The organism is Streptomyces sp. NPDC047079, from assembly GCF_040643755.1.
Classification (GTDB): domain Bacteria; phylum Actinomycetota; class Actinomycetes; order Streptomycetales; family Streptomycetaceae; genus Streptomyces.
The window spans coordinates 1-111,149 of the sequence record NZ_JBEYUZ010000005.1; the positions used below are offsets into that span (position 1 = coordinate 1).

At 70.7% G+C, this 111,149-nt stretch carries 103 protein-coding genes and 8 pseudogenes (1 of these 111 running past the window's edge); 46 read left to right on the forward strand and 65 right to left on the reverse strand.

Features of this window, described 5'->3' with window-relative positions:
* Positions 1–263: 263 nt before the first annotated feature.
* On the reverse strand, positions 264–1,166 hold the full coding sequence (locus tag ABZ823_RS09135; protein WP_361655918.1) for an endo alpha-1,4 polygalactosaminidase: 903 nt from the start codon (positions 1,164–1,166) through the stop codon (positions 264–266).
* Between the two features lie 422 nt (positions 1,167–1,588).
* Here ABZ823_RS09135 and ABZ823_RS09140 point away from each other — a divergent pair, with 422 nt between their 5' ends.
* Together ABZ823_RS09140 and ABZ823_RS09145 are read left to right on the forward strand one after the other, a co-directional pair.
* On the forward strand, positions 1,589–3,763 hold the full coding sequence (locus ABZ823_RS09140) for an FUSC family protein (protein WP_361655921.1): 2,175 nt from the start codon (positions 1,589–1,591) through the stop codon (positions 3,761–3,763).
* Between the two features lie 312 nt (positions 3,764–4,075).
* Positions 4,076–4,933 carry a hypothetical protein gene (locus ABZ823_RS09145; protein WP_361655924.1) on the forward strand — a complete coding sequence of 286 codons (858 nt, stop codon included), beginning with the start codon at positions 4,076–4,078 and terminating at the stop codon, positions 4,931–4,933.
* Between the two features lie 315 nt (positions 4,934–5,248).
* Here the strand turns inward: ABZ823_RS09145 and map are convergent, their stop codons facing one another.
* Positions 5,249–6,016 (reverse strand): type I methionyl aminopeptidase, encoded by a 768-nt coding sequence (map, locus tag ABZ823_RS09150; RefSeq protein ID WP_361655926.1) that lies wholly within the window; start codon positions 6,014–6,016, stop codon positions 5,249–5,251.
* A gap of 61 nt (positions 6,017–6,077) precedes the next feature.
* Here map and ABZ823_RS09155 point away from each other — a divergent pair, with 61 nt between their 5' ends.
* The gene (locus tag ABZ823_RS09155; RefSeq protein ID WP_361655929.1) at positions 6,078–6,353 is read left to right on the forward strand and encodes a helix-turn-helix transcriptional regulator; all 276 of its coding nucleotides are present in this window, start codon (positions 6,078–6,080) and stop codon (positions 6,351–6,353) included.
* A gap of 112 nt (positions 6,354–6,465) precedes the next feature.
* Complete coding sequence (locus tag ABZ823_RS09160; RefSeq protein WP_361655931.1) at positions 6,466–6,738, forward strand: ATP-binding protein; 273 nt, start codon at positions 6,466–6,468, stop codon at positions 6,736–6,738.
* Positions 6,739–6,980: 242 nt separating this feature from the next.
* Here ABZ823_RS09160 and ABZ823_RS09165 read toward each other — a convergent pair whose 3' ends face one another.
* Complete coding sequence (locus ABZ823_RS09165; protein WP_361655934.1) at positions 6,981–7,982, reverse strand: fatty acid desaturase; 1,002 nt, start codon at positions 7,980–7,982, stop codon at positions 6,981–6,983.
* 239 nt (positions 7,983–8,221) lie between these two features.
* Between ABZ823_RS09165 and ABZ823_RS09170 the strand changes: the two are divergent.
* The 4 genes and pseudogenes from ABZ823_RS09170 to ABZ823_RS09185 all read left to right on the forward strand — a co-directional run.
* A pseudogene (locus ABZ823_RS09170) lies at positions 8,222–9,034 on the forward strand (hypothetical protein); the annotation flags it as partial.
* Between the two features lie 273 nt (positions 9,035–9,307).
* Positions 9,308–10,256: pseudogene (locus tag ABZ823_RS09175) on the forward strand (toxic anion resistance protein).
* Positions 10,253–11,791, forward strand: coding sequence for a VWA domain-containing protein (locus tag ABZ823_RS09180; protein ID WP_361655937.1), 1,539 nt, complete (start codon positions 10,253–10,255; stop codon positions 11,789–11,791). The pseudogene ABZ823_RS09175 and the gene ABZ823_RS09180 overlap by 4 nt, the downstream one beginning before the upstream one ends.
* Positions 11,778–12,380, forward strand: a complete 603-nt coding sequence (locus ABZ823_RS09185) for a hypothetical protein (RefSeq protein WP_361655940.1) — start codon at positions 11,778–11,780, stop codon at positions 12,378–12,380. The genes ABZ823_RS09180 and ABZ823_RS09185 overlap by 14 nt, the downstream gene beginning before the upstream one ends.
* 186 nt (positions 12,381–12,566) lie before the next feature.
* Here the strand turns inward: ABZ823_RS09185 and ABZ823_RS09190 are convergent.
* Positions 12,567–13,094 (reverse strand): annotated as a pseudogene (locus ABZ823_RS09190) (ATP-binding protein); the annotation flags it as partial.
* A 564-nt stretch (positions 13,095–13,658) separates the two neighbouring features.
* On the opposite strand from ABZ823_RS09190, the gene ABZ823_RS09195 reads away from it, so the two are divergent.
* Together ABZ823_RS09195 and ABZ823_RS09200 are read left to right on the forward strand one after the other, a co-directional pair.
* The gene (locus ABZ823_RS09195) at positions 13,659–14,312 is read left to right on the forward strand and encodes a hypothetical protein (RefSeq protein ID WP_361655943.1); all 654 of its coding nucleotides are present in this window, start codon (positions 13,659–13,661) and stop codon (positions 14,310–14,312) included.
* A 54-nt stretch (positions 14,313–14,366) separates the two neighbouring features.
* The gene (locus ABZ823_RS09200; protein WP_361655945.1) at positions 14,367–15,059 is read left to right on the forward strand and encodes a lysophospholipid acyltransferase family protein; all 693 of its coding nucleotides are present in this window, start codon (positions 14,367–14,369) and stop codon (positions 15,057–15,059) included.
* Between the two features lie 76 nt (positions 15,060–15,135).
* On the opposite strand, the gene ABZ823_RS09205 is transcribed toward ABZ823_RS09200, so the two are convergent.
* On the reverse strand, positions 15,136–15,480 hold the full coding sequence (locus tag ABZ823_RS09205) for a MerR family transcriptional regulator (RefSeq protein WP_361655948.1): 345 nt from the start codon (positions 15,478–15,480) through the stop codon (positions 15,136–15,138).
* Between the two features lie 714 nt (positions 15,481–16,194).
* On the opposite strand from ABZ823_RS09205, the gene ABZ823_RS09210 reads away from it, so the two are divergent.
* Both ABZ823_RS09210 and ABZ823_RS09215 read left to right on the forward strand, forming a co-directional pair.
* Positions 16,195–16,587, forward strand: coding sequence for a DUF2267 domain-containing protein (locus tag ABZ823_RS09210; RefSeq protein WP_361656837.1), 393 nt, complete (start codon positions 16,195–16,197; stop codon positions 16,585–16,587).
* Between the two features lie 738 nt (positions 16,588–17,325).
* Positions 17,326–17,721 (forward strand): hypothetical protein, encoded by a 396-nt coding sequence (locus tag ABZ823_RS09215; protein ID WP_361655951.1) that lies wholly within the window; start codon positions 17,326–17,328, stop codon positions 17,719–17,721.
* 280 nt (positions 17,722–18,001) lie between these two features.
* Here ABZ823_RS09215 and ABZ823_RS09220 read toward each other — a convergent pair whose 3' ends face one another.
* The 3 genes and pseudogenes from ABZ823_RS09220 to ABZ823_RS09230 all read right to left on the reverse strand — a co-directional run.
* The gene (locus ABZ823_RS09220; protein ID WP_361655953.1) at positions 18,002–18,925 is read right to left on the reverse strand and encodes a TIGR03620 family F420-dependent LLM class oxidoreductase; all 924 of its coding nucleotides are present in this window, start codon (positions 18,923–18,925) and stop codon (positions 18,002–18,004) included.
* Entirely contained in the window at positions 18,918–19,409 is a 492-nt protein-coding gene (locus ABZ823_RS09225; protein WP_361655955.1) for a pyridoxamine 5'-phosphate oxidase family protein, read from the reverse strand. The genes ABZ823_RS09220 and ABZ823_RS09225 overlap by 8 nt, the downstream gene beginning before the upstream one ends.
* Before the next feature lie 201 nt (positions 19,410–19,610).
* Positions 19,611–20,236, reverse strand: a pseudogene (locus ABZ823_RS09230) (SpoIIE family protein phosphatase); the annotation flags it as partial.
* Between the two features lie 513 nt (positions 20,237–20,749).
* On the opposite strand from ABZ823_RS09230, the gene ABZ823_RS09235 reads away from it, so the two are divergent.
* A complete protein-coding gene (locus tag ABZ823_RS09235) occupies positions 20,750–20,923 on the forward strand; it encodes a hypothetical protein (protein WP_361655958.1) in 174 nt (57 codons plus the stop codon).
* 357 nt (positions 20,924–21,280) lie between these two features.
* Here ABZ823_RS09235 and ABZ823_RS09240 read toward each other — a convergent pair whose 3' ends face one another.
* Positions 21,281–22,360 (reverse strand): VC0807 family protein, encoded by a 1,080-nt coding sequence (locus ABZ823_RS09240; protein WP_361655961.1) that lies wholly within the window; start codon positions 22,358–22,360, stop codon positions 21,281–21,283.
* A gap of 131 nt (positions 22,361–22,491) precedes the next feature.
* On the opposite strand from ABZ823_RS09240, the gene ABZ823_RS09245 reads away from it, so the two are divergent.
* Positions 22,492–22,971, forward strand: a complete 480-nt coding sequence (locus ABZ823_RS09245; protein ID WP_361655963.1) for a MarR family transcriptional regulator — start codon at positions 22,492–22,494, stop codon at positions 22,969–22,971.
* 37 nt (positions 22,972–23,008) lie between these two features.
* Here ABZ823_RS09245 and ABZ823_RS09250 read toward each other — a convergent pair.
* From ABZ823_RS09250 to ABZ823_RS09280, 7 genes and pseudogenes are all read right to left on the reverse strand, one after another.
* Positions 23,009–23,231: pseudogene (locus ABZ823_RS09250) on the reverse strand (transposase); the annotation flags it as partial.
* Positions 23,232–23,248: 17 nt separating this feature from the next.
* Complete coding sequence (locus tag ABZ823_RS09255; RefSeq protein ID WP_361655966.1) at positions 23,249–24,055, reverse strand: DUF6461 domain-containing protein; 807 nt, start codon at positions 24,053–24,055, stop codon at positions 23,249–23,251.
* Positions 24,056–24,366: 311 nt separating this feature from the next.
* The gene (locus tag ABZ823_RS09260; protein ID WP_361655968.1) at positions 24,367–25,095 is read right to left on the reverse strand and encodes a response regulator transcription factor; all 729 of its coding nucleotides are present in this window, start codon (positions 25,093–25,095) and stop codon (positions 24,367–24,369) included.
* 56 nt (positions 25,096–25,151) lie between these two features.
* Positions 25,152–27,803: an FtsX-like permease family protein gene (locus tag ABZ823_RS09265; RefSeq protein ID WP_361655971.1), complete on the reverse strand. Its 2,652-nt coding sequence runs from the start codon at positions 27,801–27,803 to the stop codon at positions 25,152–25,154.
* Positions 27,800–28,462: an ATP-binding cassette domain-containing protein gene (locus ABZ823_RS09270; RefSeq protein ID WP_361655974.1), complete on the reverse strand. Its 663-nt coding sequence runs from the start codon at positions 28,460–28,462 to the stop codon at positions 27,800–27,802. Before ABZ823_RS09270 ends, ABZ823_RS09265 begins: the two co-directional genes overlap by 4 nt.
* On the reverse strand, positions 28,449–29,177 hold the full coding sequence (locus tag ABZ823_RS09275) for an ABC transporter ATP-binding protein (RefSeq protein WP_361656840.1): 729 nt from the start codon (positions 29,175–29,177) through the stop codon (positions 28,449–28,451). Before ABZ823_RS09275 ends, ABZ823_RS09270 begins: the two co-directional genes overlap by 14 nt.
* Before the next feature lie 5 nt (positions 29,178–29,182).
* Positions 29,183–29,836 carry a hypothetical protein gene (locus ABZ823_RS09280; RefSeq protein ID WP_361655976.1) on the reverse strand — a complete coding sequence of 218 codons (654 nt, stop codon included), beginning with the start codon at positions 29,834–29,836 and terminating at the stop codon, positions 29,183–29,185.
* 153 nt (positions 29,837–29,989) lie between these two features.
* Between ABZ823_RS09280 and ABZ823_RS09285 the strand changes: the two genes are divergently transcribed.
* On the forward strand, positions 29,990–31,315 hold the full coding sequence (locus ABZ823_RS09285) for a HAMP domain-containing sensor histidine kinase (protein ID WP_361655979.1): 1,326 nt from the start codon (positions 29,990–29,992) through the stop codon (positions 31,313–31,315).
* A gap of 18 nt (positions 31,316–31,333) precedes the next feature.
* Here ABZ823_RS09285 and ABZ823_RS09290 read toward each other — a convergent pair whose 3' ends face one another.
* Together ABZ823_RS09290 and ABZ823_RS09295 are read right to left on the reverse strand one after the other, a co-directional pair.
* Positions 31,334–32,350, reverse strand: coding sequence for a M56 family metallopeptidase (locus ABZ823_RS09290; protein WP_361655982.1), 1,017 nt, complete (start codon positions 32,348–32,350; stop codon positions 31,334–31,336).
* 4 nt (positions 32,351–32,354) lie between these two features.
* Positions 32,355–32,780, reverse strand: a complete 426-nt coding sequence (locus ABZ823_RS09295; protein WP_361655985.1) for a BlaI/MecI/CopY family transcriptional regulator — start codon at positions 32,778–32,780, stop codon at positions 32,355–32,357.
* Positions 32,781–32,919: 139 nt separating this feature from the next.
* Here ABZ823_RS09295 and ABZ823_RS09300 point away from each other — a divergent pair, with 139 nt between their 5' ends.
* From ABZ823_RS09300 to ABZ823_RS09330, 7 genes are all read left to right on the forward strand, one after another.
* The gene (locus ABZ823_RS09300; protein ID WP_361655987.1) at positions 32,920–34,305 is read left to right on the forward strand and encodes a glycosyltransferase; all 1,386 of its coding nucleotides are present in this window, start codon (positions 32,920–32,922) and stop codon (positions 34,303–34,305) included.
* A complete protein-coding gene (locus tag ABZ823_RS09305) occupies positions 34,302–35,033 on the forward strand; it encodes a polysaccharide deacetylase family protein (protein WP_361655990.1) in 732 nt (243 codons plus the stop codon). Before ABZ823_RS09300 ends, ABZ823_RS09305 begins: the two co-directional genes overlap by 4 nt.
* Positions 35,034–35,161: 128 nt before the next feature.
* A complete protein-coding gene (locus ABZ823_RS09310; RefSeq protein WP_361655992.1) occupies positions 35,162–35,830 on the forward strand; it encodes a DedA family protein in 669 nt (222 codons plus the stop codon).
* A complete protein-coding gene (locus ABZ823_RS09315; protein WP_361655995.1) occupies positions 35,827–36,432 on the forward strand; it encodes a phosphatase PAP2 family protein in 606 nt (201 codons plus the stop codon). The genes ABZ823_RS09310 and ABZ823_RS09315 overlap by 4 nt, the downstream gene beginning before the upstream one ends.
* Complete coding sequence (locus ABZ823_RS09320; protein ID WP_361655997.1) at positions 36,429–37,142, forward strand: phosphatase PAP2 family protein; 714 nt, start codon at positions 36,429–36,431, stop codon at positions 37,140–37,142. The genes ABZ823_RS09315 and ABZ823_RS09320 overlap by 4 nt, the downstream gene beginning before the upstream one ends.
* Complete coding sequence (locus ABZ823_RS09325) at positions 37,117–37,779, forward strand: response regulator transcription factor (RefSeq protein ID WP_361656000.1); 663 nt, start codon at positions 37,117–37,119, stop codon at positions 37,777–37,779. Before ABZ823_RS09320 ends, ABZ823_RS09325 begins: the two co-directional genes overlap by 26 nt.
* Complete coding sequence (locus ABZ823_RS09330) at positions 37,776–39,149, forward strand: HAMP domain-containing sensor histidine kinase (RefSeq protein WP_361656002.1); 1,374 nt, start codon at positions 37,776–37,778, stop codon at positions 39,147–39,149. The genes ABZ823_RS09325 and ABZ823_RS09330 overlap by 4 nt, the downstream gene beginning before the upstream one ends.
* Positions 39,150–39,252: 103 nt before the next feature.
* On the opposite strand, the gene ABZ823_RS09335 is transcribed toward ABZ823_RS09330, so the two are convergent.
* The 21 genes from ABZ823_RS09335 to ABZ823_RS09435 all read right to left on the reverse strand — a co-directional run bounded on the left by ABZ823_RS09335 (position 39,253) and on the right by ABZ823_RS09435 (position 67,271).
* Entirely contained in the window at positions 39,253–40,095 is an 843-nt protein-coding gene (locus tag ABZ823_RS09335; protein ID WP_361656004.1) for a hypothetical protein, read from the reverse strand.
* A 363-nt stretch (positions 40,096–40,458) separates the two neighbouring features.
* Complete coding sequence (locus ABZ823_RS09340; RefSeq protein ID WP_361656006.1) at positions 40,459–41,250, reverse strand: hypothetical protein; 792 nt, start codon at positions 41,248–41,250, stop codon at positions 40,459–40,461.
* Positions 41,251–41,675: 425 nt separating this feature from the next.
* On the reverse strand, positions 41,676–42,836 hold the full coding sequence (locus ABZ823_RS09345) for a sugar phosphate isomerase/epimerase family protein (RefSeq protein ID WP_361656009.1): 1,161 nt from the start codon (positions 42,834–42,836) through the stop codon (positions 41,676–41,678).
* Positions 42,833–44,257, reverse strand: coding sequence for a nucleotide pyrophosphatase/phosphodiesterase family protein (locus tag ABZ823_RS09350; protein ID WP_361656011.1), 1,425 nt, complete (start codon positions 44,255–44,257; stop codon positions 42,833–42,835). Before ABZ823_RS09350 ends, ABZ823_RS09345 begins: the two co-directional genes overlap by 4 nt.
* A complete protein-coding gene (eboE, locus tag ABZ823_RS09355) occupies positions 44,254–45,423 on the reverse strand; it encodes a metabolite traffic protein EboE (protein ID WP_361656014.1) in 1,170 nt (389 codons plus the stop codon). Before eboE ends, ABZ823_RS09350 begins: the two co-directional genes overlap by 4 nt.
* A 3-nt stretch (positions 45,424–45,426) precedes the next feature.
* Complete coding sequence (locus ABZ823_RS09360) at positions 45,427–46,275, reverse strand: TatD family hydrolase (RefSeq protein ID WP_361656017.1); 849 nt, start codon at positions 46,273–46,275, stop codon at positions 45,427–45,429.
* Complete coding sequence (locus tag ABZ823_RS09365) at positions 46,275–46,967, reverse strand: EboA domain-containing protein (protein ID WP_361656020.1); 693 nt, start codon at positions 46,965–46,967, stop codon at positions 46,275–46,277. Before ABZ823_RS09365 ends, ABZ823_RS09360 begins: the two co-directional genes overlap by 1 nt.
* Complete coding sequence (locus ABZ823_RS09370) at positions 46,964–47,965, reverse strand: sugar phosphate isomerase/epimerase family protein (RefSeq protein ID WP_361656023.1); 1,002 nt, start codon at positions 47,963–47,965, stop codon at positions 46,964–46,966. The genes ABZ823_RS09365 and ABZ823_RS09370 overlap by 4 nt, the downstream gene beginning before the upstream one ends.
* Positions 47,962–49,341, reverse strand: coding sequence for an SCO3242 family prenyltransferase (locus ABZ823_RS09375; RefSeq protein ID WP_361656026.1), 1,380 nt, complete (start codon positions 49,339–49,341; stop codon positions 47,962–47,964). Before ABZ823_RS09375 ends, ABZ823_RS09370 begins: the two co-directional genes overlap by 4 nt.
* Entirely contained in the window at positions 49,335–50,522 is a 1,188-nt protein-coding gene (locus ABZ823_RS09380) for an inositol-3-phosphate synthase (RefSeq protein ID WP_361656028.1), read from the reverse strand. The genes ABZ823_RS09375 and ABZ823_RS09380 overlap by 7 nt, the downstream gene beginning before the upstream one ends.
* Positions 50,523–50,607: 85 nt before the next feature.
* Positions 50,608–51,936, reverse strand: a complete 1,329-nt coding sequence (locus ABZ823_RS09385; RefSeq protein WP_361656031.1) for a ThuA domain-containing protein — start codon at positions 51,934–51,936, stop codon at positions 50,608–50,610.
* A 12-nt stretch (positions 51,937–51,948) separates the two neighbouring features.
* Entirely contained in the window at positions 51,949–54,450 is a 2,502-nt protein-coding gene (locus ABZ823_RS09390; RefSeq protein WP_361656034.1) for a PQQ-dependent sugar dehydrogenase, read from the reverse strand.
* 104 nt (positions 54,451–54,554) lie between these two features.
* Entirely contained in the window at positions 54,555–55,553 is a 999-nt protein-coding gene (locus tag ABZ823_RS09395) for a sugar phosphate isomerase/epimerase family protein (protein WP_361656036.1), read from the reverse strand.
* Between the two features lie 13 nt (positions 55,554–55,566).
* Complete coding sequence (locus tag ABZ823_RS09400; protein ID WP_361656038.1) at positions 55,567–56,775, reverse strand: Gfo/Idh/MocA family oxidoreductase; 1,209 nt, start codon at positions 56,773–56,775, stop codon at positions 55,567–55,569.
* 267 nt (positions 56,776–57,042) lie between these two features.
* Complete coding sequence (locus tag ABZ823_RS09405; protein WP_361656041.1) at positions 57,043–58,083, reverse strand: substrate-binding domain-containing protein; 1,041 nt, start codon at positions 58,081–58,083, stop codon at positions 57,043–57,045.
* A 17-nt stretch (positions 58,084–58,100) separates the two neighbouring features.
* A complete protein-coding gene (locus ABZ823_RS09410) occupies positions 58,101–59,120 on the reverse strand; it encodes an ABC transporter permease (protein ID WP_361656043.1) in 1,020 nt (339 codons plus the stop codon).
* Positions 59,117–60,634, reverse strand: coding sequence for a sugar ABC transporter ATP-binding protein (locus ABZ823_RS09415; protein ID WP_361656046.1), 1,518 nt, complete (start codon positions 60,632–60,634; stop codon positions 59,117–59,119). Before ABZ823_RS09415 ends, ABZ823_RS09410 begins: the two co-directional genes overlap by 4 nt.
* 136 nt (positions 60,635–60,770) lie before the next feature.
* Positions 60,771–61,952, reverse strand: a complete 1,182-nt coding sequence (locus tag ABZ823_RS09420) for an ROK family transcriptional regulator (protein ID WP_361656048.1) — start codon at positions 61,950–61,952, stop codon at positions 60,771–60,773.
* Positions 61,953–62,212: 260 nt separating this feature from the next.
* The gene (locus tag ABZ823_RS09425; RefSeq protein WP_361656051.1) at positions 62,213–64,966 is read right to left on the reverse strand and encodes a bifunctional YncE family protein/alkaline phosphatase family protein; all 2,754 of its coding nucleotides are present in this window, start codon (positions 64,964–64,966) and stop codon (positions 62,213–62,215) included.
* A 5-nt stretch (positions 64,967–64,971) separates the two neighbouring features.
* The gene (locus ABZ823_RS09430; RefSeq protein WP_361656053.1) at positions 64,972–66,333 is read right to left on the reverse strand and encodes an ABC transporter permease; all 1,362 of its coding nucleotides are present in this window, start codon (positions 66,331–66,333) and stop codon (positions 64,972–64,974) included.
* The gene (locus tag ABZ823_RS09435; protein ID WP_361656056.1) at positions 66,330–67,271 is read right to left on the reverse strand and encodes an ABC transporter ATP-binding protein; all 942 of its coding nucleotides are present in this window, start codon (positions 67,269–67,271) and stop codon (positions 66,330–66,332) included. The genes ABZ823_RS09430 and ABZ823_RS09435 overlap by 4 nt, the downstream gene beginning before the upstream one ends.
* Positions 67,272–68,079: 808 nt before the next feature.
* Between ABZ823_RS09435 and ABZ823_RS09440 the strand changes: the two genes are divergently transcribed.
* The 4 genes from ABZ823_RS09440 to ABZ823_RS09455 all read left to right on the forward strand — a co-directional run bounded on the left by ABZ823_RS09440 (position 68,080) and on the right by ABZ823_RS09455 (position 73,246).
* A complete protein-coding gene (locus ABZ823_RS09440; RefSeq protein ID WP_361656059.1) occupies positions 68,080–69,597 on the forward strand; it encodes an MFS transporter in 1,518 nt (505 codons plus the stop codon).
* Between the two features lie 169 nt (positions 69,598–69,766).
* Entirely contained in the window at positions 69,767–70,390 is a 624-nt protein-coding gene (locus ABZ823_RS09445; RefSeq protein WP_361656062.1) for a GNAT family protein, read from the forward strand.
* Positions 70,391–70,572: 182 nt separating this feature from the next.
* Complete coding sequence (locus tag ABZ823_RS09450) at positions 70,573–71,976, forward strand: glutamine synthetase family protein (RefSeq protein ID WP_361656064.1); 1,404 nt, start codon at positions 70,573–70,575, stop codon at positions 71,974–71,976.
* Positions 71,977–72,028: 52 nt separating this feature from the next.
* Positions 72,029–73,246 carry an amidohydrolase family protein gene (locus ABZ823_RS09455; protein ID WP_361656067.1) on the forward strand — a complete coding sequence of 406 codons (1,218 nt, stop codon included), beginning with the start codon at positions 72,029–72,031 and terminating at the stop codon, positions 73,244–73,246.
* A 164-nt stretch (positions 73,247–73,410) separates the two neighbouring features.
* Here the strand turns inward: ABZ823_RS09455 and ABZ823_RS09460 are convergent, their stop codons facing one another.
* A complete protein-coding gene (locus tag ABZ823_RS09460; RefSeq protein ID WP_361656843.1) occupies positions 73,411–74,214 on the reverse strand; it encodes a glucose 1-dehydrogenase in 804 nt (267 codons plus the stop codon).
* An 832-nt stretch (positions 74,215–75,046) separates the two neighbouring features.
* Between ABZ823_RS09460 and ABZ823_RS09465 the strand changes: the two genes are divergently transcribed.
* A complete protein-coding gene (locus ABZ823_RS09465; RefSeq protein ID WP_361656070.1) occupies positions 75,047–75,337 on the forward strand; it encodes a DUF4232 domain-containing protein in 291 nt (96 codons plus the stop codon).
* Here the strand turns inward: ABZ823_RS09465 and ABZ823_RS09470 are convergent.
* Positions 75,316–76,161: an NAD(P)H-binding protein gene (locus ABZ823_RS09470; RefSeq protein ID WP_361656073.1), complete on the reverse strand. Its 846-nt coding sequence runs from the start codon at positions 76,159–76,161 to the stop codon at positions 75,316–75,318. The two genes, ABZ823_RS09465 and ABZ823_RS09470, sit on opposite strands and share 22 nt — an antisense overlap.
* A gap of 140 nt (positions 76,162–76,301) precedes the next feature.
* On the opposite strand from ABZ823_RS09470, the gene ABZ823_RS09475 reads away from it, so the two are divergent.
* Entirely contained in the window at positions 76,302–76,700 is a 399-nt protein-coding gene (locus tag ABZ823_RS09475) for a helix-turn-helix domain-containing protein (RefSeq protein ID WP_361656076.1), read from the forward strand.
* Between the two features lie 124 nt (positions 76,701–76,824).
* Here the strand turns inward: ABZ823_RS09475 and ABZ823_RS09480 are convergent.
* Positions 76,825–77,370 (reverse strand): annotated as a pseudogene (locus ABZ823_RS09480) (aldo/keto reductase); the annotation flags it as partial.
* Positions 77,371–77,501: 131 nt separating this feature from the next.
* Between ABZ823_RS09480 and ABZ823_RS09485 the strand changes: the two are divergent.
* A complete protein-coding gene (locus ABZ823_RS09485) occupies positions 77,502–77,753 on the forward strand; it encodes a WhiB family transcriptional regulator (RefSeq protein ID WP_361656078.1) in 252 nt (83 codons plus the stop codon).
* Between the two features lie 46 nt (positions 77,754–77,799).
* Here ABZ823_RS09485 and ABZ823_RS09490 read toward each other — a convergent pair whose 3' ends face one another.
* Positions 77,800–78,597, reverse strand: coding sequence for a DUF998 domain-containing protein (locus ABZ823_RS09490; protein ID WP_361656081.1), 798 nt, complete (start codon positions 78,595–78,597; stop codon positions 77,800–77,802).
* A gap of 424 nt (positions 78,598–79,021) precedes the next feature.
* Here ABZ823_RS09490 and ABZ823_RS09495 point away from each other — a divergent pair, with 424 nt between their 5' ends.
* The 3 genes from ABZ823_RS09495 (at position 79,022) to ABZ823_RS09505 (ending at position 81,256) form a co-directional block, all read left to right on the forward strand.
* Entirely contained in the window at positions 79,022–79,585 is a 564-nt protein-coding gene (locus tag ABZ823_RS09495; RefSeq protein WP_361656084.1) for a DUF2243 domain-containing protein, read from the forward strand.
* Positions 79,586–79,602: 17 nt separating this feature from the next.
* The gene (locus ABZ823_RS09500; protein ID WP_361656845.1) at positions 79,603–80,412 is read left to right on the forward strand and encodes a cytochrome c oxidase assembly protein; all 810 of its coding nucleotides are present in this window, start codon (positions 79,603–79,605) and stop codon (positions 80,410–80,412) included.
* 208 nt (positions 80,413–80,620) lie between these two features.
* Positions 80,621–81,256, forward strand: coding sequence for a LysE family translocator (locus ABZ823_RS09505; RefSeq protein ID WP_361656087.1), 636 nt, complete (start codon positions 80,621–80,623; stop codon positions 81,254–81,256).
* Between the two features lie 88 nt (positions 81,257–81,344).
* Here the strand turns inward: ABZ823_RS09505 and ABZ823_RS09510 are convergent, their stop codons facing one another.
* A complete protein-coding gene (locus ABZ823_RS09510) occupies positions 81,345–82,067 on the reverse strand; it encodes a response regulator transcription factor (RefSeq protein ID WP_361656090.1) in 723 nt (240 codons plus the stop codon).
* 212 nt (positions 82,068–82,279) lie between these two features.
* Between ABZ823_RS09510 and ABZ823_RS09515 the strand changes: the two genes are divergently transcribed.
* From ABZ823_RS09515 to ABZ823_RS09530, 4 genes are all read left to right on the forward strand, one after another.
* A complete protein-coding gene (locus tag ABZ823_RS09515) occupies positions 82,280–83,827 on the forward strand; it encodes a tryptophan halogenase family protein (protein WP_361656093.1) in 1,548 nt (515 codons plus the stop codon).
* Positions 83,828–84,267: 440 nt separating this feature from the next.
* The gene (locus tag ABZ823_RS09520) at positions 84,268–84,393 is read left to right on the forward strand and encodes a hypothetical protein (protein WP_361656096.1); all 126 of its coding nucleotides are present in this window, start codon (positions 84,268–84,270) and stop codon (positions 84,391–84,393) included.
* A complete protein-coding gene (locus ABZ823_RS09525; RefSeq protein WP_361656099.1) occupies positions 84,380–84,925 on the forward strand; it encodes a flavin reductase family protein in 546 nt (181 codons plus the stop codon). Before ABZ823_RS09520 ends, ABZ823_RS09525 begins: the two co-directional genes overlap by 14 nt.
* An 11-nt stretch (positions 84,926–84,936) precedes the next feature.
* Positions 84,937–85,422 (forward strand): YbaK/EbsC family protein, encoded by a 486-nt coding sequence (locus ABZ823_RS09530; protein ID WP_361656102.1) that lies wholly within the window; start codon positions 84,937–84,939, stop codon positions 85,420–85,422.
* Between the two features lie 51 nt (positions 85,423–85,473).
* Here the strand turns inward: ABZ823_RS09530 and ABZ823_RS09535 are convergent, their stop codons facing one another.
* The 5 genes from ABZ823_RS09535 to ABZ823_RS09555 are packed head-to-tail and all read right to left on the reverse strand — an operon-like array spanning position 85,474 to position 91,314.
* Positions 85,474–86,667 carry an FAD-dependent oxidoreductase gene (locus tag ABZ823_RS09535; RefSeq protein WP_361656104.1) on the reverse strand — a complete coding sequence of 398 codons (1,194 nt, stop codon included), beginning with the start codon at positions 86,665–86,667 and terminating at the stop codon, positions 85,474–85,476.
* A 16-nt stretch (positions 86,668–86,683) separates the two neighbouring features.
* A complete protein-coding gene (locus ABZ823_RS09540) occupies positions 86,684–87,619 on the reverse strand; it encodes an L-tyrosine 3-hydroxylase (protein WP_361656107.1) in 936 nt (311 codons plus the stop codon).
* On the reverse strand, positions 87,616–88,116 hold the full coding sequence (locus ABZ823_RS09545; protein ID WP_361656110.1) for a VOC family protein: 501 nt from the start codon (positions 88,114–88,116) through the stop codon (positions 87,616–87,618). Before ABZ823_RS09545 ends, ABZ823_RS09540 begins: the two co-directional genes overlap by 4 nt.
* Positions 88,117–88,131: 15 nt before the next feature.
* The gene (locus tag ABZ823_RS09550; protein ID WP_361656113.1) at positions 88,132–89,937 is read right to left on the reverse strand and encodes a gamma-glutamyltransferase; all 1,806 of its coding nucleotides are present in this window, start codon (positions 89,935–89,937) and stop codon (positions 88,132–88,134) included.
* 12 nt (positions 89,938–89,949) lie between these two features.
* Positions 89,950–91,314: a TrpB-like pyridoxal phosphate-dependent enzyme gene (locus tag ABZ823_RS09555; RefSeq protein WP_361656116.1), complete on the reverse strand. Its 1,365-nt coding sequence runs from the start codon at positions 91,312–91,314 to the stop codon at positions 89,950–89,952.
* 359 nt (positions 91,315–91,673) lie between these two features.
* On the opposite strand from ABZ823_RS09555, the gene ABZ823_RS09560 reads away from it, so the two are divergent.
* On the forward strand, positions 91,674–92,048 hold the full coding sequence (locus ABZ823_RS09560; RefSeq protein ID WP_361656118.1) for a nuclear transport factor 2 family protein: 375 nt from the start codon (positions 91,674–91,676) through the stop codon (positions 92,046–92,048).
* Between the two features lie 185 nt (positions 92,049–92,233).
* Positions 92,234–92,551, forward strand: coding sequence for a hypothetical protein (locus tag ABZ823_RS09565; RefSeq protein ID WP_361656121.1), 318 nt, complete (start codon positions 92,234–92,236; stop codon positions 92,549–92,551).
* 110 nt (positions 92,552–92,661) lie between these two features.
* On the opposite strand, the gene ABZ823_RS09570 is transcribed toward ABZ823_RS09565, so the two are convergent.
* Positions 92,662–93,051: a VOC family protein gene (locus tag ABZ823_RS09570; RefSeq protein ID WP_361656124.1), complete on the reverse strand. Its 390-nt coding sequence runs from the start codon at positions 93,049–93,051 to the stop codon at positions 92,662–92,664.
* Positions 93,052–93,140: 89 nt separating this feature from the next.
* On the opposite strand from ABZ823_RS09570, the gene ABZ823_RS09575 reads away from it, so the two are divergent.
* Positions 93,141–93,953 carry a TetR/AcrR family transcriptional regulator gene (locus ABZ823_RS09575; RefSeq protein ID WP_361656126.1) on the forward strand — a complete coding sequence of 271 codons (813 nt, stop codon included), beginning with the start codon at positions 93,141–93,143 and terminating at the stop codon, positions 93,951–93,953.
* 201 nt (positions 93,954–94,154) lie between these two features.
* Positions 94,155–94,460: a hypothetical protein gene (locus ABZ823_RS09580; protein WP_361656128.1), complete on the forward strand. Its 306-nt coding sequence runs from the start codon at positions 94,155–94,157 to the stop codon at positions 94,458–94,460.
* A 97-nt stretch (positions 94,461–94,557) separates the two neighbouring features.
* On the opposite strand, the gene ABZ823_RS09585 is transcribed toward ABZ823_RS09580, so the two are convergent.
* Both ABZ823_RS09585 and ABZ823_RS09590 read right to left on the reverse strand, forming a co-directional pair.
* Positions 94,558–95,289: a 2OG-Fe(II) oxygenase gene (locus ABZ823_RS09585; RefSeq protein ID WP_361656131.1), complete on the reverse strand. Its 732-nt coding sequence runs from the start codon at positions 95,287–95,289 to the stop codon at positions 94,558–94,560.
* A gap of 84 nt (positions 95,290–95,373) precedes the next feature.
* Positions 95,374–95,751, reverse strand: a pseudogene (locus ABZ823_RS09590) (methylated-DNA--[protein]-cysteine S-methyltransferase); the annotation flags it as partial.
* Between ABZ823_RS09590 and ABZ823_RS09595 the strand changes: the two are divergent.
* Positions 95,665–96,285 (forward strand): MBL fold metallo-hydrolase, encoded by a 621-nt coding sequence (locus ABZ823_RS09595; protein WP_361656134.1) that lies wholly within the window; start codon positions 95,665–95,667, stop codon positions 96,283–96,285. The pseudogene ABZ823_RS09590 and the gene ABZ823_RS09595 sit on opposite strands and share 87 nt — an antisense overlap.
* Positions 96,286–96,797: 512 nt before the next feature.
* Here the strand turns inward: ABZ823_RS09595 and ABZ823_RS09600 are convergent.
* Positions 96,798–98,393 (reverse strand): MFS transporter, encoded by a 1,596-nt coding sequence (locus ABZ823_RS09600; RefSeq protein ID WP_361656137.1) that lies wholly within the window; start codon positions 98,391–98,393, stop codon positions 96,798–96,800.
* Between the two features lie 12 nt (positions 98,394–98,405).
* The gene (locus tag ABZ823_RS09605; RefSeq protein ID WP_361656140.1) at positions 98,406–99,104 is read right to left on the reverse strand and encodes an SDR family oxidoreductase; all 699 of its coding nucleotides are present in this window, start codon (positions 99,102–99,104) and stop codon (positions 98,406–98,408) included.
* Positions 99,105–99,210: 106 nt separating this feature from the next.
* Here ABZ823_RS09605 and ABZ823_RS09610 point away from each other — a divergent pair, with 106 nt between their 5' ends.
* Both ABZ823_RS09610 and ABZ823_RS09615 read left to right on the forward strand, forming a co-directional pair.
* Complete coding sequence (locus tag ABZ823_RS09610) at positions 99,211–99,702, forward strand: helix-turn-helix domain-containing protein (RefSeq protein ID WP_361656143.1); 492 nt, start codon at positions 99,211–99,213, stop codon at positions 99,700–99,702.
* Positions 99,703–100,039: 337 nt separating this feature from the next.
* Positions 100,040–101,077, forward strand: coding sequence for an alpha/beta hydrolase (locus tag ABZ823_RS09615; protein ID WP_361656146.1), 1,038 nt, complete (start codon positions 100,040–100,042; stop codon positions 101,075–101,077).
* A gap of 122 nt (positions 101,078–101,199) precedes the next feature.
* On the opposite strand, the gene ABZ823_RS09620 is transcribed toward ABZ823_RS09615, so the two are convergent.
* Positions 101,200–101,349 carry a hypothetical protein gene (locus ABZ823_RS09620; RefSeq protein ID WP_361656149.1) on the reverse strand — a complete coding sequence of 50 codons (150 nt, stop codon included), beginning with the start codon at positions 101,347–101,349 and terminating at the stop codon, positions 101,200–101,202.
* A 96-nt stretch (positions 101,350–101,445) separates the two neighbouring features.
* A complete protein-coding gene (locus ABZ823_RS09625; protein ID WP_361656152.1) occupies positions 101,446–102,228 on the reverse strand; it encodes an SDR family oxidoreductase in 783 nt (260 codons plus the stop codon).
* A 105-nt stretch (positions 102,229–102,333) separates the two neighbouring features.
* On the opposite strand from ABZ823_RS09625, the gene ABZ823_RS09630 reads away from it, so the two are divergent.
* The 3 genes from ABZ823_RS09630 to ABZ823_RS09640 all read left to right on the forward strand — a co-directional run bounded on the left by ABZ823_RS09630 (position 102,334) and on the right by ABZ823_RS09640 (position 103,993).
* Positions 102,334–102,927 carry a TetR-like C-terminal domain-containing protein gene (locus tag ABZ823_RS09630; protein ID WP_361656155.1) on the forward strand — a complete coding sequence of 198 codons (594 nt, stop codon included), beginning with the start codon at positions 102,334–102,336 and terminating at the stop codon, positions 102,925–102,927.
* A gap of 464 nt (positions 102,928–103,391) precedes the next feature.
* Positions 103,392–103,835, forward strand: coding sequence for a hypothetical protein (locus ABZ823_RS09635; protein ID WP_361656158.1), 444 nt, complete (start codon positions 103,392–103,394; stop codon positions 103,833–103,835).
* An 11-nt stretch (positions 103,836–103,846) separates the two neighbouring features.
* Complete coding sequence (locus ABZ823_RS09640; protein WP_361656160.1) at positions 103,847–103,993, forward strand: hypothetical protein; 147 nt, start codon at positions 103,847–103,849, stop codon at positions 103,991–103,993.
* Positions 103,994–104,037: 44 nt separating this feature from the next.
* Here ABZ823_RS09640 and ABZ823_RS09645 read toward each other — a convergent pair whose 3' ends face one another.
* The 9 genes and pseudogenes from ABZ823_RS09645 to ABZ823_RS09685 form a co-directional block, all read right to left on the reverse strand.
* Positions 104,038–104,628: an ATP/GTP-binding protein gene (locus tag ABZ823_RS09645; RefSeq protein ID WP_361656163.1), complete on the reverse strand. Its 591-nt coding sequence runs from the start codon at positions 104,626–104,628 to the stop codon at positions 104,038–104,040.
* Positions 104,615–104,980 (reverse strand): DUF742 domain-containing protein, encoded by a 366-nt coding sequence (locus tag ABZ823_RS09650; protein ID WP_361656165.1) that lies wholly within the window; start codon positions 104,978–104,980, stop codon positions 104,615–104,617. The genes ABZ823_RS09645 and ABZ823_RS09650 overlap by 14 nt, the downstream gene beginning before the upstream one ends.
* Complete coding sequence (locus tag ABZ823_RS09655) at positions 104,980–105,384, reverse strand: roadblock/LC7 domain-containing protein (RefSeq protein ID WP_361656168.1); 405 nt, start codon at positions 105,382–105,384, stop codon at positions 104,980–104,982. The genes ABZ823_RS09650 and ABZ823_RS09655 overlap by 1 nt, the downstream gene beginning before the upstream one ends.
* A complete protein-coding gene (locus tag ABZ823_RS09660; RefSeq protein ID WP_361656170.1) occupies positions 105,381–107,669 on the reverse strand; it encodes a nitrate- and nitrite sensing domain-containing protein in 2,289 nt (762 codons plus the stop codon). Before ABZ823_RS09660 ends, ABZ823_RS09655 begins: the two co-directional genes overlap by 4 nt.
* 181 nt (positions 107,670–107,850) lie before the next feature.
* Positions 107,851–108,213: a helix-turn-helix domain-containing protein gene (locus ABZ823_RS09665; RefSeq protein WP_361656173.1), complete on the reverse strand. Its 363-nt coding sequence runs from the start codon at positions 108,211–108,213 to the stop codon at positions 107,851–107,853.
* Positions 108,214–108,324: 111 nt separating this feature from the next.
* Entirely contained in the window at positions 108,325–108,501 is a 177-nt protein-coding gene (locus ABZ823_RS09670) for a helix-turn-helix domain-containing protein (RefSeq protein WP_361656176.1), read from the reverse strand.
* A gap of 86 nt (positions 108,502–108,587) precedes the next feature.
* Entirely contained in the window at positions 108,588–110,039 is a 1,452-nt protein-coding gene (locus tag ABZ823_RS09675; protein WP_361656179.1) for a WGR domain-containing protein, read from the reverse strand.
* A 312-nt stretch (positions 110,040–110,351) separates the two neighbouring features.
* Positions 110,352–110,828: a hypothetical protein gene (locus tag ABZ823_RS09680; protein ID WP_361656182.1), complete on the reverse strand. Its 477-nt coding sequence runs from the start codon at positions 110,826–110,828 to the stop codon at positions 110,352–110,354.
* A 239-nt stretch (positions 110,829–111,067) separates the two neighbouring features.
* Positions 111,068–111,149 (reverse strand): annotated as a pseudogene (locus tag ABZ823_RS09685) (LysR family transcriptional regulator); its annotated part runs 802 nt beyond the window's last position; the annotation flags it as partial.

Consider the following 111,149-nt stretch of genomic DNA (forward strand, 5'->3'; position numbering starts at 1 on the left):
AGGATGTCTTGGAGGACAAACCTCTTCTACAGCAGCTCCGCTGCCTCGTTCACCACTCTTGACGAACAGTCCTCACGCCTAACTGAACGGCGTTGGTCCTAGAAGTGCTGGGCTCGGCGCCACCGACCGCGGCGCCGAGCACACCTCCGGCTCTCGCGCCACCTGCATCGGGCTGCGCACACCCCCAGTACTCGGCAACCCGGACCGAGACTCCATCCGCTGACGGGGAGGAATGCGGATGTCGCGGTAATGCACGAGCCGATTCAGCAGGTGCGGCGGCGGTGCGCGGCTTTCCCGGCCGCAACGACGTCCAGGTCGCGCAGGACCACCGACAGCCTTCCGCCCCAGGTCGCGCAGGCGGCGGTGAGCCCCGCCGCCTGGTATTCGATGACGAAGACCCGGTCGTCGTAGGCGTCCGCGTAAGCGCCGCATTCGTCGTACTGGCCGCATTCCTCGGCCACCGCGAAGTCGAATCCGAGGCTCCGTCCCTGCCGTGCCAGACCGGCGGCGTTCTTCTGGCCGATCGCCAGTCCGGCCGCGTGGGCGCGGGCCACGAGCAACTTCCCGAAAGCCACGTCATGGTCGGCGGTCAGAAGTCCCTTGGACCGCTCGTGCGAGTCGAGGTTATCGGCCTCGACCGCTTGGTAACCGGCCTTGGCGCAGCCGTCGATCCACTCCCCCACGACCCCGGCGAGCCGCTCGCGCTTGGCGGGCGTCGAGATGTCGAACAGGGCCTCGTCCCAGTCCTCGTCCACGACCAGTGCACCATCGGCGTCACGGAGCAGCAGATCGGGATGGTTCTCCTGCCACCAGCGGGTGGCGTCCGGCTGGGCCTGAAAGGTGTTGACGTAGCAGATGTTGTACAGCCCGGGCGCTGGCTTCGCGGCACGGTCACGGGAGACAGCGCGTACACCGGGCGGCGGCGCATAAGGGCCACCGATCTGGTAATCGAAGGCGACGCCCGGCTCGGGCGGAGTCACCTTGCCCGCGCCGCCCGGGCCCGCGGTCGATGGACCCACGGTCGATGGAGCGGCGGGGGAACGGTCCCGCGCGCCGCCGTCCTCGGCGTGCGACGCGGAGCATCCGCACGCGGCCGTTGCGAGCACAGCGCACACACCCACCGACGCCAGCGCGCGACGCAGGCCGGGGCGGACGCGGTCGAGCATGTCCTGGGGCTCCTGTCGGTGTGCGTGGCATGGCCTGGGGCGGTGCGCAGGCCCATCATGCCGTCCGTCCGAACACCACCTGCGGGCAGGCTCACCCGGTGCCCGCCGGGCACGCCGAACTCACCATGCGCTGGATGCGGCGAACCGGTGGTATCGATGCCCGGCGGTCCGCGGTCGGCCCATCTGTCGGTTGTAGGCCCACCACTCACTCGTCGTGAACCCCGCGCTGCCACTGCCGCTGTCCAGTCATACGTGCTTCGGCCCACTGCCTGGTCGAGGTCGGCTCCCGTGTAGCCCTCGTGAGAGGTGCCGAACTCCTGCGTACTCCTCCGTCGTCCGCGCGCCCGCCGAGCGCGCAGTCGCCAGGAGTCGGCGGCGAGGCGGACGCGACACGGCAGGGCGTTCCGCCTAGGCTCAATCCCGTGACGTGGCTGCGGGCCTTCCGGGAGGTCGTGCGATCCGGGCTCACGATCGAGGAGACGCGGCTGGAGCCCCTGCTCGCGCTGCGCACGGCCGCTGGGGTGGCGATCGTCCTCGGGACGGCGCTGTGGCTGGTCTCCCCCGCGTACGCCGCGTCCGCCGCCCTCGGCGCCTACTCCGCGGGTGGGGCCACCTTCCAGCGCACCTGGCGTCCCCGCAAGGTGATCGCGGTCGGCGCGGGCGCGGGTCTGGCGCTCAGCACCTTCGTGGGCTACCTGGCGGCGGGGCGACTCGCGACGTTCCTCCCGCTGCTGGCCGTCTGGGCCTTTGCCGCGGGGATGGCGTGGGCCGTCGGGTCGACCGCCGGGATCGTCTCGGCGACGACGGTCGGCAGCATGCTGGTGACCATCACCCTGCCCACGAGCGTCGGGCGAGCCCTGGAGCACGCCGGGGTCATCGCGCTCGGAGGCGTGGTGCAGGCCGTGCTGATCCTGCTGTTCCCGATTCGCCGTTGGGGGGCGCATCGTGACGCACTCGCCGACGCCCTGGCCGCCGTAGCGGACTACGCCCGCCGGCTACGGCACGACCCCACCGCCCCGTTCGACCCGGAGCCGTTGATGACGGCCCGGGACGCGGCCGCCGTGACGCCATCACAGGCCCGCACCCGTCCCCCCGTCCTCCACGGCCCCCGGGGCCTCGCCGAGCGCATCCGGCCGGTCCTGGCTGCGCTCGCCGACCCGGATGTCGGCGCCCCGGCGGAGGGACCCGGGCGGGACCGCGCGCGCGAGTTGCTCGCCGCGGCCGCCGACGTGCTGGACGCGGCCGCCCGTTCGATCCGCCGCGGTGCTCCGGCCGAGGTGCCGCCCCGCAGCGCGGAGGTCCTGCGCATCGACGAGGAACACGAGGTGCTGGAGGGGCCCGCCCTGCAGTCCGCCGAGCGGCTCGTGGAACTGCTCGGCGAGGCTCTGGAGATCGCCGGGAGCGGCAGCGCGCGCAGGGAGACGCCCACGCCGCCCGGTCCCGCGGGCACCCAGTTCCTGGTGCGCCCGACAATGTTCCGGCTGGTCCCGGTCGTCGTCGGGGCGGTCCGCCGTGAGCTTCGCCAGGACTCGCCCGTGTTCCGGCACGCCGTCCGCCTGGCGGCGGTGGCCACGCTCGGCTATCTGATCGCCGCCCGGCTGCCCCTGGGCCACGGCTACTGGGCGCCCATCGCCTCGGTGATGGTGATGCGGCCGGACTTCCACCGGACGTTTGCGCGTGCGGTGGCCCGTCTCGCCGGGACCCTCGCGGGGGTCGCGCTCGCCACCGGAATGGTGAGGGCTTTGGGCCCGGACGCCCAGGTGTCCGGCGCGCTGGCGGTGGTCTCGGCGGGCCTGTCGTACACGGTGATCCGTACCGGCTACGCCTACTCCCAGTGCTTCACTGCGGCGTACGTCGTGTTCCTGCTCGGCATGGGCGGCCAGGCATGGGAGCAGACGGTCCCGGAGCGGGTGGTGCTCACCCTGCTCGGCGGGGCCCTGGCGATGCTGGGGTACGTGGTGTTCCCGGCGTGGGAGACGCCCCGGCTGCCGGACCGGCTCGCGGATTGGCTCGCCGCCAGCGGCCGCTACGCGGCCGCGGTGCTCCGCAGCTACGCCGAACCGACCCGTGAGCATCGCGCCGACATGCGCAGGGCATTGCTGGCGAGCAGGGAGGCGCGTGCCGCCTGGCAGGATACCTACGACCGGGCAAGGCAGGAACCGGTCCGCCCCAGGGGCCTGACGCCGCGCGAGGCTGAGGAGGCGCAGGAGGCGCTCAACGGGTTCAGCCGGGCGGCAATGCTCATGGAGAGCCACGTCCCGCGGGCCGACAGCCGTTTCGTCCCCGAGGCGGAGCGGTTCGCCGAGGCTTTGGAGGCGGACACCGCGCAGGCGGCAGCCGATGTGCGCGAGCACAGGAATCCGGGCTGGGGGCGCGTGGCGGAGGCGCTGAAAGCGTGGCAGGGTGCCGACGGGGACCGGAGCACGGTGCCGCGGCGCGGGGCAGAACTGCAGAAGCGTGCCTTGGAGGACCTCACGACGGCCGTGAGCCGCACACCTCTGGAACGGGACCTCCGGTCCGCCCGCGAGGAGCAGCGGGTGCAGGCCGCCGAGGTGGCGGAAGGTGACGCATCAGGACCCGCGCACCGAGGTCGGTGACGACGCCGGCGACGGGGGGCGCCAGGCCGGATCGGGGCACGGGACTTCCCCTTGTGCTGCACTGGAATGTGCGCAGGAGCCGCCAGGTCTAGAGGGTGGTCATGGCTGGTTCGCCGGGCGCGGGAGCGTTGCGCAGCCCTCGCCCTGCTGCTTCACGACACGACGCGGCCTACGACAGAGCGTCGGCCCGGTAGCCCACCCACCCAACCGATGAGCCTTCCCGGCCGCAGCCTTAATATTGGCGGGAAATACCGGTGCTGCCAGGGGGATTGAGCGTTCTTGCGACGATCAGGTAGAACAGGTCGAGCGGCCGTGGCCGCCTTGCTCTGCGCCGTTGCCGTGCTGTTCCTCGGCGCGTGCGGGACACAGGTGGCCGGTCAGGGGGACGAGAGGTCACCCTCGCCGGCGGCAACCGAGCCGATCCCGTGGACCACGATGCAGCCTTCCGCGGTCACCGGAGTCCATCTCAGCGCGGACCGCCGCACGCTGTTCCTCGACACGCAGGTGCCCAGTGGCGCCCACGCGTGCATGCGCAAGCTCAAGGCAGTGCTCACCGACCCGATGACGGACCTCGTGCGGGTGCAGGTCACCTTCACCTCGCCGTCCGGGGACAGGGCTTCCGGGTGCACCAAGGAGAGCATGGCGACGGCAGAGGTCAGGCTGCCCGAGCCGCTGGGCGACCGGGACGTGATCGTCGACAACTACACGCGCTTCACCGCCGATGGTGCCAAGCCGCCCGCGCTGCGGTTGTGCGGGAAGCTGGGCTGCACACCGCCGGCCACCGGCTGCACCGCCGCCTCCTATGATCAGGCGTTGATGGCGGTCGGCGCGCCCGCGCACACGTACCGGGACTCGGAGAAGTGCGACGGGAAGTGGCTGGTGCTGGACTTCTCCTGGCGCACGGGACCGGCCTGCGGCGACTCGACGGACCCTGCCTGCTCCTCCCGGCTAGGCGACCGCTGGTTCTTTCGGGCGAAGAAATCGGGCTGGGAGCCGATCATCCGGACCTCGACCGGAGGCTGCCGGGACGTGCAGCGCAGGGAGCCCGCCTTCCCGGCCTCGCTGTGCGAGTCGCTGGCTCCGCTGTCCCCCTCGCTGCACCCGAGTTATCCTCCGCCGTCCGCCTCTCCGGCGCCCGGCGCGCATTCCACTGCGACGGCCAACCCATGACAGCGCGCCGTGCTTGAGCCGGCGCCGCACGGTGGAAGTGGAGATCGAGCCGGCGATGGGCCGGTCGACCACCTCCCGGGCCGGTATCGGACACGACCAGCGCCACAGCGGGGTGCCGGTCTGGGCGGGTAACTGGCAGGCCAGCGCCTCGGCTTCGGCGATCTGCAAGGTGGTGATGCCCCTGCGCCGTCCGCTCCGTGTTCGAGGGTTGCCTGTACTCCCAACCAGGGCTCGGCGCCGGTGGGAGCCGTGATCGCTGGTGCTTCCCGAGCGTGGCCGATGTGTCTGGCTGCCGGGTGCGAGAAGGCTTCGGGGTCAAGGCAGGGTGAGGATGCGGGGGCCGTCCTCGGTGACGGCGATGGTGTGTTCGATGTGGGCGGCTCGGCTGCCGTCGATCGTGCGCAGGGTCCATCCGTCGCGATCGGTGTAGTAGTCGTTGCGTCCTCCGGCCATGAGCATGGGTTCGATGGCGAGGGCGAGGCCGTGGCGCAGGGGGAAGCCGCGGCCGGGTCGTCCGTGGTTGGGGACGTGGGGGTCTTCGTGCATCTGACGGCCGATGCCGTGGCCGCCGAAGTCGGCCGGCATGCCGCAGTCGGCCTTGCGGGCGACCGTGCTGATGGCATGGGAGATGTCTCCGATCCGGTGGCCGACGGTGGCGGCGGCGATGCCGGCGTCCAGGGCCTGCTGGGTGGCGGCGATGAGTTCGAGGTCGGCGGGGCGAGGCGTCCCGACGGTGAAGCTGATCGCGGCGTCGCCGGTCCAGCCGTCGAGTTCGGCTCCGCAGTCGATGCTGACCAGGTCGCCGTCGCGCAGGCGGTAGTCGTCCGGGATGCCGTGCGAGACGGCGTCGTTGACGGACGCGCAGATCACGGCGGGGAAGGGGATGGGGGCGAAGGAGGGCTGGTAGCCCAGGAACGGAGAACGTGCTCCGGCCTTGGTGAGAACGGCGCGGGCGGTTTCGTCGAGCTCCCGCAGGCGAACTCCCACAGCTGCCGCCTCGCGGGCGGCCGCAAGTGCGTGGGCCACGACGCGTCCAGCTTCTCGCATCGCCTCCAGCGCCGTGTCGGTCTTGATCTCCACCATGTGAGTTGCTCCCTGCCATGCGACGCTACCCAATACTTATACCGGTATTAGTATCACGGCTATGGTGAGAGTTCCTCTGAGTCCGCAAGAGCGGCAACGCGGAGAGCGCTTCGGGATCCTGCTTCGCCAGGCCCGGGGTGACCGCAGCATGGTCGACGTGGCAGCAGCCTCCGGGGTGTCCGCTGAAACCCTCCGCAAGATCGAAACCGGCCGCGTCCCGACCCCGGCCTTCTTCACCGTGGCGGCCTTGGCCCACGCGCTGCACCTGTCCCTGGACGACCTCGCCGCCGCCTGCGCGGACAAGGCCGAAGGCGGCGAGCAGGCCATGTCAGCGTGACCAGAAAGGCGCCGACTGACGGACTGACGGGGAGAGCAGACGTCCATGACGTAGCACGGCAGCACCGACCGTATCCCCCGACCGGCTGCCCCCGCTGCCCGCGGCCGTCGAGGTGGCCGCCTACCGGGTGGCCGTGGAGGCCGTGACCAACATCGCCCGGCACTCCGACGGCACCACCGCCACGCTGACGTTGGAACTGCCCGGCCCCGCATCCCTGCGCGTCACTGCGGCCGACACCGGCCACTGCACCCAGCCGTGGTCCCATGGCCTGGGCATCCGCTCCATGCACGAGCGGGTCGAGCAGATCGGCGGCACCCTGACGATCACCACAACACCCGAAGGAGCCACGGTCCGAGCCCAGTTACCGCTGGCGACACGTGGGTGAGCTGTGTCGACCGCGGCACGGTCGGCAGGGGTGCTCCCCCATGACCGGGCGGCCCGCGCCGACAAACTCTTCAGCGCCGGCCGTCGGCACTGCCGACCGGTACGGCCTCGGCTGTCACGGGGCGACCAGCCGGGTACAAGCGGAACAGGCATCACGTCCTTCGCCGATCTCACCCCCCAGCACGCGCCTTGCCCGCGTCCTGTGGGCAGAGCATCGCAACCCGCACTGCCAGGGTGGCGTTGTCAGACCGCGGACTGCTGCCGACCGGCCGGTTCGGGCAGCAGTCGAGCGCTGAGACGGTCCGCGCTCGGCCACCGCACGTCGTGGACCCAGCCCAGCTTCTCGAACACCCAGATAAGGCGTGCCGACGCGTCGACCTGGCCCGGCAACACGCCGTGGCGGGCCCCCGTGGGGTCGGCGTGATGTGAGTTGTGCCAGCTCTCACCGAAGGACAGCAGTGCGAGCGGCCAGAAGTTGGTGGCCTTGTCCCGACTGGCGAAGGGGCGCCTGCCCGCGACGTGGCAGACCGAGTTCACCGACCACGTGATGTGGTGCAGCAGCGCCATCCGGATCACGCCGGCCCAGAAGAACCCGGTCAGGGCGCCGGTCCAGGTGCCGGTGACGAGCCCGCCGACCAGCGCCGGGCCCAGCAGCGAGACGGCGGTCAGCGGCCCGAAGAGCCGACCGACGAGCCGCAGGTCGGGATCGGCGGCGATGTCGGGGGCGAACCTGGCACGGTTGCTCAGCTCACGCTTCAGCATCCACCCTATGTGGGCGTGAAGGAGCCCCTTGAGCAGCGCGCGGGTGTCGGTTCCATAGCGCCAGGGCGAGTGCGGGTCGCCCTCGCGGTCGGCGAAGGCGTGGTGCCGGCGGTGGTTCGCCACCCACTGGACCGGTGAGCCCTCGACCCCCAGCGAGCCTGCGACGGCCAGGGCGATCCGCAGGCCGCGCCGCGCCTTGAACGAGCGGTGCGTGAAAAGGCGGTGATAGCCGACCGTGAGGCCGAAGCCGGACACGAGGTAGGCGACCACCGCCATGCCGATGTCCAATGCCGACAGGCCCCATCCCCATACGAACGGCACCGCGACGATCAGGCTGATCGGCGGGCCGACGACGAAAATCCACATCGCCACCCCGGCCGCGGCCGTCTGCGGGGCGTCCAGCAGCGGCTTGACCCCATCCGCGGTGTCGGCGTCGTGTACGGCGGTGGCCTGTTCAGGACGGTCGGCGTCGCTCGGGTTCATCGGTTCCTCGCCATCGCTCAAACATCTTCGAACGCGGTGCCGGACCAGCCGGGATCACGCGCACGTACGCGGGCTTTCCAGCGCGCTCGGCGGCCCACCACACACCATCGCACCGGACGGCATCCGCGCAGGTCGTCGCTGGTGTCCAGAGTGTGAACGTCGCGGGACCGGCCGCAGACGGAGGCTGCGGGGCGCGAGGGGAGGCCAGGCCAGGCGCACCCACTTCCGGGGCGCCGTGCTCCAGCCAGGCCCCGGCCGACGCGCTGGCCGGGAAGTACCGAGCCCGCCAGCCCCTCCCCCGCCCCTTCTACTCGCCCCTCGTGGTCGTGGCCCACCGCAGCGCGGCCGACGTACTGGCCGCCAACGGGCTCGCCGTCCTCGACGGCCAGGGCAAGGGCACCCTGAAGATGGCCGGATATCTGGACGCTGCCCGGGACGACCGGACCTGGCAGCAGCTCAAGGGCGCCAAGACGCACGGAGAGTTGACCGGGACGCTGTACATCACCAGCACCGACCCGCAGGCCTCCAACTCCGGCGCCCTCTACCTCGCCGCCGCCTCCTACGTCGCCAACGGCGGCCGCGTCGTGGCCAGTGACGCCGATGTCGCGAAAACCGCACCGCTGCTGCACAAGCTCGTCAGCCTCCAGGGCGCCCAGCAGCCCAGCAGCGACTCGGTCTTCCGGGACTTCATCAGCGGCGCCGGAAACCCACTGGTGTTCCTCTACGAGTCGCAGGTCGTCTCCCTGCTCGCCGAACAGCACGGGGCCGGCGACCTCGTGGTTCTCTACCCGGACACCACGGTCAACAGCGACCACACGGTCGTACCGCTCACCGACGCCGGACGCGCGCTCGGTGAACTGCTCGGCGCCGACCCGACCCTGCGCAAGCTCGCCGTCAAGCACGGCTTCCGGCCCCAAGGCGACTCCGCCGAGTTCGTCCACGTCACCGCCGACCGGGCCACCTACCTCAACCAGACACTGACCGGCGTCCGGCAGGCGCCCGTGCCCACCTCCGCGGTGCTGCACGAGATGGCCCGCCGGGCGCGCGGCTGACCGGGGGATCCTGTGAGCAGCTTCAACCACATAAGTCCGGGCAGTAGTGAGCCCACGCTCAGCGGTGACGACGTCTTCACCCTCACCCCGCCGGAGGCCGTCGCGCCGGTGCCGCGGGAGAAGGCCGGCGGACTCGTGCCCGTGGACGACAGTGTCCGTACGGACATGGCGCAGAAGGCCGCCGCCTATGTCCAGGGGCTCGCCACCCTGGACGCGCGGTCACCGGAGTTCGCCGGCAAGGTCGGCGAGATCACCGCTCTCGGCGCCGGCGAGATGCGCACCGCCGCCGCCCAGTCCAACCGCACGCTGGAACGAGCCGTCCGCAGCCTGCCGGACAAGGGCGGCGACGCCCAGGCGAAGGTCGCCGGCTCGCTCGTCGAACTCCGCCGGGTCGTCGAGGACCTGGACCCGCGCGACCTGCCCGTGAGCAAGAGCCGCAAGTTCCTCTCCAGGCTGCCCGGCGGCAACAAGCTCCGCGACCACGTCGCCAAGTACGCCTCCGCCCAGGGCACGTTGAACAAGATCGTGGGCGCGCTGCGCGGTGGCCAGGACGAACTCCGCCGCGACAACGCCGCGTTGCAGACCGAGCGGCTCCGGCTCTGGGAAACCATGGGCAAGCTCCAGGAGTACGTCGTCCTCACTCAGGCTCTGGACACCGCCGTCGAGCAGCACATCGCCCGGCTCACGGACCCCCAGGAGGCCGACGCGCTGCGCGCGGACGTGCTCTTCCCTGTGGCAGAAGCACCAGGACCTGCTCACCCAGCTCGCGGTGTCCGCGCAGGGCTACCTCGCCATGGACGTCGTACGCCGCAACAACGACGAGCTGATCAAGGGCGTCGAACGCGCCGCCACCACCACGGTTTCCGCCCTGCGTATCTCGGTGATGCTGGCGTCGGCGCTGGACAACCAGAAGAAGGTCATCGAGCAGGTCAACGCGTTGCGCGGCACCACCGAGGACCTCATCCGGGGCAACGCCGAGATGCTCGCCACGCAGAGCGGCGAGATCCAGCGCATCGCCGCCGATCCGGCCGTCGGCGCCGAGACCCTGCGCGCCGCCTTCCAGCAGATCTACCGCACCCTCGACACCATCGACACCTACAAGGTGCAGGCGACCGAGGCGATGGCCGCCACCGTCCAATCCCTCACGGACGAACTCCACCAGGCGAGCGCCTACCTGGAGCGCAGCCGCTCGAAGGGCGCGCTGGAGGGCGGCCTGACATGAACAGACGCCCCCTCCTGACCCTTTTCGCCACAGCGGCCCTGCTGACCGCCTGCACCTCCGCGAACCACCAGGACGACGAATCGGCTGACCCCAGACCCGGCACCCTCCGCGTCCTGGCCTCCTCCGAACTCATCGACATGACCGCCGTCTTCGACCGGGTCCGCAAGGACACCGGCGTCACCGTCCGCCCCACCTACATGGGCACCCTGGACGCCGTCGACCTGCTCGCCCAGGGCAAGGCGGACGGGAGGTACGACGCGCTCTGGCTCTCCTCCGACGACTATCTGCGACTGCTCCCGGAAGCGGCGAAGAAGGTGGTCTCCGAGACCTCGGTCATGTCCAGCCCGGTCGCGATCGGCGTCAAACCGGTCACCGTCAGGGCCCTCGGCTGGAAACCGGCCGACGTCACCTGGTCCCAGATCGAACAGGCCGTCGAAGCCGGCAAGCTGACCTACGGCATGACCGACCCGGCCCGCTCCAACTCCGGCTTCTCCACCCTGGTCTCGGTGGCCTCCGCGCTCTCCGGCGCCCAGTCGGCGCTCACGGACGACGACGTGACCGGGGCAACCCCCCGGCTGAAGGAGTTCTTCAAGGGCCAGACCCTGACCTCGGGCTCCTCCGGCTGGCTGGCCTCGGCCTACCGGCGGCGCGGCAACGTCGACGCCCTGCTCAACTACGAGTCCGTCCTCAAGGGCATCCCGGGCCTCACGGTGATCCGCCCGCGCGACGGCGTCGTCACCGCCGACTACCCGCTCTCCTCCCTCGCCGGCACCTCCGCCGACACCCGGGAGGACGTCCGCAAGGTGGCAGAGGACCTGAGGACGGAGGCCGTACAGAAAGTCATCACGGACACCACCCACCGCCGCCCGGTGGTGGCCTCCGTCCCCCCGGCTGCCGGCCTGGACACCACCCGCCGCCGCGAACTGCCCTTCCCGGGCAGCAAGTCGGTGGCCGACGGGCTCATCTCCGCCTACGGAAAAGAACTGCGCCGCCCGTCCCGCACGGTCTACGTCCTGGACACCTCGGGCTCGATGGAGGGCGACCGCCTCTCCCGGCTGAAGAAGGCCCTCACCGACCTCACCGGCGACTTCCGCGACCGCGAGGAGGTTACGCTGATGCCGTTCGGCTCCGACGTGAAGAACAGCAGCACCCATGTGGTCGACCCGAAGGACCCGCAGGCCGGTCTGAACGCGATCCGCCAGGACACCGGGGCCCTCAGCGCCGACGGCAACACGGCGATCTACACATCTCTGGAGAAGGCGTACGGCCGGCTGAGCACAGACCGGGACACCTTCACGTCGATCGTGCTGATGACGGACGGCGAGAACACCACGGGCGCCAAGGTCGCCGACTTCGACGACTTCTACCGCGGGCTCTCCGCCGCCCAGCGGTCGATCCCCGTCTTCCCCATCCTCTTCGGCGACTCCTCACGCAGCGAACTGCAGCACATCGCCGCACTGACCGGCGGCCGCCTATTCGACGCCCAGCAGGGCTCCCTGGACGGCGCCTTCGAGGAGATCCGTGGCTACCAGTAGACTCCTCGGCTACCTCGAATCCAGCAAGAACCTCACCGGCTCGGCAGGCGGTCTCCTGGGCCTGGTCCTGACGTTCACCGGTGTGGCGGGCCCGTACTGGCCGGTGGTGGTGGCGGGCCTGTACGGCGCGGGCGCGCTGATCGCCCCGCCCGAACGGCCGCCACTGCCGGAGTTCCCGACGCCGTCGGCCCAACTGGAGGCAGTCCGCAGCGACTTCGAGCGCCTGGGCGGCTATCTGGCGGAAATCGACCTGCCGCCGGCCGCTGCCGGGCGCCTCAAGGAATGGGAAGACCTTCTCTCCGCACTGCTGGATCCAGGGTGGGCGGCAGAGTTGCTGGTCAACGATCCCGAGAGCGTACATGTGCTCTCCCGGGCGGTACGGCAGGACATCCCGGAGGCCGTCGACAGCTTCGTACGAACACGCTGGTGGACCCGCCTGGCACCTGGGCAGGAGGCCCCGGAGCGGCATCTGGAGCGCCAGTTGACACTGCTCAAGGAGGAGGCGGAGCAACTGGCGACCGCCCTCAGGGACACAGAGGCCAGACGCCAGGAGACACACACCCGCTACTTGGAGGACAGGGGCACCTGAACGCACCCGCACAGGCGAAGGCCTGCCGTCACCACGCTCCCGTCGGGGCAGATGGGGTCGGCGACGACAGGCCCACAAGCCGCACACCCCATGGTGCGCGGCCTCGCCGCTTCACACCGCGGGCCGGTCGTGACGATCGCAGGTCAGGGCACATCCGGACCAGCCGCGGAGGTCAAGGGGCTGGATCTACGAGGAGTCCCATGGCGGGAATCCGGCGAGTTCCTTCTGGCTCAGCTCGGTCCAGACCGTCTTGCCTTCTCGGGCCTGGCGTGTTCCCCAGTGCTCGGCGAGTTGGGCGACGAGGAACAGGCCCCGTCCTCCCTCGTCGAAGGTGCGTGCCCGGCGCAGGTAAGGGGCGGTGCTGCTGGTGTCGGGGACCTCGCACGTGAGGGCACGGTCGTGGATCAGGCGCAGCCGTATGGGAGGGCGACCGTAGCGAATGGCGTTGGTGACCAGTTCGCTGACCACCAGTTCGGTGGTGAACCCGAGCTCCTCCAGGCCCCAACTGCTCAGCTGCCGGGCGGCGTTCGATCGTGCCTGTGACACGGAGATGGGGTCGGCGTCCAACTCCCAGCCGGCGACCTGGCCAGCTCCGAGGGCATGGGTGCGGGCCAGGAGCAGGGCGACATCGTCGTGTGGTCGATCGGCGGGCAGCAGGGCTTCGATCATGGTGTCGCACGTGGCTTGCAGGGAGGGAGCCGGCTGGGCGAGGGCTTTTGCGAAGCAAGGCGATGCCCGCTTCGCAAGCCGACGCGCACGGTCCGGATCGGCGGCCGGCGTTTCGATCCGGCCTGGCTCGGTGCCGTGCGCCAGGCCGGCCAGGGCCGCGCGAACGTGCTCGGCGACGTTCTCCGCCGTGATGCGGGCGATGTCAGGCTCTTCCCACACCTGAGGAACTCCACGCTGCAGGCATCGCTCCACGTCGTGGATCAGCTGATCTGCACGCAGGCTGCGTCACGCGCGGCTCGGGACACGAGACTGCCCGCAGTGAAGTCCACAAAGACGACTTTACGCCGCACCGGGGGGGTAAAGCCGTCAGTGTTCGGGGCGGCGAGGCCCGGCGTGCGCACGTGCTCCAGCGGCCTCGCCGGACCGCGCAGATCGCTTCAGCAAGGGGATGTGAGCACCTCATGCCTGATCGGCCGGACATGCCGCTGACATCATGGCGACGATCAACAACTGGCAGTTACACGCAGACAATCACCCGCGCGAATCGATGAAGTACCAGCGGGTACGTGGAAGGGGTCTCGAACGCGCCGCCGAACGGGAGGGTGTGCCATGTCGCCCGAGGTGCAGACCCGTGAATGGTCGCTGGCCTCCCCCGCTCTCGCGGAGCAGCTGATCGAGGGGATTTCCCATATCCGGGTCCGCGATCTGGACACGTTGCGTCGGCACTTCCCCGGTCTGGGCCCGGAGGAGATCGCCGATCACCTGGTCACCACGGCGGTGAAGGGCTCCGAGGCCGTCGGAGCGGGCGTGGGTTCTGCCGCGGCGTTGCCGACTCCTCCGGCAATGCCCCTCGAGCTGGCGGCAGGCATCCTCGGGACGGCCTCCGTCGAGTTCAAGCTCATCGCCGAACTTCACGAGGTGTACGGTCTGCCTGCGCCTGGAACCGCTCGACAGCGTGCCGCACTGTATCTCGCGGAGTGGACGGAAGGGCGCGGCCTGAAGATCACGAAGCCGGCCTCCGCGGTCAGCCTCATGCTCAGCATCCGGTTGCGGAGGCAACTGCGCCGACGGCTGCTTACCCTCGCCATCCGTAAGATCCCCATGCTGACGCCCTTCATGGTCGGCGCGGCCATCGGCGCCTTGCTGAACCACTACGACACCACAAGGCTCGCCGGGCGCATCCGTGCCGACCTGCGCGCGCGTCAGGTCCCCTGGCAGGCGCTGCCCAGGCAGGAGCCGGAATCCCCGGGTGCCGACTCCTGAGCCACCGCCGACTGGCCTAGCGAGCCGGGGCCGACCGGCCGCTGGGAGCCGCCCATGTTGTATTACGTACTCAAGTACGTCCTCCTGGGGCCGGTGCTGCGGCTGCTGTTCCGGCCGCGGGCCGAGGGGCTCGAGCACGTTCCGGCCAAGGGCGCGGCGATCGTTGCCGGCAATCACCTGTCCTTCGTGGACCCCCTCCTCATGCCCGCGATCCTGAAACGGCGCATCACGTTCCTGGCCAAGGCGGAGTACTTCACGGCGCCGGGCCTCACGGGCCGACTGACCGCTTGCGTTCTCCGCGGTGCCGGGCAGATCTCGGTGGACAGGTCCGGCAGGGCCGCGGGGCAGGCGGCGATCCGGGAGGGGCTGGGGGTGCTGGCGAAGGGAGAGCTACTCGCGATCTACCCGGAGGGTACGCGTTCACCCGACGGCCGACTGTACAAGGGCAAGGTCGGGGTGGCAGTGATGACGCTGTGCGCGCAGGTTCCGGTGATTCCGTGCGCCATGGTGGGGACGTCCGAGATCTGGCCCCCGGGGCATGTCCTGCCGAGGATCCGGCCGGTCGAAATCCGTTTCGGGGAACCGCTGGACTTCTCGCGCTTTGCGGGGATGGAGCACCACAAGACGGTGCTGCGGGCCGTCACCGACGAGATCACGTACGCGATCTTGCGGCTTTCCGGCCAGGAGTACGTGGATCGGTACGCTGCCGAGGTGAAGGCCGGACAAGCGAAGGGACGGCGGGGGTGAGGTTCCGCCGCTCCTGGCTGCCATCGGGTCCGCGCGCCGTCCGTGGTCGGCGTTCAGCTGGCGCCCGGCCTCGGGTTCAGGCTGTGGTCTCCGGCTGTGGGCCGCCGCCTTGGGTGCGCAGTTGCTCGTTGATGCGCTGGGCTTCTTCGAGTTGGTCTTCGAGGATGACGATGCGGCAGGCGGCCTCTATGGGGGTGCCCTGGTCGACGAGTTCGCGGGCGCGGGCGGCGATGCGCAGCTGGTAGCGGGAGTAGCGGCGGTGGCCGCCCTCGGAGCGCAAGGGGGTGATCAGACGGTGTTCGCCGAGGGCGCGGAGGAAGGCGGGGGTGGTGCCGAGCATCTCGGCGGCCCGGCCCATGGTGTAGGCGGGGTAGTCGTCGTCATCGAGAGGGGCGACGGGGCGGGCACTGCGAGGGGGCATAGACCTCTTCTTCCGGGGACGCGTCGGGGGGCCCGGGTGCCGTGTCGGCACCCGGGCCCCGAGCTTTCAACACCATCTACCGGCTGACTGCGCCGGCCTTCTTTGTCCGCAGGTTCCGCCTGGGAGGGCGGGACTGCGGGGATCGCGGATGCGTGACCGGGGACCACCTTCCAATCCGGGGTCTGCGGTACCCGGGCGGACTGCTTCCTCGCCCGGGCGATCCTGATGGCGTTCTGCTCCTTACCTTCGGTTACTCGGTTGTACTGCTGGATACCGCGGGTACTGCTCGCGGCCCGGTGGGGCCGCGTCCTGCTTACCTGCTTGCACGGCAGTTTCGTGTCTGCCGCGCCCTCTTCGACTTCCTGAGGACGAGAAAACAGTAACTCCTCAACGAGGCAATGTCTACTGTCACCGCGATAGGTTTTCTTCGCGGTGGATGGACGAAGTCCTGGCGCAGGGGCAATAGTAAGAGCGCTGCCCCTGGGTTGCATCCCGGGTCGGCGGGCACACGCCGAGTCCGGTGCTGCAACCGACCCAGGGCGGATGGCAGCGCAAGAGCGCGGAGGAAGTGACGCCCCGGATGATCACCAGGTCGCGCCACCCGCCACGCGCGCTGACACCGGATGGGCATCCATCAGTCTCAGGGGTACTGGACCAGGAGGGCATCAGACGATCTGGTGCTTGAGAAGTGCACGCACGAAGGCGGAGGTGACCATGAGGTACGACGAGTTCCTCGCCCGCGTACGCGAGCGAGGCGAATACAACAGCCAGGATGAAGCCGCCAAGAGCACAGAAGTAGTCCTCAGCGTGCTTGCCCAGCGGATCACTCCCGGAGAAGTCGACGACCTCGCCTCCCAGCTGCCCGGCCCGCTGGGACAGACACTGGCCGGCGCCAAGCAGCAGCAGGCGGAAAGCTTCGGGATCGAGGAGTTCTACCGCCGGGTCGCGGAACGTATCGGGGCACGGCCGCGTACCGCCGAGTGGGACGCCAGCGCAGTCCTGACCACGGTTGCGGACACCGTCAGCGGCGGTGAGCTGAACCAGATCATCAGCCAGCTCCCCTCCGGTTACGCCGTGTTGTTCGGCAAGGCGGATCTCGCCAACTGATACCCACGCTCGCACATGCCGCCCCTCGGGAGGCCTGACTGCCTGACCCAGCGGTCGGGCCAGCCGAGGGCGACTGCGGCCTCACGACGACCAGGCGCCGCAGGACACCTCCGCAGCCAGGGCCGGCATCACAGCAGCCGTCGACGCAGGCCCTGGCCGGCGTGAATTCCTGGAAGCCTTCCCAGGCGGTTTCGGCCGTGAAATAGCCGGTCGCATCGCTCTCATGCAGCAAGCAGGACTCGCTTCCGCGGCAGGCCGAAGCCAGCACGCCCAGACGTCGCAGCTCGCCTTCCGAATAACCGACCGCGTGCCCGCGCATGCCGGGAGTCCGTGCCCGCACGGCGCCGTACCCGCACGGCGACCAGGGCCTCCGGCGCCACCTGCCCGACCACGGGGGCCACTTTCAAGTCGCCCGGCCGGTCGTGTCGACCGGCGCCGGAGGCGAGCGAGCGCATGAAGCGGCGCGGCGGCACCCACATCGCCGGCGCCGGCGCGGTGGTGCGCAGCCCGCCGCCCGGCCCCTTTCCGTGCGACGGCGACAGGAACCTCATCGGTCCCCTCGGGCAGCGCCGCCCGCACTTGCCGAGTAGCCTCTCGACACTTCCATACGTCGTATGGTACTACTGAAAGCGCAGTTCCATACATCGTATGGAAGTCCTTGCCCGGAGACCGCAGGCGCATCACATCGCCTGTACAAGCAGCGGATGGTGCAGATCGCATCACCCGAAAGGAAAGACCATGGAGAAGCTCACGAAGCGCATCGCCGTCACCGTGTCCTCCGTGGCGGTCGCAGGTGTCGCCGTCCTCGGTGCCGGGGGCACCGCTTCGGCCGCGACTCCTGCCTCCGCCCACGTCGAGCGCCCGGCCGTAGGCATCAAGGCCGACGGCTACCGCTGGGACCACGGTGTCGGCTATCTGCTCGAGCAGGGCTACTCCTGGGACCGAATCCACGGCTGGCACCGCAACGACTGCGTCACCGGCTCGACTCGGTACGGACGTGACGGTCACTTCCACCGCTGGGACGACAAGGAGTGCGGGTGGAAGTCCGATTGGTCGTACCGGCACGACCGGAGCCGCTACGAGCACGACGGCCGGGAGCGGCACCACCACGACCGGACCCACGCTGACCGCTGAGACAGATGCTGCTTGTTGACCGGTGGGTCAGGTGCCGCTTGTGTCCGTGGGGGTGGACCCGTGGGTTCGCGCTGAAGAGGCTTCAGTTTCCGCGAACTCGCCGAGGATCGCGGGGGTTGAGGAACATCCATGTCAGATCGTGCGCTAAGCGCTCGCGGCCTCGATTGGCGCTTTGACCTGGGCTGATCGTACGGCGCAGCCTTCGCGGGTCGATGTTGTCGATCTTCGGAGGACCTGGTGGCGGTCGAGTTCCTGTCGGATCAACAGGCAGCCAGGCTCGTCAGACCAGCAGGACCGGGGCCAGCCGGCGCAGGTCCTCCAGCTGCTGGTCGAGTGTCCGCGCGAGGGGTTGTACGCAGACGTGGTCGGCGCCAGCCCCGTAGTGCGCCCGGATGTGCTCACCCAGCTTCTCCGGGTCGCCCCAGGGGACGACAGCGTCGATGAGCTCGTCGCTGCCTCCGTTCTTGAAGTCGGAGTCCGAGAAGCCCAGCTCGCGCAGGTTGTTCAGATAGTTGGGCAGGGTGAGATACAAGGACGCGTAAGCGCGGGCGGTGGCCCGGGCCCGCTCGGGGTCGGTGTCGACCACCACGGCCTGCTCGGGGGCGAGGAGGGGATCGGGGCCCAGGATCTCCCGGGCCCTGCGGGTGTGTTCGGGCGTGACGAAGTAGGTGTGGGCGCCCTGGGCCCGCGTGGCAGCGAGCTTCAGCATGTTGGTGCGCAGCGCCGCGAGCACACGCGGCACCTGCTCGGGCAACGGAGCGTCGTAGGGCGTGGCGTCCATGGCGTCGAGGTAGGCCCGCATGGTGGACACCGGCTTGCTGTAGTCGTGTCCGCGGCTGGTCACCAACGGGCTGTGGCTGACGCCGAGGCCCAACACGAAACGGCTCTGCCACGCCTCGGCGAGTGTGTTGGCGCCGTTGGCCGCGGCGGTGGCGTCACGGCCATAGATGTTGGCGATGCCGGTTGCGATCATCATCTGCCGGCTTGCGGAGAGCAGGAGCGCCGCATGGGTCAGCGACTCCTTTCCGTTGGGGAACTCCACGAACCACAAGGTCCCGTAGCCGAGGTCCTCGATCGCGGCGGCGGCGCGCCGCTCCTCGTCCGCCGCCGCCGTGGACAGCGAGGCGAGCCATACGCCCGTGCGGCCCAGGCGCCGTTTGAGGGTGGGCCGGTCCACGGGCGCGGGTGCGGGGCGTTCAGTCATGCCGGTGCTCCTCGCTGTGCTCGATCTTTGTTGTCGGTGGACCCCCGGTGCCAGTTGTCATACACACGCTCGGGGTGGACGAAGACGGCGGCACGGCGCTCTTCGGCCGTCGCGCGGTCATAGGTCCGCAGTCGTCGTGGGTGCCGCCCGCGGCGGTGAAGATCTCACGCAGCAGCAGCCGCAGGCGTTCGCCGTCGATGTCGTCGTACGGGTCGTCGGGGCCCGCGATCTCGGCCCGGCCCTCGACGGTGGCCCAGTTCCACTCGGCGCGGAAGGTGAGGGTGGTACGCGGTCGTGCCCGCAGATGGGCGAGTTTGGTGGGGCCGTAGGTGACGAAGGCGACCACCGGTTCGTCGGTCACGGGATGGTGGATGATCCCGGCATTGACCAGCGACGCCTGGATCGAGCCGTCGGCACGGGTGGTGGCCACGTCCGCCAGGTTGTGATCGGCCGCGATCCGGGCCACGTCCTTGAGATCGGTCATCGGGTGCCTTTCTCCGCGGACCGGGTGTTTCCACGATGGCTCCCGTCCCCACAGGTCACAACCGCGGTGTCAGCCCGCCGCCCCGGTTCAGGCTCGTGCCGGCGTCGTCGTACACGGCCGCCGCTCGGCGCCGGCCCCGGCGAGGAGCGCGTCGCGGGCGCGAGTCGGCGACTCAGCCGTTCGAGTAGCGTGCGGCCCGAGGCCGACGCCGAGTGGCGCTCCGGCGGGCAGGTCGGGGAAGGTGACCTGGCCCTGCGGGTCGATGATCGCGGGCGGGGGGTGCCCGGCCCGTGCCATCGTGCACAGCCGGGTGACCGGGTCGTAGACCGCGTACAGACAGGTGGCGCCCACCACCGTGGGGACACCCCGGGCGTCGGCCTCTTCCTCGTTGTCGTCGTTCAGCCGCCGGGCCGTGTTGTCGAGGTGCGCCAGCACTTCGTCGGGGGGCAGGTCCAGGTCCGCGAGCGTGCGCATGGCGGTGCGAAGCCTGCCCATGGTGGCCGCGGCGTTGATGCCGTGCCCGACCACATCGCCGACGACGAGGCCACCCGGGCACTGGACAGCTCGATCACGTCGAACCAGTCACCCCCCACACCGTGGTCCATGTCGGCCGACACGTAGCGCGAGGCCACCTCGACGGCAACGCCACCCCGCACACGGTGAGGGAGCAGGTCGCGTTGAAGGGTGAGGGCCGCGGCGCGTTCTCGGGCGTACTGCAGATCCAGGAGCAGGTCGTCCTCCTGGAACGGGGTCGGCACCTCGGAGCGGGCGAACACCGCCAGGCCCAGCACGCAGCGCCGCGCACGGATGGGTACGACCATCAAGCTCACGGCGCCTGTCCGCCGGGGGCCACGCAAGCCCCCTTCGATCACAGACCGGCGCCCGGCGCTCGGCGGCCCCCTCCAAGGGAGGGGGCCAACGGGTGATCTCAGCTGCCGCAGCCCTGGAGCGGGCCCGCTCGGCGTCATTTCCTCGGCAGGCGAGATCTGAGAAGGCCCGCCGTAGGTGCTGGCGTCAGTGGATCGCGGGGGTGAGGCTGGATGCCAGTGAGAAAGACATTGACGTTCCGATGTCACCGCCGGCCCCATCTGCGCCTGCCGGTCTGCCGGACGGCCATGGTGATCGGTGTTCGTGCAGGATCTGGGAGAAGCGGGGGCAGGTCTCCGGTCGCCGATCTACCGGCTGGGAGAGAAGGCCACCGCCGAGCGGCACCGTCGCCGGTGCGTCAGCGCAGCATCGCCCGGTCCTCGGCCAGTAAGTGAAAAAGAGCGCGCGAGGTGCTGGAGGTAGCCGTGGCAATCCTCGCATTTGTTCTCCTTGTCACCGCGACGATCTTGATATTGGTTGGCACGCTCGTGCTGCTCATCGGCGCCGTCCTGGCCCTGGTCGCCGTACTCCTGGCCGCCGTGGGCGGATTCCTGATTTTCATGGGCATGGCCATGCTCGCAGGAGGAGTCCTCTTCCTGATCCGAAGAGGGCTGAGGCGGATGCGCAGACGGGACGAGGGGCATTAGGCGGCGGGCAGGCTGCGCATCTTCGCGCGCCGATGTCCTGCGCCGGCGTCGCTGTGCTGTCGGCGGTATGCACGGTCGGCGGCCGGGGTACCCACGGCTGAGACCCCGCCACACGGCGAACACAACGGAAGAGCCCCATACGTGATCAATCCGCTTAGGAAGCAGGCGGCGGACGATCAGGGCACGAGCGAGCACACCGCGCTGCGTTCCAGCATGGCGTGGGCCGGCGGCGCTGCCCGCGCCGTGGACGCGTGCCAGGGCCTCCGCGCCTTCCTCGCTCACGCCGCGCATGCCGGCCGGGCCCCCGTTCCCGAAGAACCGAGGGACCGTGAATCGGCTCTACTGTAACCAGCCACTTCAAGATGGCGGAGCTTCACTGAAGCCCGCTCGTGCGGGATTCTCGGACATGTATTTCATGCGGTCATTGACAAGCGTCTCCAGCTGCTTTCCTGCCCGCGCCGAGGCGATGAGGCAGACGGCGACGGCGATGATGCCGGGTACCTCGGTGAGCCACACGGCCTCGGAGGTGGTCACGCTGTAGACGACGACCACCCGCATGGTCGCGTAAGCAAGGAACATCACGCTCCAAACGGTGGAGAGTGAACGGTGAACGCTTAGGAACCGCTGGGAATTCTGCGCCAGCCATTCGAAGGCGACGATGCCGTCCGTGCCGCCCTTCCTGGCCGCAAAGGGTTTCGTGGCGTCCACGGTGATCGGGCGGCCGGTGAAGGTGTTCACCAGGATCCAGATCCCAGCCAGCGCGATGAACAGTGATCCGCGTGCCAGGGTGAGCCGTGGGTCACGGACGGCCAGGTCGAGGACAAGGCCGAGCGCGATCTCCACGATCACCAGGACGCCGAGGTTGTCCAGTTTGCCGCGCCGGATCGTGTTGATGATCGAGACGATCGTGGTCAGCGCACCGCCGATCAGCAGTGACCAGAAGGGACTCAGCCCCACCGAGGTCAGCACGTAATACGACACGAGTGGGACGATGATGTCGAGCAAGTAGGGCAGAACACCGATGATGCCGCGTGCGCGTCGAACCTGGCCCTCACTAGCCGTGGACACGGTCATTGCTCTCCGATCTGACTGCTCCCCGCGGGATCGGGGTACGTATTTGCGGCGTGTGCGGGTCTCAGACATGGGATGGCCTATCGCCGACCAGCCCAGCGGTTGTGGGCCGGCGTGCCGCACCAGTTCCTGCGGCAGCGCGGAACCGACCCCGTCGGCTACGACGATCAGGTCGGCGGCACCGACATCGGCGATCGAGGTGACCTTGCGCCCGGAGTGAAGCCGGTCCGCGAGCCCGTTCGCGAGCACTCGCCGCACCGTTGCCCGGTCGATGGCCCCGGGCGCCGCCGGCTTCCCCTGGTCGACGTCGTGGATCCCGTCTCGTGCCTCGAGCACCTCGACGTCCACCCCCGTCTTGTAGTCCATGCGCCACGCAGAGCCCATCCAGGCCCGCTCCAACGACTACGCCCCCATCTCACTCCTGGTCCGGCGCAAGAACCTTAGTGAGTCATTAGATTAGCTACTAAGATAATTGGAGGGTAAGGTAAGTTGAGCTCATGGCGCAAGGTGCAGCTTCCGAAGTCCCGGCGGCGGGCGAGCTACTCGGCCGCGAGTTCGCCACGGCGATCGTCGTGTTCCACGAAGCCGTGGGCAGACTCCTGGGGCTCAGCGCGGTCGAGCGAAAGTGCCTCGATGTGCTCCGACGGCTGGGACCGGTAGCGGCGGGCACGATCGGGGAACACACGGGGCTGACCACCGGCGCCGTCACCGGTCTGATGGATCGGTTGGAGAAGGCCGGCTATGTCCAACGCGCACGCGACCCGCACGACCGCCGCAAGGTCGTGGTACAGCTACTGCCGAACGAACGCATGGATGCGCTGCTGGCCGCCGCGCTCGGGCCGTTCACCGACGACATGACGAAGATGACGACCAGATACAGCGACGCCGAGCGCCGCGCGATCGCTGACTGGGTCAGCAGAACCACCGAGGTGCTGGTCGCCAACACACAGAGAATCATGAACCTTGACCAGCCCTGAGCCGACCTGCGGACCATGCCCGTCCTCAGCTTGGGAGTTATCCTCGTCGGGCTTGGTGTTCCTTGATCGACTCGGCGCGTTTGACCGTCTCTTCCGACGTCGTGACGTGTGGCCCGCTGCTTGTTCTTCGCGCCGGGAGGCCGTCCCGGGCCTGGCCTGGGCGGTTTCGGTGCCGCCGCTGGGCGAGCGGTAGTTCGGGCGGATGTTGCGAAACCCCCGCCGCACCGGGCGGGGGTGAGGCGGCGGGGCTCGGCGCGTCGGCACAGCGCCCTGTGGATCAGGGAGCGGGCGTTGAAGACCCGCGGATGACGATCGGCTTTTCGGCCTCGGCGCGGGCGCGGGCCGTGGCGCCCTCGACATCGTCGCGGGTGACTTTCTTGTAGAAGCGTTTCCCGTGGGCGTCGGTGATGTCGATGACGATGCCGGTCCACTCCTCGGCGGGCTCCTCGGGCACATGCCCGAGCTGGTATTCGGCATTCCGGAGCAGTTCCTCCGTCACCCGTACCCCGGTCAGGCGCTCGGCGAGGGCGAAGACCGCCGCCTTGGTGTCGACGCGCTCGCTCGTCTCGACTTCGTCGTCGGACAGTTGGAAACCGACCTCACGCATCACCGAGTTGAGGGCATCGGGAGTGCTGCCGTCCCTGGCTGTGGGCCACTCGAAGGTGGTCCGAAGTTCCCCGTCCTCATACCAGTGGAAAAAGTGCATGGGCTTGCCTCCATTGCTGGAGTGCACCACGGCGCACCCGCCTGCCGACAGGACCTCCAGGAAGCGCGACTGCATCCCCATACCGCCGTCTCCGATGTGCAGGACGAGCGTCCAGTCGCCGCCTTCGCCTGGAACGGTGAAAGCGCCCGCGATGAAGGACTCGTCCCAGTAGTCCGTCGGGTCGAGCAGTTCGTCCTGCCGCTCGATCAGCGCGTCCGCTCCTGTGCAGGTGCCCTGGGGCTCCGCCTCCATCACCCGCAGCACCTCCCTTGGGGCGACGCCCCGCACCAGGGTCAGGGTGTACCCGGTCCCCAGCGCGTAGCTGAACAACCGAGAGGAACGTATCCAGGCATAGTCATGTGCCGTCACCGAAGACATGCACCACAGTCTGCCTGCTGCCACTGACAAGGCCGTGAAACAGGCTGGGCGGTGTCGCAGCCCGTGCCTGTGTGGCCGGGCGCGAGTGCCCCGCGCTGAGGTGGCTTCTCAAGGCTCTGTAGGGCACAGCCTGTTGAGCGGCTCGCGGACGCGGACGTGGCCGTGCGAGGCTCGACGCTGCGAGTAACGCACCTCGTGACAGAGCGGATCGCCAAGGCTGAGGTCTCGAGGACCGGCGGGTCCGGGTCGGTTGTGCTGTCTGACGGCTCGTCGAACGCTGTCGAGCAGGATGACCAGAAGGTTGCTGCGTGTCAGCGCTCCAGCCGGTAACCGTGCCCTCGCAGGGTGGTGATCCGGGGCAACCGGCACGGGCGGGCAAGAGCGCCAGCGGCCTGGGTCAGGCTGCGTCGCAGACTGGCCATGGTGACGTCGAGGGTCTTGGTGGAGCCGAACCAGTTCTCATCCCAGACCTGTGCCATCAGCGTCTCGCGCGACAGGGCTTCGCCCGGGTGCCGGGCGAGGAGAGCGAGCAGGTCGAACTCCTTCGGGCGCAGGACGACTTCGATGTCCTTCAGGGTGCACCGGCGTCCCGTGGTGTCGATCACGAGGTCGCCCAGGCGCACCGGTTCGGGCGCGGGCGAGGTGCCGTTGTGGCGGCGCAGGTGGGCGCGGAGGCGGGCGAGCAGGACGGTGAGGCTGAAGGGTTTGACCAGGTAGTCGTCGGCTCCGGCGTCCAGGCCGGCGATGATGTCGATGTCGTCGGTTCGGGCGGTGAGTATCACGATCAGCAGGCCGGGGAAGCGGGCGCGCAGGGTGCGTGCGACATCGAGGCCGTCGGTGTCGGGCAGGCCGAGGTCCAGGAGTACGGCGTCGTAGGGGGTGCGGGCAGCCTCGGCCAGGGCGCCGGTGCCGGTGCGGCTCCAGGTGGGCGTGTAGCCATGTCCGAGCAGGCCGGTTTCCAGGTGGCGGCCGATGGTGGCGTCGTCCTCGACGACGAGGACGCGCAGGCGGCTGCGGTCCGGTGCGGCGGGCATCCCCATGGTCGACAGCGTAGAAGGAGGCGGGGCGGTCGGCGCGGTCGGCGAGTGCGGGCTGTTCACAGGTCGCGCAATTCCTCCACGGCGGGTCGGCGGGTGCCCCGGATACCGTTGAGGGCTGCGGCCAGGACGGCGATGACGGCGGCGGCCGCGGTGAGTGCAAGGTAGGCGCCCGGGACCGCCAGACTGGCCGGTGGCGGGTCGAAGACGCCGGTCAGTACCTTCACCAGCATTTCCGACAGGGCCCAGCCGATGAGGGCGCCTCCGGCCAGCCCACCGGCGGCCAGGAGAAGGGCCTCGGTGAGGACCATGCCGCGCAGCTGGCGTGTCCTGGCGCCGAGGGCGGTGGCGATAGCGAAGGTGCGGCGTCGTTCGGCGAGCCCGAGGGCGAGGACGAGCCCTCCGGATCCGGCGGCCAGCAGGACCGCGAAGGCGAGTTCGATGCGGGTCAGGCCGGCCAGGTCGACGGAGGTCAGGCTGGTGCCCACGGTGCCGCGGGTCTGGGTGAGGTCGGTGACGGTGGCGCTGGTGCCCAGCTGACCGCGCAGCTGCGCGGCGATCGGCTGCTGATGTGTCCCCCCTGTGTCGAGGAGGAACGCGCCGACCGCGTCGCTGCCGGTCGTCTTGGCGATATAGGAGGCGTTGGCCACGAAGAAGCTGTCCTTGGGGGCGGTGGGGAACTCCTTGACGATGCCGGCGTAGTGGAAGGGCACGGTGCGCAGGGCCTTGGTGCGGGCGTCCTGGATGCGCAGGTTGACGGTGTCGCCCGGGGAGAGCTGGAAGTCATGGACGGTTTCCGCACTGACCAGCAGGTTGTCCGGGCGCTGGGCCAGTTTCCGCATGAGCTGGTCGGCGGTGCCACCGGCGAAGTAGGCGTCCTGGAGCGAGGTGGCCTGCGCGATGTCGTCGGGGCGCACGCCGTAGAGGTCCTGCAGGTCGGAGCCGACATAGGCAAAGCGGTGCTGGAGGGGTTCGACATGCCGTACGCCCGAGATCTTCAGGGCGGACCCCGCTGCGGGTGCGACGCGGGCGCCGGGCGGTTCGGTGACGGTGACGTCGGCGCCGTTGGTCAGCTGTGCGTCGACCTCGGCCTGCTGCCGGTAGGTGGCGTTGAAGACGGCGGTGGACACGGCGAAGGACACGGCGAGGGCGAGCAGCACCACGGAGCGGGCCAGCGGGCGCCGGCGCCGGGAGAGCGTGGCCGCGGTGGTGCCGGCGAGCGTCGCGGTCAGCGGGCGGGCCAGCCGGGCCAGCGCGGGCCGGCCGTGGGCGAGGGCAAGCAGGGTGAGCCGCCACAGGAGCAGGGCGGCGCCGGTCCACAGCAGGGCGGGGCCGAGGAACGCCCAGTACGACACGGAGACGCTGGGGACGCCTTCCGGGGCGAGGACGAGGGCGTACTGGTTGCCGGAGGAGGCGCGGAAGACCAGCCAGGAGCCGATCAGAAGGGCGAAGTCCAGACCGTAGCGCATCCACCACGGGCTGCGACTGCCGCGCACGCCGGTTTCCCTGCGAGCGTCTGCGACGCTCACGGCGCGCAGGTCGCGCAGTGCGGGCACGAGGACGGCGCCCGCTGCCACGGCTGCCCCGAGGGCGAGGGCCGTGCCGTACCAGGAGGTCCAGGTGCCCGCGCCTGCCCCGAAGGAGGTGCTGCCGAAGGCGAGGCGGCCGGTCAGTGCGGCGATGCCCAGCCCGGTCAGTCCACCGACGAGGCCGATCAGGGTTGCCTCCACCCCCGCGAGAGCGGTGATCTGGCGGGGCCGCAGTCCGCGCAGCCGCAGCAGTCCCTGCTCCTGCCTGCGCCGTTCACCGCCCGCGGAGGCGACCGCGGCGGTCAGTGCGGCGGCCAGGACGGCGCCGGGGACGCCGAGGAAGAGGAAGAGGATCTGCGCGTACAGGGCGTCCTGGCGAGCGGAGTCGAGGGCGGCGCCGACGTTGTCGCCGACGAGCGCGGTGCCGGCGGAGCGGGCCTCCAGGTTGTGGGCGGCGCGGGTGACGGAGGTGAAGGCGGCGGCCGGGTCGGAGGGCAGCCGGGTGTGGTCGCGGGCGGTGTGGATCTGGGTCGTCGTGTCGGTGGCGCCGTGGGTGAGGGCGGCGAACCGGGCGGCGGGCAGCAGGACGACGTTGTCCGGAGGTGCGGTCGGCTGGGACTGGCTGGGGGCGCCGATCGTCTGGAAGAGGGAGTCGGCCTGGGGCAGGTCGACCACGCCGTCCACTCTCACCTGACGCAGTCCGACGCCGGGGAGCCGTATGCCGATGGTGTCGCCGGGGGCGGCATGCAGGTTGGAGGCGGTCTGCTGGGCCAGCAGGACGCCGGTGGAGGCGCCCGAGAGCGTGCGGATCTCGTCCGGGAACCGGCCACGGTAGCCGTCGGGCAGGCCGAGCGCCATGCCGGGGCCGGTGGTCTGGGTGCTGCCCTGTACGCGGGCGGTGAAGCCGGCGGTGTGCGCGTAGCCGACCGGCAGGGCGTCCCGCGTGCCGGGGGACTTGCGGACCAGGCCCAACACAGCGTTCGGGTCGGCGCCCGGCTGCACCTGGACCTGCCAGTCGACGGCGACCGAACGCAGGGCACGCTGGGTCATGGTGGCCTTGGACGCGGTGAGGAAGGAGCCGAGCGCGGCGATGAGTGCGACGGCGAGCGCGATGCCGGCCAGGGCGGCCAGCAGTCGTCCGGTGCGGTGGCGGGCCAAACCGCCTGCCCACGAGGTGATCACGACACCTCCTCGGCTACGAGGAGTCGCCCGTCGCGCATGGTGCGCCGGACGGCGAGGCGGGCGGCGACGGCCGGGTCGTGGGTGGTGACGACGAGGGCGGCGCCGGTGTGATCGGCGGCGGTCAGCAGGGCGTCCAGGACACGGGCTCCGGTGGTGTGGTCGAGGCGGCCGGTGGGCTCGTCGGCGAGGATCAGGCGCGGGCCCTGGGCCAGGACACGGGCGGCGGCGACCCGTTGGGCCTGTCCGCCGGAGATCTCCTCGGGCAGCCGGTCGGCAAGATCGGCCGTGTCCACGAGGGCGAGCGCCTCGAGTGCGGCCTGGCGTGCCTCGTCCTCCGGCCGGTCGGCGAGGACCAGGGGCAGGGCGGTGTTCTCGGCCACGTTCAGGGCGGGTACAAGGCTGTCGCTCTGGAAGACCAGGCCGATGTCGTACGCCCCGAGGCAGGAATCCCGGGTGACAGTGCCGCTGGTGGGCTGTTCGAGCCCGGCGATCAGGTGCAGCAGCGAGCTCTTGCCCGAGCCCGACGGCCCGACGATCGCCAGCCGGTCCCCGGCGAAGATCTCCAGGTTCGCGCCGTGCACGGCCACGACCGCCTGCGGGCCCCGGCCGAAGGTGAGGGCCGCGTTCGTGCAGGTGACCAGCAGGTCATCCGATGACATCGTGTGTCTCCTGTCGCAAAGCTCGGTCGGCCGTGGCCGGGGGGTCGGTGGCCCTGCCGTCGTCCAGTTCGATCACGCGGTCCGCGATCCGGACAGCCTCGGCGCTGTGCGTGACGATCAGCACCGCGCAGCCCTGTGTGGCCCGTTCCCGCAGCATCGTGAGGACCAGCCGTTCCGTCGCGCCGTCGAGTTCTCCGGTCGGCTCGTCGGCCAGCAGGACGTCGGGTGCGTTGGCCAGTGCGACGGCCAGCCCGGCCCGTGCCAGCTCTCCCCCGGACAGCTGCCGGGGCAGGGCGTGCGCCCGTTCGCCGAGCCCCACCTGGTCGAGAAGCTTCCGCGCGGGGATGGCGGGCCGCCGGCCGCCGGTCCGCTGCGGGAGGCGGACGTTGTCCCTCAGGCTCAGGTGCGCCAGCAGGTTGCGGGACTGCAAGAGCACGCCGATGTGCTGTGCTCGCAGCCGGGCACGCTCGGTCTCCGGCCGGTGGCTGATCCGTACGCCGTTCACACGGACCTCGCCGCCGGAGGGTTCGTCGAGGCCGGCGAGGCAGGCCAGCAGTGTCGACTTGCCCGCTCCGGACGGGCCGACCACTGCGACCGTCTCGCCGCGCCGCACCGTGAGCGAGACCCCGCGCAGCGCGAGTGTCTCCTCCTCACCGGCCCGGTAGAAGCGGTACAGCTCCCGGGCCGTCAGAACGTCCTCGCTGGAGGCGGTCATCGTGCTCACCGCCAGGCCAAGGAGTCGCTGACGATCCGCCACGGGTCGACGTTGTCGGCGTTGACCGGGCCGGACAGGGTCAAGTCCACCTCATGCCCGGACCGGTAGAAGGCGTACCGCTCGAAGGCGTCCCGCACTACTTTGCCGGTGACCGGGTTCTTCGCCGAGTCGCCCTCATAGGTGAGCAGGACGGCACGGCCGGCGTGGCGGGATACCTCGGACACCTTCGGTGCGGCGAACTTCGGTACCTGGGAGCGCAGTTGCGGCACGACCGTGTTGGTGACCGAGCCGGTCGTAGGGGCGCTCGCGGCGGAGGCCGCCGTGATCCTGATGGTGTTGAGCTTGTCCGTGAACACCGTGGTGTCCCCCTGGACGGTGCTGGCCCAGCCCTCGGGCACCTTTACCGTGAAGCCCGTGAAGGCGCCGCCGGTCGGCCGGTAGGTGACGAACGCCTGGTTGTCGGGGATGTCACCGGGCGGATTGGACTCGGTGGGCGCTGCCTGATTCTGCCCGCTGCTGTTGCCCGTGTCGGCCCTCGCTGACGAGGGCGCCGGCGCCGGGCCGGAACCGGAGTGCGAGCCGGAACCGGCGCAGCCGGCGGTCACCGCCGCCGCGAGCACCAGCACGACGGCCGCGGATGTCCGTGCGTGCGCTGTCATGGCCACTGCCTTCCAGGAAGTCTTTCGGACCGGAGGGTCATGGCAGCCACGCTAGGAAGCGGCCGGTTAACGCTCCGCTCGGTGAGGGTTAGACGACGGCAAAAGCGTGTGCCACGTCCCGGCGGCCCGGTGGCGCGCCCGCATGATGAAGGCATGAGACAGCGTGTGGTACGAGTCGCCCTCACCGCCGCCCTGGTCGCCGTCGTCCTCCTCGCTCTCCCCCTGGCCCTGGCGATCAGGTCGTCCCTGTACGCCGATGAGTGGGACCACCTGGAACGCGTGGCTCTCGCCGGCGCCGTCCACGTGAGCCCTGACTATGCGACCGGCGATCCGGTGGAACTGCCCGGGGCGCCTACCGGCGGCCGCCTCGGCCTTTACGACCCGCAGCTGAGGCTGCGGTCGGGCGACGGCCCCACAACCGGCGACACACCGGTCCGCCGCGCGCTCACGGGGCAGGCGGTCCGGGGTCACTCGGGAAACGACCTGGTCATCACCGTGCCCGTGTCGCACGCCGAACAGGTGATCGGCGTCGTCCGGGCGTCCTCCCCCGCCAGTGCCGTACGCGACCGCGTCCTTGTCGCCTGGGCCGTCCTGCTGGGCGTCACCGTGTTCGCGCTGGCCGTCGCCGTGCTCGTCGCCCGCCGGCAGGCACGGGCACTGGCCGCACCGCTGGAAGACCTCTCCCGCCACTGCCGGGCCGTCACCGAAGGGGACCTGAACGCCCGGGCGGCCCCCAGCAGCATCGCCGAGATCGACCAGGTCGCCAGCACCCACAACGAGATGCTGCACAGCCTGTCCGAACTCCTGCGCCGCGAGCGCGACTTCACCGCCAACGCCTCCCACCAGCTGCGCACCCCGCTCACCGGCCTGCAACTCGCCCTGGAGGAGGGTCTCGCCCAGGAGGACGACGCCCGGCTGCGGCCCGTTCTTGCAGAAGCTCTGGCCACCACCCACCGCCTGCACCAGACGGTAGAGGAGGTGCTGCGCCTGTCCCGCTCCCCGGAACGGACCGGCGCCGTCGGCAGGGGCGTTCCGGTGGCACGGTTGCTGCGGGAGACGGAGGCACGGTGGCACGGCCTCTTCGCCGACGCCGGCCGACGACTGGACTGCGCCACCGGCGACGTACCCGCGGACGTCCAAGTCCCGGGCGGGCCGGTGTCGGAGGTGCTGGGCGTCCTGCTGGACAACGCACGGGTGCACGGACACGGAACCGTCCGCCTGGGGGCCCGGGACCTCGGCGACGCCCTGGCCTTCGACGTGAGCGACGAGGGAGCCGTAACCGACGAGCCGGCGCGGCTGTTCGACCGCGGACACACCAACGCCGGGCCGGGTACGGGCATCGGCCTCGCGCTGGCCCTCGACCTGGCTGTCTCCCTCGGCGGCCGGCTCTCCCTGACCAATGGCGACCCGGCCACCTTCACCCTGCTCCTCCCCATCCGCCCCGACGACCGCGGAGACACCACGTCGGCCGAGCGGTGAGGGGCGCCGTCCTCCCGGTTACCGGTGATACTCCCGACGCTCCGGGCGATCATGGCCGCCGCAGCTCGGGGCGGTTGCGTGCCGGTGGTCTTTCGCCGACGGTGCGCTCGTGGGGCCGGCGTGCGCCGCGCACTGCGCCCACTGTGCGCTGTCCACCATCCGATCGCTGTCGGACGCGGCGTTGGCGAGGCTCGCACAGCACACCGCCAGCAGCAGACCACCCGCCAGGAAGGGCAGGCTCCGGCGTGCGGGGGGTGGGGCCAGCAAGGCCCGTACGCGCTGCGGCACCGCCCCGCCGGTCACCGCCAGCGAGAAAGGCCGGGACGCACCGGCGGAGGCCAGCGCGGCCCGCCCGACGGCGTGGGCGACAACCGTGCGGTCGCCGACCCGCTCCGCGGCCTCCTCGTCGGCCCAGCGCTCCAGGACGAACCCGCCCGCGACGGACAGTGGCCGCAGCAACGGGTTCAGGGACGCCGTGAGCCGCCACAGGCTCTGGAAGAGGTGGTGACGGCCGCGCAGATGGGCCCGCTCGTGGGCGAGCAGGGCCTCGCGCTCGTGGCCGTCGAGGCAGCGCAGCATCCCCCGTGAGACGACGATCCGTCCCGGCGCCCCGGGCAGCGCGAAGGCCAGCGGGACCTCGTCGTCGACCACGGCGAGCTCCGTGTTTCCGGGCAGTTGGGCGCACTCCCGCCGCGCGTGGGCGATGTGACGGATCTGCCGTACGGCGGCCATCCCGAGTGAGAGGATGCCCGCGGTCAGCATCAGGGCGCTGCCGGCCGCGACGACGAGGTACACCGGGTCCTCGGCGCGCAGTGCGGCGGCGGACCAGCGGCCCTCCTCCGCGATCTCGGGTATCTGTGCCACGCCGGTGAAGGCCAGCAGGGCGAGCGCTCCTGCCCAGCCGGCCGCCGACACGAGCGCGGCGCAGGCCAGGGCCCAGGCGGCCGGGCGCGGGGGCAGCCGGAGCGCCAGCCGGGGTGCGCACACGGCGAGCACGGCCGTGACGACGAACGGGACGTAGACGCTGATCAGCACCGGTTCACGGCCTCCTGCGCGTGCTCTCGTCCTCGGCGCGTGCGCTGTGCCCGGACAGCAGCTGGTGCAGCACGTGCTCGTCCTGCGCGGACAGCTCCGAGACGAAGCGAGCCAGCACCGCCTCACGGTCGGAGCCGCCTTCCAGCAGTGACCGCATGCGCCGGGCGGTGTGGGACGCCTCGTCCCGGGCCGGCGCATAGGCGTAGCCGCGACCTTCGCGGTGCCGGACGAGCATGCCTTTGTCGTACAGCCGGGACAGGATGGTCAGCACGGTCGTGTAGGCCAGGTCGCCCGGCAACTGTTCCCGGACCTGACGTGCGGTCAGCGGGCCGTCGGCGGCCCAGAGGGCGGCGAGCACATCACTCTCCAGTTCTCCGCGTGCCCGCCTTCCGGATGCCCCGTGAACCTCATCGTCTCTTCGGTTTTCCACCGGCGGCCTCCCTTCGTCGTCCGCCGCACAGACTACCCGGCAATCTTCTACTAGTTGTAGGAGGTATGCTCCGGTCTTCGAACCGCGAACTACTACATCTCGTAGAGTCCCGCCGCCCCTCGCCTGCGGAGGAAAGCCCATGCCCCACGTCGGAAGCACGGCACCCAGACTCGCCCCCGCGGTCGCCGTCCCGCGTCAGCGCGTCGCGACACCCGGCGCGGGCCGGGTCGCGATCGTCTCCGCGAGTGTCGGCGCCGGCCACGACGGCGCCGCCGCCGAGCTCGTCCGGCGTCTTGCCGCTCACGGCTTCGCGGTGGACCGGTTCGACCTGCTGGACCTGCTGCCCGCCCGGCTGGGCCGTGCCGTGCAGGAGGGCTATCACCGGTTGCTCGTCCGGGCCCCGTGGGCCTACCAGCGGATCTACGCCAGCACCGAGCGCGCCGGGGGCGGTGGCCCGGCCGCGCGAGCGCTGCTGCGCGCGGCCGAGGACCGGGTGCTGCACGCCCTGCCTCCGGGCACCGGAGCGGTTGCGTCCACCTACCCGGGGGCCAGCCGGGTGCTGGGGAACCTGCGCCTGAAGGGGCGGCTGGGCGTCCCCGTCCTGACCTACCTGACCGACTTCTCGGTGCATCCGCTGTGGGTGGCGGACGGCGTCGACGTCCACCTCGCCGCCCATGCCGTGCCCGCTGCCCAGGCGCGGGCCGCCGGGGCACGGGATGTGCGGGTGTGCGGGCCGGTCACCGACCCGCGTTTCCGCCCCTGCGACACACAGGGGCGCCGCGACGCGCGGGCCCGGTTCGGGCTGCCGGAACACTCGCCACTCGCCCTTCTGGTCGCCGGCTCCTGGGGGGTGGGACCGGTCCGCCAGGTGGCCCTGGAGCTGCGCGACTGCGGCGCCGTCGTCCCGGTCGTCGTGTGCGGCCGCAATGAGGCCCTGGCCGAGCGGCTGCGCGCGGACGGAATCGAGCACGCCTACGGCTGGGTCGAGGACATGCCCGGACTGATGCACGCCGCCGACGTCCTCGTCCAGAACGCCGGCGGGCTCACCTCGCTGGAGGCATTCGCCTCGGGCCTGCCCGTGGCGAGTTACCGCTGTATACCGGGCCACGGGCTGACCAATGCGGCCGCCCTGGACGAAGCCGGTGTGGCCGTGTGGGTCCGTGATCCGGCCGATCTCAAGGCGGTGCTGTGCGACCTGATCGACGGCCCGCTCGGAAGGCAGCAGCGCGCGAGGGGCCTCGCCCTGTTCGCCCGGTCCCAGGACGGCGGCCCGGCGGCCGAGATAGCGCGTGTTCACCGCTCCGGCCTTGCGGACCGGAGTCTGTATCCGCCAGCGCGGCGGCGCCCTGCCTCGCGTCGGCTCGCCGCCACCGCCGCGGCCGCGTCCGCCGTGTGGGCCTGCGCCGTCGGCACGGGCATGGCGACGTCGTACGACGGTCCGGACCTCATGCACACCATCGGCCACCGCCTCGACCTGGACGGCCTCACAGCCCAGGCCCCCCGGCCGGGAGTCCGCCACCCGTGACCACCGCTCGAATGCTGCGCACGGCCGCCCTCGCCGCCCTGCCCGCTCTCGCCGCCGCCCACGCCGCGCCCGTGGTCTCCACCCTCGGGCCGCTGCGCAACCGAGCCATGCCCCGCCTGTCGGGCCGGGGCCGCCCGGACCACGTCGCCCTGACCTTCGATGACGGGCCCGACCCCCGCTCCACACCGCACTTTCTGCGGCTGCTCGACGAGCGCGGAGTGCGCGCCACGTTCTTCCTTCTCGGCAGCGAGGCGGACCGCGCCCCCGGCCTGGTCGGCGAGATCGCGGCGGCCGGCCACGAGATCGGCATCCACGGCTGGCTGCACCGCCCGCTGCTCCTGCGCGGCCCCCGTGCCACGTACGCCGACCTGACCCGCGCACAGGACACCGTTGCCGCGCTCACCGGGCGGAAGCCCACGCTCTTCCGGCCTCCATACGGCGTCATGTCGACCGCCGCGCACCTGACGGCCCGCCGCCTCGGCCTCACCCCGGTGCTCTGGACCTGCTGGGGAGAGGACTGGACGGCACGCGCCACCCCGCAGTCGGTACACCGCACGGTCACCGCCGACCTGGACGGCGGTGGCACAATCCTCCTCCACGACTCCGACTGCACCTCCGCCCCCGGAGCCTGGCGCTCGGCCCTCGGCGCGCTCCCCCGCATCCTCGACACCTGCGAGGAGCGGGGCTACGGGGTCGGCCGGCTGCGCGACCACGGATGGCCCCTGTGAAATGCCTCCTGTCGGGAACGCCCACCAGCCGCCGCTCGTCTACAGTTCCATAGACCGTCTACTTTGTTGTAGTCGTTCGTTTCCATTCGTTCGCCCTCACATCACTCCCCGGAAAGGGCCAGGGCCCTATGACCACACCGCTGCACATCGCGTCGCAGCTCGCCGTTAACGTCCTCGACGCCCGGTCGCTGCTGGCCGCCTTCGGTGTGCTGGGCGTCGGCGCCGTGCTGTTCGCCGAGACGGGACTGCTGGTCGGGTTCTTCCTGCCCGGCGACTCCCTGCTGTTCACAGCGGGCCTGCTGTGCACAGGGGCGGCGGACCGGCCCGTGAAGCTGTCGCTGGCGCCGCTGCTGCTCCTGGCGGCCGTCGGCGCGCTGGCCGGGGCGCAGTGCGGGTACCTGATCGGCCGCAAGGCAGGCGGGGCGCTGATGGCCCGCAGCCGGTCGCAGCGTCTGCACGAAGGGATGAAACGGGCCGAGGAGCTGCTCGAACGATACGGGTACGCCAAAGCGATCGTGCTCGCCCGGTTCATTCCGGTGGTGCGCACGGTCCTCAACCCGATGGCGGGCGCCCTGGAGGTCCCGGCGCGGACGTTCGCCTTGTGGCAGGCGCTGGGTGGCTTGGTCTGGACCGCAGGGCTCATCCTGGCGGGGTACGCGCTGGGCTCCTCGGTCCCGAACGTCGACCGTTACCTGCTGCCCCTGGTCGTGGTGATCGTCGTCGTGTCACTGATCCCTCTCTTGTTGGAGGCTCTGCGCAGCCGCCGGGCGGCCAGGCCGAACGGAGGGCGTCCGTGATACTGGCTTTCGACGGTTCGTCCATCGACGGCGCCGCGTACACGGACGTGGTGCGCCTGGCCCAGCGCTCGCCCGACTGGCTGGACGACGCGGTGTCGCTCTGGACGACGTTCGGGCTCGCGCTGTTCGCCGCGCTCATGGTGATCGGCTGGTGGCGGGCACGCCGCGCCGGGGCCGCCGCAGCGGTGACGGCGCTGGCCGTGCCGATGGTCGTGGTCCTCGCCTACGGCGTCGACATGGGCGTGAAGATGGCGGTGCGCGAGGACCGGCCCTGTCAGCGCTTGCACGTGAGGACGCTGGAGGCGTGTCCGGCGCCCGGTGACTGGTCTTTCCCCAGCAACCACGCGGCGATCGCCGTCGCGGCCGCGGCGGCCCTGGTGTTCGTCTCGCGTCGGCTCGGGGCGGTCGCCGTCCTGGCCGCTCTGGCGATGGGAGTCTCCCGGGTGTGGGTCGGCGCACACTATCCGCACGACGTCCTGGCCGGCGTGGTCGTCGGCGGGCTCGTGGCACTGGTGGCGATGTTCGTACTTCGGCAGCAGTCGACGGCCCTGGCAGGATGGCTCACCACCAAGCGGCTGGGCTCACTGCTGCTCACCGCATGAGCCGCCGCGATGTCTCACGTCCGGGCAGGATCACCGGCCTCGGCGCGTGGAGCCTGTTCGGTGTGCTGACCGCGCTGATCGTCAGCCGTGCCGGCGCCCCTTTCGGGCCGGACGGCCGCTTCCTGTCCTGGTCGGTCGGGCACCGTCCGGAGGCGGCACTGGCCCTGGCCCGTGGAGTGACCGCCACCGGGACCGGTGTCATCCCTTACGCCCTGGCCGTGCTGGCCGGCCTGGTCGCGGGACGCACCGCGCGGCACCGGCTGCGCACCGTCGCCCTGTGCGTCGCCTGTCTGGCCATCGGGCAGGCGCTGCGGTACGGCATGATGGAACTGGTCCACCGCGCCCGCCCACCGCGGGCGGACTGGGCGACGCACGCCACCGGCTTCGCCTTTCCCTCGGGCCACAGCACTACATCGGCCATGACCGTCGGGCTGTTGATCGCCGCGCTCGCCCTGCGCGCTCCGCGCGGAGCGACGCCGCTCCGCGTCGTCATCGGCTGCTGGGGCGTGTCGGTCGGACTGACCCGCATCTACCTGGGGGTGCACTGGTTCACCGATGTCGTCAGCGGCTGGCTGTTCGCCGCCGGCTGGCTCGGGGTGTGCCTGTGGGCGATGGCCCGGTGGCTGCCCACATCGTTCATCGCGGGCACGCCCCGACCCACCACCGACGTGCGAACGGAGGACCATGCGCCCGAAGATCCTGGTCGTTGAGGACGATCACGCGCTGCGGGACGTGCTGCGCCGCGGCCTGTCAGAGGAGGACTTCGACCCCGTCCTCGCCACCGACGGCGCCACCGCCCTGCGGCTGGCCGGCGCCGACCTCGCGGCGGCCGTCCTGGACATCGGACTCCCCGACGCGGACGGCCGCGACGTCTGCCAGGCCATGCGAGCAGGCGGCTTCCACGCACCGGTCATCTTCCTGACCGCCCGTCACCAGCTCACCGACCGCCTGTCCGGATTCTCCGCCGGAGGTGACGACTACCTGCTCAAACCCTTCCATCTCGCCGAACTCGCCGCCCGGCTGAGAGCCGCGCTCCGCCGCGCCAACCCGCGGCCCGCGGCCACGGCCGGTGATCTCGTCCTGGACGCTGTCGAGCACAGCGTGACCGTGCACGGGACCTGTGTCGCCCTGTCCCCGACGGAATTCCGCCTGCTGGCCACGCTCGCCGCCGCGGACGGCGCCCTGGTACGCCGCCGCGACCTGGTCCGGGCGGGCTGGCCCGAAGGCGCGCAGGTCAGTGACAACACCTTGGACCAGTACCTGACCCGGCTGCGCCGCAAGCTGCGCGAAGCGGGAAGCGCCCTGACCGTCGGCACGGCACGCGGGGTCGGACACCGGTTGTCATGAAAGCCGTTCTGCGCCGCCTGACCCCCCGCACCCTGCGCGGACGGCTCTCCCTGGTCGCGCTGACCACCGCCGCGCTGCTGATGACCGTGCTGACCGTCGTGTTCAACGTCATGACGGACCGGCACCTGCGCCACCAGGCCGACGACGAACTCCACAACCGCGCGGCCGCCGCCGCCACGACCGTCGACGCCCGCGGCCCGCAGGTGCGCGTCCTGGAGACAGCCGACGATCAGCTCCTCGACGCGAACGTGTGGATCTACGCCGGGACACGGGTGATCGAGAAGCCACCGTCCGCCGCGGCTCGAAGCCCGCTGACACGGGCCGCCGACCGGCTCGCCGCCCACGGGCAGCAATCCTGCGTCACCGTCGGTACCAAAAGCCCCCGGTCTGTCCGGCTGTGCTCCCAGCCCCTGCCCAGCAATCACGCCGTCACCATCGTCACGGCCCTGGACCTCGGCCCGTACCGGAGTTCTGCCGACACCCTGCTGCTGGGCTCACTGATCCTGGACGCCGTGATGCTCGTGTGCACCTACGCGCTGACGCGGCTCGCGGTCGGCCGGGCCCTGCACCCGGTGCGGGCCATGACCGACCAGGCCACCCAGCGCAGCGCCGTCGCATCCGCCGAACGCTTCGGCGCGGCGGAGCACCCGGCCGAACTCGCCCGCCTGGGCGCCTCGCTGGATGCTCTGCTGGACCGGATACGCACCGTACTGCGCCACGAGCAACAGCTGACCGGAGAGCTGTCCCACGAACTGCGCACCCCGCTGACCCGCATCGTCATCGAGCTCGACTGGTGGCGGGCCCGTCCGCGCACGGACGACGAGACCCGCGCGACCCACGAGGTGATCGCCGAGGCCGCCCAGTCCATGCGCACCATCTGCGACACGCTGCTGCACGAGGCCAGGGACAGCATGCAGAACCCGTCGGCGGCCGCCGGCACGACGGATGTCGTACCCGTGCTCCGGCGCATGGTCCGTCACATCGAGTCACCGGCTTCCGTGAAGGCCGTACTGGAAGCCGCGGCCCCGGAGCTGCAAGCGGGAGTCGCACCCGCCCTCCTCGAACGCATCGTCAGCCCACTGTTGTCCAATGCCGCCCGCTATGCCCGCTCCAGCGTGACCGTCTGTGCCCGGCACGCCCCGGGCGCCGTACGGATCGACGTCACCGACGACGGCCCGGGCGTACCGCGGGCCTTCCTGGGCGAGTTGTTCCAGCCCGGGCGCCGCGCCGACTCCGGCGACGGCCACGACGGGGCCGGGCTGGGGCTGGCCCTCGCACGGCGCCTGGCCCGTTCCGTCGGCGGGGAGGTGTCCTACGACACCGAGCACGCTCCCGGAGCCCGGTTCAGCGTCAGCCTGCCCGCCGGGTGACGGGCTCCCGCTCCGTGCTCTGTCGGCCGGCCACCTTCCGCTCCCGCACCTGGGCGCGGGCCGGCATGCCGAACACGACGGCCGGCAGCGCCGCCGCTCTGGCTCAGGCTGCCCGCTCGGCGGTCGGCTCCGACTTGGCGACGTCCCTGTGTGTCACCGACAGGTACACCACGAGGCCCAGGATGACTGCCAGGAACAGTGCACTGGTCACGACGGTGCCCAGACCGAGACCGCCGTCGCCGGTGGCCTGGGAGAGGTAGTCACCGATCGAGGCGCCGAGCGGCCGGGTGAGGATGTAGGCGATCCAGAAGCTCAACACCGCGTCCAGGCCGAGGGAGAAGTGGGCGAGGGCGACCGCGGCGATCGCCAGGGCGAACAGCACGGCGGACAGCCAGTAGCCGAGGTTCATCCGCTCGGAGACCAGGTCCCCGGCGGCGGTCCCCAGGGCGAAGGTGAAGAGCACGGCGAGCCAGTAGAAGGACTCGCGGGCGGGGGTGTCGATGTGGTGGATGGACAGTGTCCGCTCGCGCCGGTACCAGACCACGAACACGACCACGAGGACGATCGCGAACACCGTGGTGCTGGTCTCCAGCGGCACGCCCATGTTGTCGGTGAGATTGTCGCTGATCAGCGTGCCCACGACGCTGATCAGCGCCACGGCGAGCCAGTACACACCGGCACGGTAGGCGCGGGTACGGAACTGGACCACCAGCACGACCGCGAGCAGCGCGCTCATCGATACCGACACACCGGTCAGGCCCAGGCCCGCCTTCTCGTTCAGCAGGTCGGCGGCGGTCTCGCCGACCGTCGTGCACAGCACCTTGATGATCCAGAAGTAGACGGTGACTTCGGGCACCTTGTTCCACCGCGGCCGGTGGCGGGCCGATGTGACAGCAGGCCCGCCGGCCGCGGGAGTCAGAGAGGTCTCGGACGTCTCGTATGTCATGACACCCGACCCTGCCACCGGACACCTGAACGCATCCTGACGACCGCACGCCTCGCCGTCGACGGTGTTCACCGCGCCGCCGACCAGGGCGGCGGCGCCCGTGATCCCGGCGAAGATGCCATAGGCGGTGGCCCGCCGCCCGGCCGGCACCGGGTCGGCGACAGTGGCGCGCAGAGTGGACTCCTGGACCCCGCCACCGACGCCGGCACCCGCACCAGGGCGCCTGCCACGGCGACCCGCAGTGCGCAGGTAAAGGCGAGTGCCCGGAACGGGCAAACAAACTGGCGCGGGATCTTCAGGAGTGCAGCGCGGGCCCGGTGACGAGACGTGCCACCGCTGGAACCTGGCGCTCGGCCCGGGCCGTCAGATCGCCCTGCCGCCCGCCGTGTCCCGACGGGACACGGCGAGGTAGCCGACGAAGCCCACGATGGCCGTCGTCCAGGCGAGGGTGACCGGCCCCAGCCCCAGTCCGAGCCCGCCCCGGGCATGACCGAGGGCCATCCAGTCGGCGAGGGAGGCACCGAGGGGACGGGTGATCACGTAAGCGGTCCAGAAGGCCGTCACGGCGTTCAGGCCGGCGAAGCGGTGAGCGAGTGCGGGCACGCAGATCGCGGCGGCGAAGAGGACGACCGAGCCGAGGTAGCCGAAGCCGACGGTGGCGGTCAGGTCGCCGGCCGCGGTACCGAGGGCGAAGGTGGCGAGGACGGCAGCCCAGTAGAAGGTCTCGCGGCGGCGGGTACGGACACCGTGGATGGAAAGGGTCCGTTCGACGGCGTACCAGAGGGCGAACACCGCGGTCAGTGCGGTGAGGAAGAGCGGCGTGGACACCGTGTAGGGCACACCGAGGCCGACGTGCAGGACGTCGGCGGCCATCGTGCCGAACACGCTGACCATGACGACGGCGGTCCAGTACACCCAGGCGATGTACCGCCGGACGGCGAACTGCACGGCCAGGGAAGCCACCAGGGCGAGGCCGCCGAGCGCAACAGCCGGCACGGGACCGAGCAGACGCGCCAGCAGATCCGAAGCCGTCTCGCCCATGCCGGTGGTAAGCACCTTGATGATCCAGAAGTAGACGGTCACTTCCGGCACCTTGTTCGCCAGGGCGCGCAGCGGAACGAGGGGCCGGTCATCGATGAGGTGCTCGGTAGTCATGGGTCGCACGATGACACGGTGAACTCCTTTTCACACAGATGCCTTTGCCATTGTTTTGAGGCTTCTGTGGCATGAGTTTCAAAACCGCGCGACCAGCCTGACAGCAACCTGAACGCCTCGGCGGAATGCCTGGTCACGACGGCTGAGCGGGTGATACGCATGGGTATTCAGCGCCTGGCCGGACCGCGACCCCAGCGCAGAAACAGCCGCCCGCAACTCGGCTGCGCGGGCCGTGGCGGCAGCCGGGGCGGCATCGGCCTCGGCGGTACCGGCGCTCCCGGTGACAGCGGTGGGCATCGCGCTGAGGCAGCCGGGACTCGAGGCCCGGGCGGCGCCCGCTCCGCAGCCGGCCGGCTGATCCACCGGGCATGACGGGAGGCCCTCCCCCGGCCGTGGGGAGGGCCACCTCGTGTCTGTGCGGTGCGTTACTTCCGGTGCAGGGCGGCGAGGTTCCGGTAGCCGATGCGTGCGTGGGCCATGGACTGGGCCGGGTCGGTGGAGCTGGGCGCGTTGTCCTGCTCGACCATCGGGTTGTGGTAATTGCGCCCGCCTACGCGGGAGAAGAACGTCGTGTAGTCGATGACGCCGGTGCCGAACGGGACCATGTCATAGCCCTGTCCGTTGGTGGTGTTGACGACGCCGTCCTTCGCGTGGAACAGCGGGTAGCGCTTGCCGTGGCGGGCGACCAGCCCCGCCGGGTCGAAGATCTTCTCCTGTGTGGAGCCGTCGGAGGCGGTGTAGCTGCGGAACTTGTACTGGGCCACGTGCGCCCAGTAGATGTCCATCTCCAGCCAGATCAGCTCGGGATCGGTGATGGACAGGAAGTACTCCAGCTTGCGGATGCCGGAGCTGCGTGTCGGGCGGCCCTGGGCGTCGAGCGGGCCCCGGTCGAGCAGGAAGCCGTAGGCGGCGTCGTGGTTGTGCGTGTACAGCTTGATCCCGGACCGGCGGGCGATCTCGCCGAGGGCGTGCCACTTGTCGGCGGCCACGTCCCAGTCGGCCTGGTAGGAGCTGCCGGTGGGGTCGCCGCCGGTGCCCATGTGGTCCATGCCGAGGATGTTCGCGATCTCCAGGTGCTTCTTGAAGGTGTCCACGTCGGCGGTGTTCAGCGGCCAGGAACTCGGGATGAAACCGTGGTTGCCCTGGGCCCGCAGCCCGAACTCGTCCAGCCAGCCGCGCAGTTGCCGGGCGCCCTGGACGGACTCCAGGTTCGCCCCGCCGGGCGAGTTGGCGTGCTGGCCGTATCCGGCGAACTCGACCTGCCGGTAGCCGAACTGGGCGAGCTGCTCGAACACGGCCCGGAACCCGGAGGGCAGGCTGATGGAGAGGGGGTCGCGGCCGATCGCGTCGCGGACCGTGTACAGGATGATGCCGCGCTTGTCGGCAGGGACCAGCTCATGCCCTCCGCCGCCCTTGCCGGGGTGGGCCGCCGGCGCTGCCTGGACGGGTGCCGCGCCGAACACGGGAGCGGCGATCGCGCCCGCCGCGACGGCGGTGCAGGTGCTCAGGAAGCCGCGGCGCCCGATGCCGAGGGCGCGGCGCAGGGGTTCGTCGGTACCGGTGACGGTGGTGTCGATGTCGTTCACGGGTGCCTCTCTCTGGACTGGGGGTCCGATAGGCCCGCAAGGGCGAGCAGCAGGAACTTCACGTCGGTGGCCGCGACGCGGCCACCGACGGCGCGGGGGGTGGAGCACAGAAGGAGCGGACCGTCGTCGTCGCTCGCGGGAAGGCGGCCGTGGCTGCCGCGGACGGGTGAGGCGTCGAGGGGCACGACCGCCATGCGATAGCGCATGCCGAGCTTCTTGCGGGCGAGCGCGGTGGCGGCCTTGACCTTGACGTAGGGGTCGAGCGGGTCCATGAACAGCTCGACCGGGTCGTATCCGGGTTTGCGGTGGATCTCGACGAGTTGCGCGAAGTCCGGTGCGCGGCTGTCGTCGAGCCAGTAGTAGTACGTGAACCAGGCGTCCGGCTTGGCCACCGCGACCAGCTCGCCGGAGCGCGGATGGTCGAGGTGGTGGTCCTTCTTGCCCTGGTCGTCGAGGAGTTGGTCGATGCCGGGCAGTCCGTCGAGCGCGGCCCGTGTGGCGTCGAGGTCCTCTGGGCGGCGCACGTACACATGGGCTGTCTGGTGGTCGGCGACCGCGAAGGCGCGGGAGGCCATGGGGTCGAGGTACTCCATGCCGTCCTGGGTGTGCACCTCCAGCAGGCCGGCCCGGCGCAGCGCCCGGTTGATGTGGACGGGGCGGTCGGCGCGGGTGATGCCGTACTCGGAGAGGACCACGACGGTACGGCCCTCGGCGCGGGCGTCGTCCAGGAGCGGGGCCACGGCGGTGTCCAGGTCGGTGGCGGCCCGGTGGGAGCGCGGGTGGTCGGGGCCGTAGCGCTGCAGGTCGTAGTCGAGGTGCGGGAGGTAGCAGAGCGTCAGGTCGGGGTTGCGGGTGCGCAGGACATGCCGGGTCGCGTCGATGATCCACTGGCTGGAGACGAGGTCGGCGCCAGGGCCCCAGAAGTGGAAGAGGGGGAATGTGCCGAACTTTTCGGTGAGTTCTTCGTGCAGTGAAGGGGGCCGGGTGTAGCAGTCGGGTTCCTTGCGTCCGTCGGCGTAGTAGACGGGGCGCGGTGTGACGGTGATGTCGGTGTCGGCGCCCATGGCGTACCACCAGCAGATGTTGGCGACCGTGTAGCCGGGGTGGGCGCGGCGGGCGGCGTCCCACAGTTTGTCCCCGTTGACGAGGCCGTTGTGCTGGCGCCACAGCAGGACGTCGCCGAGTTCACGGAAGTACCAGCCGTTGCCGACGATGCCGTGCTCGGAGGGCATGGTGCCGGTCAGGAACGTCGACTGGGCGGCGCAGGTCACGGCGGGTAGGACGGTGCCGAGCGTGGCCCGGGAGCCTGATCGGCCGAGCCTGTTGAGGTGCGGCATGTGTTCCAGGAGCCGGGGGGTGAGCCCGACGACGTCCAGGACGAGCAGCGGGGTGGGTCGCGCGGTGGCCGGCTCGGCGCTCATGGCAGTTCCTTCAGGCCGAGGTCGGTCAACAGGTCGCGGGCGAGGGTGAGTTCGGCGGCAATGCCGTCGGCGAGCCGGCCCCGGTCGCGGGGGCGAAGGTCGGGCGGGAGGGCCTGCCAGGTGTAGGTCTCGACCTCCAGGTGGTGGGTGAGCGGCTGCGGGCCGCCGACGAGCCGGGTCAGGGCGGTTCGCAGCACGGGGAGCGTGGCGGTGAGGGGGGCGGCGGGGGCCGCGTGCAGCGGGACGTGGAAGTGGGACCGCCAGGGCGCGGTGTCAGGCAGCGCGTCGCCGTGGACGGCCTCGCCGAGGTCGTCGGTGCCGCGCAGCCCGGCGTCGGTGCGAGTGCGGGTCTGGTGCAGGAAGCGGGGTTCGGCGAAGGCGGCGAGGGCCTCCCGGACCTCGGGGAGCCCGGGGTCCGCGGCGTGCAGCGCGGCGGACAGCTGGGACTTGACGACGGGGACGCCGGCCCGGGTGAGCGCGTCCAGGGCGGTGTCCGGGTCTTCGAAGGAGGTGGCGAGGTGGCAGGTGTCGACGCAGATGCCGATACGGTCGTGGGCGATCGCGGTGAGCGGGCCTATGGCGTCGGCGGTGGTCTCGACGATGCAGCCGGGTTCCGGCTCCAGGCCGACACGGACGGAGCGCCCGGTCAGCTCCTGAAGGGCGTCGAGGCGTTCGGCGAGGGTGCGCAGGGCGGTGCGTGCGGTCTCGGCGCGCCGGTCGTCCCAGTGCGCGCGCCAGGCAAGCGGCAGGGTGGAGACGGTACCTTCGGTGACGTCGTCGGGGAGCAGCCCGGCGAGCACCCGGGCCAGGGACGTGGTGTGCTCCAGGCGTTCGGGGTCGGCCCAGTCCGGTGTGTAGACGCGGTACTTGACCTCCTCGGCGCCGAAGCCCTGGTAGGGGAAGCCGTTGAGGGTGACGACCTCCAGGCCGCGCCGGTCCAGTTCACGGCGCAGGGTGCGCAGGGCGACCGGGTCGGTGACGAGGGCGTGGGCCGCGTCCCGGGCGAGCCACAGCCCGATGCCGAGCCGGTCCCGGCCCAGTCGGCGGCGCACGGGTTCGCAGTGGTCGCGGAGCTGGGCGAGGACACCGTCGAGGGTCTCCGCGGGGTGCACGTTGGTGCAGTAGGCGAGGTGGACGGTGGTGCCGTCGGGGTGCCGGAAGCGCATCGGTCACTCCCCGCCGCGCAGGATGCTGTTGCCCTCGTGGGTGGCGCCCGTTGCGGCGATGTCCAGGTTCAGCCGGCCGCTGAGCCCGTAGAAGGCGACGGGGTTGCGCCACAGGACCCGGTCGACGTCGTCCTCGGTGAAGCCCCCGGCGAGCATCAGGTCGCCCACCTTGCGGGTCTTGAGCGGGTCGCTCCTGCCCCAGTCGGCGGCGGAGTTCACCAGCACCTGGTCGGGGCCGTACGCGCGCAGGATCGCGACCATCCGCTCCTCGTCCATCTTGGTGTCGGGGTAGACGGAGAAGCCGAGCCAGCAGCCGCTGTCCTTGGCCTGCTTGACGGTGGTCTCGTTGAGGTGGTCGACCAGGACGCGGTCCGGGGGCAGTGCGGACTCCCGGACCACGTCGAGGGTGCGGCGCAGCCCGGCCGGCTTGTCGCGGTGCGGGGTGTGCACGAGCGCGGGCAGCCCGTGGTCGGCGGCGAGCTGCAACTGGGCGGCGAGCGCGGTGTCCTCGGCCGGGGTCATGGAGTCGTAGCCGATCTCGCCGACGGCCACGACCTGGTCCTTGAGGAGGTACCGCGGCAGTTCGTCGAGGACGGGCGCGCACCGGGGGTCGTTCGCCTCCTTGGGGTTGAGGGCGAGGGTGCAGTGGTGGGCGATGCCGTACTGGGCGGCGCGGAAGGGCTCCCAGCCCAGGAGTGAGTCGAAGTAGTCGTGGAAGGAGGCGGGTGAGGTGCGGGGCTGGCCGAGCCAGAAGGCGGGTTCGACGACGGCGCGGACGCCCGCGGTGTGCATGGCCTCGTAGTCGTCGGTCGTCCGGGAGGTCATGTGGATGTGGGGGTCGAAGATGCGCATCAGGACTCCTTGCCGTGGGGGTCGTCCGTGGTGTGCGGCGGTGTCGCGGCCCCGGTCAGGGTCAGCACCCGGTACAGGTCGTCGGGCACGTGGCGGCCGGCGGCGGTGCGTTCGGCGGCGTAGTCGCCGAGCATGCGGGCGAGTTCCGCGTCGCCGCGGGCGCGCCGGGGCAGGTCGGCCAGCTCGGTCACGGACACGCCGGTGAAAAGGCACTTGAGGACGGCGTGGCGCCAGGCGTGGGCGTCCAGATGGCGTGCGGCGTAGGGGCCCACGGCGGCGGCCTGGAGGCGGGTGTCGTTGGTGCGCAGCGCATCCTCGACGAGCGGCAGCGCACTGGCGTCCGCCACGAGGTGGGGCAGGGCGTGCAGGACCGCGCGGCGTTCGTCGGCGGTGCCCTGTCGGTAGACGCGGGTGAGGGCGTCGGTGTCGGCGCGGGCCGCGTGCAGGACGAGGATGCGGGCGGCGTCTGCGTGGGCGGGGCCGCAGCGGCGGCCGGCCTCCGCAAGCCGCAGCTCCCATACGGAGATGGGGCCGTGGCCGCCGGGGTGCGCGGCCGCCTCGTCGAGGGCCTGGTCGAGCCAGGAACGGGCGGCGGCGTCGAGCCGGGCCCGGAGCCGGGCGTGCAGTTCGTCGAGCGGGGTGGGGGCGGTTCCGGCCACCGGGGTGTCCGGTGCGGGGTGCCGGTCGGTCATGCGGTGCTCCCTTCGAAGGTGGCGGAGGGCGCGCCGAGGGGCCGGGCGGTGTGCGGGGTGCCCGGTGACGCGGTCACGGCGGCGGTGGCCGCCGTGCGGAGGAACGGGAGGGCGAGGGCTGCCTGATAGGGCCCGGCGTGGGAGTGGCGGGGCAGTTCGACGACGGTCAGGCCCCGGTAGCCGGTGGCGGCGAGGGCCGCGAGGACGGGCGGGAAGTCGATCTCACCGTCCCCGAAGGGCAGGTGTTCGTGGACGCCGCGCCGCATGTCCTCGATCTGGACGTGCCGCAGCCAGGGGGCGGCTGCGCGTACGCAGTCGGCGGGCGGGAGGGGTTCGAGGCACTGGCAGTGGCCGATGTCGAGGGTGAGGCCGAGGGCATCGGGGTCGCCGAGCGTGCGGCGCAGCCGGTGGAAGTCGGCGAGGGTGGCGAGCAGATGGCCGGGTTCGGGTTCCACGGCGAGGGGGACGCCCGCGGTGGCGGCGGCGTCCAGGACCGGCGTCAGGCTGTCGGCCAGCCGCCGCCAGGCCGTGTCCGCGTCGGTGCCGGCCGGGGTGATGCCGCTGAAGCACTGCACGGCGTGCGCCCCGAGGTCGGCGGCGACCCGCACGGCGCGGATCAGCAGATCCGCCCGGCGGGCGCGGGCCGCGGGGTCGGGGTCGAGCAAGGAGGGGCCGTGCTTGTGCCGGGGGTCGAGGACGTAGCGGGCGCCGGTCTCCACGGTGACCTCCAGGCCGAGTTGGGCCAGCCGGTGCGCGACACGGTGGGTGCGGGCGCCGAGGTCCGGGCCGAGCGGGTCGAGGTGCATATGGTCGAGGGTCAGCCCGAGGCCGTCGTAGCCGAGGTCGGCGAGGAGCGCGAGGGCGTCGCCGAGCCGCAGGTCGGTGAGGCCGTTGGTGCCGTAGCCGAAGCGGAGCTGCGGGCCGCCGGGGGCTGGTGCGGGAGCCGCGGTGCGCGGGGTGGCCGGGGCGCGCCGGGCGGCGGGAGGCTGCGGACTCATGTGACGCTCACCTTCTTCGCGAACCGGTGGGCGAGCGGCGCCAGGGCCGCGGTCAGCAGCGCACCGGCCGGGGCACCGGCCCGGGCACAGAGCGCGGCCTGAAGGGGAATGGTGGCGCGGATACCCCCGCCCACGGCTCGCTGGGTGAGCGGCGGTGACGGGTTGAGAGCGGCGTGCAGATAGGGACGGGCGGCCGTGCCGGCGTAGGCGGCGGCCAGGGCGGCGCGCAGGGCGTCCTGGGCGGTTCCCGGCGTACGAGAGGGCGGGGAGAGGCAGGTGCCCGGCAGGCTGGGGGTGGCTGCGTCGCCCCGGCCTGCCGGGGATCGCGGGAGGGTACGGTCGCGGTCGCTCAGCCCGGCGACCGCAAAGACGGAGGGCAGGACGCCGGCGGTGGTACCGGGTCGGGGAGCGGTGCCGTCGGCAGCCGGGGCCGGTGAGCCGGGCGCGGGAGCGGCGGCGGAGACGGGCGGGGACGTGGGAGCGGGGCGGCCCGTGCGGGGTGCCGTCGGGGGTGCGGACGCGGTCCGCCGCCGGGTCAGCAGCAGGGTGAGCGCGCCGGTGGTGGCCAGCGCGGCCAGGGGCGGCACGGCGGAGCCGCCGGTCGTCTCCCGGCGCGACACCGCCGTGACGGCCAGGGTGTGGCTGCTCAGCAGCGCGGCGGAGGGCAGCGCGCGGCGGACGGCGCCCGGTCCGGGCCGGGTGGCGACGGCACCGAGCAGCAGGTCGAGGCCGCGGGCCACCGCCATCGCCGCGGGGCCCGCCGGGGTGCGCTTGAGCACCAGGTCGTACGCCCACACCGTCGCGGCAAGGGGTGCAGCGACGGCGAGGGCGGGGCGGCCTGCGCGGGCGGCCAGGGCCAGGCCGACCGTGGTGCAGACACCGGCCGCGGCGAGGGCCGCCGCCGGGCGGATTCGGCCGGAGGGGAGGGGACGCTGCGGGCGTTCGGCGGCGTCCTCGTCCTGGTCCGCCCAGTCGTTGAGCGCCATGCCGGCCTCGTACAGGCACAGGGAGGAGCCGACGGCCAGCAGGGTGCGGGGGCCGGGGCGCGCCGACACGGCCGCGGCGCCGGCCAGGGCGTCCCCGGGCACGGTGAACAGGGCGGGCAGGCGCAGCAGTTCCGCCCAGGCCCGCGCCTGCGAGCCGCGACGGCCCGGGGCGGCCGTCCGGGCCGGTCGGCTGTCGGCCGGCTGTCCGGCGCGGTCCGGCCGGGGTGCCGCGGCCTCGCCGACATGGTCCGACCCTGTGCCCGCTGCCCGCCCGGCCGGCCCCGACCGGTACCCACCGGCCCCGTCGGCCGGGCCCTGGCACCCGTCGGCCGGGCCACCGACCCGCGCGGGCGCGGCGAGCCGCCGCAGCGACGTCAGGGCCCTCAGCATCCCGGCACCCCCAAGGCCCCCTCGCTCGCGCCCGACCGCCCCGCGGCCGTGTCTGCCCCGCTCTCGCCTTCACGAAGTCGCCGCGCGAACCGGGCAAGCGCCGCGTACTGCTCCGCGAGGGACGACGGGGCGTCGCCCACCGGGTCCTTGAAGTAGAAGGCGAGGTCGGTGAGGGGGCCCGTGTGGCCTGCCTCGTGGGTGCGGAGCGTCAGGCGGGCGAGGTCGAGGACGAGCGGTGAGGCCAGCGCGGAGTCGCAGCCCTGCCAGATGGTCTGCAGGGTCATACGGGTGCCGAGGAAGCCGTCGAAGGCGACATGGTCCCAGGCGGTCTTCCAGTCGCCGAGGGCGGGCACGTCGTCGATGTGCACCTCGCCCTGCGGTGTGCTGCCGAGGGTGTCGGCGAGGACCCGTTCCTTGCCGGCGTTCTTGGCGGCGGCCGCCGCCGGGTCGGCAAGGGCGGCGCCGTCGCCGCCGCCCAGCAGGTTCGTACCCGACCAGGCGCGGACCGCCAGCGCCCGCTGCGCGAACATCGGACCGAGGACCGAACGGAGCAGGGTCTGGCCGGTCTTGCCGTCCCGTCCCGCGTACGGCAGGCCACAGGTCTGCGCCGTCCCGGCCAGCGCCGGGTGGTGCAGACCGGTGGAGGGGGTGAAGTTGACGTACGGGCAGCCCGCCCGCAGGGCCGCCGCCGCGTACAGCGAGCTGGGCGGCAGGGCGTCACCGGTGGCGGTGGGTTCGGTGGACGCCACGTTGACCACGACGGCACGGGCCAGTCCGCCTCGCCGTACGAAGTCGGAGATGTCCGCGGCGAAGGCGGCGATCACCTCGTCGGGGTCCCGCGTGTCTCCCGGGGCCGGGCCGCCGGGCCTGATCTCGGCGTCCGCCGCGAGGAGTTCGCCCGCGACCGCGGCGGGCAGGTCGTGCGGCAGTACCCCGCCCGCCGCCAGCTGCTCGGCCCGCTTGGGCAGCGGGCAGTCGACCACGTCGTGCCCGCCGAAGACGAGCGAGGCGAGGGGCGGCAGGCCGCAGTCGGCGAACACGGGCGTCTCGGTGAGCATTCCGGTGGGTGGGTGCAGGCCGGCCGCCACGGCGGCGCAGCCCGCGACCACGGTGGTGGCTACGGAGCCCCGGGCGCCGATCAGCCACACTCCCACGCGGCTTCGGGAAAGGGACGCGGACATGAGCAGCCTCCTTGGCGTGCGTGAACCCCGGCGAGACGGGACGAAGACGGCGGGCGGGGGTCCGGCGTCCCCCGCCCGCCGCCGCTCACCTGCCCTTGGCGGGCAGTTCCTTGATCCGGATGTCGCGGAAGGACACCTGGTCGTCGGCACCGTGGTTCTGGATGCCGACATGTCCGTCGCGCAGGCTCCGGGCCGGATCGGTGTTGGTGAAATCGTTGATCTTCACGCCGTTGAGCCAGACGCGGAGGCGCTCGCCCTCCACGCGGACCTCGTACGTGTTCCACTGCCCCGGCGGATTGAGCGCCTGGTCGCGCTTCTTCAGGTCGGCGGAGCGGAAGCCGTAGACGGACCCGGTCGTCTTGTCGGGCACGTCCGTGGCGTCGATCTGGATCTCGTAACCGTTGTTCACGGCCGACCACGGGTCGTCCGAGGGCGGGAAGCCCACGAACACGCCCGAGTTGTCGTCGCCGGCCATCTTCCAGTCGAGTTTCAGCGAGTACGCCCCGAAGCTCCGGTCGGCGTACCAGAGCATCCCCATGCCGCCCGTCGAGGTCAGCGTGCCGTCCTCGGACAGGGTGAAGGAGCCCGGGCCCGCCTGGCGCCAGCCGTCCAGGGACGTGCCGTCGAAGAGCGGCCGGTAGCCGTTCTCGGGGCGGCAGTCGGCCTGGGCGTCTCCGATGGCCCAGCGGATTCCGCCCAGCAGGTGCTGCCGGAAGGCGGGTTCGGCGTACGACTCCTTGGTGTGGCCGCCGCCGGTGTAGAAGGCACGGCCGCCCTGGTAGTCCTGGCACCAGGCGATCGGGTGGTCGCCGTTCATGGTGCCGCCGGTGTACGACGACTCGTCGAGCGAGGCGAGGACATGAGCTCGTTCACGCGGGTTGGACCGGTAGTTGTACCACTCGTCCGTGCGCTCCCAGGTCCGCCCCAGGTCGGAGGTCGCCGGGTGGGCGTGGTCCTCCACGTCCACCGTGGCCGGCTGGATCGCCGGATGCGACTGGAAGTAGGCGCCGGCCAGGCCGCCGTAGAACGCCCAATCGTACTCGGTGTCGGCGGCGGCGTGGACGCCCACATATCCGCCGCCGTGCCGGATGTAGTCCTCGAAGGCCCGCTGTTGGGCGTTGTCGAGGACGTCTCCCGTCGTGGACAGGAACACGACCGCGTCGTAGCGCCGCAGGTTCTTCGCGGTGAAGGCGCCGGGGTCCTCCGTGGCGTCGACGGCGAAGCCGCCGCCCGCGCCGAGGTCCCTGACCGCCGCGATCCCCTCGGGGATCGAGTCGTGCCGGAATCCGGCCGTCTTGGAGAAGACCAGCACCCGCTTGCCCTCCGCTGGGTGCGCGGCGGCGGGTCCCGCCATGCAGCCGAGGAGCAGGGCCGCCCCGACGACGACGGTCGTCAGTCTGCCGGTCGAGCGCATCGTGGCCCCCTCTCAGCCCGTGGTGAAGGTGAAGTCGTCGACGTCGAACAGGGCGCCGTTGCCCGTGCTCCCCCTGAAGACCAGGTAGAGCGTGGTGGTGCCCTTCGGCGCGTGCGACAGGTCGGCGCTGACGTCCTGGAAGGTCTCCCAGCCGCCGGTGACCGGGACGGTCGCCTTGCCGAGCAGCTCGCCCTTCGGGGAGCCCGCGCGGACCTCGAGGGTGCCGCCCGCGCCGCCGGAGGAGATGCGCGCCGTGATCTTCTTGGCGTTGCTCAGGACGTACGGGGTGAAGGAGATCCAGTCGCCGTTGTCGACGTCGCCGACCGTCTTGCCGCCGTGAGCGCTTGCCTTGCCGATGACGGAGACGCCGGAGGCGTTGCCGTAGTGCTCCGCCTGGCGGTGCTTGGGCTGGGTGACGTGCTGGTCGTGCGAGGTGAGCGGGGCCTGGCCGCCGCCTCCGCCGTCGGTGTACTCGGCGTCGAAGACACCGAAGATGTTGGCGTTCTCGTCATGGCCGCCGTCGGCGGTGGTCTGGATGCTGCCGGAGCAGCCGTTGGCCGAGGTGACCGGGTGTCCGTGGGTGTCGTGGCCGAGGATGAAGGTGACCTTGACCTTGGAGCAGTCGATGGTCCTGCCGTCCTCGGGGTCGGTGACGTTCACCTTGAACGGGATGGCGTCACCGAAGCTGAACAGCTGCCCGTCCTGCGGAAGTTGCAGCGTCACCTTGGGAGCGGTGTTGCCGACCACGATCCGCACGCTCGCGCTGCCCGTGCGCCCGGAGGGGTCCTTGGCCGTCAGCGTCGCCGTGTAGGTGCCGTTCTTCGTGTACTTGTGGGTAGGGTTGGCGGCCGTCGACGTGCCGCCGTCGCCGAAGTCCCACTTGTAGCTGAGCGCGTCGCCGTCCTGGTCGCTCGTGCCCGCCGAGGAGAAGCGGACCCGCAGCGGGGCCTGGCCGGAGGTGCGGTCGGCCGCCGCCTGGGGTACCGGGGAGTGGCCGTCGGTCGCGTTCTCGATCCGGTACAGACCGGAGTTGTCGTCACCGCCGAACCACGCGGTGCCGTAGTCGAGGACGTAGAGCGCCCCGTCGGGCCCGAAGGCCATGTCCATCACCTGCGTGCCGGTCCACGGCACGGGGTTGATGGACTGCACGGTGCCGTTCGCGTCGCTGACGATGCGCTTGATCCAGCGGCGGCCGAACTCACCGGCGAAGAAGTTGCCGTCGTAGGCCTCGGGGAACTTCACGGGCGAGTCGAGCGCGGGGTCGTAGTGGTAGACCGGTCCGCCCATGGGGGACTCGGAGCCATCGCCGAACTCGGGCACGGACGGGCCGTCGTACGGGATCCAGGCGGGCTGGGCCGGCGGCAGGTCGGTCAGTCCGGTGTTGTGCGGCGAGGTGTTCCTCGGTGCGGCGCAGTCGAAGGCGGGGCCGGACGTCTTGGTGGCGAAGTCGTAGTCCCGGTACGCCTGGTTGTCGCCGATGCACAGCGGCCAGCCGTAGTTGCCGGGGCGGGTGACCCGGTCGAACTCGACCTGCCCGGAGGGGCCGCGGTCGGGGTTGGCGGAGCCGGCGTCGGGGCCGTAGTCGCCGACGTAGATGATGCCGGTTTCCTTGTCGACGCTGAAGCGGAACGGGTTGCGGAAGCCCATCGCGTAGATCTCGGGCCGCGTCCTGGCGGTGCCGGGCGCGAAGAGGTTGCCGTCGGGGATGGAGTACGAGCCGTCGGCGTTCACCTTGATCCGCAGGATCTTGCCGCGCAGGTCGTTGGTGTTGCCGGCGGAGCGGCGGGCGTCGAAGGCAGGGTTGCGGTCCGGCCGCTCGTCGATGGGCGTGTAGCCGTCCGACTGGAAGGGGTTGGTGTCGTCGCCGGTCGACAGGTAGAGGTTGCCGTCCTTGTCGAAGTCGATGTCCCCGCCGACGTGGCAGCAGATGCCGCGGGAGGTCGGGACGTCGAGGATCTGCTTCTCGCTGGCCTTGTCCAGCGTGCCGTCCGGGTTCAGGACGAACCGGGAGAGCCGGTTGACGCCGTCGAAGGGGGCGAAGTCGGCGGCGGTGCCGGTCTCCGGGGCGTCGCCCGCCGGGGTGTTCAGCGGGGGCGCGTAGTAGAGGTAGATGAAACGGTTGTCGGTGAAACCGGGGTCGACGGCGACGCCCTGGAGGCCTTCCTCGTCGTGCGAGTAGACGTCGAGCGCGCCGGCGACCTTGGTGTTGCCCGCGGCGTCGGTCAGGCGCAGCGTGCCGTCGCGGGAGGTGTGCAGGACGGAGCGGTCCGGGAGGACGGCGAGCGACATGGGCTCGCCGACCTCCGTAGCCCCCTTGGCGAGGGTGACCTGCTGGAAGTCCTCGGCCGCCGCGGTTCCGGGGCCGGCGACGGCTGCGCCGGCCCCGGGGGCGCCGAGGGCCAGGGTGGCGCCCGCCAGCAGAGCCCCGCTGAGCAGGGCCACCGCCTTGCGGAATCGGCGTCGTCGGTGCGTCGGGTTTCTGCGGGTGCTGGTGGTGCGGTCGTTCCCGTGCACGAATGCCTCCAGGAAGGGGCCGGTTGTACGGGCGGGTGCGGTACGCCGGGATGCGCCGTCATCCCGGAGAGCGGACAAGGGGTCGGTGGTGGCCGCGTCGGGCCTCAGTTGCCGAACGCCGCGTCGAAGGAAGCCGACGGTGGCTCGAAGTCGAAGGCCTTGAGGCGGGCCAGCGCCTCGGGGGCGCCCTGGAGCCGGTCCATGCCGGCGTCCTCCCATTCGACGGAGACGGGCCCCTGGTAGTCGATGGAGCGCAGCATCCGGAAGACGTCCTCCCAGGGGACGTCGCCGTGCCCGGCGGACACGAAGTCCCAGCCGCGGCGCGGGTCTCCCCAGGGCAGATGGGAGCCGAGGCGGCCGTTGCGGCCGTCGAGGCGCTTGCGGGCCTCCTTGCAGTCGACGTGGTAGATCCGGTCCCGGAAGTCCCACAGGAAACCGACCGGGTCGAGGTCCTGCCAAACGAAGTGGGAGGGGTCGAAGTTGAGGCCGAAGGCGGGCCGGTGGTCGACGGCCGCGAGGGCGCGCTGGGTGGTCCAGTAGTCGTAGGCGATCTCGCTGGGGTGGACCTCGTGTGCGAAGCGGACGCCCTGCGCGTCGAAGACGTCGAGGACGGGGTTCCACCGCTCGGCGAAGTCCTCGTAGCCGCGGTCGATCATCGCCTCGGACGCGGGCGGGAACATGGCGACCAGGTGCCAGATGGCGGAGCCGGTGAAGCCGATGACGGTGTCGACGCCGAAGGCCGCCGCGGCGCGCGCGGTGTCGGCGATCTCGGCGGCGGCCCGCCGGCGTACGCCCTCCGCGTCGCCGTCGCCCCAGATCCGGGCCGGCAGGATCGCCTCGTGCCGCTCGTCGATGATGGCGTCGCAGACGGCCTGTCCGACCAGGTGGTTGGAGATGGCCCAGCACGTGAGGCCGTACTTGTCGAGGAGCTGGTGGCGGGAGCGCACATAGGCGGGGTCGGCGAGGGCCTTGTCGACCTCGAAGTGGTCGCCCCAGCAGGCGAGTTCGAGTCCGTCGTAGCCGAAGTCACGCGCGAGGCGGCAGACCTCCTCCAGGGGAAGGTCGGCCCACTGACCGGTGAAGAGCGTGAATCTGCGGGGCATTGGCGAGGCCTCCTCAGACCGCGATGGGGGTGTAGACGGAGTTCTTCTCGGCGCTCTCCTCCACCGCTGCGAGCACGCGCTGGACCTGAAGTCCGTCGGCGAAGGAGGGTTCGGGGGCGCGGTCCTCGGCGATGGCGTGCACCAGGTCGCGGGCCTGGTGGACGAAGGTGTGCTCGTAGCCGAGGCCGTGACCCGGGGGCCACCAGGCGTCGAGGTAGGGGTGGTCGGGTTCGGTCACGAGGATGCGGCGGAAGCCGGCGTGCGTAGCGGGTTCGGTGCCGTCGTGGTACGACAGTTCGTTGAGCCGCTCCAGGTCGAACACGAGCGAGCCGCGCGCGCCGTTGAGTTCGATGCGCAGGGCGTTCTTGCGTCCTGTCGCGTAGCGGGTGGCCTCGAAGGAGGCCAGGGCGCCGGAGGCGAAGCGGCCGGTGAACAGGGCGGCGTCGTCGACGGTGACCTGTCCGGTGCCGGAGGCCGGCACCGCGGCCAGGCCGCTGCTGGGGCCGCCGGGCAGCGGCCGCCGGCGTACGAAGGTCTCGGTGAGCGCGGACACCCCGGCCAGTCGCTCACCCGCCAGGTACTGGGCGAGGTCGACGATATGCGCGCCGAGGTCGCCGAGCGAACCGGATCCCGCCTGGTCCTTGCGCAGCCGCCAGGTGAGCGGGAAATCCGGGTCGACCAGCCAGTCCTGGAGGTAGGTGACCCGGACGTGGCGCAGGGTTCCGATCCTGCCCTCGGCGACCATGCGCCGAGCCAGCACCGTGGCGGGCACCCGCCGGTAGTTGAAGCCGACCATCGCCAACTGGCCGCGTGCTGCGGCCTCGTCGGCCGCGCGGGTCATCGCGATCGCCTCCTCCACGGTGTTGGCGAGGGGCTTCTCGCACAGCACGTGCTTTCCGGCGGCGAGGGCGGCGAGGGCGATCTCGGCGTGGCTGTCCCCGGGAGTGCAGATGTCGACGAGGTCGACGTCGTCCCGGGCGATCAGCGCACGCCAGTCGGTCTCGGCCGCGGCCCAGCCGTGCCGGTCCGCCGCCGCCCGGACCGCGGCGCCGTCCCGGCCGCAGATCGCGGCCAGGACCGGCCGTAGCGGCAGGTCGAAGACACGGCCCGCAGTGCGCCAGCCCTGGGAATGGGCGGCGCCCATGAAGGCGTAACCGACCATGCCGACGCGGATCGGTGGCTTCTCCGCCTCCGGCCCGTCCGTCTGCTGCGGCTGTCCCATACGGAAGTCCTCCTCGTCCTCGTCGTGATGCGCCGTGCGCGGGAGCCGACCCGGCGGACCACGCCTGAGCCATGGGGCCCGGCGCGCGCCGCTCCGCCGGCGACTGACGCACCGGAATCCGCTCGGCTGTGCCGATCGGCACCGCGGCGTTCCGCCGGACCGGCCCCGGCGCCGTGGCTGGTGCGGGGCGGTACCGGTCAGCGGCATTCCTCCGGCCCGTTCCGCCGGACCGGCCCCGGCGCCGTGGGGGGTGCGGGGCGGCAGCGGTCAGCGGAAGCCCGTGGGCATGTACTGGTCGACGTTGTCCTTGTCGACGACGGCCGAGTAGAGCGTGATCGACGACGGGATCTCGTACTCGGCGAGACCGCCGATGCCCTTGCTCTGGCCCAGTGCGCGCGCCAGGTCGATCGCCGAGGCGGCCATGGACGGCGGGTACAGCACGGTCGCCTTCAGTACGCCGTTGTCCTGCTTGATCGCCTGGAAGGCGGAGAGCGCCCCGGCCCCACCGACCATCAGGAACTCGTCGCGCCCGGCCTGCTCGATGGCGCGCAGCGCGCCCACGCCCTGGTCGTCGTCGTGGTTCCAGACCGCGTCGATCTTCGACTGCGCCTGCAGCAGCTGGGACATCTTGGCCTGTCCCGACTCAACGGTGAAGTCGGCCGCCTGGCGGGCGACCTTCCGGATGTTCGGGTAGTTCTTGAGCGCGTCGTCGAAGCCCTGGGTGCGCTGCTTGGTCAGCTCCAGGTTGTCGATGCCGGCCAGTTCGACGACGCGGGAGTCCGCCTTGCCCTTGAGCTTTTCGCCGATGTAGTGGCCCGCGTTGAAGCCCATGCCGTAGTTGTCGCCGCCGATCCAGCAGCGGTACGCCTGAGGGGTGTTGAAGATCCGGTCCAGATTGATCACCGGAATGCCGGCGCGCATCGCCTTCAGGCCGACCTGGGTGAGGGCCTTGCCGTCGGCAGGCAGGATCACCAGCACGTCGATCTTCTTGTTGATCAGGGTCTCGATCTGGCCGATCTGCGCGGCGGTGTCATTGGAGCCCTCGGTGATCTCCAGAGTGACGTCCGAGTACTTCTTGGCGCGGCTCTTGGCGTTGTCGTTGATCGCGTTGAGCCAGCCGTGGTCGGCCTGGGGTCCGGCGAACCCGATGGTGACGTGCTTGCCGGGCTTGTCGTCGGCGGCCGGCCGGTCGTTCGCGGCGGGCTTCTCGTCCTTGCTCTCGTTGCTTGTGCAAGCGGTGAGCAGGGCGCCGGCGGAGACCGCTGCGGTCCCGAAGAGCAGTCCTCTGCGGCTGGTGAGGTGTGGCATGGCGGTGAACCCTTTCCTCAGGTCGTGCTCGCGGTACGGCGCTGGACCAGCACGGCGGCGACGATGATCGCGCCCTTGGCGATCTGCTGGACGTCGCTCTGCAGGTTGTTCAGGGCGAAGATGTTGGTGATCGTGGTGAAGATCAGGACGCCGAGCACAGAGCCCGTGATGGTGCCGCGACCCCCGCTGAGCAGCGTGCCGCCGATGATCGCGGCTGCGATCGCGTCGAGTTCGTACAGGTTGCCGTTGGTGTTCTGGCCCGAGCCGGACAGGATGATCAGCAGGAAGGCGGCGATGCCGCAGCACAGCCCGGACAGCAGATAGAGGTACAGCCGCTGGCGGCGTACGTCGATGCCGGCGAGCCGGGCCGCCTCCGCGTTGCCGCCGACGGCGACCGTGCGGCGGCCGAAGGTGGTGCGGTTGAGCACGAGCCAACCGATGATCGTCACGACCGCGAAGACCAGGACGAGTGGCGGGATACCGAGTACGTAGGAGTCGCGCTCGCCGAGCCTGAGGATGCCGTCGACGGTCACGATCTGCGTCTTGCCGTCGGTGATCTGCAGGGCCAGTCCGCGTGCCGAGGCCAGCATGGCGAGGGTGGCGATGAACGGGACCATGCCGCCGTAGGCGATGAGCACGCCGTTGACCAGTCCGCAGCCCACGCCGACGATCACCGCGGTGAACAGGATGCCGGCGAGGCCGAAGCCCTGGGTGGCGACCGTGGTCGCCCAGACCGAGGCGAGGGCGACGATCGCGCCGACCGACAGATCGATGCCGCCGGAGGTGATGACGAAGGTCATGCCGACCGTGACGACACCGATCACGGAGGCCTGGGTGAGGACCAGTTGGAGGTTTCGGGTGTCGAGGAACTCCTCCGGCCTGGTGATGCCGCCGACCACGACGAGCGCGAGGAGCACGCCGAGCAGCGAGAGGGTGCGGACGTCGGCGCGGGCCACGAGAGAGCGCCAGGCGGGGAGGGGGCCGACCGGCTGCACCTTGTCGGTGCTGCCCCGCGGCGGGGAGGCGTGCTGCGTCATGACGCCGGGCTTCCTTCCATGACGAGGTCGAGTACGCGGTGTTCGTCCAGTTGGCGGGCGGGTGCTTCGTGTACGACGCGGCCCTCGCGCAGCACCAGTACGCGGTCGGCCAGGCCCAGCACTTCGGGCACCTCGCTGGACACGAGCAGCACCGCGAGACCTTCGTCGGCCAGCCTGCGGACGACCGCGTACAGTTCGGCGCGGGCGCCGACATCGACGCCGCGGGTCGGCTCGTCGAGGAGCAGCACGCGGCAGCCGCGCAGCAGCCAGCGGGCCAGGACGGCCTTCTGCTGGTTTCCGCCGGAGAGGGTGCGGACGGGTACGGAGGGGTTGTCGGGCCGCAGCGACAGCTCGCGGGTCGCCGCGCGGGCCGCGCGCAGTTCGGCCCGCCGGTCGAGCCAGCCGCCGCGCGAGAAGCGGGACAGTGTGGAGACGGACACGTTCCGGGTGACCGACTCCAGCATCAGGAGGGCCTGCGCCTTGCGTTCCTCCGGGGCGAGGCCGAGTCCGGCGCGGACCGCGGAGGGTACGCTGCCGGGCCGCAACGGGCGGCCGCCCACCAGGACCTGGCCGGTGGTGGGCTTGCGGGCGCCGTAGATCGTCTCCAGCACCTCGGAGCGACCCGAGCCCACGAGTCCGGCGAGGCCGACGATCTCGCCGGGCCCGACGGTGAGGTCGAGCGGTTCGAACTCGCCCTTTCGGGAAAGCCCCCGGACGTGCAGGACCGGGGCGCCGCCGGGTGCCGCGGCCCGCCGCTCGGGGAAGACGTACTCGACGTTGCGGCCCGTCATCAGCGCGACGACGTCGCGCGTCGGCGTCGTCTTCGCGGGCAGCCCGCCCGCCACCGCGCGCCCGTCCTTCAGCACCGTCACCCGGTCGCCGATGCGCCGGATCTCCTCCAGCCGGTGCGAGATGTAGACGACCGCGACGCCGTCGGCGGTCAGGGAGCCGACGATGCGGAACAGGTTGTCGACCTCGTCCGGGTCGAGGGCGGCGGACGGCTCGTCCATGACGATGAGCCGTACGTCGTGGGAGAGCGCCCGGGCCATGGAGACGATCTGCTGCTGGGCCGCGGACAGCTCCCCGACGAGCCGGGCCGGGTCGACCTCCGGATGCCCCAGTCGCTTGAGGAGTTCGGCGGTCGAGGTGCGCGCGGCCCTCCCCCGTACGACGAATCCGGCGGCCGTGGGTTCATGGCCGAGGTGGACGTTCTCGGCCACCGACAGATGCTCCACCAGGTCGAGTTCCTGGTAGATGGTGGCGATGCCGAGGCGCATGGCGGCGATGGGCGAGCGGAGCGTGACGGCCTCACCGCGCCAGTTGATGGTGCCGCTGTCCGGCTGGTGGGCACCCGCGAGGACCTTGATCAGGGTGGACTTGCCGGCCCCGTTCTGGCCGAGCAGGCAGTGCACTTCACCGGCCTGGACGTCGAGGTCGACGCCGTCGAGGGCCCGCACACCGGGGAACGACTTGGTGATGCCGGACATGCTGAGCAGCGGTGGTTCTGGTGCCATGTGTGGGTTCCCCTCGGCGGGCGTGCGAGGCCGGAGTCAGGGCGACGTCACCTGCGTGGCAGGCACGTTCAGCAGGGCAGGGCAGAGCAGGACGCTGTGCTGGGTGAGGCGGGAAAGAGGGAGGAGTGAGAGTGGGCTACGCGGGTGAGAACAGGTGGTCGCTGATGAGGTGGGCCGCGCCGATGACTCCGGCGTTCTGGCCCAACTCCCCCAGGACGATCGGCAGATTGCCGGTCGCCAACGGCAGTGACTGGCGGTAGACCTGGGTGCGGATCGCGGCGAGCAGGGTGTGGCCGAGGCCGGTCACCCCACCGCCGATCACCACCAGGCCCGGGTTGAAGAAGGAGACGAGTCCGGCGATGACCTGACCGACGTGGTTGCCGCCCTCGCGGATCAGGCCGAGCGCGATGGCGTCACCCGCGGCGGCAGCGGCGGCGACGTCGACGCCCGTCAGGGTGCCGTTCGCGGAGAGCCGCGCCGCGAGCTCCGCCGACAGCCCCTGCTGGGCCGCTTCCAGTGCGTCGCGGGCGAGTGCCGCCCCGCTGAAGTGGGCCTCCAGACAGCCCCGGTTGCCGCAGGCACACGGCCGTCCGTCGGGCACCGCCTGGATGTGCCCGATGTCGCCTGCGCTGCCCGTCACCCCGCGATGGACCTCACCGCCGGCGACGATGCCGCAGCCGATGCCGGTACCGATCTTGACGCAGAGGAAGTCGCCCACGGAACGCGCGACGCCCGCGTGCCGCTCCCCCATCGCCATCAGGTTCACATCGTTGTCGACCAGGACCGGGCAGCCGAGTTCCTGGCTGAGCGCCTCCCGTACCGGGAAGCCGTCCCAGCCGGGCATGATCGGCGGCGCGACGGGGACGCCCTCGGGGAAGCGGACCGGTCCCGGGACGCCGATTCCAGCGCCGTCGAAGCCCTCCGCGAGTCCCAGGGCCCGCAGCTTCGCCGCCATGGTCAGGACTTGCTCGAAGACCGCGACGGGTCCCTCGCGGACGTCCATGGGCTGGTTGAGGTGTCCCAGCACCTCCAGTTCGGCGTTGGTGACGGCGACGTCGACCGAGGTCGCACCGATGTCGACGCCGAGGAACCGGAGGTTCGGGGCGAGCCGGATGTTGTGGGACCGGCGTCCGCCGCGCGAGGCGGCGAGGCCGTCGGCGACCACCAGTCCGGTCTCCAGCAGACGGTCCACCTCCACGGCCAGCTTGGACCGCGAGAGATCGATCTGGTCGCCCAGCTGTGCACGCGAGTTGGGGCCTCGGTCGCGCAACAGCTTGAGCAGCCGGGCCTGGTGGGCGTTCGCGGGTCGTGCGGTCATGCGTCTCACGTGCCCCTCCCCGCCTCAATTCGGCCATCCGGGTGTGTCTTTCGAGGGGAACGTAGCAGTCACCGCCGAAGCTGGGAAGAAGGTGTGCACGGATTGCTGTCAACTTCCTCCACTGACAGGACAAAGCTGTGTGGAGCCCGGCCGGGCGCCCATGTCCGCAGACGTCGGTGGCTCTTCTTCGATCGGACAGACAGAGGCCCCTGGGTCGGCGGTGACGCCGACCCAGGGGCCCTTGACGCTGTCGGGCTACGTCAGCCGTCGGACTCCGACGACGGGATGTAGGCGCCCGGCACGTCGTTCGGCGCGTACATCCGGTCCTCGCCGGGGTACGGCTTGGTCCAGTTGTGCGTCTGGTACCACGTGAAGTGGTTCATCTGCACGGGGTTGGCGAAGTCGGGCACGGCATGGGGCCCGGTCAGCCGCTGGTGCGACTTCCAGTCCTCCCACTTCGCCGCGAGCGCCTGCTTGTCCGCCGGCACCTTCGCCGACGGCGCGGCCGCCGCATCGGGGCTCTGCGGCACCGGTGTGTCCAGGCCGCAGGAGGGCGGGGTCTTCAGACCGTCGGTCAGCGAGGTCCGGTTGGGCAGCGCCTTGAACGGCGTGAAGTCCGGGTGCCTGGTGAATGCCCCACGCATCGGGCTGGCCGCGCTGTCCTTCTGGTTCATCGGGTGGATCCCGAGGATCTGCTCGATGGTGCGGACCATGGTGATCTGCGAGTAGTAGTGGCTGTCGACGGTGCCGTGCTGGGCCCAGGGGCTGATGATCTGGACCGGGGCACGGTGGCCGTCGACGTGGTCGAGGCCCGCCTGGGAGTCGTCCTCGACGACGAAGATCGCCGAGTCCTTCCAGTACTTGCTGTGCGAGATCTCGTCGACCATCTTGCCGACCGCGAGGTCGTTGTCGGCCACCTGAGCGGCGGCGTTCGCCGGACCACCGGTGTGGTCGTTGGAGAGCCAGAACATGTTCAGGGCCGCGGGAGCGTTCTTCTCGAACTCCTGCTTCCAGATCTGGTACTTGTAGACGTCCGGGACGCTGGTGTCGAACATCGGGAAGCCGGGCACCGACACCTTGTTGAGCGACGGGATCGCCGAGCCCGTTTGTATGGGGTAGGCGGTCTTCTGCCCGGTCGCGTCCATGTTCTTGGCGTCGCAGTACAGGTTCTGCCACGTCGCGCCGGACGGCTTGCTCTCGAACGACTGGAATTCGCCGTAGTCCTTGACGGACTTCCCCGCCGCCTGCGCACCGGTCCAGATGAAGCCGGACTTCTGGTGGCCGAGAGCGTCGTTTTCGGTGTCGTAGCTGCGCTCGTACTCACCGGCCGAGGACTCGGTGTACTCGGGGTTGTCGGCCTGCATCAGCCAGTTGTGGCCCTCGGCGGAGTTCGTGCCGACGTCGTACGTGTTGTCGTAGAGCCCGAACTGCTTGGCCAGCGCGTGCTGGTTCGGCGTCACGTTCTCACCGAACTGCGCCAGCGACGAGTCGCCGTTGCCCTTCGGCATGTCACCGAATACCTGGTCGTAGGTCCGGTTCTCCTTGACGATCAGGAAGACGTGCTTGATCGTCGAGGGGTCGCCGAGCCGCACCGGGACCGGCACCGGCGCCGCATGGCCCTTGCCCTCGGTGAGCTTGACCGAGCCGCCGTTCCAGCCGTTCTGCTTGAAGACCTTGCGGGTCTCGGACTTGATGACATCGTCGCTCGGCAGCGTGAACCGCGTCAGGCTCGACGTCGTGTCGTGGGTGCCGTGCCCGCTCTTGTCGGTGGGGCGGCGGGCGTCGATACCACGGGTGTTGGAGACCAGCACCTGTTTCCCGACGGTGGTGATCTCCGCGGGGAAGTAGTCCGTCGGGAGCAGGCCGACGTAGCTGACCGGCTCCTGCGGGCTCTTGTAGCGGTAGACGGCGACCGCGTTGGCGCGGCCGAGCGTCACCAGCAGGTGACCGTCGTCGGTGAGCGTCACCGCGTTGGGCTCGTAGCCGACCGACGCCTCCGGCCAGGGCTGGGTGGAGATGGTCTGCACCACCTTGTCGCCGGCGGTGTTGATGACCGACACGTTGTTGTCGGCGGTGTTGGTGACGAACACCGCGCCGTTCTTGGCGTACACCGCGGTCGGGTGCAGACCGACGTCGATGCTCCCTACGGCGGCGGACGGGTCCGCCAGGTTGATGACGCTGACCGTGCCGGTGGTGGTGGCACCGGTGTCCGGGTTCGCCGGCACCTGGGTGCCGTAGGAGTTGATCGTGGTGTCGCCGGCCTTGGCCGGACGGCCGCCCTCGTTGCTGACGTAGAGCTTGTCGCCGACCAGCACCATGCCACGCGGGGCGTTGCCCACGGCCCAGCTCTGCTTGATCGCGCCGGTGGCGGCGTCCATGGCCACCACCCGATTCTGGCCGTTGACCGCGGCGTAGACCGTGGCGCCGTCGGATGAGAACACCGCCTGGGCGGGCAGCGCGTGCTTCGACCCGGCATCCGGGATCTTGATGAAGGTCGGCGCACCGAGGGTGCCGTCGGCGTTGACCGGGAAGCGGTCGTAGCCCTGAAGCTGGGGCAGCCACAGCGTCTTGCCGTCGGGAGAGTAGGTCGGCCCCTCCTGCCCCACGGAGTTGTTGCCGATGCGCAGGTCCGCCGACGCGGAGTTGCCGACGAGCTGCTGCACCTTCCAGTTCTTCACATCCACGATGGCCAGCGCCATCCCACCGTCGGCGACCGAGGCCGCGAGGTGGGTTCCGTCCGGGCTGACCGTGGACGACATGATCTTGCCGTTGTTGATGACGAGACGGTCGCCGTACGGGGCGATGTACTGGTCGGCGGAGACGACCTGGCCGTCAGCAGTGACCTGGCCGACCTGCTGGGTGCCGAACTGATACGTCTGGGCAACAGCGGTGCCCGTGACGGCGAGGGCGACGGCGATGCCCGCCGTCACCAGAGTGGCCCGGCGGCCGACGCGTCTGCCGAAAAGGCTGATCTGCTCCTTCTCGTTGCTCCGACGCTGCTGTGTTACCTGCATGGGATTCATCCCTTCGAGGTGGTGTCCAGCAGTTCGACGTTGCCGTCGAACTGCCAAAGCGGGTTCGGTGCGTCCCCGGTCGGGGTGCGGACCAGGAAGTAGCCGTTGACTTCCTTCGGTCCGTCACCGTCGGCCGTGATCCGCCCGTCTGGGGTGACATCGAGCTGGTAGATGGCCGTCCCGGGGGCCGCGGCCCCGGGAAGATGCCAGGTGACGACGCAACGCCAGTCGTTGCCCGCCCCCTGCGGGGCGGCCTGGCCGTCGCTCTTGTTGCATGCCGCCGTGGCCTTCAGCTGTGCTTCGGTGACGGCGGGGCGGTGGAGCTGCTGGGTCTGCATGCGGTAGAGGTGGGCGAATGCCGTGGCGACCGACCGCTGGACCTTGTCCTGCTGGATCCCGGAGCCCGTGGCCCCGGTCGCCACGGTGACGACCGCGACGGTGAGGGCGGCCAGTCCCACCAGCGGCAGGAGTCCGGCGGTGATCGCGCGGCGCCCGGAACCGTCGTAGGCCGGGTTGGTGAAGTCGCGCCGGATGAAGAGCAGGTACGCCAGTGCTGTCGCGGCCACGGTCCACACCAGGCTGACCACGATGCCGGTCAGGAGCGGGCCGAGCTGTGCCGGGCTGGTGAACAGGCCGTTCCAGGAGATGAAGGCGTAGCCGGGCAGGGCGAGGCGTACGGCGACGGGCAGCGGCAGCATCTGGGCGAGCTGCATCGCCAGCGCGACAAGCGCGGGCAGCAGCAGTCCCATGGGGGACCGTCCCAGCGTGACCGACCCGAGCAGTCCGATCGCGGCCAGGGCCAGGGTGGGGGCGAGGGCGCAGACCCAGGCGAGCAGGACCTTTCCCGCGGCGTCCCCCGGCGTCAGCAGGTGGCCGTCGAGGCCGACCAGCGGCTGGTTGCCGACCGCCACGACCCCGCCGACCGCGCTGGAGCAGGCCAGCCCGGCCACGAGCAGCAGGATGACGGTGAGGCTGGCCAGTGCCTTCGCTGCGAAGATCCGCCTGGGCGACCGGACCGCGACGAGCAGGTGGCGCCAAGTGCCCAGGCGGTCCTCGGAGGCGAACACGTCGCCGGCGACGACCGAGGTCAGCAGCGGCAGCGCCCAGGTGCCCGCGAAACCGAGGGTCACCAGCGGCCCGGCCCACCCCGTGGCGTGCATCCAGCGACCGAAGAGGGTGTCGGAGGGCAGCGTGCTTTGCTGGCTCACCCCGGCGACGAAGAGCGCCGGCGCGATCCAGCAGGCAAGGACCAGCAAGCGGATCCGCCATTGCGAGACCAGCTTGACCAGCTCGAAGCGGTAGCCACGCGCAATGGAGACGCGGCGGGCAGTGGTAACAACGTTGTCGTCGGTGATGGTCGCGGTCATCGGCCCGCCTCCTGCTGCTCGGTGAGTGCGAGGAACGCGGCCTCCAGCGGCGACACCACGGGCGCGAGCTCACGCACCGCGATGCCCTCGCGCACGAGCCCCACCACCAGTTCGTCGAGGGCCGGCACCAGCGCGCGCACGACGAGCACCTCGGCGTCATGCCGTGCCGCGGCATCGTCGACGACGCGGATCCCGGCCGTTTCGGCGGCCAGCCGGCGCGCGGCCTGCTGGTCGGAGGTGCGCACCCGGTAGTCGAGTTCACGGTTCTCGGCGGCCAGCTTGCTCACCGGGCCGGAGAAGACGACCCGTCCGGTGGCGAGGATGGTGACCTCCGAGCACAGTGCCTCGAGGTCGTCCATGCGGTGGCTGGAGAGCACAACGCTGGTTCCGTCCGACGCGAGCCGGGTGAGGACACCGTGTACGTGCTTCTTGCCGGCCGGGTCCAGGCCGTTGGAAGGTTCGTCGAGTACGAGCAGCCGGGGCTTGGTGAGCAGTGCGGCGGCGAGCCCGAGCCGCTGACGCATGCCCAGGGAGAAGCCTCGGGTTCGCTCCTCGGCGACATCGGTGAGCCCGACCTGGTCGAGCACCTCCTCGATCCCCGCCGTCCGCGCGTCGCCGCCGCGCAGAGCGGCCAGCGCGGCGAGGTTCTGCCGGGCAGTGAGCTGGGGATACAGACCGGGGCCGTCCACGAAGCCGGCGACAGCGTCGGGAGCGGCCGGCGTCCGCCCGACCGGCGTACCCAGGATCTCGAGGCGGCCGCTGTCGGGGACGGCCAGACCGAGCAGGAGACCGAGCAATGTCGTCTTGCCGGCGCCGTTCGGTCCCACCAAGCCGTGGATCTGGCCCTGCGTCACATCCAGGTCGACGCCCTCGAGCGCGACGACATCGCCGAAACACTTGGCGATCCCACGAGCCCGGACCGCGAGGAGTGTGTCCATGAGTCCCTTCTTTCGAAATCCACAGGGACCTTAGGTGCAACGCACAACCTTTCGCGGGGACGGGCATTGAACGTTTATGGAATGGGAGACGACCGGTATCCGCCGCCGATGCCCCGCGGATGGCCGTCGAGATCTCTACCGGCCTCGGGCTGTCGGGGGTGTGGCGGATCGAGTCGGAGCCGCAAGAAGTCGTAGGTTGCTGGAGCTGGACCGGGATGCCGTAGGCGCTGTTGACGCACGGGTTGACCTCGGAAGCGATGAGCATCGGGCGTTCGGGAGCAGCATTTGGCCGCGGGCGTAGTGGTCTCGATAGGGGGCCACAGCCTCCTCGACCGGTGCAAGCCGTGGGCTGGGGACGGACTTCTCGGCCATCTGGTCCCGAAGACAGGTCTCGGCGGCGGACACGAACCTGGGGACGGCGGCGTTGAGATCGGCGGCCTGCACCAGCGCCGGAAGGTGCAGTGACCGAAGGTCGCGTTCGCCCCGGTTACGGGGGGGGATCAGTCAGGACCTGGTGGAAGTCGGCCACCCCGGCTGGTGCGATGCGTATGCCCATGATGAGGACCGTGGCAGCCGCCTTGGCCGGTACAGACGAAGGTCCGCACGTGAGACGGCCGGCACTCACCGGCCCTGAGCCGCCGACCGCCCCGGCGCGGTGCGTGGCGCGTGACCCCTCATGCCATGCCTCGGGCAGCGGTCCGGGCGGGCTCTGTCCCGAGAGGGCACCGGTTGCAGGTTGTCGTGTGTGCCCCTGCGACGGTGGGGAAACTCGATTCGCCTGGGTGCGGCCCTGGCGAGAGGAGCCCATGTGACAGCGTCGACGTCTGCGGCAGACGGTCGGGACCCGGGCCCTCAGGGGGTCGGCTACGAGCCGGATCCGCAGCGATGGCGGGCCCTGTGGGTCACCCTGGTGGCCGGCTTCATGAGCCTGCTGGACGTGACGATCGTGGCGGTCGCCCTGCCCACCATCCAGCGCGACCTGCACGCTTCCCCCGCGCAGGTGCAGTGGGTGGTGTCCGGATACGCCCTCACCTTCGCCCTCGCCCTCGTCACCGCCGGGCGCCTCGGCGACGCCCTGGACCGGCGGCGCATCTTTCTGCTGGCCCTCACCTGCTTCGTTGTCTTCAGCGCGGCCTGCGGAGCGGCCCCCGACATCACGCTGCTGACGGTGGCCCGCCTCGCCCAGGGCCTGGCGGCCGGCTTCATGGCCCCCCAGAACTCCGCGCTCATCCAGCAGATGTTCCGCGGCGCCGAGCGCGGCCGCGCCTTCGGCTTCTTCGGCGCGACCGTCGGCATCTCCTCCGCCGCCGGCCCTATAACCGGCGGCGCCATTCTCGCCCTGGCCTCCGGTGCCCAGGGCTGGCGGTGGATCTTCTACGTCAACGTCCCCATCGGCATCCTCGCCGTCCTGCTCGGCCGCCGCCTGCTGCCCCGCACCCGGCGGTCCGGCAGGGGACAGGTGGACCTCCCCGGTGTCCTGCTCCTCGGCCTCGGTGTCCTCGCGCTCATGTACCCGCTGGTCCAGGCGGACTCCGGCGGCATCGACCGCCTGTGGTGGCTGTTCCCCGTCGGCGCCGCGATTCTCGCCGCCTTCGCCCGGTGGCAGCACCGCCTCGTCGCCCGGGGTGCCCAGCCGCTGCTCGACCCGCGCCTGTTCACCATCGTGCGCGGCTACGCCGTGGGAGCCGGCGTGGGCACGCTGTACTTCATCGGCTTCAGCGGCATCTGGCTGGTCTTCGCCCTCTTCTACCAGCGTGGCCTGGACTTCTCCCCGCTCCGGTCCGGCCTCGCGGTGACCCCCTTCGCCCTCGGCTCGGCGATCGCGGCCGTGGTCTCCGGCCGGCTGGTGGACAGATTCGGACGCCTGCTCACCGTGTGGGGCCTCACGGGCGTGATCCTCGGTTTGGGCGGCACCGCGCTACTGCTCCGCTTCGCGCCCCTCGACATCGCTCCCTGGGCCGCCGCCCCGATGCTGTTCCTCGGTGGCATCGGCGGCGGCTTCGTGGTCTCCCCCAACATCACCATGACCCTGCGGGACGTGCCCGTGCACATGGCGGGCGCGGCGGGCGGCGCGCTGCAGACCGGGCAGCGCCTCGGCGCCGCGGTGGGCACCGCCGCGCTGCCCGGCCTCTTCTACCTGGTGCTCGGCAGGAGCGACGACTACCGCGGCGCCCTCGTCGCCGCGCTGGGCGCGGCCCTCATCGGCATGGTGGCGTCCCTGGCCCTGGCGACGTTCGACTGGCAGCGCGACCGGCGGATGCGCGGGCCGCACCGGAAGTGCCCGGACGAGGTCGCCAACAGCCCGGTGCACTCCCGGCAGACCTGACCGGGCCCTCCCGCGCCCGATCACGCCGACGGGTCGAGCCGTCCTGGCCCGGCCGTCGGCCTGACCTCGCCGCCGCACTGCCTCGAGGGCCTCGCGCGGTACCGCCGAAGGCGAAGGCCGAGCGGATAAGGAGAGGACATCCAGCGACTCGGCCGGACACACTGCGGCAATGGCTGATCACGATCAAGATGCCGACGCAGCGCGCCGCGGCTTCCTCACCAAGCCCACGCTGAGAGGAAAACGCGTGCTGCTCCGGCCGGTCACTGTGGACGACGCGCCCGCGCTGATGCCGATCTTCCGGGACGCGGAGACATCACGGCTGACCGGCCACCACGGCGGCAGCGAGCGCGACGAAGCGCGGATACACGCGTGGTACGCCACGCGCCGGGACCAGGACGACCGACTGGACCTCGCCGTGGTCGACCAGACGACCGGGAACGTCATCGGCGAGGCGGTCCTCAACGAGTGGGACCCGGGCAACGAAAGCTGCAACTTCCGTATCTGCCTCGTACCCGGCGTCCACGGGCACGGGTCGGGGACAGAGGCGACCCGGCTGATCGTCGGCTACGGCTTTGAGAGCCTGCGTCTGCACCGCATCTCGCTCGAGGTCTACGCCTTCAATCCGCGGGCCCGCCGCGTCTACGAGAAGGTGGGGTTCGTCCCCGAGGGCGTACTGCGCCATGCGCTGCTCTGGGACGGCGAGTGGGTCGACGCGGCTGTGATGTCGATTCTGGCGCCGGAGTGGTTCCGGCACCGCGGGCATCCGGAGGCCACCGCTCACGCACCGGCCTGACCATTCCTTGTCCGTGACCTGACCCTCGATCCGCTTGGCGGCGTCCGGTGCGGCCGTACACGGCGTGGCCGGGCGCCTGCGGCCCGTCGATGTGAGCGATTCTGGGCTGGTGCACTGGCATGCGGCCATCGGGTCCCCTTCCGGGTGCGGGGCACAGGGCCGTAACTCGCCGAGGAGGACGTATGACCACCCTTGATGATCCCGTTCCCGGTGGGCGTCCGGGTGACGTCGAGCGGGCCACCGCGCTGGGCGCGGAGCTGTCGGCGCGCGGCGTGCACGGCATCGTCCTGGCGTACGTCGATACGGCGGGTATCGCGCGGGTGAAGACCATCCCGACGGCCCGGCTGGTGTCGGCGGCCGCCTGGGGCGTGGGGATGTCGCCGGTGTTCGACACCTTCCTGGCGAACGACTCCATCGTCTCCACCGACGTGCTCGGCTCCCCGGACGGTGATCTCCGCCTGTACCCCGACCTCGCGCACCTGGTGGTCCTCGCCGGACAACCGGGCTGGGCGTGGGCGCCGGTCGACAGGATCACCCAGGAGGGTGAGCGGCATCCGGCGTGCAGTCGGACCTTCCTGCGCCGGGTGGTCACGGACGCCGCTCGGCGGCTCGGCATCACGTTCAAGTCGGCCATCGAGGTCGAATGGATGATCGGACGAGGATCGACGGCGGGGGACGACTTCGTTCCCGCCACGTCTGGTCCCGCCTATGGCGCCATCCGACAGGTCGAGCTGAGCGACTACACCGCGGAGCTGCTGGCGGCGTTGGAGGCCGAAGGCCTGGACGCCGAGCAACTGCACCCCGAGTACGCGCCCGCACAGTTCGAGGTCTCGGTGGGTGCGCTCGACCCGGTGGCCGCCGCGGACCGGAGCCTGCTGGTGCGGCAGACGATCCGGGCGGTGGCCGCACGCCATGCGCTGAGGGTCTCCTTCGCGCCGGCGGTCACCGCGGAGGGCATCGGAAACGGCGGGCACGTCCATCTGTCCGCCTGGCGTGACGGGGCCAATCTGCACGCGGGGGGCGAGGGCCGGTACGGCATGACGGCCCAGGCCGAATCGTTCGCGGCCGGTCTGCTCGCCCACCTGCCCGCGCTCACCGCGGTGACCGCACCGAGCCCGGCAAGCTATCTGCGTCTCAAACCGTCGCAGTGGGCCGGGGCCTTCGCCGTGTGGGGCCGTGAGACCCGCGAGTCCGCGGTGCGTGTCATCACCGGCTCGACGGGGCAGTGCGGCCGGGCCGCGAACCTGGAGGTGAAGCCGGTCGATCTGGCCGCCAATCCGTACCTGGCCCTCGGCTGCCTCATCGCCGCGGGACTTGACGGCCTTGAGTCCTCCCTGCCGCTGCCGGAGGAGGTCACCGGGGATCCCGCGCGGTTCACCGGCGACGAGGCCCGGGTCAGGGGCGTGCGCCGGCTGCCGACGTCACTGGAGGAGGCCGTGCGCATGTTCCGCGAGGACGAAGGGCTCCGCGCGGCCCTGGGGCCGGTCCTGGCCGACGCGGTGATCGCCGTACGCCTCGGGGAGATCGCCGCGGTGGCCGGGCTGGACGACGAGCTCGTGGCGGCGGCGTACCGGTGGGTGTACTGACCGCAGGCGAGGAGAGCCCGATTCCGCCGACCACCAAGGAGGCCACCCGGTCATGAGCAGCCGGCCAATCGCCGCCGGTCCGGTTCACGAGGCCCTCGCCGGTCTGCCCCTCGTGGATCACCACTGTCACGGCGTGGTCACCGCCGATCTGGATCCGGCGGCGTTCCAGTCGCTCATCACGGAGGGCGACGCGTGGCCGGAGAGCGGCATCACGCCCTTCGACACTCCGGTCGGTGTGGCCATCCGCCGCCACTGTGCTCCTGTTCTGGACCTGCCGCGGCACGCTCCGGCCGCGGAGTACCTGGCACGGCGCGCAGAGCTGGGCTGGCGTGAAGTCAACCGCAGGTTTCTCGCCGACGCGGGAACCGAGGTGTTCTGTGTCGACACCGGATACGCCCCGGGCCGCCTGACGACTCCGGCGGAGCTCGCGGCGGCTGCGGGTCGCCCGCCGACCGCCGCGTACGAGGTCGTACGCCTCGAGGCCGTCGCCGAGGCCGTGGCAGCGGCGGGAGTGGAACCCGACGAGTACGCCCGCGCCTTCGTCACCGCCATGGGCGAAGCCATCGCCGAACGGAACGTGGTGGCCGTGAAATCCGTGGCCGCGTACCGCACCGGATTCGACCTGGATCCCCATCGTCCTTCGGACGGCGACGTCACCGAGGCGGCCCGGCGCTGGCTGGCCGGGGGATCGGCCGACGGCGCCGCCTCCACAGCAGACAAGAAGCCGCACGACCCCCGTCGACTCGACGATCCCGTCCTCGTACGGCACCTGCTCTGGACGGCGGTGGACCTCGGGTTGCCCCTTCAACTGCACACCGGCTTCGGGGACAACGACATCCGCATGCATCGCGCCGACCCGGCCCACCTGACCGACTGGCTGCACCTCACCTCCGGTGCCATCCCGGTCCTGCTGCTGCACTGCTGGCCGTACCAACGTCAGGCCGGCTACCTGTCCGCCGTCTTCGAGCAGGTGTATCTCGACGTCGGACTCACTCTGCACCACGTTGGTCCCGCCCGCGCCCGGGCGGTCCTGGAGGAGGCACTCGAGGTCACCCCGTTCCGCAAACTCCTCTACAGCTCCGACGCCTACGGGGTCGCCGAATTCTTCCAGCTCGGCGCCCTGGCCTTCCGGTACGGTCTGGCCTCCTTGCTCCAGGACCGGGTGGACGCGGACGAACTGAGCGTGCCGGACGCGCTACGGATCGTCGAGTGGACGGGGTGCGACAACGCCCGCCGCGTCTACGGGCTGCCGCCGAAGGATTCCGCGTAGTGCGCCCGCAGTGCGTCGCAAGGTGCTTACCGGTCAGCGTGATCAGCGCCTTTGCCGAACCTCTCCCCCGACACGATGCGTGCAGGCGAGGTTGCGCCTCGGCCGGCTCAGTGCCTCGGCGAGCGCCCGGTGTCCCGTGCCGGCAGGGCACCGGGCGCCGAGAGTCAGTTCACGCTCTGTCCGCCATCGACCATGATCGACTGTCCGGTGACGAAGGAGGCCCGGTCGGAAAGGAGGAAAAGCACCACCTGGGCAACCTCCTCCGCCTCTCCGATGCGGCCGAGGGGGATGTACTCCCCGTGCGGGTGGTACTCGGTTCCGTCCTCCGTCTTTGTGATTCCGCCCTCGGTCAAAGGCGTGCGGATAACGGTCGGGTTCACGGTGTTCACACGAATCGCGTCGTGCCCCAGCTCCACAGCCGCCGCGCGTGCGAGCGCGGCGACACCGCCCTTGCTCGCACTGTAGATGGAGATTCCCGGGGTGCCGAGTTCGGCGAACACCGATCCGTTGAAGACGATGGCTCCGCCGCCACCCTGCCGCTTCATCTGGTCGGCCTCGGCCTGCAAAGAGAAGAAAGCGCCCTTCAGGTTACCGTCGACAAGATGGTCCCAGGCCTTCTCGTCGAGCTCGGTCAGCGGGCCGACCGCCGCGGTGCCGGCGTTGTTGAAGGCCACGTCAAGCGTGCCGAAGCGATCGACGACCTGCCGCACCACATCCCGGGCGCCACCGAAGTCCGTGGCGTCGGCCTGGATGAACAGTGCCTCGCCGCCATTCCGTGTGATCTCCTCCACCACTTCCCTGCCCGCGTTCTCCCGCCGCCCGGTGACCGCCACCTTCGCGCCTTCCTCCGCGAACAGAAGCGCGGTGACCCGGCCGATCCCGGACGTTCCTCCATCAGAGCAACCTTGCCGTCCAGAAGTCCCATAGTTTCGTTCACTCCACCTTGGGAGTCGCTGAGTTATCGATATGGCCTCGGCGTTCCGAACCGATGACGGTTTTCAGGCCGGGTCCCTGCCACTGTGGGGTGGCGAGCGGATACAGCGTCCGTGCGTCCGGGAGGATTCCGGACTGGCCATAGGCCGTTGCGATAGCCGTCATAACCCTCGGCTTCGAGGTGGATCACGTGCCGAGCGGGCATACGGCACTCGCACGCTTCGGCCCGAGGGACGGGCGGCGACCTGGCCTGCCTTGCGGCTACCGTGAGGCTGTCTGTCCCGGGCCCCGGTCACGCCGGTCACGCCGGTCACTGAGTGGACGATCGGCTTGGGTTCGTGCTCGTGACTGCCTTGAGTGATCTCGTACGTATCGCGAGTGGCATTCCTGTGAGGCCGGGCTTATACGTCGAATATGAGCAATGACAAGGTGTACCGCCCCGGCGAGGTGGTGCCCGAGACCGGCATGTACGAATGCGATACGGCCTGCGGCCACAGCTGGTCCACGGACGTGCAGGGGAATCGGTTTCCACCGACACCTGAGGACTGCTCCGGAGGCGGGTGGAAACTGACCACCACGACCCCGGTCGGTCAGTAGCCCGCGAGTGCGCGCGCCGGCGGCGGCGGCCGGGCAGGACCGTCGCTGGGCCGCGGTCCGCCCCGTCCGCAGCGGGGCGTCGACCCGGCAGCCCGACTCGCCCTCCCGTGCGCTCCCGGTCGGGGCGTCGGCGGAGGCGGTGCGACGCCACCGACGTCCAGTAGCCGCGCAACCGACGACCATGTGGGGCCGCCGCCCCGGATCAGGCGACCCCGCTGACGGACAGGTCGGTCCCACTGCTCGTCCGCGAGGGAACTGACCGGCTGCGGCTTGCCGTCCGTCAACAGCGCCGGGGAGAGCGTCACCCCCGACCCCGAGCGGACCACCGGTCAGGAGGAACGGACCGTGACTCTTGCCCCGGGAGCGCGCGCGTGGTCGGCGCTGGTCTCGCCGAGTTGCGGGCGTCCGTGGTCCCAACCATTCACCAACCCGGCCGCCACCGTGACACCGGTGGCCGTACTCGTCACCCCGCCCGACGAGACGGTATCGCTCAGAGTCGACTGGACCGGCCGTCTTGGCGGGAGACAGGTCAGGGAGTCCTATCGGAAGGCGGCGATGTGACGCTTGGCCCAATCGGCGAAGGTGCGGGGCGCACGGCCGAGGACTTGTTCGGCGTCCGGGCTGATGCGCTGCTCGTCGGGGGTGGGCTCGCCGAGGATGGCAAGGGTGGTCTCGACCACGGGCGCGGGCATGAACCGCAGCATCTGCGCGTGGGCCTCCTCCCGGGTCTGCTCCATGAACCGGATCGGTTCGCCGAGAGCGTCGCCGATCGCCGCGGCTCGTTGCCGGGGTGTGCTCAGTGCGGGCCCGGTCAGCTCATAGATCCGCCCCACATGGCCTTCCTCACGCAGGCTCAAGGCGGCGATCTCCGCGATGTCGGTCGGGTCGATGGTGGGCAGGCCGACGTCACCGAACGGCGCGGCGATGATCCGCCGGGTCCTGACCGACTCCGCCCATGCGTACGCGTTGGAGTCGAAGCCGCCCGGCCGCAGGATCGTCCAGTCCATGCCCGAGGTCCGGACGGCATCCTCGATCGCGCGTGCCGTGCCCCCGTGCGAGGCCGACTGCGGTCGGGTCGCGGCTCCTTGGGAGGACAGCAGCACGATCCGTCGGACCCCGCCGGCCTGGGCGGCGTCCAGAATGCCCTGTGGGTTCAACAGGTGCGCACTGGGGCCGCCGTTCTGGAGGAACAAGGCCTCCGCACCGTCGAACACCGGCCAAAGGCTCGCGGCGTCGGTCAGGTCCGCCCGCTGCCGGCGGACGCCCGTCGGCACGTCGGCGTCCGAGACCCCCCGGGATGTTGCGGTCACTTGCTCACCGGCCGCCACAAGGGCCTGCACAAGCGATCGGCCGACGTTGCCGGTTGCTCCGGTCACTACGATCACGGTAACTCCCCCACGTCTCTGCATGGTTGTCGATGCCCAAGCGGGCGAAAACGCCGCGGAGAGGTGATCTCCGGGACGCGAGGGGACGCTAACACCGCGGATATAGTAGGTACCTAGAGGAAAGTGGCTTTCCCGAAGGGATGCGCATGGCCGGCAACGCGACATGGACGTCATCCGCCGCGACAGAGCCGGAACTCGCCTGCCCGATCGGCCCGGTCGTCGACATCGTGTTCAGCCGGTGGACCACTCCGATCTTGTGGACCCTGCATACATACGGCCTCCAACGCTTCGTCGAGCTGGAACGGCGGATCTCCAAGATCACGCCGAAGGTGCTGACCCAGCGGCTGAGACAACTGGAACGCGACGGCCTCATTCTGCGCACGTACCACCCAGAGGTTCCCCCTCGGGTCGAGTACGAGATCAGCGAGCTCGGCCGCAGCCTTGCTCCGCTCTTCGCGCACCTCACTGAATGGGCCGCCCACAACCTGGACAAGGTCGAGCAGGCCCGGCAGGACTACGACAGCCGGCCGGACCGGTAGCGGGCCGAGTCCTCAGCCGGACTCCGGTCGGTCCGTCGCGGACGCTGACCGGCCGGCCGGGTGCGGTGAGAGATCTCGGCCACGGACGCGGCCAGGACATCGCCCTGCGCCACCGGGGCCCGCTTCAGGCGGCAGGCCTGGACTCGGCCGTGCGTCGCCGGAGCTCCGGCGTGGTGAGCGACCGCGGAGCCCAGACGCCGTGCGGGGGGTGGACGTCCGTTCCGGGCGGCACGATGGCCTCGATCCGGTCGAGGACGCCGTCGTCCAGCACCACGGATGTGCCCTTGAAAGTGCTCCGCAGTTGCTCCAACGTACGCGGACCGGTGATCACCGATATGACGGCTGGATGCACGAGCGGGAAGGCGATGGCCAACTCCGCCGGAGAGCAGCCGACTTCCTCGGCCACGGCAACGAGCTGCTCGACCACCTCCAGCTTCGCGGCGGTGCGCGAAGCCGACGGATCGAAGCGCTCCGGGTGCAGGGTGGGACGTCCGCTGCTCAGATCGAGAACCCGGCCCTTCCGGTAGCGGCCGGTCAGGAATCCAGAGACCGACGGGCTCCAGGTCAGCACGCCCATACCCAGGCGCTGCGCCACCGGCAGCACGTGCCTTTCGGCGCCTCGGGCCAGCAGCGAGTAGGGAGGCTGCTCGGTGCGGAGCCGCTGGAGCCCGGGGACATGTGATGATTTCGCGAAACTCGGGCCGATACGGCTGGTGGGCTGTTTCACCCGCGTATCCGCAGGTGACCCGAAGGCGGATACGCGTTTACCGAGGTATGGACTTTCGATCGCAGGTGACTTTCATGGACAACTGGCGAGACCACGCCGCGTGCCGTCAGGAGGACCCCGACCTCTTCTTCCCGATCGGCACAACCGGCCCGGCGCTGTTGCAGACTCAGCAGGCCAAGGCGATCTGCCGACGCTGCCCCGTGCAGGAGCAGTGCCTTCAGTGGGCGCTGGACACCAAGCAGACCATCGGCGTGTGGGGCGGTACGAGCGAGTCCGAACGCCGCGCGCTGAAGCGGCGCGCGGGCGCCCGGCGCCGCTCGGGATAACGACACGCTCCACCACGCCGCGGACCAAGGTCGAACTGACGGACGTCTACTGCGGAAGCCGCTGGGGCGGGGCGACCTGTCGGCCGCGTGCTGCCGGGAGGCGACCCGGACGGCTCGTCTTCAGGGGCCGCGTCCCCGATCCGCCGGCGGGTGCCGGTACCGGGCGCCGTGCGACGCGGTTGCCCGAGTACTGGTGGTCCCGGCAGACCTGTGCCGCCAGCAGCCAGAACCACATCGCCACGGTCACGAGGTGAATCCGTTGCGCGATTCCCTCTCCGCCCGGGTGGCCTAGGTACGGCCCGGCGGAGCAGACCGCCGCCGCCATGGACACCGGCAGCAGCCTGGGAGCCCAACGCCCGGCGATCTGCGGGCAATCCGGGTTCGAGCGGGCGGCGAGAGCGAAGGCTGTCATCGAGGCGAAGAGAGCGAAGTGCACCGAGCCGCTGGTCAGGGTGTGCCACACACTGTCGGTGGGGCAGCCGGTCTCCAGCGAGGGCGCGCACCGCATCGGCAGCAGGACGTCCGCGACGGAGAAGACACCGAATGCCCCCAGTGCGCCCCAGCCCGCAGCGGCCCAGCCGCGCGGCGCACCGGATGCTGCCAGGCAGGCGCCGGTCATCACCAGCAGTGCCGTGGCCAGTTCGACACCGCTGAACAGCAGCCGGTAGGGCTGATCAGCGGCAAAGGCCTCACTGACATAGGAGTTGCGCTGATCCAGTCCGGTGGGCAGCAGAAACTGCAGCAACCAGTCGTTGTACGTCACCGCCGCCACACTGAGCAGTGCCGCCGTCAGCGTCGGCCATAGCCTGCGGCTCCTGTGACCACCGTTCGCGTTCGCACGCATATCGCTCGGCCCTCCCCTGCCACCCGACCCACCACTAGGCGAAGTTCCCCGAACGGCGGATTCCATCGCACGGTCCGCGGTGGTCTCTCGGACAACGGCATCGGTCTGGGCGGCGGGCGAGCCGTGCGGGTGCGGCCCCATAAGTCGTGACCCCGGCTGTGGGCCGCTCGGTCAGGGCGGCGCTCTGCTCGGCGGTGCTCTGCCCGGCCGGAGCGGGAACCGGCCGGGCACGCGGCCTGCCGGCGGGAGGGCTCCGCCGACGAGTGAGCCAAACGGCCGAACGTGCGGCGGCGGTATGGCCTGGAAGCTGGTAGTCCGTGAGGGGGTGGCGGATGCACTGTGCATGACTACGGTCTCCCCGCGGGGAGACCCACACGGGCATGCGAGAAGCCGACACCAGGACCGCGTGGAGGGAGACAGCGTGATGGCAACCACCGTGGGCGAGGTCCGGGCCGGTCTGGCGCCGGCCGGCCTTCAGCTGCCGGGCATCGTGCTGGGGGTGGGTCTGGGCGGGTTCGTGGACGGCATTCTGCTGCACCAGCTCCTCCAGTGGCACCACATGCTGACCAGCACCAACCACGACCACATCGGTGTGAAGTACTACAACCCCCACACCGTCTCCGGTCTGGAGATGAACACCCTGTGGGACGGCATCTTCCACGCGGTGTGCTGGATCGCCGTCCTCACCGGTCTGGCGATCCTGTACTCACGGGTCACCCACAACCGCCGCCGGGTGTGGACCTCCCGGGTGCTGTGGGGCTGGATGCTGGCCGGCTGGGGCCTGTTCAATCTTGTCGAAGGCGTTCTGGACCACCACATCCTGGGCATCCACCACGTGCACGGCGGCCCCTATCAGCTCTGGTGGGACATCGGCTTCCTCTGCCTGGGCGCGCTGCTGCTCGTAGGCGGCTGGCTCCTCCAGCGCAGCGGACAGCCCTTCGATCCCGAGGCCCCCACCGCCCGGCAGGCCGGACGGGACGCCCGATGAACCACGACATGCATCCCATGCACGCCGGTGCCGGCAGCGGCCTGCTGGAGACCTTGGCGCCCGTGCTCGCACTGCCGGCGTGCGCCGGCGGCTATCTCCTGCTCGCTCACCGGGCGCGGCGCCGTAACGCGGCGCGGGCCTGGAGCGCCTGGCGCACGGCAAGTTTCATCACCGGTCTGGCCCTGCTGGCTGTGGCGCTCCTGCCCCCCGTCGCGCCCCTGGCCCACTCCGACTTCCGCGGCCATATGGCGCAGCACATGCTCATCGGCATGTACGCCCCTCTCGCCCTGGTGCTAGGCGCCTCGATGACGCTCCTGCTGCGGACCCTGCCCGCGCCCCGCGCCCGCCTGCTCTCCGCGCTCCTGCACAGCCGCGCCGCCCGCCTGCTCACCCATCCGGCCGTCGCCCTGCTGCTGTCCACCGGCGGCCTCGCCCTTCTCTACTTCACCCCGCTCTACACCACCACCGTGTCGCATCCGGCCGGGCACTGGCTGTTGCACGCCCATTTCCTGCTGTCGGGCTGTCTGTTCGCCCATGCCATCGCCGGACCCGATCCCGCGCCCGCCCGCCCCGGCGTCCCGGCACGCCTGGTCTACCTCGGCTGTGCCATCGCGGCGCACGCCGTCATCTCGCAGCTGATGTACGGCGGCTTCTGGGTCGACATCCACGCCCCCATCCCGGAAGTGCAGGGCGGTGCGGAGATCATGTACTACGGCGGCGACATCGCAGAACTCCTTCTCGCCGCCGCCCTCGTGGCCACCTGGCGCCCCGACCGCCGCCCCCGCCCCGTCAAGGCGTCGCCCTCCCAGCCGTTTGCGCGGGCGTGACGTTCACCGGTCCGCTCCTGCCTGGCGTCGGCGGACCGGGGGGCCACACACCGTCGGAGCGCAGGCCCAGCGGTGACGGAGTGCGGGAACACGACGTCCGGAAGCATGGCGGTCGCCGTGGGGGCAGGACAGACGACTGTCCGGAAGACGGCTGCCGATTTACGGCAACGTCAGGGCGCCGAGCTGCGACGGTCGGTATCGTTTGTCCGTGATCGGATTAGATCGTCTTGCCGTCTTCCTGACCGTCGTGGCCGTGCTGATCGCCGTGCCGGGTCCGAGCGTGCTTTTCGTGGTGAGCCGTGGCGTGGCGCTGGGGCGGCGGGCCGCCGTGTCCACCGCGGTGGGGAACGAGGCAGGTCTGCTCGTTCAAGTGACACTCGTGGCATTCGGGCTGGGGAACGTACTGGAGCGCTCCCTTCTGGTGTTCTCGGTGCTGAAGTTCGCCGGCGCCTTGTACCTGGTGTACCTGGGCGTTCAGGCCTGGCGGCATCGAAAGTCGCTGGCAGTGGCGGAACAGAACACGCCGGAGGCGGGAAGACCGGGCCGCGTCCTACGAGAGGGATTCATCGTGGGGCTCAGCAACCCCAAGGGGCTGCTGATCTTCGGTGCCGTGCTGCCGCAGTTCGTGGATCCCTCGGCGGGGAACGTGCAGGTGCAGTTGCTGCTGCTGGGCATGATCTGCGTCGTGATCGCGCTCATCTCGGATGCGACATGGGGGTTGCTGGCCGGGTCGGCGCGCAAGTGGCTCGCCAGGTCGCCCCATCGCCTGTCGTGGATCGGCGGGACGTCAGGTGTGGTGATGGTCGGCCTGGGGATCCGTCTGGCGTTCAGCGGCCGGGAGTGAGCGGGGGCATCGGTGGCCGAGCGTCGGGAGGTCGAGCCGCCCGCCGGCCTCGGCCGGGGAGCCGACCGGTCGGGCGACTGCCTCCCGGTCAGCCCGCGATGCTCGTCCCGGTGATCCCGAGCTCGTAGGCGACGGCCACCGCGCTGGCGCGGTTGCGCAGCCCCAGTTTGCCGAGCAGGTTCTGCACATGAGTCTTGACCGTGCTCTCGCTGACCACCAGTTCCCCGGCGATCTCGGCGTTCTTCATACCGCGTGCCATCAGTTTGAGCACCTGTCGTTCGCGGAGGGTCAGCAGGTCGAGCGTCTCGTGCCGACTGTTCTGCCTGCGTGGTGACGCGCGGCCCGGCTCGCCGCGGTCCGGCGCGTCGATCCGGTATCCCCCGGAGACGAGCCTGATGGCGGAGACCAGGAACCGGGGCGTCTCCCAGGCCAGCAGCACACCGCCCGCCCCCATCTTGTCCGCCTCGAGACAGAGCGGCTCCCCGATGTCATTGGTCAGCAGCAGCAGTCTCGAGATGCCGGACTCCGAGTAGTGGTGGACGCGGTGGATCAAGTGACCGATGTCGATGGATCGACAGGAGGTGTTGACGACGACCGCATCGAGCGAGGAGTCGAGACAGGCCTCCAGAGCCGCGGAACTGTCGCGGGTGCTGCCGACGAGGCAGAGGTCGGGGTACTTGAGGAAGATATGGAGCAGCCCAGCGTGGACGAGGCTGGAGTCGTCGATGAGGAAGACGCGCAACCCTCCGGGTCTCTGGTCGCCGCCCTCGGCTCCTGGCGCCGGTTTGTGTTCGGACTGAGCTTCCTCCATGGACACCCCCCGGGTCCCTCACGGAATTCGAACACGGCCATCATTTCTCGGGTTTGCCACTCCTAGTGCACTGGTTTCGGTCACATTCGCCCGTCATGTTCGGCACGCACATTCTGGCTCTTTTTGCCTAGGCCTTTCGACGCGCACGCTCCTGGTGATCGGACCGATCGACCGAGGGCGCCGCTGGGCGTTCGAGCCTAGGGTCAAGTGACATGACACAGAGCGTGGTGATCCTGGGCGGTGGAACGGCTGGGTGGATGACCGCCTCCTACCTGCGGGCGGCGTTCGCGGACAGTGTCGACGTCACCGTGGTGGAGTCCCGGCGGATCGGCACCATCGGGGTGGGCGAGGCCACCTTCAGCACGGTCCGGCACTTCTTCGACTATCTCGGCCTCACCGAGGCCGACTGGATGCCGGCGTGCAACGGCACGTACAAACTGGCGGTGCGCCTGGAGAACTGGCGTGCGCCCGGCACGTACTTCTACCACCCATTCGAACGGATGCGAGTCGTCGACGGTGTGCCGCTCACCGACTGGTGGCAGCGGATCGGCGAGACGGAACACTTCGACCGGGAGTGCTTCCTGATCCCCTGGCTCTGCGACGCCAAGGCCTCACCCAGGTTCCTGGACGGCCGCCTGTTCGAGCAGGACTTCGTCGAGGATCCCGGCCGCCCGCTCTACCGGACCACCCTCGCCGAGCAGAACACACAATTCCCCTACGCCTACCACTTCGACGCCTCCCTGCTCGCCGACTTTCTGACCCGCTACGCCGTCAAACGCGGCGTACGCCAGGTCGTCGACGACGTCGTGGACGTAGGACTCGACGAGCGGGGCTGGATCGACCACCTCGTCACCCGGGAGAACGGTGAGCTGCGCGCCGATCTCTACATCGACTGCTCCGGCTTCCGCGGCCGGCTGCTCGGCCAGGCCCTGGAGGAACCGTTCGTCTCCTTCCAGGACTCGCTGCCCAACGACCGCGCGGTGGCCCTGCGGGTCCCCGTCGACACGGCGGTGGAGGGCATACGGCCGTGCACGACGGCCACCGCCCAGGACGCGGGGTGGATCTGGACCATCCCGCTCTACGACCGGATCGGCACCGGATACGTGTACGCGTCCGACTACTGCGAGCCCGAGGAGGCCGAGCGGGTACTGCGGGACTTCGTCGGGCCCGCGGCCGAGGGTCTCGAAGCCAACCACATCCGCATGCGGATCGGCCGTAGCAACCGGGCCTGGGTGAACAACTGCGTGGGCATCGGGCTGTCCGCCGGCTTCGTCGAACCGCTCCAGTCGACCGGCATCTTCCTCATCCAGCACGCGATCGAGCAACTCGTTCGGTACTTCCCCGGCACCGGGCGGGACGCGGTGCTGCGCGAGACCTACAACCTCACTACGGCCAGGGCCATCGAGGGGGTGCGCGAGTTCCTGATCCTGCACTACCGGGGCGCGGCCCGTGCGGACAACGCATACTGGCGCGACGCGAAGAAGCGCCCGATGCCCCAGGACATGGCGCTGCGCCTGGAGCAGTGGCAGAGCAAGCTCCCGGACAACGACACCACGTACCCCTACTACCACGCCTTCGAGCCCTACAGCTACGTCTGCATGGCGCTGGGGCTCGGCGGTATTCCGCTGCGCCACCCGCCCGCGCTGGACCTGTTCGACCCCGGCCGGGCCCGACGCGAACTGGGCAGGGTCCGGGAGCAGGCCCGGAAGCTGGTGGACACGCTGCCCAGCCAGGTGGAGTACCTCGCGGGGATGCGCTGACGTGGTGGTGCTGCTCCAGGCCGTAGCGGCACTGGTCGTGGTGCTCGCCGTGGCCCGGCTGGCTCGTGGTGTGGCGGCATGGGTCCACCAGCCGCCGGTGGTCGCTGAGGTCGCCGTAGGTCTGGTCATCGTTCCCCTTCTGATGGCGGCGGCCGGGCCCGGGGTGGTCCGGACGCTGCTGCCGCCCGGTGTGACGGACGATCTGCACGTCGTCCCAGTGGCCGGCCTCGCGCTGTACCCGACGGGTGCCGGGCACGGCGCGCGGCCGCGTGGGAGCAAGGTGACACCGCGCTCCCACGCTGGCCTGCTTGCGGGCACCCTGGCGCCCGGGCCGGCGGCGGGAACGCTGCCGGCCGCCTGGGTGATGTTGCGGGACGTTCCGGCGGAGCGCGGCACCGCGCCCGCCGCGGCGCTCCTACTGCTCGCTCTTCCTGGCCCTGGTGCTGGTGGCACTCGACACCACCGCCGCGACCGGCCCACTGCTGTCACTGGTGGATGTCCGTCACCCTCGTGCCGCCGCGCCGCCCCTGCCCGCCTCCGAGGAGTTGTCGCATGACGAGGCCTGACACGGCCGCGCGCGAAACGACCGCCGGTGAGGGGGAGTTCCGGTCCCTGATGTCCCTGTTCCCGACCGGTGTCGCGGTGATCGGGGCACTGGACGCCGCGGGCCGGCCGTGGGGCATGACGTGCTCGTCCCTGTGCAGTGTCTCCCTCGCACCTCCCCTGCTGCTGGTGTGCGTGCGCAGCGGCAGCCCCACCCTGGGCGCACTCACCCACGCCGGAACGTTCAGCGTCAACCTGCTGCATCACCGTGCCCGGAATGTGGCGGAGTTGTTCGCGTCCGGCGACCCGGGCCGGTTCCGGCACACTCCCTGGCACGTTCCCTCCCACGCGGCCGGCCCTCATCTGCGGGACGCCGCGCACGCTGTCGCCGACTGCCTCGTCGACAGTGCCCAGCGGATGGGGGACCACACGGTGGTGTTCGGCCGGGTCAGCCGGGTCAGCGTCCTCACCGGTCCCGGCCGCGTCCCGCTGCTGTACGGGCTGCGCCGGTACGCCGCCTGGCCCTCGGGCGGTAGCGTTGCGGATCCCGACTGACGAGGAGTGAGATGTCGCAGCCCGTGGAGCCCGCTGGTGTCCTGTCCCCCGAGGAAGTGCTCCGGAAGTCCGGGGTGCCGTTCACGGTGCTGGACCATGTGCCGATCGTGGGCCGGCACGATGCCGAGACCACACTGGGCCTGGCCACCGAGCAGTTACTGAAGACCATGGTCTTCAGGACGGCCGACGGCGGCTTCGTGCTCGCCGCCCTGCCCGTCACCGGCCGTGTCAACTACGGCAGGCTGGCCAGAGCGGCGGGCGTGTCCCGGGCGAAGCTCCGGCAGGCCGACCCCGAGGAGCTGAGCCTGCTCGGCATGGAACCGGGCGGCGCGAGTCCGGTGTGCGACCTGCCGGGCGTCGTTATCGTCTTCGACGCCTCGGTGGCGCACATGGGCACCGTGTACTGCGGCAGCGGGCGGGCTGACAGGACCGTGCAGATCGAGGCGGAGCGCCTGATCGACCTGATCGGCCCGAAGTTCGAGGAACTGTCCTCGTGAGCCGCGGGGGGCGGGGCGGGTAGTCCCGGCCCCGCCCCCTGTGACAGTCCCTCAGCAAGGGGTTCCGAACCGGTCCGGTGCGAACGGCTCGGCGCCGGCAGGACGGCGCCCCTCCACCAGGTAGTCGCTCAGCAGCCGGGCCGTCCCGGGCGCCAGCGGCATGCCGTCGATACCGAACCCTGTGAGCAGCCACAGCCCCGGGGCTCCGGGGGCCGGGCCGACGATCGGCAGGCCGTCGGGAGACATGGGACGTACGCCCGACCAGGCCGCGCGGACCGGCATCTTCGCCAGCACCGGCGCGTGACGGGCGGCGGCCGCCGTGATCAGCGAGACCGCCGCTTCGCCGTCCCGCAGGTCGTCGAGTTGCAGCGCCGGTCCGCTGCTGGAGCCGAGGACCACCTCCCCACCGGGCAGCGGCTGCAGCGAGAAGACCACCTGAGTGTCCGTCGCCCCGGGTGCGGGATGGGCCAGATCGGCCAGCAGCGGCGGCCCGTTGCGCTTCAGTCCGACCGGGCCGTGCCAGGTGGACTCCATGAGGGTGTGGCGGAAGGCCGCACCGGTGACGGGCGCGGTACGCACAAGCCAGCCCCGGGCCCCGAAGACCGGCGCATCGGTTCCGGCGTGCTGGGCCAGGCTTCGCGACCACGGCCCAGCCGCGAGGACCACCGCGCCCGCCGGGAGCGGCCCGTCGTCAGTGATCACACCGGTGACGCGGTCGGCGTCCGTGAGCAGGCCCCGGACCATGGTGTGCGTACGGATGTCCGCGCCCGCGCGCCGTGCCCGGTGGGCGAGCGCGGTCGCGGCCAGCACAGGATGGAGGGCATACGCCCCCTCGACCGCCACCGCCCCCGCCAGGTCGGGCGCGAGACCGGGTTCCCGTTCCAGCAGGTCGCGGATGCCGATCTCCTGGGAGGGAAACCCGGCTTCGGCCAGCGCCCGGCCGTGGCTGCGGGCGCGGTCCATGCCGTCCTCGCTCCGCGCGACCAGCAGGTAGCCGTGCGGCCGTAACCGGAAGGACACCTCGCTCTCCCGCTGGGCCAGCTCGTAGTACGCGATCGCTTCGGCGAAGAGGTCACCGCAGGCGGGCAGCGGACTGGGCAGCAGTCCCCCCTGGTTGCGGCCCGTCGCACCGCCCGCCAGCGGGCCGCGCTCCAGGAGCAGAACGTGCAGGCCGCGCGCGGCGAGCCGCTCGGCGCAGGCACAGCCGGCGATACCGCCACCGACCACGATCACGTCAGGTGCCATGGGATCCGTTTCCTTCCTATCGGCGCTCCGAAGCGGCGGCGGGGGCGCTGCGCCGCACGGCGTCGCGAGCGAGGTCACCCAGGAGCTGGGGGATGGCGTGTTCGATGTGCTCGACCTGTGGTGCGGTCAGTGCCTCCGGCTTCTCGCCACGGCTGGAGGCGAACCCCGGGTACAGGCCGTTCGCCGCGAGATCGTCACGCACGACCCGCACCCTGCGCAGCAGTTGCGCGGCGATGTCCGAGGGCGACGAAGGTGCCCGAAGCGTGAGGAAATAGGTATCGAACAGGACCGCAAGGACATTGCGCGGCAGGGTGCGGCCGTTGCCCGCCGACGCCTGGAGCAAGGAGGGAGCGTCGGGCACCAGCTTGGCGGCCACGCCCTCGTGCACGGCTTCGTTGAGCGTGCACTCCTGCAGCAGGGCGTGGGCCCTGCCGTCCCAGGCAGCGGGCAGCCGACCCCGAAGCAGCGCTCGGACGGGACCGTAGTCGCGGGCCCAGGCGCCGCTGAAGCCGGGGTGGTGCAGGGCCATGCTGGGTCTGATGACCCGTTGGTAGACGTCGCGGGTACAGGACGCGGTGTACAGCAGCATCGCCGAGTAGCCGCGGACCAGTCGGGCCGCCGCGGCCATCTCGTCCGGCGACGCCGGGGCGGCGGCCTCGGCGGCTCGCCGTCCCAGCTCCTGCCACACCATGAAGGTGAGCTGGTGGCCGGTGATCCACCGGAACCAGAACAGCTGCTCCGCGGATTCCGGAGCTCCCAGTGCGCCCAGGGGCTCCGCATCGGCGCCCTTGCCCAGGAGTTCCCCGTACCGTTCGGCCAGGTGTGCGTCACCGCTTCCGGGGACCGGATCGGGCGGCAGCACCAGGGGTTCAAGACCGTAGGCGCGGCCGCCGAATTCGGTGACCGCGGCTTCCAGGAGGCCGGCGGTCGAGTTGCCGTTCAGTGTGGTCACCGCCCCTGGGCCGCTGCGGGTATGTGAGTGAACTCGTACTCCAGGCCGTTCACGTCATAGGCGTAGAAGCTGCTGACCCCGTCGGCATCCACGACGATCTCCGTCGGGGCCTCGGTGCGGGCGAAGACGTAACGCCCCGAGGCGGACAACCGCTGCCAGCGGTCCCGCCACTGCCGCAGTTCCCCGGCCGATGCGGCGGTCATGCACACATGCTGGAACTGGAGCACGTCCGGCTGTGGGCGGGTGTAGGCGGTGGCGCGGGTGAACAGGTGGAACCGGGTGCCCGCGGCCACCACCTCGGTCAGCCGGACGATGCCTGGCAGCCTGCTGCGGGTCAGGTCGGAAAAGGTGTCGAGGGTCCAGGCGGCGGTGCCGCCGAAGAAGTCGGTGTACCAGGCGACACAGTTGTCCAGGTCGGCCGTCTCGACGGCGAGGTGGTGCAGACCGGCCCGGAGGGTGCGGCCGGGCGGTGTCGTTTCGTCCACGGAGTGGTCCATGGGGCAGGAGTCCTCTCATCTGGCGACCGCGTACGCCTGCTCGCCGCGTGGGGACGCGGCGGCGCGCACCATGCCGTCGCCCGGTTCCGCGCCCACGGCACACACCTTGCCCAGCGACCAGTCCGGGACGGACTCGATCTCGTGTCCGCGGCGGGTGAGGTCCGACGTGACCTCGTGGGGGCAACGGCTCTCGATCTTCACGGTGAGCGGCCGGTGGGTGCGGGGTGTGAAGGACGACGGGACATGCTCGGAATGGAAGGCAAGGGTCTCGACGGCGTGTTGCAGGTCGAGCCCGAAGTCGGCGTGGGCCAGGAAGAAGCCCAGCGTCCACTGGTCCTGCTGGTCCCCGCCGGGGGTGCCGAACGCCAACCGGGCCCGGCCCTCCTCGAGGACGAGGGTGGGGCTCAGCGTGGTACGGGGTCGCTTGCCCGGCGCCAGCGAGTTGGGGTGCCCCTCCGCCAGCCAGGCCATCTGGCCCCGCGTACCCAGCGGGAAGCCGAGGCCCGGGATCACCGGGGAGCTCTTCAGCCAGCCCCCACTGGGGGTGGCGGCCACCATGTTGCCCTGGCGGTCGGTGACCGTCAGGCAGCAGGTGTCGCCGCGTGCCTCGGTCGCCGCCACGACCGGGAGAGCCACTGTCGGCAGGCCGTCGTACAACTGGCCCAACCAGGAGGGATCGTTCGGCGGCTCCGTCCGGTCCAGCGGCGGAATCCACGGAGTCCGGCCGTCCGGGCTGCCAGGACGCAGGATGTCGGCGGCGTGTTCGCCGACCAGCCGGCGGCGGCCCTCGGCATAGTCGCCGTCCAGCAGGGCGGTCAGCGGCACATCGGCGAAGTCCGGGTCCCCGTACCAGGCCTCCCGGTCCGCATAGGCCAGCTTTGCGCACTCGGTGATGGTGTGCAGATAGTCGGCGCTGTCCAGGCCCATCGCCGCCAGGTCGAATCCCTCGAGGAGCGCGAGCTGCTGGAGGAAGACCGGGCCCTGCGACCACGGACCCGGCTTGTGCACCTCCAGGCCGCGGTAGCGGCGGCTCACCGTGGCCTCCGTACGGGGCTCCCAGCGAGCCATGTCGTCGCCGGTGAGCAGTCCTCGATGGCGCCGCCCCGTCGCGTCCAGCACGTCGGTGTTCCGCATGTGGGCGTCGATGGCCTCGGCGACGAAACCGCCGTAGAACGCCCGGTGAGCGGCGCGGATCTGCTGCTCGCGGCGCGATCCGGCCGCCTCGGCCTCCTTCAGGATCCGCCGGTATGTCTCGGCGAGCGCGGGATTGCGCATCCGGGACCAGGGGCCGGGCGGTGCGCCGCCCACCAGATAGGTGCGGCCGGACTCCGCCCACTCCTCTCGGAAGAGCGGGGCCAGGACCTCGATGGCCTGGGCTGCCCTGGGCAGCAGCGGATAGCCGTCCGCCGCATAGCCGATGGCGTGTCCCAGCACCTGCCCCAGGCGCAGCGTTCCGTACTCCTCCAGCAGCCGCAGCCAGGCGCCGAAGGCCCCGGGAACGGTGGCCGGAAGCAGCCCGGAGCCGGGGACCCGGCTCAAGCCCAGAGCCTGGAACGCCGCCGGCGTCGCCGCCCGCGGCATCGGTCCCTGTCCACAGATCACCCGGGCCCGGCCGTGCGTGGCGTCGAAGACGAGGATCGGCACGTCACCGCCGGGGCCGTTCAGGTGCGGTTCGACCACCTGTAGTACGAATCCTGCCGCGGCGGCGGCGTCGAAGGCGTTGCCTCCCGCCTCCAGCGTCGCCATGCCCGCTGCCGAGGCCAGCCAGTGCGTCGTGGACACCGCGCCGAAGGTGCCGCGCAGTTCGGGACGTGTCGTCACCGCGACCGCTCCTCAGGCCGATGCGGCCGACGGGAGACCGGCGAGGCTTGCCGCGATCTGCTCGTCCGTGACCGTCGGGTTCTCCAGTGTCCCGGCCAGGAAGGAGTCGAAGGCGGCGAGGTCGAAGTTGCCGTGTCCGGAGATGTTGAAAAGGATCACCCTTTCCTCCCCGGCCTCACGCGCGGCCAGCGCCTCGACGATCGCCGCCCTGAGCCCGTGCGACGACTCGGGCGCGATGACGAAGCCCTCGCTGCGCGCGAAGCGCACCGCCGCCTCGAAGACCTCGGTCTGCGGGAAGGCCCGGGCTTCCACCAGGCCGTGCTCCTTCAGAAGGCACAGGCTGGGGGCGTCGCCGTGGTATCGCAGACCACCGGCGTGGATGGAGCCGGGGATGAAGTCGTGTCCCAGGGTGTACATGTACAGCGGCGGGGTCAGGCCCGCCGTGTCCGGGTAGTCGTACGCCAGCTTGCCCCGGGTCAGTGTGGGGCAGGCTTCGGGCTCCGCGGCGACGAACCGGGTGCGCGGGCGTTCGCCACTGAGCCGGTCACGCAGGAAGGGGTAGGCGAGCCCGGCGTAGTTCGAGCCGCCCCCGACGCAGCCGATCACGACGTCGGGGTACTCGCCCATGATCTCCATCTGCTTCCTGGCCTCCAGACCGATCACGGTCTGGTGCAGCAACACGTTGTTCATGATGGAGCCGAGGGCGAACTTGGTGTCGTCGCGGCTGAGCGCGTCCTCCACCGCCTCACTGATGGCGATGCCGATGCTGCCGGGCGAGTCGGGGTGCTCCGCCAGGATGTCGCGCCCGGCCTTGGTGCGCTGCGTCGGCGAGGCGTAGACCTGTGCGCCCCAGCTCTGCATGAGCGACTTGCGATAGGGCTTCTGCTCGAAGGACGCACGGACCATGTAGACGTTCACTTCGAGGCCGAAGAGCGCGCCGGCGAACGACAGGGCGGAGCCCCACTGGCCCGCTCCGGTCTCGGTCGTCAGCCGCCGGGCACCTTCTTCGGCGGCGTAATAGGCCTGTACGACGGCGGTGTTCGGCTTGTGGGAGCCCGAAGGGGACACGCCCTCGAACTTGAAGTAGATATGCGCCGGTGTGCCGAGCGCGCGCTCCAGAAGCCCCGCACGGACCAGCGGCGAGGGACGCCAGATTTTGTAGACGTCTCGCACCCGTTCCGGGATTTCCACCCAGCGCTCCTGCGTGAACTCGTGCTCGATGACTTTCTGTGGAAGCAGGGCAGCCAGGTCCTCCGGCTTCAGCGGGGCCATCGTTGCCGGGTTGAGCGCTTCGGGGAGGGTCGCGGGCAGATCGGGGAGGATGTTGTACCAACGGTCGGGCAGGTCGGTCTCGGAGAGCAGGACTCGCTTCAACACCGGTACTTCCCTTCAACGAGCGCGGGACTTGTCGGGGATGCGCCAGCATCGTATGAGTTGGGAAAGGCGGCGAACTTCGCCTTTTCTGCTTGTTTGACGGGTTGAGTTCTCCATAAATCGAACTAGGCCGAAAGGCGCACGACTTCTCACCTGCCGCGGAGGCGAGGGGAGCGGACCTGACAGACCTGGGCTTTTTCAGCCAACCCTCGCTTCCGACCGGATGGGGCGGGTCACCGGGCCTCCACTGCGGCGAAACTGGGACATGCGGTACCGCGTGCCGCCGTGCGGACCCGTGCGATGACGTGGCAGACCCGTGCGAAGAAGCAGCAGACCGCACGAAGACCGTGGAGGACAAGGGCATGACCGCAGATGACGCAGAAATCATCCGTGAACTGGAAGAACGCCGTTTCGGCGCCATGACGGCGGGTGATTTCGACAGCTTTGCCGAACTGGCCCATCCCGACCTCGCCTACACCCACTCCAGCGGAAGCCTGGACACGCTCGATTCCTATCTGGCGAAATGCGAGAACGGTTACTACGTCTACCACCGGATCGATCACCCTATCGAGAGGATCTCGATTGTCGGGGACACCGCCGTCGTCATCGGTGAGATGCTCGCCGATATGACCGCAGGGGGTGTCCGCCGACAATTGGGGAACCGCTCGATCGCCGTATGGTCCCGGGTCGACGGCACCTGGAAATTCCTCGCCTATCAGGCCACGGCCAAGCGGTAGCGGGAAGCCCCACGGCGGGCCGGGAGGCGAGGAGGCCGAGGCGGGGTGAGGAAGCCCACCTGGCACCCGGCAGGGGCCCATCCCGCGCCGGGACGGGCGACAGGCCGACGCAGCGGGGAGCGCTGCACACGCTGACCGGCCGGGAAACCGGGGTACCCGACGTGGTATCCGAGGGAAGGACTGACATGACGACGTACGTGATCAGCGTGCCGGGCACCTTCACCGACACGATCGGAGCCAGTCGAAGGGATGAACTGGTCCGAGCGCTGCGTCCGGCTGATCCGCACCGTACCCAGGCGGGGAACGAGGAGGATCTGGACGTCCTCACCGTCAACGAGGACGACACTTTCACCATCCGCCTCACCGTGGAGGCGGACAGCGGACCGCACGCAGAACGGGACGCCCGGAACCTCGCGGGCTCCGCTCTGCGCGCCGTTGGGCTGGACGAGAACAGCGCGCCCCTGGGGCCGGCGGTGATCACCGGCATCGATTCCGAGATCTGAGGTCCGCACCACTCCGTCCCAGGCCAGGAGGTGCGGCGACGCCGGCCGTGAGGAGGTCGTCCGGATCGACGCGCTCGGCAGGTCGCCCGCGGGCCCCTCGCGGGGCCGGCTCAGCGGCCGGCGGCCGCATTCCAGTGGACCAGCTGCACGATGACGCCGTTGGGGTCGCGGACCTGGAAGGCGCGTTCACCCCACTCCTCTTCGGTGAGCGGCATGGTGATCGCGACCCCCTCGGCGTGCAGGCGTGCCAGCTCGCCTTCGAGATCGTCGACGACGAAGGCGAGGATGAGACCACGGGCGTGCTCCTCGCGCTGGTCCGCGGGGAGGGTCGCCAGCCCTCGCCGCAGAAAGACGACGTTCATGCCGACGTCGTCACGTGTCAGGGACGCGAACCCGTCCGCGGTCATCTCCTCGCGGAAGCCGAAGTGCTCCACGAGGAAGGCGGTGGAGGCGGGGACGTCGTCGACGTTGAGTGATACGGCGCTGGAAGTGACCTTCACTGGGACTCCTTCGAGGTGACGCGCGCTACCGATCTCCGTACGACGTACAGAGTACAGCGTACAGAGATAGGGTGCGAGAGGATTGCCCCGTGCCGACGGAACGAACGAGCGCGGGCGACCCGGCCCGTACCCTGCAACTGCTGTGGCGCCACTCCGGCGCTGACCGCCGCCGAGGACCGCGACGCGGGCTGAGCGTGGACGCGGTGGTCGAAGCAGCCACCGCAATCGCCGACACCGAAGGCCTGGACTCGGTCACCATGCGCCGAGTGGCCCAGGAACTCGGCGTGGTGCCTATGACGCTGTACACCTATGTCCCCGGCAAGGCCGAGCTCCTCGACCTCATGCTCGACGCCGCCTACGCCCGCATGCCTCGTACGGACACCACCGGAGAGCCGTGGTACCGACGCGTCACCGCCGTCGCCGAGGAGAACAAGGCCCTCTTCGAACGGCACCCTTGGGCCGCGACCGTCTCGACCGCCAGGCCTCCGCTCGGACCGGGGCTGATGGCGAAGTACGAGCACGAGCTGTCCGCGCTCGACGGCCTGGGTCTCAGTGACGTCGAGATGGACGACTGCCTGACCTATCTGCTCACCTTCGTGGGGGCGTGCGCCCGCGCAGCCGCCGACGCCCGCTCCGCCCAGCACGACAGCACGATGAACGACCGGCAGTGGTGGGAGGCGAACGCCCCCCTCCTCGCCCGGGTACTCGACCAGGACGCCTACCCCACAGCCGTCCGGGTCGGCGCGGCGGCAGGCGCCGCACACGGCACCGCCTACGACCCCGACCACGCCTACACCTTCGGCCTGCAGCGCGCCCTCGACGCCTTCGCCGCCCTCATCGACCGAGGCCGCGGCACGGACGCGTCCATGCCACCGCACGGGCGCGGCGCCGGTGCCCCGTGAGTCGGGGAACCCCTCGAGCCGCACTCGCGCCGGCACGCGGGATCACTCATCTCCGCTGCCCGTGTGTTGGCTGCACTGAGTGGGGTAAGCGCACCATCCGACCGGTTCGCCGGGACGGTGACGGCGATATCTTTCCCGTCCGTTCGGGTGGCCGCACGACCGAGTCAGCTCGATTTCAACAGGGCTGCCAAGGAGGAGACCATGAAGAAGCTGACGCAGCGTATCGCCACGGCCGGCATTTCCTGCGTGATCGCCGCAGGGGCTCTCTTCGCCACCGGCGGAGCCGCGGCGGCGGCCTCTCCCCAGGCGGGCGGCCACACCTCCGCTCCCACCACCACGGCCGACACCGGCCACCGCTCCTCCCAGCTCCGCACCGACCACCGGCCCACCGATCGCTGGATCGCGGACCAGCTGGCACTGTTCGATTCCGCGGCTGCCAAGCGGCCGACGGCACCGGACCCCTGGATCGCGGACCAGCTGGCGCTGTTCGCTCCCGCCGCCCGGTAGGCGCGGCACGGCATTCCCTGACGGGAGGACGGGCTGCTCCGGCGGCCTGCAGGTGGAACTCCAGGTCTCCAGATCGGTGATGCGGCGGTGGTGGGTGTCATGCGGCGTCGTGGAAGACGAGACCGAGGGTGCGTCGGCGGCCGGTGCGGACCGTGCTCACGCCGTGCCGCATCGGCCCGTTCGACCAGCCCCGCCTGGTCGCCACCGGCCGGTCCCGGGTGGTGAAGACCAGGCCGTGGCCCTGGGGCAGGGTACTGGAGGAGCCGCGTGACTGTGCTCGCGGTCGCTGCTCGGTCATCAGGAACTCGCCGCCGGTGAAGTCCACACCCGGCGCGTCGAGACCGATGACGACCTGGAGCGGGAACAGCATCTCGCCGAACACGTCCCGGTGCAGGGCGTTCCAGTCGCCGGGGCCGTAACGCAGCAGGATCTGTGCGGACTTGGTCTGCCCCGCCTCGTGGCACTGCTCCAGCCACTCCTGGAGGGCATCCGGCCAGGGGGCGGGCTTGCCGAGCTTGCCGGCCCAGTCCCGGGCGATGGGAAGCAGGCGGGGGTAGAAGGCCTCTCGCAACTCGCCCACCGGCTGGGGCAGTTCGTGCGTGAAGTAGCGGTACTGGCCGGAGCCGAAGCGGTGGCGGGCCATGTCGACGGTGGTACGGAAGTGGGCCGGCTTGTCATAGAGGGCGGCGATCTGGTGGCATTCGGCCCGGGTGAGGAGCCGGCCGGTGAGCGCGTTGCCGTGCTCACCGAGTTCGCCGGCCAGGGCCGCCCAGTCCTGCCGGGCGATCCGGTCGGCGACGGGGCCCGCGAGCCGGGTGGTCTCGCTCATGATGAGGCATTCCTTGGATGGTTGATGAGTGCCGTCCCGGCTCGGCCTGTGCGAGAGGATGATGCGGAGCCGGGGTGATGTCGTTCAGGCGGCCTGGTGGACGCGCTCCAGGCTCAGGAGCTGCTGCTTGCGCTCCAGGCCGCCGGCGTAGCCGGTCAGCGCGCCTCCGGCACCGATCACACGGTGGCAGGGACGGACGACCAGCAGCGGGTTGGCGCCGATCGCCGTGCCCACGGCTCGTACCGCGGCCCTCGGGGCGCCGATCTTCCGGGCGATGTCTCCGTAGGTGACAGTGGTGCCGTAGGGGATGGCCTCCAGTGCCGTCCACACCCGCCGCTGGAAGTCCGAGCCTCTGTCGACGTACTCGATGGCGAAGTGGGTCAGCTTGCCGTCGAAGTACGAGCGCAGCTGGGCGACGATCTCGGTGAACGCCTCCGGCTTCTCGACCCAGCCGTCCTGCACACCCATGCGCACGGTGACCACATCGCGGGCGACGCCCAGTTCGCGGACCGTCCGGCCACCACGGTGGTGGGTGCGGATCTGGCCAGCGCCTGGGAGTACTTCGGGTTCACGGAGGACCCCGGGGCCGTGGCGCAGGTGGATCTGGGCGGGCGGGTGCTGGAGTGTCTGGCCACCCCGGGCCATCACGAAGCAGCGGTGACCTTCTACGACCCGTGGACCGGCTTTCTGCTCACGGGTGACACGGTCTACCCGGGCAGGCTTTACATCCAGGACCGGGCCGCCTTCGCCCTGAGCGTCGATCGACTGATCGAGTTCTGCGACCGCCGACCGGTTACCCATGTGCTCGGCTGCCACATCGAAATGACCCGGCAGCCGGGTGTGGACTACCCGATCCGCACCACTCACCAGCCCGACGAGCCTCCGTTGCAGATGGCCCCTCACCACCTGCGTGAGATCCGCGCGGCGCTCGCGGAGGTCGGCAACCGGCCCGGCCGACATCCCTTTCGCGACTTCATCCTGTGCTTTCACGACTGATCGGCGTGTGCCCCGGCACCTGATCCGCGGCCGTCATGGGCGGAGTCGACATGGTGGAGAGCGCGGCGTGGGCACGCGTCGAAGGGCCCGTCCCCCATTCCGGGGACGGGCCCTGTGGAGCGCCGGGCAGGCCTTGCACCTGCATCTCCCCGCAGGAAGCGGGGCGTCTTTCCTTGGACCACCAACGCGCGGCACCGCGCTCGTAGTTGAGCGGCGTGCTCAAGATCCAGCATAGCGCACCACGCCGACAGCGTCGGACGCCGGCAGGGAGGGGCGACGGCCGTGATGCGGCCATGGTCGTTGCCCGTCGGCGCCCTTGCCTCGGGTAAGGCGACGGTGCCGGGCGAGGGCCACGACGCGCCCGGCACCTCGGTGCGCGAAGGGCAGTGTCCTGACCTTCTCCGCGCGTACCGCGGTGGGACGGGAGGGCTCCGGCCGTGGTCGCGGCCGGGCCGGGTTCCCGGCCGGGCCGGGAACCCCTCCCCTTGTGCCGATTCGGCTTGTGTGTGGAGTCAGTTCGTCGCGGCCGCGGTGCGATGCGGTCGGTTGTGTACCAGGAAGGCCCCGGCGAGGGCTGCGCACAGGAACACCACGGCGATGACGGTCATACCGGCGCGGACCCCCGAGGTGAAGGCATCGGCCACCGCAGCGGTCACATTCGGTGGAGCCGCTCCCCCGCCGGAGCCGGTGGAGACTGCGTGTTCGACGGCAGGCCAGGCGGCGCGAGGGACGTGGTGGTCGCCGAGCCGGGCCGGCAGTTGCGACTCCAGCCGACTGGTGAGCAGGGCGCCGAGCAGGGAGGAGCCCATGACGGATCCGATCTGGCGGAAGGCGTTGACGGCCGCGGAGGCCATGCCCGCACGTTCGTGCGAGACACTGACCAAGGCCGCGGCCGTGCTGGGTGCGGCCACCATGCCGCTCGCGGCACCGAAGAGCACGTACAGCCACCACACCCGGGTGTAGGGGGTGGTCGGGTCGAGGGTGGTGAATCCGGCGGCGGCGGCCGCACCCAGGAGGAGGCCCAGGGTCAGGGGCAGCTTGAAGCCGGTACGGCGGATGAGGCGTCCGGTGCCGTACGCGACGATGACGTAGATGCCGAAGAAGGCCAGCAGGCGCCATCCCACATCCAGCGCGCTCAGCTGCTGGACGCGCTCGTAGTAGAGCACCGACAGGATCGCGACGCCGGTGAATCCGAACAGGGAGACGGCCGCCACGAACATCACCGCGCTGAACGAGGCCGAGCGGAACAGGCTCAGGTCGAGCAGCGGCGCTGTGCCGGCGCGCTCGACGAGGACGAAGCCCGTGAGGGCCGCGGCTGCGACGAACCATGCGGCGAGGATGCGCGCGCTGGTGTAGCCGTCGCTTCCGCCCTCGATAAGGGCGTAGACGAGGGCGGCGATGCCGAGGACGGCCGAGAGCTGGCCCGGGATGTCGAGCCTGCCGCCTGGGCTGCGTGACTCGGCGACGAAGGCGCCGACCACCAGGGTGACCACGGCGAGGACGGCGGTCGACAGGAAGACGCTGTTCCAGTGGAAGTGGTCCAGCAGTGCACCGGCGATCAGGGGGCCGACGGCGAGTCCTATGCCGGACGACGCGGCCCAGGCGGTCACGACTTCGGTGCGCCGGTGGGGGTCGGGGAAGGCGGCACCGAGGAGGGCGAGGCTGTTGGGCAGGATGAGCGCCCCGCCGAGGCCGGAGACGAGCTGCCCGGCGATGACGCCTCCCGCCGAGCTCGCGGCATAGACGGTGATCGATCCGAGGATCATGACCACGGCGCCGGCGAGGAAGGTCCGCTTGCGTCCGTAGAGGTCGCCGATGGTGCCCGCGGACATCACGAGGCTCGCTACGAGCAGGGTGTACGCGGAGGGTATCCAGACCAGCCCGGTCGGGGAGACGTGCAGATCGTCCTGGATGGCCGACAGAGCCGAAACGGACGCGGTGATCAGCAGGAAGGTCGTCATGGCGCCGAGGCACATCGCGACGAGCGTGACAGCCGGGGCGAGCCGGGAGGGCTCACGCGGGGAGAGCCGGTTGCCGGTGTGCTCGGCGGCCTCGCGTCTGAGCGGGCCCAACCGTCGCGTCGCGGCGGAGGGAGGAGTGGAGGGCACGCCGTCCTCTTCTCAGCCGAGCTGCGGGTAGAGGGCGGCGACGCCACCGGAGAGACCGGCCTGCACCTGGCGGCTGAGGTCGTCGACGACGATCTCGTGGGCGCCGGCGGCGATGCCGTCCACGGCCGCGCGGGCGACGTCCGCCGGGTCGCTCTTGGACCCCGTCACGTGGCGGGCCATGTCGGTGTCCATGTAGCCGACGTGGAGTCCGGCGACGGTGATGCCCTTCGGTGCCAGTTGCTGGCGCAGGGCGTTGGTCATGTTCCACTGCGCGGCCTTGGCGGCGGAGTAGGCGCCGGTGGTGGGGAGGCTCACCCACGACAGCACCGAGAGGATGTTCAGGATCGACCCGCCGCCCCGCGCCTCGATCACCGGGGCGAATTCCCTGATCACCCGAAGGGTGCCCAGGTAGTGCGTCTCCATCTCCAGGCGGAGGTCCTCCCAGCTGCCCGTCAGCAGATCGGCTCCTGTCGAGGTCCCGGCGTTGTTGATCAGCACGTTGACGTCACGGGCCTCGTCGGCCGCCGCGGCGACGGAGGCGGGGTCGGTGACATCGAGCCGGATCGCCTTCACGCCGGGCAGATCGATTTGGTCCGGCCGTCGCGCTGCGGCGTACACGGTGGCGCCGCGGGCGAGCAGTTCCTGTGCCAGCGCCCTGCCGAGGCCGCGGTTGGCTCCGGTGACCAGGGCGGTTGCGGTGCTGATGTCCATGATTTCCCCTCCGGGGCGCATACCCCCTGCTGACTAATGACTTCAAAAGTCAGGTGCGACGCTACCTTCTGGCTATGGATGAGGCAAGTCAGGTTAGGCTTGGAGCATGACCGACCTGCTGACGGAACGCGACACCTGGTCGATGACCAACTGCTCCATCGCCCGCACGCTCGAGATCGTCGGCACCAGAACGGCGCTGCTGATCCTGCGCGAGGCGTTTTTCGGCACTCGCCGGTTCGACGACTTCGCCCGGCGTGTGGGCATCGGCGAACCCGCCGCCGCCACGCGTCTGAAGGAACTGACCGCCGCGGGGCTCCTGGAACGCGTCCCCTATCAGGAGCCCGGCCAGCGAACCCGGTACGCCTACCAACTCACCGAGAAGGGCCGCGATTTCCTGCCCGTGCTCGTGGCGCTGCGGCAGTGGGGCGACACCTGGGCCACGGACGAACAGGGTCCCCCGGTGGTCGTACGCCACAAGGAGTGCGGCGCCCCGGTGCACGCGGTGCTCCGGTGCGACAACGGCCACGACGTCCCGTACGGGGACTCGGTCGTCGACCGCGGCCCCGGCCTTATCCGCACCGGCCCGGAGAGCGCCTGACCCGGCCGTGACGGCCGGCACCGCCGGGCAGCCGGCGCTCCCCGGCGGGCACGACCCGTTCGCGCCCGCACCACGAAGTCCTACGAGGACAAGTCCATCATTGGAGACGAGTGACCAGTGACCGGCGAGCAGTGACCGGCGACCAGTGAACGGTGACCGGCGACCAATGAACGGCAATGGGCGTCCAGTCACCGGCGTCCGGCCGAAGGCCACCACGCCACCGGCCACCGGCGTCCGGCCGAAGGCCACCACGACACCCGCCACCGGCCACCGGCCACCGGCCACCGGCAAACCGTCCGCGAAGCTGTCAGAACTCGGTGCCGAACGGAGCGCTTCCTTGACGCACGACTTTCATCCCGAGCGGAGGACCCTTCACAGGCCCCGTCAGGTCCTGGCCCACCTGTCAGCAGGACCGCTCGACGGACCACCCCTGATCTTCGTTCACGGCTGGCCCGCGCTCGCCTGGACCTGGCGGCACCAAATGGCCCACTTCGCCGCCCTCGGCTACCACGTCGTCGCCCCCGACCTGCGTGGCTACGGACAGTCGACCGTGCACTCAGATCCTTCCGCCTACCGGCAGGAGCTCATCGTCGACGACATGATCGCCCTGCTGGACCACCTCGGGCTCGGCGAAGCGGTCTGGATCGGTCACGACTGGGGCAGCCCCACCGTGTGGAACATCGCCGCCCACTTTCCCGAACGGTGCACCGCTGCCGCCACTCTCGCGGTGCCCTTCGGCGGCCTGGAGTACGGCCTCGAAGCCTTGGTCTCGGCCGTGGACCGAGCGCGCTACCCCGCAACGACGCATCCGTACGGGCAGTTCGACTACATGGTGTCCTACGAGCAGCACCCCGAACGGATCACCGCGGTCTTCGATGCCGAGCCTGGCAACACCGTCAAAGCGCTGTACCGCAAAGGCGATCCGGCGGTCCACAGCCGTCCTGCGCCCACCTCGGTCATCACCTCCGACGGCGGCTGGTTCGGTGGGGCTCCGGCGGCTCCTGATCTGCCCTTGGACACCGACGTTCTCTCGCCCCAGGACCACGCCGAACTCACCGAGGCCCTCGAGACCAACGGCTTCTGGGGACCGACCTGCTACTACCTCAACCACCAGGCGAACGCGGCGTACGCGAAAGCGGCGGTCAACGACGGGCGGCTGGAGATGCCCGTGCTGTTCGTCGGGGCCGACTACGACGCCGTGGCGGACCTGACCAACCCGCGTGCCCTTCACCGCATGCGGACGACCTGTGACCGGCTCACCGAGCGCCGTGTCCAGGCGGGGCACTGGCTCCAGCTGGAAGCCGCTGACGACGTCAATGGCCTCCTGGCGGCCTGGCTCCGCACGGTTGCCGAGGCCCCGGCCTCCGGCTCCTGAGACAGCAGAGGCATCCCGCGCCCGCCGGGCGTCTCGGCCGACGGGGTATGCCTGGCGGAAGGGCATCCTGGCCCAGCGCCGCCGCCGGCGTCTGTGGGCCGCCCGGCCACGGCCGAGGAAGTTCACCGCCGGGCGGGCGCCGGGGCCAGGAGTGCGGGCCAGTCCTGGGCGGCGGCCCAGTCGGCGAGGGCGTGCCAGCCGACTTCGGGGTAGTCGTGTCGCAGCCCGGCGACGTCGACGTCGAGGCCGACGGTGCTGAAGTACTCGACCACGGCCGCCAGATCCGCGGAGCGGGTCAGTCGGCCGTCGTCGGTTCCCGCTCCGCTTCGGCGGGGGATGCGCCAGGTGCCCGTAAGGGGAAACGGTGGTCAGGCCTTGAGCGCACGCCCCGCAACGGCCAAGGCGACTCGGCGTGGCGCCAGCCTGGACGCCAGCACCGACAGGCGATTGCCCAGTCCGGCGACCACGCTCGGCGGGGTGCTGCCGCGCTCCAGGGCACGGCGGGTCGCCGTCACCACGTCGACGGGCGTGGCGACGCGCCCGACCATCGCGTCGCGGGTACCGACCACGTCGAAGAATTCTGTGCTGACCGGCCCGGGCGACACCGCGAGGACGCGCAGCGAGGACCGGCGGGTCTCGTAGGCGAGAGCCTCGGTCAGGTTCAGCACGAACGCCTTGGTGGCGCCGTAGACCGCCATGGCCGGGGTGGGCTGGTAGGCGGCGGTGCTCGCCACGGTGACCAGGGCGCCCCGGCCATCGGCCACCAACTCCGGCAGGAAGACCCGAGACAGCTCGGCTACTGCCCCGACGTTGAGCTGGACCATGCGGGCGATCTGCTCCGGGTCCTGCTCCAGGAACGCCCCGTAGCTCCCGAAGCCCGCGTTGTTGATGAGCGTCTGAACGGTGATGCCCCGCGCGTCGAGATCCGCCCGCAGCGCCGCGCCCGCTCCCGGTCGGGCGAGGTCCGCAGCGATCGGTGTGGCGATGACGCCATGGCTTTTCTCCAGGTCGGCGGCGAGCTCATGGAGCCGGTCGAGTCGTCGAGCGACGAGGACGACGTCGGCGCCTCGCTCGGCCCACTGGCGGGCGAACTCCTCGCCCAGGCCGGCACTGGCACCGGTGATCAGGGCTGTCGTGCCTCGATAGGACATGCTGGACATCGTCGGTTGCTCCACTTCCCCTGCCACGACATGCGGGATAATCAATGTAGGCAACCTACAACATTGTAGTCAACCGCCAACATCGAGGAGAGTGCTGTGCCCGAGGGCTCCTACCATCACGGCAACCTGAGGGCCGCCTTGCTGGAAAGGGCCGAGGCCGTGCTGACCGAGTCGGGAGCCGTCGGGCTCTCTCTGCGCGGTCTCGCCCGCGACCTCGGCGTCAGTCATGCCGCACCGACCCGCCACTTCCGCGACCGCCAGGCCGTGCTGGACGCGCTGGTGGTCAATGGGTTCAGCGAACTCAACAGGCGTCTCCGGGCGGCCGCGGAGGATCCCGGGCCGGTCGAACAGCGGCTGACCGCGCTCGGACGGGCGTACTTGGGATTCGCGGTCGAGCACGCCGCGCTGCTGCAACTGATGTTCACCGCGAAACACGACGAGCGGTCCGGCCAGGAACTGCGCGAACTCGGGCACCAGGCCCTGGAGATCGCCGCCGGGGTGATCGCCGAGGCACAGGAGAGCGGTGTCGTCCGTACCGGTGATTCCGTCCGGCTGGCCCAGGTCGCGTTCTCCACCGTGCACGGTCTGGCCAGCCTGGCCGTCGGCGGGCTGCTCGACGACACCCCTCTGGACGAGGCCGCCGATCTCTCCCTCCAGCTGCTGCTGGCCGGCCTGCGGGCCTCCCCATGAGCGCCGCAAAGCCCTGGCCGGGCCTGCGCATGCACGCGTAGGCCGGTCCAGACGACCGGAGCCGCCAGAGCGACGTCGGCTGCCGGAGGGGCGCAGGAGCTGAGCGGACTGCGGGGACGGCGACGCCGACCGCGGCGGCTCCGCCTGTGCAAGCCGCTTGCGGCGGGCGTCCCGACCCGAATTCGTGACTGAGCGTCCAAGTTGACCAGTGAGCGTTGCGCTTGGCCGTCCTAGCACGAAACTCGTACGCTCCGCGTCCTCCGGCGATCTTGACTACGACGCCGGGCTTCCTGATTGCCTGCGGGGGCGAGTCGGCGCCCTATACCGGGCGGTGCGGCCATTTCCGCGGCCGTCCCCGTGGGCGTCGGCCTGGTGGCGGCGGTAGGACGAAGACCGAAACTCGCCTCTCCCGAGGCGTAACGATCAGCCAGACTGCTTCCGACCGTCTCCCTCATGAGCCAGGGGTGAGCATGCGCACTACACGTTTGGCCGCCTCCGCCGGCGGTGCCGCAACCGGTCTGGCCTTGACACTGCTCGCAGCAGCTCCGGCGAGTGCGTACGCGGACCAGACCGTCTACTCGGAACGGTCGGCGAAAGGCGGGTACGGCACCGCGAACGCTTACCTGACAGGTGAATACTTCTGGCTCAGAGTCTGCGACAAGGGCACCGCGGACGGTTACCGCGCCGTCGGCCGCTTGTCCAAAGACGGAACCTCCTGGAGCGTGACGCGACACGCCGCGGGCGGAAGCGGTTCCTGTGTCGGTGGCTCAGAAGACGGCGCGACCAGCGGCTTCCTGCCCCAGCCGTTCCGCGGTAACTACACGCTGCGGGTCTGTCTGCGCAACGGCGCGAGTGGTGCGGATTTCAACTGCAACGCCACGACGTTCTACTACGACGGCTCGGCCTGACCGCGAGCGAAGTGACGGACACAGTCCTGAGGACCCCCGCGGCCGGCCGGCTCTTCAGCCGTCCGGCCGCGGCCGCGTCCTGTGTCGGTTACGTCCTCACCGGCATGCTCCAGGCGCTCTACGGCTCAGTGAGCAGCGTGAGCAGCCCGATCTCATAGGCGGTGATCATGGGACCCGACCGGATCGGTCTCCACCGTCCCCCTCATACCGGCATGGTGACCTGTGCCTTGGCGATGAGCAGATCCAGCAGCGACAGCAAGGCGCTGCGGACGTCCTCCCGGGAGCGGGCGTCGAGCAGGAGGACGGGGGTGTTCGGGTCCCGCAGGTGCAGGGCCGCGTTGATCTCCTCGGCGGTGTAGGGCTGTTCGCCGTGGAAGCAGTTCGCGGCGATGATGAAGGGCAGTCCGCGGTTTTCGAAGAAGTCGATGGCGGGGAAGCTGCGGTCCAGGCGCCGGGTGTCGACCAGGACGATCGCCCCGAGCGCCCCGTGCAGCAGGTCGTCCCACATGAACCAGAAGCGTTCCTGGCCCGGTGTACCGAAGAGATAGAGGACGACTCCGGCCTGGTTCAGGGTGAGACGGCCGAAATCCATCGCCACCGTGGTAGCCGTCTTGCTCTCGATGCCGTCGAGGTCGTCGACTCCGACGCCGGCGGCCGTCAGCCGCTCCTCGGTGCGCAGCGGATCGATCTCGGATATCGCTTCGACCAGAGTCGTCTTGCCGACGCCGAAGCCCCCGGCGATGAGGACCTTGACGGGGGATGCTTCCGGTGCGGCGGTGTCATAGTCGGGCAAGGTTGTCCCTGATTTTCATGAGCAGGTGGACATTGGAGGTCTCGGAGGCGTCCAGCGGCGGCCGGTGACGGATCAGACCGCGGTCGAGCAGCTCACCTAGCAGGACCGTCATGGGAGTCAGGCGCATGTGCATCCGCGCGGCGATCTCGGCGACCGCCCGTCCGTTCGGCGACGGGCACATGGCAAGGATCTCCCGCCACTCCGTGGGCAGGCTGCCGTGACCGTCGGCGTCGGCAGTCGCAGTGATCATCGTGTCCATCGTCAGGCCGTGCCGGGATGCAGCCGTACGCCCATCGGTGAGGGCGTACAGCCGCGTCCGTCGGCCCCGTTCGGGCTGGGGGTCTGCCGCCATTACGATGTGTGCGCCTGTGAGCGTTCAGGGGTGCCCAGCCACTCGCCGAGTGCCTGCGAGGCGCGGACCGTCTCGCCGCCAAGCTCTCCGAGCCGTGCCTTGCGGGAGGCCACCACGATCAGCGTGCTGCCCGACCCGCACCCGACGATGCACAGGTACCGGTCGTCCATCTCCACGAGTTGGCGGATCACCGCGCCGCCGTCGATCTCCCGCGAGATGGCCTTCATGGTGGATGCGACACCGGAGGCCGCCGCGGCCACCCGCTCGGCCTGGTCCCGCTCCAGGAGGTAGGCGCTGAGCTTGATCCCGTCATTGGACAGGAGTACGGCTCCCTGGATCCCCGCAATCCTGCTCAGGTTGTTGTCCAGGATGCTGTAGATCACGTCGTTCTGTGTCGTCGTCATGGCTGGTCCTGTCGGAGCTCGAGTTCGACTTGTCGGGTGCTGTCTTCGTAGTCCGCCCAAGCGTCGGCGACCTCTTCGGGCGTGGCGGCGTCCTGGCCGACCGCTTCGGCAACGCGTGGCTCACGGAGTTGCTCGGCCATATGCGTCTGCGGGACGCGCTCGGGCAGGGCCGGTGGGGTGGAGACGCTGCCGGAGCTCCCCCGGCGAGCTGGCCCCGGCGCCATGGTCTGTGCCGGACGCACCTGCTCCCTCCGCTGACGGCGCGGCAGTCCCGACGGGGCGGGGGCGGAGACGTCAGCCTGCTCGTCGGACCGCTGATGCGGGAGGAACTCGGGCCGGCGTTCCTCGGCGGACTGCCGTACGGGCGCGGGACCCTGCGCCGGCTCGGGCACCGGATTTCGCTCCTGGGTCTCCACGAGGTGCTCAGCCGGAACGATCACCACGGCGGACGTTCCGCCGAACGCCGACCGGCGCAGCGTGACCTTCGCCCCGAGTTGGTCGGCGAGGTGGCCGACCACGAAGAGACCGAGCCGGTGCGCGTTCTGAGCCAGCACGGAGTACGGCGGCGCGGAGTGGAGTCGGCCGTTCATCTCCTCGTACCTCTCAGCGGTCACCCGCGGGCCACGGTCCTCCACCTCGATGCAGAGTCCATCGGCCACGCGTTCGGACCGGATGTCGACCCTCGACGTCGGCGGGGAAAAGCGGGTGGCGTTGTCAAGCAGCTCCGCCAGGAGGTGGCTGAGCTGGCTGATCACGCGCGGCTCCACACTGACCTCGTCCATGGCGTGACGGTCGATGCGCCGGAAGTCCTCGACCTCCGCGGCCGCCTCGCGCAGCAGGTCGGCGATGCGCATGGGCTCGGTGTGCGGGTCGGGGATCTCACCGCCTGCCAGGATGAGGAGGTTCTCGATCTGCCTGCGCATGCCCACCGTCAGCTGGTCGGACTTCATCAGCTCGGCGAGCAGGGCCTCGTCCTGGCCGAAGGTGTCCTGCAGGTGCTCGGTGAGGGAGAGCTGCCGGCTGACGAGGTTGCCGGTGCGGGAGGCGATACCGGACGCGAACATGCCGAAGCCCTGCCGCTCGTCGGCAAGCTTCCGGTGTCCCTCGATGGACACGGCGACGACGCGGGCGAAGGCGTCACTGATCCGGCCGACCTCGTCCTGCTCCCCCGTCGGCTGCGGCAGCGCTTCGGCGCCGAGGGTCTGTCCGCGCTGCAAGCGGGCCACGATATCCGGCAGGGTCTCCTCGGCGACCGTCACCGTGCGCTCGTGCAGGCCCTTCAATCGGCGCAGAACCGAACGCGTGGTGAAGACCACGACGGCGATGACCAGAAGGAGGGCGGCACCGCTCGCTGCCACCAGCAGGGCAACCTGCCTCTCCAACTGCGCTGCCCGGTCATCGGCGTGGGCGAGCAGTTCTCGCAACCCGCCCTGGTTGAAGGTGTTCAACTCGGCGGAAAGGGTGTCGGCGGGCGCCCGCCACTCGCGGACACCGGGCGGCAGCACGACACCGGAAGGAATGTCCCGGTGCTCGGAGATGACCGCCTCCTCGATGCGGGACTTCTCCTTCCACGCCTTCGAGGCGAGGATCCGCTCAAGGGCCCGCTGGTCGTCTGCGGTCAGATCAGGGGCGATCGTGTCGTACAAGTAGTCGCTGGCGCCGGCGGCTTCGATGAATTCACCGAACCTGGCGGACGTCAGCTTCCCGGAGGGGCCCGACAGCGCGAGGATCGCATCCTCGCGAGCCACCACCTCCGATGCCGAGAACAGGGAGACCAACGACGTTCTCTCCTGTGTCAGCCCACCGTCGTCCACGTGGCTGAAATCCTCGTAGCTGCGGATGGTCTCGTTGATCACGCCGGTGTAATAGTTCACGGTGTCGTCCAGGCTGCCGTGACGTGCGTCGGCGCGCTCGCGCTGGGCACCCAAGTCGGCCAGACGCCGCGTGACGTCCTGGAGATGGCGCCTGGCCAGGTCCGAATGCACCTGCCCGGGATCCGACGACTTCCGGAACGCGGCCACGGCCCGGTCGGTGTCGGCTCGGCGGCTGCGCAGATCGGCCCCGGACACAGGGGAGCCAGACCACCACGCCGCTGTGATCGCGCGCTCGGACTGCATTTTGATCATGACCTGGTACAGGGGTATGCCGGTCTGTCGACCGGAAGCCACGTCCTCGCGAAGGTGCTGGGACTCCTGCAGCAGCCGATTCGAGCTGATGAGCACTTGGATGCTCATCGCCACGGTGGGCACCACCGCCAGCCAGACGAGCAAGGTACGCAGGCGCACCGCACGCCGTCGGCTCCTTCTCACCGGCTCGCCCGGGCCTTGGGGTCCTGTAGGAGTCATCAGTCCTCGTCATAACGGAGTCGGTCATTCCTGAGCGGGTGCCGATCATAACCAGCCAAGGCGAATAGCGGATGGTGCCGGGTGGCACAGGGGAACGGCGCTGACAGTTAAGGGCAGTTCATCATAAGTTGAGTTGGTTGTCGGCTGCGCTGGAGTTGAGCGATTTCTCCAGCTTGTCCAACGGCCTCACCCGAACGGGTGGCGCGGCCGCCGTCCCCCCTCCCCCGCCCGCGCCGCAGATCGCGTGCCGTCTCCCCGTAGAGCGCCTTGACGCGCGGGCGAGGTGGCGCGGGTCGTGGATCCCCCAGCGGGCGGCCACCACGGCGATCGTGCGGGCGTCGTGGGCGGGGTCGAGCAGATCAGGGCGGATGCGGTCGAGGCGCCGGCGGCGCAGCCAGGCCGCGAAGGACTCGCCGGCGCGGTGGAACAGCCGGTGCAGCTGACGGCCGAGATGCCGTGTACCGCGGCTACCGACTCCACGCACAGGGACGTGCGCGGCCGGTCCCTCCTCCAGCCACGTCGCGAGCTTGGCCCGCAGGTGGGGGCCGAGCCGGCAGTCGTAGCCGGAGGGGCCCTTGGAACGCGGCGCCTCGCCTCAGCCCGCCTTCCAGGCGCGGCGCAACTGGTAGACCGACTTTTCACTCACCCGTAACTCCCCGGCGAGGCACGGGACTTCCACGCCCTCCTCGAAGAGGTCAACGGCCCGCATCCGTAGTTGTTCCTGGCGCCTGCGCTGCTCGGCGGTCAGCCCGCCCCCGTCCAGCCACCGCATTCCTTCGGCGTACCAGCTCGGACGGACCGCGTCACCAGTCCCGACACAGATCGGACCCCGAGACGCCGAAATCAGTAGACTCCCGGTCACAGCAGCCGCCGGATGTCACCGCGGACGCGGTAGAAGCCGCCGGCCGCTGCGTGCAGGGCGTCCACGACATAGCGCGCCCCGGGCTCCCGTATCGCCTGCGGGAACTGCACGTTCCAGGACGGGTCGTAGCCGTCGGACACCACGTGCACGCGGAGGCGGCCACTCTCCTGGACGCACTCGACGACGACCGCCCCGGAGGGGGCGTGGGCGACGGTGGCCACCGCGCCCGCGGCCGTGGCCGGCGTGTAGGTCGGCAGGGCCGCGGCGAGTTTGACGTCCCGCGCCACCGGCACCGTGCCCTGCTGCGCCGCGGAGATGGCCGCCTCACTCGCGTCCACGCACACCAGCGAGCCGTCCGTGGTCACCAAGTACAGCCGCTCGTCGCGGTACTGCATCGACAGCGCCGAGCCGCCTCCCGTGCCGAGCTTCCACAGGCGCGTGCCGTCCTGGTCGAAGCAGTAGACGGATGACGCGGCGTCACCGGCGAAGACGAACCGCCCGCCGGGCGAGGTGGCGCACGAGTACACCGCGCTGTCGCAGGCGTAGGTGGCCTCGATCGCGCCGGTCGCCTTCGACAGCCGCTGCACCACGCGGTGCGCGGTCCCCGCGTACACGGTGTCGTCCTCCTGCCAGCCGAACAGGACACCGCCCCGGGTGGGCGTGTGCCACAACTCGCTGCCGCCGTCGGGCGCGTAGGCGGTGACGCCCCGGTGGTGGCCGTGGTACACGGCCCGGTCGTCGGCACGGATCATCCAGGCGTGCTCGCCCTGGCTGCGGCGGGCCCACTGGCGCTCGTCCTCGTGGTCGATGACGGTGAGCCGCCCGTCGCGGTCCGAGACGTTCAGGATGCCCTCGTGGATGTCCAGCCAGAAGATGTCGACGTCCGCCGCGATGTCGTACGCCGCGAACGGCAGTTTCGAGGACAAGTCGTAGACCTTGCCGTCGTCGCAGCCCGCGTAGATCCAGAAGTCGTCGGCGACCAGGCACTTCACGCCGTCGGGCAGGCTGAACCGGGCGAGGACGCCGCCGTGGTGGTCCAGGGTGTACACGTCCCCCGCCTGGTTGCCGACCCAGCAGTGCTCGTCGTCCACGTGGATGCCGAACGCGGAGGAGCCGGTGCGGAACCGCCACAACACGGGTGCCACGGCGCGCGCGGTGGAGGGAGCCGAGGTCACCTGACGTCGTGTCACCGGCCGCGGGGCACGCTGTCCGGGAACAGCCGGGGCGTACCCCTTGCGGACCTTCTCCCCTACCTTCTTCGCGGCGGCGGACCGTGCCTTCTCCTCGGTGGGGAATGCCGTCGTCTGTGTCTGCCCGGGGGCGCCTATCCGCCCGTATCGCACCGTCACCACCTGGCCGTCGACGGCTACTTCGTAGAACTTGTGCGCGCCGGCGCCTTCCTGCGACAGCTCCAGATACGTCGTCGACACCGTGGACCCGGTAGACATGGCAGACCCCTCCCCAGGGCGGACCCGCGGCCTCTCCGCCAGGTCCCACTGATCAAACCGTAGGACGAGCCACTGACAATCGGCTCTGCCCCACGGACGGGCAGCAGGCGGCGACGGCCAGGGGGTTTCGTTGGATCAGCCCGGGTCCGCGACGCCCGGTACGGCACCTCGCCGCGTTGTCGGACCACCCGAGTACATCCAGTACACGGGCGGCCCTCCGCCTTGCGATGCTCCCCCAGCCACCGCTGGGAGGTGCCCCCTGCACCGGACGCCGCGGCCTGATCCGAACTGATCCAAACGAAACCCCCTAAGTCACACTGCGGGGTCTTTCTCCGGAGGGGTCTCCGGTCCCAGGGCTGCGGCGCCGGCGCATACGACGGCGGCCAGGGCGAACCCGACCACGGCCGCGTTGACGTAGTCGGGAACGGTCTCTGCGGAATACGTTCCGCCGCCCTGCGTCTCGCAGACGAACCGCAGGGGTACGTAGTCGACGGTGTAGTCGACGACGCTCAGCGCTCGTTGCGACTGCCCCGGCGTCCGGCAGGGCCGTAGCGGGGCCGAACCCGCGCCGCCGTCCTCGGCGTCCAGAACCGCAAGGGCGACCAGGAGCATGCCCCACGTGTAGAAGGCCACCGCCACGGCTCCCAGGAGGGGGGCGACACCACGGAGCCAATCTCGCCGGTCGGCGGGCCGCAGGCCGGCCCGGCCGAGGGTGCGGAAGCCATGCCCCACGAGGGCGAAGGGAGCGGCCAACCCGGCCGGGATGATCAACAAGAGCAGGCAGGCCATGTCCCGAGCTCACCAGGGCGAGGCCGCACCGGCCGTGACGGAGGCCACAGTTCCGGCAACAGAAACGTCACAGCTCACTCACCCGCACTCGTGCCCGATGCCCGGCAGGTGTGGCGGGGGTTGGCGCTTGCTGCCCGCGTCTTGTCGTGGGGGCGGACATGGCCAGACTCGTTGTCGGAGAATGCGGCGCCGGGGTGGGCGTCCGTCTCAGTCGGCCGTTGTGTCGCCTGGGCAGGGCGATCCGAGCCGAAGGCTGTCGCGAGCTGGTCGAGCAGGGGCGCTGCGGATGGGTGCGGGTCGCGACACGGTGTGATCGTGTAG

What these genes read in the sequence shown, in the direction of transcription:
- ABZ823_RS09135 (WP_361655918.1), bottom strand. Translation starts at nt 1,166, where the DNA reads ATGCTCGACCGCGTCCGCCCCGGCCTGCGTCGCGCGCTGGCGTCGGTG.
- map (WP_361655926.1), bottom strand. Translation starts at nt 6,016, where the DNA reads ATGGTGGAGATCAAGACCGACACGGCGCTGGAGGCGATGCGAGAAGCT.
- ABZ823_RS09155 (WP_361655929.1), top strand. Translation starts at nt 6,078, where the DNA reads ATGGTGAGAGTTCCTCTGAGTCCGCAAGAGCGGCAACGCGGAGAGCGC.
- ABZ823_RS09165 (WP_361655934.1), bottom strand. Translation starts at nt 7,982, where the DNA reads ATGAACCCGAGCGACGCCGACCGTCCTGAACAGGCCACCGCCGTACAC.
- ABZ823_RS09180 (WP_361655937.1), top strand. Translation starts at nt 10,253, where the DNA reads ATGAACAGACGCCCCCTCCTGACCCTTTTCGCCACAGCGGCCCTGCTG.
- ABZ823_RS09195 (WP_361655943.1), top strand. Translation starts at nt 13,659, where the DNA reads ATGTCGCCCGAGGTGCAGACCCGTGAATGGTCGCTGGCCTCCCCCGCT.
- ABZ823_RS09200 (WP_361655945.1), top strand. Translation starts at nt 14,367, where the DNA reads ATGTTGTATTACGTACTCAAGTACGTCCTCCTGGGGCCGGTGCTGCGG.
- ABZ823_RS09205 (WP_361655948.1), bottom strand. Translation starts at nt 15,480, where the DNA reads ATGCCCCCTCGCAGTGCCCGCCCCGTCGCCCCTCTCGATGACGACGAC.
- ABZ823_RS09210 (WP_361656837.1), top strand. Translation starts at nt 16,195, where the DNA reads ATGAGGTACGACGAGTTCCTCGCCCGCGTACGCGAGCGAGGCGAATAC.
- ABZ823_RS09215 (WP_361655951.1), top strand. Translation starts at nt 17,326, where the DNA reads ATGGAGAAGCTCACGAAGCGCATCGCCGTCACCGTGTCCTCCGTGGCG.
- ABZ823_RS09220 (WP_361655953.1), bottom strand. Translation starts at nt 18,925, where the DNA reads ATGACTGAACGCCCCGCACCCGCGCCCGTGGACCGGCCCACCCTCAAA.
- ABZ823_RS09225 (WP_361655955.1), bottom strand. Translation starts at nt 19,409, where the DNA reads ATGACCGATCTCAAGGACGTGGCCCGGATCGCGGCCGATCACAACCTG.
- ABZ823_RS09240 (WP_361655961.1), bottom strand. Translation starts at nt 22,360, where the DNA reads ATGGACTACAAGACGGGGGTGGACGTCGAGGTGCTCGAGGCACGAGAC.
- ABZ823_RS09245 (WP_361655963.1), top strand. Translation starts at nt 22,492, where the DNA reads ATGGCGCAAGGTGCAGCTTCCGAAGTCCCGGCGGCGGGCGAGCTACTC.
- ABZ823_RS09255 (WP_361655966.1), bottom strand. Translation starts at nt 24,055, where the DNA reads ATGTCTTCGGTGACGGCACATGACTATGCCTGGATACGTTCCTCTCGG.
- ABZ823_RS09260 (WP_361655968.1), bottom strand. Translation starts at nt 25,095, where the DNA reads ATGGGGATGCCCGCCGCACCGGACCGCAGCCGCCTGCGCGTCCTCGTC.
- ABZ823_RS09270 (WP_361655974.1), bottom strand. Translation starts at nt 28,462, where the DNA reads ATGTCATCGGATGACCTGCTGGTCACCTGCACGAACGCGGCCCTCACC.
- ABZ823_RS09275 (WP_361656840.1), bottom strand. Translation starts at nt 29,177, where the DNA reads ATGACCGCCTCCAGCGAGGACGTTCTGACGGCCCGGGAGCTGTACCGC.
- ABZ823_RS09280 (WP_361655976.1), bottom strand. Translation starts at nt 29,836, where the DNA reads ATGACAGCGCACGCACGGACATCCGCGGCCGTCGTGCTGGTGCTCGCG.
- ABZ823_RS09285 (WP_361655979.1), top strand. Translation starts at nt 29,990, where the DNA reads ATGAGACAGCGTGTGGTACGAGTCGCCCTCACCGCCGCCCTGGTCGCC.
- ABZ823_RS09300 (WP_361655987.1), top strand. Translation starts at nt 32,920, where the DNA reads ATGCCCCACGTCGGAAGCACGGCACCCAGACTCGCCCCCGCGGTCGCC.
- ABZ823_RS09310 (WP_361655992.1), top strand. Translation starts at nt 35,162, where the DNA reads ATGACCACACCGCTGCACATCGCGTCGCAGCTCGCCGTTAACGTCCTC.
- ABZ823_RS09320 (WP_361655997.1), top strand. Translation starts at nt 36,429, where the DNA reads ATGAGCCGCCGCGATGTCTCACGTCCGGGCAGGATCACCGGCCTCGGC.
- ABZ823_RS09325 (WP_361656000.1), top strand. Translation starts at nt 37,117, where the DNA reads ATGCGCCCGAAGATCCTGGTCGTTGAGGACGATCACGCGCTGCGGGAC.
- ABZ823_RS09330 (WP_361656002.1), top strand. Translation starts at nt 37,776, where the DNA reads ATGAAAGCCGTTCTGCGCCGCCTGACCCCCCGCACCCTGCGCGGACGG.
- ABZ823_RS09335 (WP_361656004.1), bottom strand. Translation starts at nt 40,095, where the DNA reads ATGACATACGAGACGTCCGAGACCTCTCTGACTCCCGCGGCCGGCGGG.
- ABZ823_RS09340 (WP_361656006.1), bottom strand. Translation starts at nt 41,250, where the DNA reads ATGACTACCGAGCACCTCATCGATGACCGGCCCCTCGTTCCGCTGCGC.
- ABZ823_RS09350 (WP_361656011.1), bottom strand. Translation starts at nt 44,257, where the DNA reads ATGAGCGCCGAGCCGGCCACCGCGCGACCCACCCCGCTGCTCGTCCTG.
- eboE (WP_361656014.1), bottom strand. Translation starts at nt 45,423, where the DNA reads ATGCGCTTCCGGCACCCCGACGGCACCACCGTCCACCTCGCCTACTGC.
- ABZ823_RS09360 (WP_361656017.1), bottom strand. Translation starts at nt 46,275, where the DNA reads ATGCGCATCTTCGACCCCCACATCCACATGACCTCCCGGACGACCGAC.
- ABZ823_RS09365 (WP_361656020.1), bottom strand. Translation starts at nt 46,967, where the DNA reads ATGACCGACCGGCACCCCGCACCGGACACCCCGGTGGCCGGAACCGCC.
- ABZ823_RS09370 (WP_361656023.1), bottom strand. Translation starts at nt 47,965, where the DNA reads ATGAGTCCGCAGCCTCCCGCCGCCCGGCGCGCCCCGGCCACCCCGCGC.
- ABZ823_RS09375 (WP_361656026.1), bottom strand. Translation starts at nt 49,341, where the DNA reads ATGCTGAGGGCCCTGACGTCGCTGCGGCGGCTCGCCGCGCCCGCGCGG.
- ABZ823_RS09380 (WP_361656028.1), bottom strand. Translation starts at nt 50,522, where the DNA reads ATGTCCGCGTCCCTTTCCCGAAGCCGCGTGGGAGTGTGGCTGATCGGC.
- ABZ823_RS09385 (WP_361656031.1), bottom strand. Translation starts at nt 51,936, where the DNA reads ATGCGCTCGACCGGCAGACTGACGACCGTCGTCGTCGGGGCGGCCCTG.
- ABZ823_RS09395 (WP_361656036.1), bottom strand. Translation starts at nt 55,553, where the DNA reads ATGCCCCGCAGATTCACGCTCTTCACCGGTCAGTGGGCCGACCTTCCC.
- ABZ823_RS09400 (WP_361656038.1), bottom strand. Translation starts at nt 56,775, where the DNA reads ATGGGACAGCCGCAGCAGACGGACGGGCCGGAGGCGGAGAAGCCACCG.
- ABZ823_RS09405 (WP_361656041.1), bottom strand. Translation starts at nt 58,083, where the DNA reads ATGCCACACCTCACCAGCCGCAGAGGACTGCTCTTCGGGACCGCAGCG.
- ABZ823_RS09410 (WP_361656043.1), bottom strand. Translation starts at nt 59,120, where the DNA reads ATGACGCAGCACGCCTCCCCGCCGCGGGGCAGCACCGACAAGGTGCAG.
- ABZ823_RS09415 (WP_361656046.1), bottom strand. Translation starts at nt 60,634, where the DNA reads ATGGCACCAGAACCACCGCTGCTCAGCATGTCCGGCATCACCAAGTCG.
- ABZ823_RS09420 (WP_361656048.1), bottom strand. Translation starts at nt 61,952, where the DNA reads ATGACCGCACGACCCGCGAACGCCCACCAGGCCCGGCTGCTCAAGCTG.
- ABZ823_RS09425 (WP_361656051.1), bottom strand. Translation starts at nt 64,966, where the DNA reads ATGCAGGTAACACAGCAGCGTCGGAGCAACGAGAAGGAGCAGATCAGC.
- ABZ823_RS09430 (WP_361656053.1), bottom strand. Translation starts at nt 66,333, where the DNA reads ATGACCGCGACCATCACCGACGACAACGTTGTTACCACTGCCCGCCGC.
- ABZ823_RS09435 (WP_361656056.1), bottom strand. Translation starts at nt 67,271, where the DNA reads ATGGACACACTCCTCGCGGTCCGGGCTCGTGGGATCGCCAAGTGTTTC.
- ABZ823_RS09445 (WP_361656062.1), top strand. Translation starts at nt 69,767, where the DNA reads ATGGCTGATCACGATCAAGATGCCGACGCAGCGCGCCGCGGCTTCCTC.
- ABZ823_RS09450 (WP_361656064.1), top strand. Translation starts at nt 70,573, where the DNA reads ATGACCACCCTTGATGATCCCGTTCCCGGTGGGCGTCCGGGTGACGTC.
- ABZ823_RS09455 (WP_361656067.1), top strand. Translation starts at nt 72,029, where the DNA reads ATGAGCAGCCGGCCAATCGCCGCCGGTCCGGTTCACGAGGCCCTCGCC.
- ABZ823_RS09475 (WP_361656076.1), top strand. Translation starts at nt 76,302, where the DNA reads ATGCGCATGGCCGGCAACGCGACATGGACGTCATCCGCCGCGACAGAG.
- ABZ823_RS09485 (WP_361656078.1), top strand. Translation starts at nt 77,502, where the DNA reads ATGGACAACTGGCGAGACCACGCCGCGTGCCGTCAGGAGGACCCCGAC.
- ABZ823_RS09490 (WP_361656081.1), bottom strand. Translation starts at nt 78,597, where the DNA reads ATGCGTGCGAACGCGAACGGTGGTCACAGGAGCCGCAGGCTATGGCCG.
- ABZ823_RS09495 (WP_361656084.1), top strand. Translation starts at nt 79,022, where the DNA reads ATGGCAACCACCGTGGGCGAGGTCCGGGCCGGTCTGGCGCCGGCCGGC.
- ABZ823_RS09500 (WP_361656845.1), top strand. Translation starts at nt 79,603, where the DNA reads ATGCACGCCGGTGCCGGCAGCGGCCTGCTGGAGACCTTGGCGCCCGTG.
- ABZ823_RS09510 (WP_361656090.1), bottom strand. Translation starts at nt 82,067, where the DNA reads ATGGAGGAAGCTCAGTCCGAACACAAACCGGCGCCAGGAGCCGAGGGC.
- ABZ823_RS09515 (WP_361656093.1), top strand. Translation starts at nt 82,280, where the DNA reads ATGACACAGAGCGTGGTGATCCTGGGCGGTGGAACGGCTGGGTGGATG.
- ABZ823_RS09525 (WP_361656099.1), top strand. Translation starts at nt 84,380, where the DNA reads ATGACGAGGCCTGACACGGCCGCGCGCGAAACGACCGCCGGTGAGGGG.
- ABZ823_RS09530 (WP_361656102.1), top strand. Translation starts at nt 84,937, where the DNA reads ATGTCGCAGCCCGTGGAGCCCGCTGGTGTCCTGTCCCCCGAGGAAGTG.
- ABZ823_RS09535 (WP_361656104.1), bottom strand. Translation starts at nt 86,667, where the DNA reads ATGGCACCTGACGTGATCGTGGTCGGTGGCGGTATCGCCGGCTGTGCC.
- ABZ823_RS09545 (WP_361656110.1), bottom strand. Translation starts at nt 88,116, where the DNA reads ATGGACCACTCCGTGGACGAAACGACACCGCCCGGCCGCACCCTCCGG.
- ABZ823_RS09560 (WP_361656118.1), top strand. Translation starts at nt 91,674, where the DNA reads ATGACCGCAGATGACGCAGAAATCATCCGTGAACTGGAAGAACGCCGT.
- ABZ823_RS09565 (WP_361656121.1), top strand. Translation starts at nt 92,234, where the DNA reads ATGACGACGTACGTGATCAGCGTGCCGGGCACCTTCACCGACACGATC.
- ABZ823_RS09580 (WP_361656128.1), top strand. Translation starts at nt 94,155, where the DNA reads ATGAAGAAGCTGACGCAGCGTATCGCCACGGCCGGCATTTCCTGCGTG.
- ABZ823_RS09585 (WP_361656131.1), bottom strand. Translation starts at nt 95,289, where the DNA reads ATGAGCGAGACCACCCGGCTCGCGGGCCCCGTCGCCGACCGGATCGCC.
- ABZ823_RS09605 (WP_361656140.1), bottom strand. Translation starts at nt 99,104, where the DNA reads ATGGACATCAGCACCGCAACCGCCCTGGTCACCGGAGCCAACCGCGGC.
- ABZ823_RS09610 (WP_361656143.1), top strand. Translation starts at nt 99,211, where the DNA reads ATGACCGACCTGCTGACGGAACGCGACACCTGGTCGATGACCAACTGC.
- ABZ823_RS09625 (WP_361656152.1), bottom strand. Translation starts at nt 102,228, where the DNA reads ATGTCCTATCGAGGCACGACAGCCCTGATCACCGGTGCCAGTGCCGGC.
- ABZ823_RS09650 (WP_361656165.1), bottom strand. Translation starts at nt 104,980, where the DNA reads ATGGCGGCAGACCCCCAGCCCGAACGGGGCCGACGGACGCGGCTGTAC.
- ABZ823_RS09655 (WP_361656168.1), bottom strand. Translation starts at nt 105,384, where the DNA reads ATGACGACGACACAGAACGACGTGATCTACAGCATCCTGGACAACAAC.
- ABZ823_RS09670 (WP_361656176.1), bottom strand. Translation starts at nt 108,501, where the DNA reads ATGCGGTGGCTGGACGGGGGCGGGCTGACCGCCGAGCAGCGCAGGCGC.
- ABZ823_RS09675 (WP_361656179.1), bottom strand. Translation starts at nt 110,039, where the DNA reads ATGTCTACCGGGTCCACGGTGTCGACGACGTATCTGGAGCTGTCGCAG.
- ABZ823_RS09680 (WP_361656182.1), bottom strand. Translation starts at nt 110,828, where the DNA reads ATGGCCTGCCTGCTCTTGTTGATCATCCCGGCCGGGTTGGCCGCTCCC.